Source organism: Zhouia amylolytica, from assembly GCF_900116365.1.
GTDB lineage: Bacteria > Bacteroidota > Bacteroidia > Flavobacteriales > Flavobacteriaceae > Zhouia > Zhouia amylolytica.
Genome location: NZ_FPAG01000002.1, coordinates 173,015 through 288,357 on the forward strand (window position 1 = coordinate 173,015; position 115,343 = coordinate 288,357).

The 115,343-nt window shown below is 35.0% G+C and carries 112 protein-coding genes and 1 riboswitch (2 of these 113 running past the window's edge); of the genes, 61 read left to right on the forward strand and 51 right to left on the reverse strand.

The window, feature by feature from the left end:
* Positions 1-1,157, reverse strand: partial view of an ABC transporter substrate-binding protein gene (locus BM361_RS03340; RefSeq protein WP_074976900.1) — the 5' portion only. 484 nt of this gene lie to the left of the window's left edge; only the first 1,157 of its 1,641 coding nucleotides appear in the window; it begins with the start codon at positions 1,155-1,157; the stop codon falls past the left edge of the window.
* Between the two features lie 92 nt (positions 1,158-1,249).
* Here BM361_RS03340 and mtaB point away from each other — a divergent pair, with 92 nt between their 5' ends.
* Positions 1,250-2,587: a tRNA (N(6)-L-threonylcarbamoyladenosine(37)-C(2))-methylthiotransferase MtaB gene (mtaB, locus tag BM361_RS03345; protein WP_074976902.1), complete on the forward strand. Its 1,338-nt coding sequence runs from the start codon at positions 1,250-1,252 to the stop codon at positions 2,585-2,587.
* Positions 2,588-2,628: 41 nt separating this feature from the next.
* Here mtaB and BM361_RS03350 read toward each other — a convergent pair whose 3' ends face one another.
* On the reverse strand, positions 2,629-2,922 hold the full coding sequence (locus BM361_RS03350; RefSeq protein ID WP_038264781.1) for a GNAT family N-acetyltransferase: 294 nt from the start codon (positions 2,920-2,922) through the stop codon (positions 2,629-2,631).
* A 198-nt stretch (positions 2,923-3,120) separates the two neighbouring features.
* On the opposite strand from BM361_RS03350, the gene BM361_RS03355 reads away from it, so the two are divergent.
* The 3 genes from BM361_RS03355 to cls are packed head-to-tail and all read left to right on the forward strand — an operon-like array spanning position 3,121 to position 6,258.
* A complete protein-coding gene (locus BM361_RS03355; protein ID WP_038264777.1) occupies positions 3,121-3,792 on the forward strand; it encodes an alpha/beta fold hydrolase in 672 nt (223 codons plus the stop codon).
* Between the two features lie 58 nt (positions 3,793-3,850).
* Complete coding sequence (locus BM361_RS03360; protein WP_074976904.1) at positions 3,851-4,801, forward strand: lytic transglycosylase domain-containing protein; 951 nt, start codon at positions 3,851-3,853, stop codon at positions 4,799-4,801.
* Positions 4,801-6,258: a cardiolipin synthase gene (cls, locus tag BM361_RS03365; protein WP_074976906.1), complete on the forward strand. Its 1,458-nt coding sequence runs from the start codon at positions 4,801-4,803 to the stop codon at positions 6,256-6,258. The genes BM361_RS03360 and cls overlap by 1 nt, the downstream gene beginning before the upstream one ends.
* A gap of 31 nt (positions 6,259-6,289) precedes the next feature.
* Here cls and BM361_RS03370 read toward each other — a convergent pair whose 3' ends face one another.
* Positions 6,290-6,805, reverse strand: a complete 516-nt coding sequence (locus BM361_RS03370; RefSeq protein ID WP_038264767.1) for a membrane protein — start codon at positions 6,803-6,805, stop codon at positions 6,290-6,292.
* 172 nt (positions 6,806-6,977) lie between these two features.
* Here BM361_RS03370 and rpmH point away from each other — a divergent pair, with 172 nt between their 5' ends.
* Both rpmH and carB read left to right on the forward strand, forming a co-directional pair.
* Entirely contained in the window at positions 6,978-7,136 is a 159-nt protein-coding gene (gene rpmH, locus BM361_RS03375; RefSeq protein ID WP_038264765.1) for a 50S ribosomal protein L34, read from the forward strand.
* Positions 7,137-7,240: 104 nt separating this feature from the next.
* Positions 7,241-10,096, forward strand: coding sequence for a carbamoyl-phosphate synthase large subunit (gene carB / locus BM361_RS03380; RefSeq protein ID WP_038264762.1), 2,856 nt, complete (start codon positions 7,241-7,243; stop codon positions 10,094-10,096).
* 49 nt (positions 10,097-10,145) lie between these two features.
* On the opposite strand, the gene BM361_RS03385 is transcribed toward carB, so the two are convergent.
* The 5 genes from BM361_RS03385 to rmuC form a co-directional block, all read right to left on the reverse strand.
* Entirely contained in the window at positions 10,146-10,844 is a 699-nt protein-coding gene (locus BM361_RS03385) for a DUF3307 domain-containing protein (RefSeq protein ID WP_074976910.1), read from the reverse strand.
* A 3-nt stretch (positions 10,845-10,847) separates the two neighbouring features.
* Positions 10,848-11,471 (reverse strand): SatD family protein, encoded by a 624-nt coding sequence (locus tag BM361_RS03390; protein ID WP_074976911.1) that lies wholly within the window; start codon positions 11,469-11,471, stop codon positions 10,848-10,850.
* Between the two features lie 71 nt (positions 11,472-11,542).
* Positions 11,543-12,088, reverse strand: coding sequence for an acyl-CoA thioesterase (locus BM361_RS03395; RefSeq protein ID WP_074976913.1), 546 nt, complete (start codon positions 12,086-12,088; stop codon positions 11,543-11,545).
* Position 12,089: 1 nt separating this feature from the next.
* The gene (locus BM361_RS03400) at positions 12,090-12,455 is read right to left on the reverse strand and encodes a hypothetical protein (protein WP_038264754.1); all 366 of its coding nucleotides are present in this window, start codon (positions 12,453-12,455) and stop codon (positions 12,090-12,092) included.
* A 30-nt stretch (positions 12,456-12,485) separates the two neighbouring features.
* Positions 12,486-13,817: a DNA recombination protein RmuC gene (rmuC, locus tag BM361_RS03405; RefSeq protein ID WP_074976915.1), complete on the reverse strand. Its 1,332-nt coding sequence runs from the start codon at positions 13,815-13,817 to the stop codon at positions 12,486-12,488.
* A gap of 140 nt (positions 13,818-13,957) precedes the next feature.
* Between rmuC and BM361_RS03410 the strand changes: the two genes are divergently transcribed.
* Positions 13,958-14,794 carry an endonuclease/exonuclease/phosphatase family protein gene (locus BM361_RS03410; protein ID WP_074976916.1) on the forward strand — a complete coding sequence of 279 codons (837 nt, stop codon included), beginning with the start codon at positions 13,958-13,960 and terminating at the stop codon, positions 14,792-14,794.
* Between the two features lie 94 nt (positions 14,795-14,888).
* On the opposite strand, the gene BM361_RS03415 is transcribed toward BM361_RS03410, so the two are convergent.
* The 7 genes from BM361_RS03415 to BM361_RS03445 form a co-directional block, all read right to left on the reverse strand.
* Complete coding sequence (locus tag BM361_RS03415; protein ID WP_038265507.1) at positions 14,889-15,683, reverse strand: ABC transporter ATP-binding protein; 795 nt, start codon at positions 15,681-15,683, stop codon at positions 14,889-14,891.
* A 14-nt stretch (positions 15,684-15,697) separates the two neighbouring features.
* Positions 15,698-16,729 (reverse strand): FecCD family ABC transporter permease, encoded by a 1,032-nt coding sequence (locus BM361_RS03420; RefSeq protein ID WP_074976918.1) that lies wholly within the window; start codon positions 16,727-16,729, stop codon positions 15,698-15,700.
* Positions 16,730-17,878: an ABC transporter substrate-binding protein gene (locus tag BM361_RS03425; protein ID WP_074976920.1), complete on the reverse strand. Its 1,149-nt coding sequence runs from the start codon at positions 17,876-17,878 to the stop codon at positions 16,730-16,732.
* A gap of 120 nt (positions 17,879-17,998) precedes the next feature.
* Complete coding sequence (gene cobC / locus BM361_RS03430; RefSeq protein ID WP_074976921.1) at positions 17,999-18,547, reverse strand: alpha-ribazole phosphatase; 549 nt, start codon at positions 18,545-18,547, stop codon at positions 17,999-18,001.
* Complete coding sequence (locus BM361_RS03435) at positions 18,532-19,296, reverse strand: adenosylcobinamide-GDP ribazoletransferase (RefSeq protein WP_317039383.1); 765 nt, start codon at positions 19,294-19,296, stop codon at positions 18,532-18,534. Before BM361_RS03435 ends, cobC begins: the two co-directional genes overlap by 16 nt.
* Positions 19,297-19,298: 2 nt before the next feature.
* Positions 19,299-20,339, reverse strand: a complete 1,041-nt coding sequence (gene cobT / locus BM361_RS03440) for a nicotinate-nucleotide--dimethylbenzimidazole phosphoribosyltransferase (RefSeq protein WP_074976923.1) — start codon at positions 20,337-20,339, stop codon at positions 19,299-19,301.
* A 7-nt stretch (positions 20,340-20,346) separates the two neighbouring features.
* Positions 20,347-20,850: a bifunctional adenosylcobinamide kinase/adenosylcobinamide-phosphate guanylyltransferase gene (locus BM361_RS03445; RefSeq protein ID WP_074976925.1), complete on the reverse strand. Its 504-nt coding sequence runs from the start codon at positions 20,848-20,850 to the stop codon at positions 20,347-20,349.
* 88 nt (positions 20,851-20,938) lie between these two features.
* Positions 20,939-21,193, forward strand: a riboswitch (cobalamin riboswitch).
* A gap of 70 nt (positions 21,194-21,263) precedes the next feature.
* Between BM361_RS03445 and BM361_RS03450 the strand changes: the two genes are divergently transcribed.
* On the forward strand, positions 21,264-23,114 hold the full coding sequence (locus BM361_RS03450; RefSeq protein WP_074976927.1) for a TonB-dependent receptor plug domain-containing protein: 1,851 nt from the start codon (positions 21,264-21,266) through the stop codon (positions 23,112-23,114).
* Between the two features lie 50 nt (positions 23,115-23,164).
* Here BM361_RS03450 and BM361_RS03455 read toward each other — a convergent pair whose 3' ends face one another.
* Together BM361_RS03455 and BM361_RS03460 are read right to left on the reverse strand one after the other, a co-directional pair.
* On the reverse strand, positions 23,165-24,598 hold the full coding sequence (locus BM361_RS03455; protein WP_074976929.1) for a S41 family peptidase: 1,434 nt from the start codon (positions 24,596-24,598) through the stop codon (positions 23,165-23,167).
* Between the two features lie 83 nt (positions 24,599-24,681).
* Positions 24,682-26,187: a S41 family peptidase gene (locus BM361_RS03460; protein WP_074976932.1), complete on the reverse strand. Its 1,506-nt coding sequence runs from the start codon at positions 26,185-26,187 to the stop codon at positions 24,682-24,684.
* Positions 26,188-26,336: 149 nt separating this feature from the next.
* On the opposite strand from BM361_RS03460, the gene BM361_RS03465 reads away from it, so the two are divergent.
* From BM361_RS03465 to BM361_RS03480, 4 genes are read left to right on the forward strand one after another with little or no spacing between them, the layout of a single operon-like run.
* Entirely contained in the window at positions 26,337-26,846 is a 510-nt protein-coding gene (locus tag BM361_RS03465; RefSeq protein ID WP_038264735.1) for an RNA polymerase sigma factor, read from the forward strand.
* Positions 26,833-27,273 (forward strand): hypothetical protein, encoded by a 441-nt coding sequence (locus tag BM361_RS03470; protein ID WP_038264732.1) that lies wholly within the window; start codon positions 26,833-26,835, stop codon positions 27,271-27,273. The genes BM361_RS03465 and BM361_RS03470 overlap by 14 nt, the downstream gene beginning before the upstream one ends.
* Before the next feature lie 12 nt (positions 27,274-27,285).
* Positions 27,286-27,813 carry a DUF4252 domain-containing protein gene (locus BM361_RS03475; RefSeq protein ID WP_038264730.1) on the forward strand — a complete coding sequence of 176 codons (528 nt, stop codon included), beginning with the start codon at positions 27,286-27,288 and terminating at the stop codon, positions 27,811-27,813.
* Between the two features lie 53 nt (positions 27,814-27,866).
* Positions 27,867-28,415 carry a DUF4252 domain-containing protein gene (locus BM361_RS03480; RefSeq protein WP_074976934.1) on the forward strand — a complete coding sequence of 183 codons (549 nt, stop codon included), beginning with the start codon at positions 27,867-27,869 and terminating at the stop codon, positions 28,413-28,415.
* Between the two features lie 90 nt (positions 28,416-28,505).
* Here the strand turns inward: BM361_RS03480 and purB are convergent, their stop codons facing one another.
* Together purB and BM361_RS03490 are read right to left on the reverse strand one after the other, a co-directional pair.
* Positions 28,506-29,849, reverse strand: a complete 1,344-nt coding sequence (gene purB / locus BM361_RS03485; protein WP_038264726.1) for an adenylosuccinate lyase — start codon at positions 29,847-29,849, stop codon at positions 28,506-28,508.
* A 299-nt stretch (positions 29,850-30,148) separates the two neighbouring features.
* A complete protein-coding gene (locus tag BM361_RS03490) occupies positions 30,149-30,703 on the reverse strand; it encodes a hypothetical protein (RefSeq protein ID WP_074976935.1) in 555 nt (184 codons plus the stop codon).
* Between the two features lie 40 nt (positions 30,704-30,743).
* Here BM361_RS03490 and BM361_RS03495 point away from each other — a divergent pair, with 40 nt between their 5' ends.
* Positions 30,744-31,211, forward strand: a complete 468-nt coding sequence (locus BM361_RS03495; protein ID WP_074976937.1) for a heme-binding domain-containing protein — start codon at positions 30,744-30,746, stop codon at positions 31,209-31,211.
* On the opposite strand, the gene BM361_RS03500 is transcribed toward BM361_RS03495, so the two are convergent.
* Positions 31,186-31,875, reverse strand: coding sequence for an SIR2 family NAD-dependent protein deacylase (locus BM361_RS03500; RefSeq protein WP_038264716.1), 690 nt, complete (start codon positions 31,873-31,875; stop codon positions 31,186-31,188). The genes BM361_RS03495 and BM361_RS03500 overlap by 26 nt on opposite strands.
* Before the next feature lie 104 nt (positions 31,876-31,979).
* Here BM361_RS03500 and BM361_RS16930 point away from each other — a divergent pair, with 104 nt between their 5' ends.
* Complete coding sequence (locus tag BM361_RS16930) at positions 31,980-33,911, forward strand: CHRD domain-containing protein (RefSeq protein ID WP_175496540.1); 1,932 nt, start codon at positions 31,980-31,982, stop codon at positions 33,909-33,911.
* 92 nt (positions 33,912-34,003) lie between these two features.
* Here the strand turns inward: BM361_RS16930 and BM361_RS03510 are convergent, their stop codons facing one another.
* A complete protein-coding gene (locus BM361_RS03510; RefSeq protein WP_074976939.1) occupies positions 34,004-34,786 on the reverse strand; it encodes an anti-sigma factor in 783 nt (260 codons plus the stop codon).
* Entirely contained in the window at positions 34,783-35,316 is a 534-nt protein-coding gene (locus tag BM361_RS03515) for an RNA polymerase sigma factor (RefSeq protein WP_074976942.1), read from the reverse strand. The genes BM361_RS03510 and BM361_RS03515 overlap by 4 nt, the downstream gene beginning before the upstream one ends.
* Before the next feature lie 71 nt (positions 35,317-35,387).
* Here BM361_RS03515 and BM361_RS03520 point away from each other — a divergent pair, with 71 nt between their 5' ends.
* From BM361_RS03520 to BM361_RS03530, 3 genes are read left to right on the forward strand one after another with little or no spacing between them, the layout of a single operon-like run.
* The gene (locus tag BM361_RS03520; RefSeq protein WP_074976944.1) at positions 35,388-36,059 is read left to right on the forward strand and encodes a TrmH family RNA methyltransferase; all 672 of its coding nucleotides are present in this window, start codon (positions 35,388-35,390) and stop codon (positions 36,057-36,059) included.
* A gap of 48 nt (positions 36,060-36,107) precedes the next feature.
* Complete coding sequence (locus BM361_RS03525; protein ID WP_074976946.1) at positions 36,108-36,638, forward strand: SRPBCC family protein; 531 nt, start codon at positions 36,108-36,110, stop codon at positions 36,636-36,638.
* Between the two features lies 1 nt (position 36,639).
* Positions 36,640-37,020 (forward strand): VOC family protein, encoded by a 381-nt coding sequence (locus BM361_RS03530; RefSeq protein WP_038264701.1) that lies wholly within the window; start codon positions 36,640-36,642, stop codon positions 37,018-37,020.
* Positions 37,021-37,028: 8 nt separating this feature from the next.
* Here the strand turns inward: BM361_RS03530 and BM361_RS03535 are convergent, their stop codons facing one another.
* The 3 genes from BM361_RS03535 to BM361_RS03545 all read right to left on the reverse strand — a co-directional run bounded on the left by BM361_RS03535 (position 37,029) and on the right by BM361_RS03545 (position 40,337).
* Positions 37,029-37,805: a carboxypeptidase-like regulatory domain-containing protein gene (locus tag BM361_RS03535; RefSeq protein ID WP_074976948.1), complete on the reverse strand. Its 777-nt coding sequence runs from the start codon at positions 37,803-37,805 to the stop codon at positions 37,029-37,031.
* A 194-nt stretch (positions 37,806-37,999) separates the two neighbouring features.
* Positions 38,000-39,673: a DEAD/DEAH box helicase gene (locus BM361_RS03540; protein WP_038264695.1), complete on the reverse strand. Its 1,674-nt coding sequence runs from the start codon at positions 39,671-39,673 to the stop codon at positions 38,000-38,002.
* A 94-nt stretch (positions 39,674-39,767) separates the two neighbouring features.
* The gene (locus BM361_RS03545) at positions 39,768-40,337 is read right to left on the reverse strand and encodes a non-canonical purine NTP diphosphatase (RefSeq protein ID WP_074976950.1); all 570 of its coding nucleotides are present in this window, start codon (positions 40,335-40,337) and stop codon (positions 39,768-39,770) included.
* A 75-nt stretch (positions 40,338-40,412) separates the two neighbouring features.
* Between BM361_RS03545 and BM361_RS03550 the strand changes: the two genes are divergently transcribed.
* On the forward strand, positions 40,413-41,495 hold the full coding sequence (locus BM361_RS03550) for a BamA/TamA family outer membrane protein (protein WP_074976951.1): 1,083 nt from the start codon (positions 40,413-40,415) through the stop codon (positions 41,493-41,495).
* A gap of 23 nt (positions 41,496-41,518) precedes the next feature.
* On the opposite strand, the gene rlmH is transcribed toward BM361_RS03550, so the two are convergent.
* Positions 41,519-41,992 carry a 23S rRNA (pseudouridine(1915)-N(3))-methyltransferase RlmH gene (gene rlmH / locus BM361_RS03555; protein WP_074976953.1) on the reverse strand — a complete coding sequence of 158 codons (474 nt, stop codon included), beginning with the start codon at positions 41,990-41,992 and terminating at the stop codon, positions 41,519-41,521.
* A 100-nt stretch (positions 41,993-42,092) separates the two neighbouring features.
* On the opposite strand from rlmH, the gene nadC reads away from it, so the two are divergent.
* The 4 genes from nadC to priA all read left to right on the forward strand — a co-directional run bounded on the left by nadC (position 42,093) and on the right by priA (position 47,031).
* On the forward strand, positions 42,093-42,950 hold the full coding sequence (gene nadC, locus BM361_RS03560; protein WP_038264684.1) for a carboxylating nicotinate-nucleotide diphosphorylase: 858 nt from the start codon (positions 42,093-42,095) through the stop codon (positions 42,948-42,950).
* A gap of 1 nt (position 42,951) precedes the next feature.
* On the forward strand, positions 42,952-43,941 hold the full coding sequence (locus BM361_RS03565; RefSeq protein WP_038264680.1) for a YihY/virulence factor BrkB family protein: 990 nt from the start codon (positions 42,952-42,954) through the stop codon (positions 43,939-43,941).
* Between the two features lie 13 nt (positions 43,942-43,954).
* Complete coding sequence (locus BM361_RS03570; protein WP_038264677.1) at positions 43,955-44,503, forward strand: chalcone isomerase family protein; 549 nt, start codon at positions 43,955-43,957, stop codon at positions 44,501-44,503.
* A 74-nt stretch (positions 44,504-44,577) separates the two neighbouring features.
* Positions 44,578-47,031 (forward strand): replication restart helicase PriA, encoded by a 2,454-nt coding sequence (priA, locus tag BM361_RS03575; RefSeq protein ID WP_074976955.1) that lies wholly within the window; start codon positions 44,578-44,580, stop codon positions 47,029-47,031.
* Here priA and BM361_RS03580 read toward each other — a convergent pair.
* Positions 47,028-47,717, reverse strand: coding sequence for a LytR/AlgR family response regulator transcription factor (locus BM361_RS03580; RefSeq protein ID WP_038265496.1), 690 nt, complete (start codon positions 47,715-47,717; stop codon positions 47,028-47,030). The two genes, priA and BM361_RS03580, sit on opposite strands and share 4 nt — an antisense overlap.
* Positions 47,718-47,908: 191 nt before the next feature.
* Here BM361_RS03580 and rpsF point away from each other — a divergent pair, with 191 nt between their 5' ends.
* Genes rpsF through rplI form a run of 3 tightly spaced genes read left to right on the forward strand, consistent with a single transcriptional unit; the run spans position 47,909 to position 49,033 of the window.
* Positions 47,909-48,247, forward strand: coding sequence for a 30S ribosomal protein S6 (rpsF, locus tag BM361_RS03585; protein ID WP_038265493.1), 339 nt, complete (start codon positions 47,909-47,911; stop codon positions 48,245-48,247).
* Between the two features lie 2 nt (positions 48,248-48,249).
* Positions 48,250-48,549 carry a 30S ribosomal protein S18 gene (gene rpsR / locus BM361_RS03590; RefSeq protein WP_175496547.1) on the forward strand — a complete coding sequence of 100 codons (300 nt, stop codon included), beginning with the start codon at positions 48,250-48,252 and terminating at the stop codon, positions 48,547-48,549.
* 16 nt (positions 48,550-48,565) lie between these two features.
* Complete coding sequence (gene rplI, locus BM361_RS03595; RefSeq protein ID WP_038264668.1) at positions 48,566-49,033, forward strand: 50S ribosomal protein L9; 468 nt, start codon at positions 48,566-48,568, stop codon at positions 49,031-49,033.
* A gap of 713 nt (positions 49,034-49,746) precedes the next feature.
* Here the strand turns inward: rplI and BM361_RS03600 are convergent.
* Positions 49,747-51,312 carry a M28 family peptidase gene (locus tag BM361_RS03600; protein ID WP_038264666.1) on the reverse strand — a complete coding sequence of 522 codons (1,566 nt, stop codon included), beginning with the start codon at positions 51,310-51,312 and terminating at the stop codon, positions 49,747-49,749.
* 163 nt (positions 51,313-51,475) lie between these two features.
* On the opposite strand from BM361_RS03600, the gene BM361_RS03605 reads away from it, so the two are divergent.
* The 6 genes from BM361_RS03605 to BM361_RS03630 all read left to right on the forward strand — a co-directional run bounded on the left by BM361_RS03605 (position 51,476) and on the right by BM361_RS03630 (position 57,680).
* Complete coding sequence (locus BM361_RS03605) at positions 51,476-53,326, forward strand: tetratricopeptide repeat-containing sensor histidine kinase (protein WP_074976956.1); 1,851 nt, start codon at positions 51,476-51,478, stop codon at positions 53,324-53,326.
* Positions 53,323-54,060 (forward strand): LytR/AlgR family response regulator transcription factor, encoded by a 738-nt coding sequence (locus tag BM361_RS03610; RefSeq protein WP_074976959.1) that lies wholly within the window; start codon positions 53,323-53,325, stop codon positions 54,058-54,060. Before BM361_RS03605 ends, BM361_RS03610 begins: the two co-directional genes overlap by 4 nt.
* A gap of 105 nt (positions 54,061-54,165) precedes the next feature.
* Complete coding sequence (locus tag BM361_RS03615) at positions 54,166-54,576, forward strand: hypothetical protein (RefSeq protein WP_074976961.1); 411 nt, start codon at positions 54,166-54,168, stop codon at positions 54,574-54,576.
* Between the two features lie 50 nt (positions 54,577-54,626).
* Complete coding sequence (locus tag BM361_RS03620; RefSeq protein WP_074976963.1) at positions 54,627-55,586, forward strand: hypothetical protein; 960 nt, start codon at positions 54,627-54,629, stop codon at positions 55,584-55,586.
* A 127-nt stretch (positions 55,587-55,713) separates the two neighbouring features.
* Positions 55,714-57,222 carry a M48 family metallopeptidase gene (locus BM361_RS03625; RefSeq protein WP_254785729.1) on the forward strand — a complete coding sequence of 503 codons (1,509 nt, stop codon included), beginning with the start codon at positions 55,714-55,716 and terminating at the stop codon, positions 57,220-57,222.
* A 251-nt stretch (positions 57,223-57,473) separates the two neighbouring features.
* Complete coding sequence (locus BM361_RS03630; RefSeq protein ID WP_074976968.1) at positions 57,474-57,680, forward strand: hypothetical protein; 207 nt, start codon at positions 57,474-57,476, stop codon at positions 57,678-57,680.
* A gap of 17 nt (positions 57,681-57,697) precedes the next feature.
* On the opposite strand, the gene rluF is transcribed toward BM361_RS03630, so the two are convergent.
* Positions 57,698-58,489, reverse strand: a complete 792-nt coding sequence (rluF, locus tag BM361_RS03635) for a 23S rRNA pseudouridine(2604) synthase RluF (protein WP_074976969.1) — start codon at positions 58,487-58,489, stop codon at positions 57,698-57,700.
* Between the two features lie 154 nt (positions 58,490-58,643).
* On the opposite strand from rluF, the gene BM361_RS03640 reads away from it, so the two are divergent.
* The 4 genes from BM361_RS03640 to BM361_RS03655 are packed head-to-tail and all read left to right on the forward strand — an operon-like array spanning position 58,644 to position 61,520.
* Positions 58,644-59,186 (forward strand): hypothetical protein, encoded by a 543-nt coding sequence (locus tag BM361_RS03640; RefSeq protein ID WP_074976972.1) that lies wholly within the window; start codon positions 58,644-58,646, stop codon positions 59,184-59,186.
* Entirely contained in the window at positions 59,183-60,040 is an 858-nt protein-coding gene (locus BM361_RS03645; RefSeq protein ID WP_074976974.1) for an ABC transporter ATP-binding protein, read from the forward strand. The genes BM361_RS03640 and BM361_RS03645 overlap by 4 nt, the downstream gene beginning before the upstream one ends.
* Complete coding sequence (locus tag BM361_RS03650; protein WP_038264639.1) at positions 60,037-60,867, forward strand: ABC transporter permease; 831 nt, start codon at positions 60,037-60,039, stop codon at positions 60,865-60,867. The genes BM361_RS03645 and BM361_RS03650 overlap by 4 nt, the downstream gene beginning before the upstream one ends.
* Positions 60,864-61,520, forward strand: a complete 657-nt coding sequence (locus tag BM361_RS03655; protein WP_074976976.1) for a hypothetical protein — start codon at positions 60,864-60,866, stop codon at positions 61,518-61,520. Before BM361_RS03650 ends, BM361_RS03655 begins: the two co-directional genes overlap by 4 nt.
* Before the next feature lie 50 nt (positions 61,521-61,570).
* Here BM361_RS03655 and BM361_RS03660 read toward each other — a convergent pair whose 3' ends face one another.
* A complete protein-coding gene (locus BM361_RS03660; protein ID WP_038265488.1) occupies positions 61,571-62,647 on the reverse strand; it encodes a vWA domain-containing protein in 1,077 nt (358 codons plus the stop codon).
* A 431-nt stretch (positions 62,648-63,078) separates the two neighbouring features.
* Between BM361_RS03660 and BM361_RS03665 the strand changes: the two genes are divergently transcribed.
* The 4 genes from BM361_RS03665 to BM361_RS03680 are packed head-to-tail and all read left to right on the forward strand — an operon-like array spanning position 63,079 to position 67,287.
* Positions 63,079-63,492, forward strand: coding sequence for a response regulator transcription factor (locus BM361_RS03665; RefSeq protein WP_038264635.1), 414 nt, complete (start codon positions 63,079-63,081; stop codon positions 63,490-63,492).
* Positions 63,493-63,514: 22 nt separating this feature from the next.
* Positions 63,515-64,588, forward strand: coding sequence for a hypothetical protein (locus BM361_RS03670; RefSeq protein WP_074976978.1), 1,074 nt, complete (start codon positions 63,515-63,517; stop codon positions 64,586-64,588).
* A complete protein-coding gene (locus BM361_RS03675) occupies positions 64,585-66,012 on the forward strand; it encodes a glycosyltransferase (RefSeq protein ID WP_074976981.1) in 1,428 nt (475 codons plus the stop codon). The genes BM361_RS03670 and BM361_RS03675 overlap by 4 nt, the downstream gene beginning before the upstream one ends.
* Positions 66,013-66,018: 6 nt before the next feature.
* Positions 66,019-67,287 (forward strand): YaiO family outer membrane beta-barrel protein, encoded by a 1,269-nt coding sequence (locus BM361_RS03680; RefSeq protein WP_083425843.1) that lies wholly within the window; start codon positions 66,019-66,021, stop codon positions 67,285-67,287.
* Between the two features lie 25 nt (positions 67,288-67,312).
* Here the strand turns inward: BM361_RS03680 and BM361_RS03685 are convergent, their stop codons facing one another.
* Both BM361_RS03685 and BM361_RS03690 read right to left on the reverse strand, forming a co-directional pair.
* On the reverse strand, positions 67,313-68,080 hold the full coding sequence (locus tag BM361_RS03685) for an exodeoxyribonuclease III (protein WP_074976983.1): 768 nt from the start codon (positions 68,078-68,080) through the stop codon (positions 67,313-67,315).
* 94 nt (positions 68,081-68,174) lie between these two features.
* Complete coding sequence (locus BM361_RS03690) at positions 68,175-69,446, reverse strand: MgtC/SapB family protein (protein WP_074976985.1); 1,272 nt, start codon at positions 69,444-69,446, stop codon at positions 68,175-68,177.
* Between the two features lie 357 nt (positions 69,447-69,803).
* Between BM361_RS03690 and BM361_RS16935 the strand changes: the two genes are divergently transcribed.
* The 5 genes from BM361_RS16935 to BM361_RS03710 all read left to right on the forward strand — a co-directional run bounded on the left by BM361_RS16935 (position 69,804) and on the right by BM361_RS03710 (position 73,850).
* The gene (locus BM361_RS16935) at positions 69,804-69,947 is read left to right on the forward strand and encodes a hypothetical protein (protein ID WP_175496541.1); all 144 of its coding nucleotides are present in this window, start codon (positions 69,804-69,806) and stop codon (positions 69,945-69,947) included.
* Positions 69,901-70,371, forward strand: a complete 471-nt coding sequence (locus tag BM361_RS03695) for a hypothetical protein (RefSeq protein ID WP_139226595.1) — start codon at positions 69,901-69,903, stop codon at positions 70,369-70,371. Before BM361_RS16935 ends, BM361_RS03695 begins: the two co-directional genes overlap by 47 nt.
* A gap of 255 nt (positions 70,372-70,626) precedes the next feature.
* Positions 70,627-71,625 (forward strand): GntR family transcriptional regulator, encoded by a 999-nt coding sequence (locus tag BM361_RS03700; RefSeq protein WP_038264618.1) that lies wholly within the window; start codon positions 70,627-70,629, stop codon positions 71,623-71,625.
* Positions 71,626-71,641: 16 nt separating this feature from the next.
* Positions 71,642-72,808: a galactokinase gene (galK, locus tag BM361_RS03705; RefSeq protein ID WP_235444262.1), complete on the forward strand. Its 1,167-nt coding sequence runs from the start codon at positions 71,642-71,644 to the stop codon at positions 72,806-72,808.
* Between the two features lies 1 nt (position 72,809).
* A complete protein-coding gene (locus tag BM361_RS03710) occupies positions 72,810-73,850 on the forward strand; it encodes a UDP-glucose--hexose-1-phosphate uridylyltransferase (RefSeq protein WP_074976986.1) in 1,041 nt (346 codons plus the stop codon).
* Between the two features lie 45 nt (positions 73,851-73,895).
* On the opposite strand, the gene BM361_RS03715 is transcribed toward BM361_RS03710, so the two are convergent.
* From BM361_RS03715 to BM361_RS03740, 6 genes are all read right to left on the reverse strand, one after another.
* Positions 73,896-74,447 (reverse strand): hypothetical protein, encoded by a 552-nt coding sequence (locus BM361_RS03715; RefSeq protein ID WP_217643752.1) that lies wholly within the window; start codon positions 74,445-74,447, stop codon positions 73,896-73,898.
* Positions 74,447-74,815 (reverse strand): hypothetical protein, encoded by a 369-nt coding sequence (locus BM361_RS03720; RefSeq protein WP_038264609.1) that lies wholly within the window; start codon positions 74,813-74,815, stop codon positions 74,447-74,449. The genes BM361_RS03715 and BM361_RS03720 overlap by 1 nt, the downstream gene beginning before the upstream one ends.
* An 86-nt stretch (positions 74,816-74,901) precedes the next feature.
* Positions 74,902-76,053 (reverse strand): alanine racemase, encoded by a 1,152-nt coding sequence (gene alr / locus BM361_RS03725; RefSeq protein WP_074976990.1) that lies wholly within the window; start codon positions 76,051-76,053, stop codon positions 74,902-74,904.
* 1 nt (position 76,054) lies between these two features.
* Complete coding sequence (locus BM361_RS03730; protein ID WP_074976993.1) at positions 76,055-77,209, reverse strand: amidohydrolase; 1,155 nt, start codon at positions 77,207-77,209, stop codon at positions 76,055-76,057.
* Positions 77,196-77,735, reverse strand: coding sequence for a nuclear transport factor 2 family protein (locus BM361_RS03735; protein ID WP_074976994.1), 540 nt, complete (start codon positions 77,733-77,735; stop codon positions 77,196-77,198). Before BM361_RS03735 ends, BM361_RS03730 begins: the two co-directional genes overlap by 14 nt.
* 150 nt (positions 77,736-77,885) lie before the next feature.
* A complete protein-coding gene (locus BM361_RS03740) occupies positions 77,886-78,314 on the reverse strand; it encodes a hypothetical protein (protein WP_139226596.1) in 429 nt (142 codons plus the stop codon).
* A 215-nt stretch (positions 78,315-78,529) separates the two neighbouring features.
* Here BM361_RS03740 and BM361_RS03745 point away from each other — a divergent pair, with 215 nt between their 5' ends.
* Positions 78,530-79,411 carry an AraC family transcriptional regulator gene (locus BM361_RS03745; protein ID WP_038264599.1) on the forward strand — a complete coding sequence of 294 codons (882 nt, stop codon included), beginning with the start codon at positions 78,530-78,532 and terminating at the stop codon, positions 79,409-79,411.
* A gap of 161 nt (positions 79,412-79,572) precedes the next feature.
* Here the strand turns inward: BM361_RS03745 and BM361_RS03750 are convergent, their stop codons facing one another.
* Together BM361_RS03750 and BM361_RS03755 are read right to left on the reverse strand one after the other, a co-directional pair.
* The gene (locus BM361_RS03750) at positions 79,573-79,989 is read right to left on the reverse strand and encodes an SRPBCC family protein (protein WP_074976998.1); all 417 of its coding nucleotides are present in this window, start codon (positions 79,987-79,989) and stop codon (positions 79,573-79,575) included.
* Between the two features lie 274 nt (positions 79,990-80,263).
* Entirely contained in the window at positions 80,264-81,856 is a 1,593-nt protein-coding gene (locus tag BM361_RS03755; protein WP_074977000.1) for a sulfatase family protein, read from the reverse strand.
* Between the two features lie 197 nt (positions 81,857-82,053).
* Here BM361_RS03755 and BM361_RS03760 point away from each other — a divergent pair, with 197 nt between their 5' ends.
* The 5 genes from BM361_RS03760 (at position 82,054) to BM361_RS03780 (ending at position 87,565) form a co-directional block, all read left to right on the forward strand.
* The gene (locus BM361_RS03760; RefSeq protein WP_074977002.1) at positions 82,054-82,653 is read left to right on the forward strand and encodes an SGNH/GDSL hydrolase family protein; all 600 of its coding nucleotides are present in this window, start codon (positions 82,054-82,056) and stop codon (positions 82,651-82,653) included.
* 368 nt (positions 82,654-83,021) lie between these two features.
* Positions 83,022-83,813, forward strand: a complete 792-nt coding sequence (locus BM361_RS03765; protein WP_175496542.1) for a helix-turn-helix domain-containing protein — start codon at positions 83,022-83,024, stop codon at positions 83,811-83,813.
* Between the two features lie 93 nt (positions 83,814-83,906).
* Positions 83,907-85,037, forward strand: coding sequence for a nuclear transport factor 2 family protein (locus tag BM361_RS03770; RefSeq protein ID WP_074977006.1), 1,131 nt, complete (start codon positions 83,907-83,909; stop codon positions 85,035-85,037).
* Between the two features lie 250 nt (positions 85,038-85,287).
* Positions 85,288-86,415 (forward strand): LVIVD repeat-containing protein, encoded by a 1,128-nt coding sequence (locus tag BM361_RS03775; protein WP_074977008.1) that lies wholly within the window; start codon positions 85,288-85,290, stop codon positions 86,413-86,415.
* Between the two features lie 439 nt (positions 86,416-86,854).
* Positions 86,855-87,565 (forward strand): hypothetical protein, encoded by a 711-nt coding sequence (locus BM361_RS03780; protein WP_139226597.1) that lies wholly within the window; start codon positions 86,855-86,857, stop codon positions 87,563-87,565.
* Between the two features lie 132 nt (positions 87,566-87,697).
* Here BM361_RS03780 and BM361_RS17030 read toward each other — a convergent pair whose 3' ends face one another.
* The 4 genes from BM361_RS17030 to BM361_RS03795 form a co-directional block, all read right to left on the reverse strand.
* Positions 87,698-87,862, reverse strand: coding sequence for a hypothetical protein (locus tag BM361_RS17030; protein WP_161808352.1), 165 nt, complete (start codon positions 87,860-87,862; stop codon positions 87,698-87,700).
* Between the two features lie 176 nt (positions 87,863-88,038).
* Positions 88,039-88,344 (reverse strand): HNH endonuclease, encoded by a 306-nt coding sequence (locus tag BM361_RS03785; protein ID WP_074977012.1) that lies wholly within the window; start codon positions 88,342-88,344, stop codon positions 88,039-88,041.
* Positions 88,345-88,532: 188 nt separating this feature from the next.
* Positions 88,533-89,198: a response regulator gene (locus BM361_RS03790; RefSeq protein WP_074977014.1), complete on the reverse strand. Its 666-nt coding sequence runs from the start codon at positions 89,196-89,198 to the stop codon at positions 88,533-88,535.
* 16 nt (positions 89,199-89,214) lie between these two features.
* Positions 89,215-91,170 carry a tetratricopeptide repeat-containing sensor histidine kinase gene (locus BM361_RS03795; protein ID WP_074977016.1) on the reverse strand — a complete coding sequence of 652 codons (1,956 nt, stop codon included), beginning with the start codon at positions 91,168-91,170 and terminating at the stop codon, positions 89,215-89,217.
* A 456-nt stretch (positions 91,171-91,626) separates the two neighbouring features.
* On the opposite strand from BM361_RS03795, the gene BM361_RS03800 reads away from it, so the two are divergent.
* Positions 91,627-92,664 (forward strand): proline iminopeptidase-family hydrolase, encoded by a 1,038-nt coding sequence (locus tag BM361_RS03800; protein WP_074977018.1) that lies wholly within the window; start codon positions 91,627-91,629, stop codon positions 92,662-92,664.
* Positions 92,665-92,825: 161 nt separating this feature from the next.
* On the opposite strand, the gene BM361_RS03805 is transcribed toward BM361_RS03800, so the two are convergent.
* From BM361_RS03805 to BM361_RS03825, 5 genes are all read right to left on the reverse strand, one after another.
* The gene (locus tag BM361_RS03805) at positions 92,826-94,193 is read right to left on the reverse strand and encodes a TlpA family protein disulfide reductase (protein WP_074977020.1); all 1,368 of its coding nucleotides are present in this window, start codon (positions 94,191-94,193) and stop codon (positions 92,826-92,828) included.
* 95 nt (positions 94,194-94,288) lie between these two features.
* Positions 94,289-95,494 carry a thioredoxin fold domain-containing protein gene (locus tag BM361_RS03810; RefSeq protein ID WP_074977022.1) on the reverse strand — a complete coding sequence of 402 codons (1,206 nt, stop codon included), beginning with the start codon at positions 95,492-95,494 and terminating at the stop codon, positions 94,289-94,291.
* On the reverse strand, positions 95,494-96,873 hold the full coding sequence (locus BM361_RS03815; protein WP_175496543.1) for a RagB/SusD family nutrient uptake outer membrane protein: 1,380 nt from the start codon (positions 96,871-96,873) through the stop codon (positions 95,494-95,496). The genes BM361_RS03810 and BM361_RS03815 overlap by 1 nt, the downstream gene beginning before the upstream one ends.
* A 5-nt stretch (positions 96,874-96,878) precedes the next feature.
* Complete coding sequence (locus BM361_RS03820; RefSeq protein ID WP_074977026.1) at positions 96,879-100,247, reverse strand: TonB-dependent receptor; 3,369 nt, start codon at positions 100,245-100,247, stop codon at positions 96,879-96,881.
* A gap of 86 nt (positions 100,248-100,333) precedes the next feature.
* Positions 100,334-101,446 (reverse strand): FecR family protein, encoded by a 1,113-nt coding sequence (locus BM361_RS03825; protein WP_074977028.1) that lies wholly within the window; start codon positions 101,444-101,446, stop codon positions 100,334-100,336.
* 121 nt (positions 101,447-101,567) lie between these two features.
* On the opposite strand from BM361_RS03825, the gene BM361_RS03830 reads away from it, so the two are divergent.
* The 5 genes from BM361_RS03830 (at position 101,568) to BM361_RS03850 (ending at position 106,078) form a co-directional block, all read left to right on the forward strand.
* The gene (locus tag BM361_RS03830; RefSeq protein WP_074977030.1) at positions 101,568-102,107 is read left to right on the forward strand and encodes an RNA polymerase sigma factor; all 540 of its coding nucleotides are present in this window, start codon (positions 101,568-101,570) and stop codon (positions 102,105-102,107) included.
* A gap of 109 nt (positions 102,108-102,216) precedes the next feature.
* Positions 102,217-102,753: a menaquinone-dependent protoporphyrinogen IX dehydrogenase gene (hemG, locus tag BM361_RS03835; protein ID WP_074977032.1), complete on the forward strand. Its 537-nt coding sequence runs from the start codon at positions 102,217-102,219 to the stop codon at positions 102,751-102,753.
* A gap of 204 nt (positions 102,754-102,957) precedes the next feature.
* A complete protein-coding gene (locus BM361_RS03840; RefSeq protein ID WP_074977378.1) occupies positions 102,958-103,512 on the forward strand; it encodes a DUF4251 domain-containing protein in 555 nt (184 codons plus the stop codon).
* A gap of 317 nt (positions 103,513-103,829) precedes the next feature.
* Positions 103,830-104,630 carry a 3-keto-disaccharide hydrolase gene (locus BM361_RS03845; RefSeq protein WP_074977379.1) on the forward strand — a complete coding sequence of 267 codons (801 nt, stop codon included), beginning with the start codon at positions 103,830-103,832 and terminating at the stop codon, positions 104,628-104,630.
* A 17-nt stretch (positions 104,631-104,647) separates the two neighbouring features.
* Complete coding sequence (locus BM361_RS03850) at positions 104,648-106,078, forward strand: Gfo/Idh/MocA family protein (protein ID WP_038264549.1); 1,431 nt, start codon at positions 104,648-104,650, stop codon at positions 106,076-106,078.
* An 86-nt stretch (positions 106,079-106,164) separates the two neighbouring features.
* On the opposite strand, the gene BM361_RS03855 is transcribed toward BM361_RS03850, so the two are convergent.
* Together BM361_RS03855 and BM361_RS03860 are read right to left on the reverse strand one after the other, a co-directional pair.
* Complete coding sequence (locus BM361_RS03855) at positions 106,165-107,121, reverse strand: glycoside hydrolase family 43 protein (protein ID WP_038264546.1); 957 nt, start codon at positions 107,119-107,121, stop codon at positions 106,165-106,167.
* 135 nt (positions 107,122-107,256) lie between these two features.
* Positions 107,257-107,406, reverse strand: coding sequence for a PspC domain-containing protein (locus BM361_RS03860; RefSeq protein WP_082436108.1), 150 nt, complete (start codon positions 107,404-107,406; stop codon positions 107,257-107,259).
* A gap of 186 nt (positions 107,407-107,592) precedes the next feature.
* Here BM361_RS03860 and BM361_RS03865 point away from each other — a divergent pair, with 186 nt between their 5' ends.
* The 5 genes from BM361_RS03865 to BM361_RS03880 form a co-directional block, all read left to right on the forward strand.
* Positions 107,593-109,878: a two-component regulator propeller domain-containing protein gene (locus BM361_RS03865; protein ID WP_254785730.1), complete on the forward strand. Its 2,286-nt coding sequence runs from the start codon at positions 107,593-107,595 to the stop codon at positions 109,876-109,878.
* A gap of 63 nt (positions 109,879-109,941) precedes the next feature.
* Positions 109,942-110,391 carry a helix-turn-helix transcriptional regulator gene (locus BM361_RS17095; RefSeq protein WP_254785731.1) on the forward strand — a complete coding sequence of 150 codons (450 nt, stop codon included), beginning with the start codon at positions 109,942-109,944 and terminating at the stop codon, positions 110,389-110,391.
* 248 nt (positions 110,392-110,639) lie between these two features.
* Positions 110,640-113,663, forward strand: a complete 3,024-nt coding sequence (locus BM361_RS03870) for a SusC/RagA family TonB-linked outer membrane protein (protein WP_074977034.1) — start codon at positions 110,640-110,642, stop codon at positions 113,661-113,663.
* Between the two features lie 10 nt (positions 113,664-113,673).
* Complete coding sequence (locus tag BM361_RS03875) at positions 113,674-115,137, forward strand: RagB/SusD family nutrient uptake outer membrane protein (RefSeq protein WP_074977381.1); 1,464 nt, start codon at positions 113,674-113,676, stop codon at positions 115,135-115,137.
* A gap of 17 nt (positions 115,138-115,154) precedes the next feature.
* Positions 115,155-115,343 carry the 5' end (the start) of a PKD domain-containing protein gene (locus tag BM361_RS03880; protein WP_074977036.1) on the forward strand. The gene runs 1,902 nt beyond the window's last position, so only the first 189 of its 2,091 coding nucleotides appear in the window; it begins with the start codon at positions 115,155-115,157; the stop codon falls past the right edge of the window.

Sequence of the window (115,343 nt, forward strand, 5' to 3'; positions counted from 1 at the left end):
GGTTGAGAAATACCTGTTTCTTTTTTATATCTATTTATTAGTTCTTTGGCTATTTCAGGTTGATAGCTGTATCCTATATTAGTATTATGACCCGACAGTCCTTTTGGGATAAATCCATTTTCTGCTGGGGTGCCAATACCGTTGCGTAAATATTTAATCATTTTTTTTCGGTCGAAACCGTAATTAAGTGCCTTGCGAATAAGGATGGATTGGGTTTCTTTTGTGTCACCCTCCATATAAATTCCAAGATATTCGGTGTTCAAATACGGAGCGGTTACGATGCGTACCCAATCTCTGTATTGAGGTTGTAATTCTCCTGTTGTGCTCAAAAGTTCATCTTTGTAAGAAGCATCTAAATAATTTAAGAAATCAATATTACCCTGAACAAATTGTAGAAATTCACTTTGTTTGTCAGGCAAAAAAGTAATCGCTACTGCTTCGAGATAGGGAAGTGCTTTACCACTTTGATCCTTTTCGAAATAAAGTTCATTTTTTCTAAATACCAGTTTTACGTTTTCTTCCCATAATTTAAATTTAAATGGTCCGGTACCAATGGGGTTTCTTCTAAATTCCTGACCGTAATGTTCTACAATTTCTTCTGGTACCACCGAGCAGTACTTGGTGGTTAAGAGGCCTACAAAGGCCGGAAATGCTTGTTTTAATTGGATGGTGAAGGTGGTGTCGTTTTCAGCTTTAAAGTCATCTACATTATTTAATACCCATTTACCGGGTGAAGCTAATTCAGGGTCTAAAAGTCGATTAAAGCTATATTCGAAATCGTATGCAGTAACAAGCCGGGTGCTGTCTTTTCCGAATAAGGGATGTTTGTGGAAATATACATCATGTCGAAGCGTAAACTTATAGGTGAGTGCATCCTCAGAGACGGTCCATTTTTTAGCAATACCAGGGGTTATGAGGAGGGAATCATCAAGTTCTACCAATCCGTTAAATAACTGATTAACCGCCCATATATCGCTATTTACCCTGGCAAATGCAGGATCCAGAGACAGGATATTCATATGTTCGTTATATCTAAAGACGAGATGGTCGTAATTGTTTCTATTTTGTTTTTTGCATGAAATGAATAGTGCAACAATGCAACTTATTGATATGAACGTAATTAGATTGGGAAAGCTGTTAAGTCTATATTTTATCATACAAGAATTAGTTGGTATATTTGCACTCCCAAAAAGGAGTGATCTCTTTTATTGATGATGTAAATATAATTAGATAGCGAAATAAGTTCGCCATGGAAAGAAAAAAAGTAGCTTTTTATACATTAGGATGTAAACTGAATTTTTCAGAAACGTCTACCATTGCCCGGAGTTTTCAGAATGAAGGTTTTGATCGAGTGGATTTTGAGGAAAAGGCAGATATATATGTAATTAACACTTGCTCAGTTACTGAAAATGCCGATAGGCAATTTAAGCGTATCGTTAAACAGGCGCAAAAAATAAACGCAGATGCTTTTGTGGCTGCAGTTGGTTGTTATGCTCAGCTTAAACCAGAGGAATTGGCAGATGTTGAAGGGGTTGATTTAGTGCTTGGAGCTACTGAAAAGTTTAAAATTACTGATTATTTGAATGATCTTTCCAAGAATGACTTTGGTGAAGTACATTCGTGCGAAATTGAAGATGCTGATTTTTATGTGGGGAGTTATTCTATTGGTGACAGGACAAGGGCTTTTTTAAAAGTTCAGGACGGCTGTGATTACAAGTGTACTTATTGTACAATTCCACTAGCTCGAGGAATTTCCCGAAGTGATACTTTGGATAATGTACTGAAGAATGCTCGTGAAATATCTGAACAAAACATCAAAGAAATAGTTTTAACTGGTGTGAATATCGGGGATTACGGTAAGGGGGAATTTGGTAATAAACGCCACGAGCATACCTTTCTTGATTTGGTAAAGGCTCTGGATGAAGTAGATGGTATAGAGCGTTTAAGGATTTCATCGATTGAGCCTAACCTGCTAAAGGATGAGACGATTACAGTTGTGTCGCAATCAAGAGCATTTGTACCTCATTTTCATATTCCATTACAAAGTGGTAGCAATGATCTTCTGAAGAAAATGAAGCGCCGATATCTACGGGAATTATACGTAGACCGGGTACGTAAAATAAAAGAGTTGATGCCGCATGCATGTATAGGCGTTGACGTGATTGTGGGTTTTCCCGGGGAAACCGATGCGCATTTTTTAGAAACCTATCACTTTTTGAATGATCTGGATATTTCATACCTTCATGTTTTTACCTATTCGGAGCGAGATAATACAGAAGCGGCTAGCATGGAGGGAAGTGTAGATAAGAAGGTGAGATCAAAGCGCAGTAAAATGTTGAGAGGTTTGTCAGCTAAAAAACGTCGGGCTTTTTATGAAAGTCAATTAGGAACCACCCGAACAGTACTATTTGAGGGAGAAAATAAAGAGGGGTATATTTATGGCTTTACAGAAAATTACGTAAAAGTCAAAGCTCCGTGGAATCCCGAATTGGTCAATACGCTTCACGAGGTCAAACTGAAAAAGATCGACGATGATGGAATGGTAAGGTTTGATTTTGTTACAAATACAGAAACTGTAAAGGCATAAAAAAAAGGAGTTAATTTTGAGGTTAACTCCTTTTTTTTGGTTTAAATTCTTATCCCTACAGGTAAAAGGTCCTTGTATTCTTTGTGTTTTCTCAAAAACCCAGCAATTTCAGGAGCGGTAGGGACAACTTTCAAATTTTGTTCTTCAATGTGCTTAAGCACAGCCTTAATAAAATTGTCTTTAAACGCTACATCGGTAACCTCTTCTGGAATCACCATTTTTGTTAAGAAAATTTTTCTTTCCTGTAGAGCGTATTCGATTTTAGCCAAAACTCCATCAGTGGTTGTTTCGAATTGGCGTAAAAAATCATTGTCTGTAATAGAAACATCATTCATCATTTGAGGGATTTAGATCTATTTATCAAAATTAATAAGAATAATAGTGTATTTGAACAGTTTTATTATCTGTCTTATACTATAGTTAATCATTCGTTGTTAAAGCTTAAAATTGATGGTTTGGAAAAGAATTAGCTACTTTTGTTGGTGCAAAATTACTAAAAAAATAGATAAGACCCTATTTTACATTAAATTAACATGGTTAAACCAGTAGAAAAAGTTCCAGTTTACTTAATGCCTGGTATGGCAGCCAGTTCTTTGATATTTAAAAATATAAAGTTACCTGAAGACAGGTTTGATTGTCATTACTTAGAATGGATCATCCCTGAAAAGGGAGAGTCTTTACAAGAATATGCCAGTCGGATGTCGCAATATATTAAGCATAAGGACCCTGTTTTAATTGGAGTTTCATTCGGGGGAATACTTGTTCAGGAAATGGCAAAAATAATTCCGGTAAGGAAGTTAATCGTGATATCTAGTGTGAAAAGTACTAAAGAGTTACCTAAGAGAATGCTATTTGCGAGATATACCAATGCTCACAAAATTTTACCGACAGGACTGGCAAATAATATTGAATTGTTGGCGAAATATGCCTTTGGGGATGTCGTTACTAAAAGACTTGATCTATATCAACAATATTTATCTGTAAGAGATAAATATTATTTGGATTGGTCTATTGATAAAGTAGTAAATTGGAAACAAGAAAAACCGCTTCCAGACGTTGTTCATATACACGGAGAAAAAGATGCAGTATTCCCAAGGGCTTATATAGATGATTGTATAGAGGTTCCGGGAGGAACTCATGTAATGATTATTAATAGATTTAAATGGTTTAACGAGAATTTACCCAGATTAATATTAGAGGAGTGAAACGCTTTTGTATCTTTACTCTACAAAGATTTTTTAAGAAATAATATTAAATTTCAAAATGAAGTACGTAAAGTTTTTTTTAATGAGTGTTGGAGCTATAGTAGTAGCAAGTATGTTTATAAATGCAGCTCAATCAGAGCAGGAGTTTGAGTCGGTTGTAGGTAAGGACTCGGTTTTATTAAACGAAAAAACAAAAGATTATAATGTATATGCTTTAGATCTTCCTGAGAAGATAGACTTTGCAGGAGAAGAAGTGCCACTCTCTGATCCGGATGTTTGGGAACGTCTGGACAGGGAATTATTGGTAAATACTTATTGGCAATCTAACGGGTTGTTATTGATTAAAAGGGCCAACAAGTATTTTCCAATCATAGAGCCAATTCTGAAGAAACATGGTGTTCCAGATGATTTTAAATATTTAGCAGTTATTGAAAGTGGCTTACAAAATGTAGTTTCACCGGCAAGAGCAACAGGGTTCTGGCAAATAATGAAGGGTACAGGAAAGGATTATGGGCTGGAGGTTAATGATAATGTTGATGAACGATATCATGTTGTAAAATCAACCGAAGCTGCCTGTGAGTATATAAAAGATGCTAAAGAAAAACTAGGGTCATGGACTCTGGCAGCAGCAGCCTACAATGCTGGAATGGCAGGTGTAACCAGACAATTGGATCGTCAGAAGGTAGCAGATTATTACGATTTGTTACTTGGTGAAGAGACTAGAAGATATGTTTTTAGAATTCTGGCTATTAAAGAAATATTGTCAGATCCGAAAGCATATGGCTTTAATCTGGATGAAAGCCATCTGTACAAGCATATTCCTACATATGAAGTACAGGTAGATACGCCTGTTACGGATTTTGCTGATTTTGCCAAAAAGTTTGACATTAACTACAAGGTGTTGAAAATCCATAATCCCTGGTTGAGAGATTCGTATTTGAATAATGCATCAAGAAAGAAATATCAGATAGAAATTCCGGAAAAAGGATATTATTCGAAAGCTAAATAGTGTTTGAAGTATTAAAAAATTATTCTTGGGAGCTTTTATTAGGGCTTAACTATCTTATAGCAGTGATCACTGCTATAAGTATTATCTTAAGTAATGTTAACCCAACCAAAACCCTCTCTTATTTAATTTTACTTTTAGCATTCCCGTTTGTAGGAATTGTTATTTATTATCTATTTGGACAGGAATATCGTAAAAGCAAAATCTTCGAAAGGAAAAATGTTTTAAATCAACACCGGATTAAGGAGTGGAAGAACTCTTTGTTTTTGGATTCGGATATTATTCAGCGAATTGAGGACAATCTTCTGGAAGATAAGATTAGGTTGGTAAAGCTACTTTTCCGATCAGAGCGTTCTCCATTAACAATTCACAATAGGGTTAAGGTTCTTCTGAATGGTGAACAAAAGTTTAAAGCCCTCTTTGAAGATATAGATAAAGCGGAAAAGACCATTCATCTGGAATATTATATAATTGAGGATGATATTATTGGTGGGCAATTAATTGATTTGATTTGTAAAAAATCGAAGGATGGAGTGAAGGTAAGGCTTAGCTATGATTATGTGGGAAGTAAGCTTACTTCGAGAGCTTACAAGAAATTGAAGGAAGCCGGGGTAACGTATCATCCTTTTATGCCGGTTTACTTCCCGAAATTTACCAGTAAGCTGAATTATAGAAATCATAGAAAAATAGCCGTAATCGATGGGAAAGTTGGATATGTTGGAGGTATAAATGTTACTGATCGATACGTGAATATTCCAGGTTCTGACAGGTATTGGCGAGATACTCATTTACGTATTGAAGGTGAGGCTGTCGGATCCCTACAATTACATTTTTTACTTAATTGGGATTTTTTGACAGATTATGACCTTGTTATTGAGGATCACTTTTTTCCAAAACCAGAGATCAATGATAAAGCTTTAGTTCAAATTGCGGCTAGCGGTCCTGATAGTGACTGGGCGAGTATTATGGAGGCTATTTTTACTGCAATAAATACTGCTGATAAAAGTATATATATTACCACTCCTTATTTTATTCCTAATGATGAGGTTAAGACTGCTATTACTTCTGCTGCGCGAAGTGGCGTGGAGGTGAAATTGATTTTGCCTGAAAAAGGAGATTCATGGGCGGCACAATATGCCGGTTTTTCATTTGTAGAAGAAATGCTGGAGTCTGGAGTCAGGGTTTATCTTTACACGAAGGGATTTGTTCATGCAAAAACTATGGTGGTCGATGATGTATTTGCTACTGTTGGTACTTCGAATATGGATTACAGAAGTTTCAATATTAATTTTGAGATCAATGCATTGGTTTACGACCGGGCAATAACCAAAGAGCTTTCTGAGGTATTTAATGAAGATCTAAAGAGTTGTAGAGAGCTAACTTTAGATTCGTGGAGAAATAGATCAAAAGTTCAAAAAATTAAAGAGTCATTCAATCGCTTGTGGGCTCCTATTTTATAACAAAATAAAAGCCGCATCAAGCGGCTTTTATTTAGATTTTTTTCATTTGCTGTTGCATCATCTTTATCTGATCGGCCAGCATATTTTGTTTATCTAGTTTTTTAGCTTCATTTAATAACATAGTAGCTTCTCTTTTTCTTCTTTTTTGCATGGCAATACCCGCCAGGCTTAATTTTGCCATTGCCTTATCGTAACCCATGGATAATCCTAACTTAAGTGCTTTCTTAAAGTACTTTTCTGCTTGAGTTAAGTTTGTTTGAGAAGCCATTATACCATTCAGGTAATTATAGTAACCTTGTTGCTTTTTTATTAAAGAACTCTCAGGATTCTTAATTTTATCTAACCACTTTTTGGTGCCTTCAAAATCTTGTTTACGCATTCTGAGAAAGGCCAAAAGTATAAATTCATTTCTGAAATATAGAAATACAAAGACTAACGCAATAAGTATTAAGAATATACCATTGCCGATGTTTCCTTCTATAAATTGATAAACGGCATAGGCTAATGTCAATCCTGCTAATACTAATTTGATATTTTTGTTGTACATGATTAAATGAGTAATTTTGGAGGCCAAAGTTAATAAAAACAAATAAAAATATTTTTTCAAAAAGGTTTGTCAAAGTAAAAACTTGTTGTATTTTTGCGCCGCACTTTGCACAAGGAATTGAAGCGCGGGCACTAATAAATAGATTTACCAAGTTAGAAAAAGATATTAAGTCATGAAAAGAACATTTCAACCATCTAAAAGAAAAAGAAGAAACAAGCACGGGTTTAGAGAAAGAATGGCAACTGCTAACGGTAGAAAGGTGCTTGCTAAAAGAAGAGCAAAAGGAAGAAAGAAATTAAGTGTGTCTTCTGAACCAAGACATAAAAAATAATGATATCAGTATTTTTTAAAATATGAAGGTGTTACTTTTATTAGTAACACCTTTTTTTTATATCTTATAGAAAGAATTCGTTTAAATTACACAACACCAGGAAGATGCCAAAAAGAAAAGACCTCAATTGTATTTTAATTATCGGTTCGGGCCCAATAATTATCGGGCAAGCATGTGAGTTTGATTATTCTGGATCTCAGTCACTTAGATCACTAAGAGAAGACGGGATTGAAACTGTACTAATCAATAGCAATCCTGCTACGATTATGACAGATCCTAAAATGGCCGATCATGTTTATTTGAAACCTTTGACTACCAAGTCTATTGTTGAAATCCTTAAAGAACATCCAAATATTGATGCGGTGCTTCCAACGATGGGAGGTCAAACAGCTCTAAACCTATGTATAGAGGCTGACGAGAAAGGTATTTGGGAAGATTTTGGAGTAGAAATTATAGGTGTTGATATTGAAGCCATAAATATCACTGAAGATAGAGAGCAGTTTCGTGAGCTTATGGGGAAAATTGACGTTCCAATGGCACCTCAAGCAACAGCTTCCTCTTTTTTGAAAGGTAAAGAAATTGCTCAGGAATTTGGATTCCCATTAGTAATTAGAGCTTCATATACGCTTGGTGGTGCAGGAGCTTCAATAGTTTATGAGAAGGAAGACTTTGACGAATTGTTAAGTCGTGGTTTAGAGATTTCACCAATTCACGAGGTGATGATTGATAAAGCCATGATGGGATGGAAAGAATATGAGCTGGAGCTTCTAAGAGATAAAAATGATAATGTTGTAATTATCTGTACTATCGAAAATATGGATCCGATGGGGATTCATACTGGAGATTCTATTACTGTAGCCCCGGCTATGACACTTTCTGATAGAACTTTCCAACGTATGCGGGATATGGCTATCAAGATGATGCGCAGTATAGGTGATTTTGCAGGGGGATGTAATGTTCAGTTTGCTGTGAGTCCGGATGAAAAAGAAGATATTATTGCTATTGAAATTAATCCGCGTGTATCTCGTTCTTCTGCTTTAGCATCAAAAGCTACAGGATATCCAATTGCAAAAATAGCTTCTAAGCTAGCCATAGGTTATACCTTAGATGAATTGGATAACCAGATTACAAAATCTACCTCTGCTTTATTTGAACCGACCTTGGACTATGTTATCGTTAAGATTCCTCGTTGGAACTTTGATAAATTTGAAGGTTCAGATCGTACTTTAGGGTTACAAATGAAGTCGGTAGGAGAGGTAATGGGAATCGGAAGATCTTTCCAGGAAGCATTACATAAAGCTACTCAATCACTAGAAATTAAAAGGAATGGTCTTGGAGCAGATGGAAAAGGATATACCAATTATGATCAGATAATTGATAAATTAACGAATGCCAGCTGGGATAGGGTATTTGCAATTTATGATGCCATACAACTTGGAATTCCACTGAGCCGCATACACGAAATTACAAAAATAGATATGTGGTTCTTGAAGCAATTTGAGGAACTGGATGCATTGGAGAAAAAGATTTCCACATACAATACTATTGAATCATTGCCTAAGCAGTTGTTGCTGGAAGCAAAGCAAAAAGGTTTTGCTGACCGACAAATAGCCCATATGGTAAAATGCTGGGAAAGTGAAGTATATAATAAGCGCGAAGATTTAGGAATTAAACGGGTTTATAAATTGGTCGACACTTGTGCTGCAGAATTTAAAGCTCAAACTCCTTATTACTATTCTACTTTTGAAGATGAAATAGAAACCGCTTCCGGAGAAACCTATGTAGCCAATGAGAGTGTGGTTACGGATAAGAAGAAAATTGTAGTTCTTGGTTCGGGACCTAACCGAATTGGTCAGGGAATTGAGTTTGATTACTGTTGTGTACATGGGGTTTTAGCGGCTGCAGAGTGTGGTTATGAGACCATCATGATTAACTGTAATCCTGAAACCGTATCTACGGATTTTGATACGGCCGATAAATTATATTTTGAACCTGTATTCTGGGAACATATATACGACATTATCAGACATGAAAAACCTGAAGGAGTGATCGTTCAGCTTGGAGGTCAAACGGCTCTTAAACTTGCTGAGAAGTTGGATAAATACGGTATAAAGATTATTGGTACGAGCTTCGAAGCCTTAGATCTAGCTGAAGATCGTGGAAGTTTTTCAACTTTACTTAAAGAGAATAATATTCCTTATCCGGAATTTGGTGTAGCCGAAAATGCAGACGAGGCTTTGGCTCTTGCAGATGAATTAGATTTTCCAATCCTGGTAAGACCGTCTTATGTATTGGGAGGACAAGGAATGAAAATTGTTATTAACAAAGAAGAACTAGAGGAGCATGTTGTTGATCTTCTAAGAAAGATTCCAAATAATAAATTGTTGTTGGATCATTACCTGGATGGTGCCATAGAAGCGGAGGCGGATGCAATTTGTGACGGTGAGAATGTATATATCATTGGTATAATGGAGCACATCGAGCCTTGTGGAATTCACTCTGGTGATTCAAATGCTACTTTACCTCCTTTTAATCTAGGTGAGTTTGTAATGCAGCAGATAAAAGATCATACTAAAAAGATTGCACTTGCTTTAAATACTGTAGGCTTGATAAATATTCAGTTCGCAATTAAAGATGATAAAGTGTATATCATTGAAGCGAATCCGAGAGCTTCCAGAACAGTACCTTTTATAGCTAAAGCTTATGGCGAACCGTATGTGAACTATGCCACTAAAGTAATGCTTGGCGATAAAAAAGTTACTGATTTTGATTTTAATCCTAAATTAGAAGGATATGCAATCAAACAGCCGGTGTTCTCATTCAATAAATTCCCTAACGTAAATAAGAATCTGGGGCCTGAAATGAAGAGTACAGGTGAAAGCATCTTGTTTATCGACAGTCTTAAAGACGATGAGTTTTATGATTTATACCAGCGTAGAAGAATGTATTTAAGTAAATAAAATTATTGTGATTTTAATAGAAAAGGGTTGCTATATAGCAACCCTTTTTTTAATGGATGTACTGGAAACATATACCTGTTAAAATAGCAACTCCGAAACTAAGAAGGGTTCCTATTAGAATGTACTCTGTTAGCTTTCTGTCTTTTGATTGTGTTAGATCGTTAAATCTGAATATTGATTTGGCGGCGATTAAAAAACCAACGCCCTCCCAATGATTTGTTGCTATAAATACAAATACAAGAAGTCGTTCGAGCATGCCAATATACATACCTGCATTTTGCAAAGAGCCGTTATGCTTCATTTCAGTTTTTGGGGTATAAACAGAGATTAACATTTTAATCATTATTGAACTTGGCATGGTTAAAAAAATAATCGAGGCAATCAGGAATAAAAATTCATTACTGAGCTTAAAATTAAATTGTACTGTAGAGGTTATTAACACCATGGACATGATCACAGCTAAATGCAATAGCTGATCAATAAAAAATAACAGACGTTTCGTTTTTTTTCTTTGGATTATTACTTTGGCTCCGTCAATAATGAAATGCGAAATACCAATTATTAAGGGAATATACCACTGTTCTGTATTCCAAAGCAAGATAAAACTTAATGCTACGTGAATAATGACGTGTAAATAAAGTTTTTTTGATCGAAGTTTCTTTTTTTCTTTGCTTTGAACCCAATTTTTGGGTTGTAGAAGGAAGTCTCCTATGAGATGGGCTATAAGTAGGCGTAGTAATAGTTCCATTTTTTATTTAGGGTGTTGCAATTGATCGATTTTTTGCCGATACATTTTATCTACATCTATTATTTCATCTAAATTGGCTCTTTTCTGACGTTCACTCACTGTGTTTTGCTTAATTCCTATAATGTTACCGATTTCTTTTTGAGATAGGAATGGGTTTTCCAGTGTTATTTTAACTATTTCAGCAGAGTTGGCAGTCCAGGTATCCATAGTGAGTAACAATAGTTTAAAATAAAGATTGAGTTCGGTATCTATTTGGTTATTTTTGGTTTTAATAGCCAAATTTACCTTATCTCTTTTAAGGCGTTCAAAACGTTCTCCAGAATATATGAATGCATCACCAGTGGCTTCAGAAATTGTTCTTGCTTCACCAGTTTTTTCTCCGACACCAATAGCTAATCGAACATCTAAACCCTTAATAGATCGAATAGCTGCCTTTAGCAGTACTGCTATTTTAAAGGCATTGTAGAAATCCTGTATTTCAACCTGAAAACTATCTCCTCTGAATATTTCCCAATATCGATCATTTTCAGTAATCTTAGTTAGCGATTTCTTTAAGACCTCTAACCAAACTTTTGGATCTTCTGATTGCCTGGAATTGATAATATCGCCTGTGATAACACTTGTCATAACTCAAATATCGTTTAAAATATTGATATATGCAAATATCGTTTTATAAGGCGATTTACTTGAATATCGTGTTATATGTCGATTTTAATGTTATATCCTTCTAATTCGTGTAACATATCTTTTGCATTGTATTTGACATGATCCGAATAATCTATTCGTTCATTACGTAATTCAATGCGTTTGATGCTTTTAAAAAAACGCCTGAGTTCATTTTCAGATTTAATAATGAGTCCGGGAACTTTAGCATTTGTACCATCCTTATCTTTGGCAACCATTGTAAAGTAAGATGAATTACAATGTTTGACTTTTCCAGATTGAATATTTTCGGCTTCAACACGAATACCAACAACAATAGATGTGTTTCCAACATAATTAACAGAGGCTTTCATAGTAACCAATTCACCAACTTCAATGGGTTGTAGAAAGTCTACCGTATCAACAGATGCAGTTACGCAGTAAGTTTCCGAATGTTTTGAGGCGCATGCAAAAGCAATTTGATCAAGTAAGGAAAGGATATAGCCCCCGTGGATTTTGCCACTAAAATTTGTATGAGACGGGAGCATTAACTCCGAAATGGTAACTTGGGACTCCGATACGGTTTTATGTTCTTTGTTCATTTTAATTCTGCTTATGGGGAGACACTTCTTTTGTTACGTCTGTAATGAAATATTTTGTATCGCCCAACCAAATTAATTTAGTGAATCGTTCTTTATAGCTAACTTTTACATAGTGACCCTGGTATGACTCCAGTTTCTTTAAAACATCTTTTCTGCTGTCTTCAACAGAAAATTTAAATATTTGAGCTCCTGAAATTCCTTGGCTTAACTCTCCTTCCCAAGTTTTAAAGATGACACCTTTATGACTAATTTTAATAAGCTCTCCAGAACGAACACCTTCACTGTAGGGAACAAAGTAAATAAAGACGAGGTATAGCGTACTTAGGAGAACTATAGATAACAAGAAAATTCTTAAAAATTTTTTCATTTGGGACTGATGTTTTAGTAATGAGTTGGATTAATCAATAAGTTCATCATCATGGTTTGCTCTATTTAACCATTTTTGATCGATTTGTTTACTTGCTTTGGCTCCTAACTTTTTTAATTTCTCAATTCGGGTCAATAGGTTTCCTCTGCCCGTAAGTTTGGTCATGGATGAAGAATATGTGTTTTGAACGGTCTGTAATTGTTTACCAACCTTTTCCAGATCATCTAGCAAGTTTTTAAACTGGTCATATAATCTACCTGCCTGAATGGCAATGTCTAATGCATTCTTATGTTGCTTATCATTTTGCCACATACTGTCAATAGTCCTTAAAGTTGCTAAAAGCGTCGATGGAGTAACAATAACAATATTTTTTTCAAAGGCAGTGTTATATAGTTGAGGCTCTTCCTGAGAAGCAATCGCAAAAGCAGGTTCCATTGGTATAAATAACAATACAAAATCAGGACTCTCTATCTTATAGAGATCATGATAGTTCTTGGCGCTAAGTTGATCGACATGTTTTTTTATTGAATTCACATGCTCTTTAAGTAATCCAGGCTTTAATAATTCGTCTTCTTCATTAACAAAACGTTCATAAGCAATTAGAGAAACCTTAGAATCGACAATCATTTTCTTATTGTCTGGAAGATTTATAATTACATCTGGTAAAACACGTTTCCCTTCTTCAGTGGTAAAACTATTTTGAACCGTATATTCACTACCTTTTTCTAAACCTGACTTCTCTAATACGCGTTCTAAAACCAATTCTCCCCAATTCCCCTGCATTTTGGTATCGCCCTTAAGAGCTTTAGTAAGATTAGAGGCCTCTTTGGTTATCTGTTGATTTAATTCTCTAAGGTTTTTAAGCTGTTCCTGAAGGGCAGAATGACGAGTAATACTCTCTTTATTACTATCCTCTACGCGCTTTTCAAAATGTTGAATTTTTTCCTGAAGCGGATTTAAAATATTCTTTATGTTTTCTTTGTTTTGAAGTGTGAATTTCTCCGACTTTTCTTCAAGTATCTTGTTGGCCAGAATTTGAAAATCTTTTGTGAATTTTTCCTGTAGCTGTTCTACTTCTTCCTTGTATTCTAAATTCTTTTGTTTTAAGTTTTCAAAATCTGCCTCCTTTTTGGTCAATTGAATAAAGATGCTTTCTCGTTCTTTTTGCAATTCTTTATAGGCCTCTTTTTCTGAAACAATAACTGAACGCAGTTCTTCAACAGAATTTTTTAATTGATTTTCACGCTCTAATGCTGAGCTTTCTTCGGACCTGGATTTTAGTTTTTGAATATAAATACCTAAAAATATACCAATGGCGCCAAAAATTAAGGCTATAATGATAAGAAGTAAATTTTCTGACATTTGATAGTTCTTTTAGTTCAAATATACATCATACAACTTTATTAATACTGCGATAATCAATGTTCCTTAGATACTAATTTAAAAATAACCAATTGATTGATTTGAATGTTATATCTTGTGGTTCCATAAATATTGTCATTATGTTTAAAAATATATTTTACGTTTTATTGTTATTCACGACCTTAGGAGTACCTGCTCAAAATTTGAGTGTGCTTTCCTATAATATTAAATACGATAATCCGAATGATACTGAGAATAATTGGAATGACAGGAAGGATTTTTTAATTTCTCAATTGAGATTTAATGAACCTGATATTTTTGGAACTCAAGAGGGATTGATTAACCAATTGCAAGAAATAGATAAAAATCTTCAACATTATAAATTTGTTGGTATTGGGAGAGATCATGGAGATAAGAGGGGAGAGCATACTGCAATATTTTATAATACAGACAGGATTGACCTATTGAAACATAACACCTTCTGGCTCTCTGAAACTCCGCAGATACCTTCAAAAGGATGGGATGCCGCGCTTAACAGAATTTGTACATACGCAATGTTTGAGTTTAAAGCGTCTGGTGAAAAATTTATTGTTTTCAATACACATTTTGATCATATAGGTGATCTTGCAAGGGTGGAGAGTGCTAAATTAATTCTAAAGAAAATTAAGGAAGTGAATACTGACAATCTTCCTGTTGTTTTGATGGGTGATTTCAACCTCCAGGAAAAAGACCAAGGGATACAATATATTACCACGGTTATGAAGGATACTTACGTTGCGGCCGGTGAAAATTCATTTGGTCCGAAAGGAACCTTTAATGGTTTTAAATTTGAAAATCCGGTAGACAAGCGAATCGATTTTATTTTTGTTTCAGATAAATTAAGTGTTTTAAAAAGTGCAATATTCAGTGACTCAAGGAACTGTAAATACCCTTCTGATCATTTCCCTGTTTACGCTTTATTAAAGTTTATAAAATAAAAGTCTTTTTAGAAATAAGGAGTTCTGCGATGTTTTTGCAAGAATTAAAGGATTCTTGTGCATTAAGTCTGGAGTCTTTAAGGTAGCAATTGTATTATTGGTTAACTCTAAAGCTTCCTGTTTTGGTGTCAAATTCAATTAAATCTTTTGGGAATAATTCATTGAACTTTCCCTCTTCAATCAATGAACAAGGATCTCCAAATGTTGTTTTATTTTTGGACATCACCAGCATCTTGTCACAAAGTTGAATGGCAAGGTCAATTTCATGTGAGGAAAAAAGAATGGTCTTACCTGTTTCAAAGGCAATTTTCTTCAAAATTTTTAAAATATAGGCCTTGTGATAGATGTCGAGATGTGTAGTGGGTTCGTCTAAAATAATTAAAGAGGTGTCTTGTGCCAGTGCTCTGGAAATCATTACTTTTTGAAGTTGACCATCGCTTAATTCGTAACACTTTTTATTTTCAAGTTCCTGTAAATTTACAAGGGCTATAGCCTCCTTAATTTTTCGAATATCGTTTTTATTGAGTGCTCCGATCCAATTCGTGTAAGGTTGTCTTCCCAACGCTATTAATTCTATAACAGTTATATTTTTGGAAGGGATTTTTTCCGTGAGTACCAAACTTAACTCCGAAGCTAATTCCAGTGGTTTATATTTTAGAATATTTTTTCCATTGATTTCGATTTCTCCATTAAGTTTTGGCTGAATTTTAGCAAGGGTTCTCAGGAGTGTGGATTTACCAACACCGTTAGCTCCAACAATGCCAATAAGCTCCCCGGGTTGAAGTGAAAAGTTTATGTCTTTAGCAATTATAAGATCTTTGCCTCTTACACTGTAACCAACGGAGAGGTCCTTGACTTTCAAAACGCTATGTTGAAGATTCTTTTTGATAATGAAATATTTAATTAAAACACCATTTTCTTTTTCCTGACTAACAACCATATAACTACCGGAGCTCCAATAATTGATGTAATCGCATTAATTGGTAATGAATATTCACTATGAGGTAATTGTGCTATGGTGTCACATATTAACATTAATATGGCACCGTACAAAATTACGGCTGGAACGAGAACTTTATGATTGTTTGTAATAAAAATTTGCTTTGTTAAATGCGGAACTGCAAGACCTATAAATGCAATTGGACCTGCAAATGCTGTAACACTACCTGCCAGTATACTCGTGGCAATAATGATAGTAAATCTCGATTTTTTTAAGTTCATTCCGAGACTTCTGGCGTAGTTTTCTCCTAAAAGTAAGGAATTGAGGTTTTTAAGTGATAAGATGCTTAAACCAATCCCGAGAACAGATATAATTGAGAAAATCAAAAGCTGATTCCAGCTTAGGTTCCCCAGACTTCCAAATGACCAAAAAATATATTGTTGAAGTTTTTCAGTATTACTGAAATAGGCCAGGACGCTGACGATGGCGGTAGTTATACTGCCAAACATCAACCCGATTATTAATAACGCCATGGTATCTCTAACCTTGCTGGCAACTATGAGAACCGCCATAAGTACTAAAAAGCTTCCCAGGCTTGCTGCCACTGCAATTCCGGTACTGCTAATTAAACTCATTGAAAAGACTGTTCCAAATACTGAGGTTCCCATTATAAGTATAGCTACACCTAAACTTGCCCCAGAACTTATACCTAAAACAAAAGGACCTGCCAATGGATTTCTAAACAATGTTTGCATTAATAAACCACTAACAGAAAGTCCGCTTCCAACCAAAATAGCTGTAAGAGCTTTGGGGATTCTGTAATTCAGTATAATATATTTCCAGGATTCCTTTTCTACTTCACCATTAATTAAAGACGAAAATATGGCTTTAACAGGGATAGATACAGATCCCATACTGATATTAGCAAGCAGGCACAGTATCAGTATGAAAACTAAAATAAAAAAAGAAATACGATATGCTTTGGCGCTTTTCAATTATTCTAATGGTTTAAAGAAAAACAATTTGTGGTTTGGTAAAAGTTCAGGATGTAAAATATGAATAATATCTTTTAAAACTACATCCGGGCGGTTTGGAGCCAGTTCGTAGTATAAAATTCCTCCTGTAGCCCCTTTGGTAAGACTAAAGGTATAAATGTTTTTGTTTTTATAGGCATCAAATAGGCTGTAGTGAGGATTCGAATCATCTAACTCGGCATACGATGTAAATTGTGATGATCCTAACCAAATATCAGCATTTTTAGCCTTTTCTAAAACGCTTTCAAAATTAAGAGCCAAACTACCAGTACCTTTGGTCTCTTTCCAAAGATAGTTGGCATTTGCATCTTTTAAGAATTGCCCTGCCCAGCTCTCACCTGTAGGCATATACCAAACGTCTTTAAACATTGCACCACTAAAAACAGTAGGACGTGATTTAGATTTTTTAGCAATATCCTTTACTCTTTGATATTCTTTTTCAATACTATTGAAGATTGAGTCAGCTAATTTTTCTTTGCCGAAAAACGGAGCGAAAAACTTGATCCATTCTGCTTTTCCCAAAGGTGTTTCTTCTGCCCAGTCTCCATTATAGGCAACAGAGATTCCTGAACGTTGAATTGCATCGTAAGTTTTATTTTGACTATTTATAGAAAAGCCTACAACTACATCAGGTTTCATATCAATTAATATCTCTGTATTGATCGATTCATTCATCCCTAATTCTATTATTTCCCCATTATCGATTCGTTTTCTTGCTGCCTCCGATGATACGTATTTAGTGTCTGGAAAACCTACTAACTTATCAATTTCATTGAGGGCTTCCAAGGCGGGTATATGCGTAGTTGAAGTCACCACAATTTTATCAATCGGAACCTCTATTAAAGCATCATAATCTATTTGGGGGGCATTAGCTCCTTTTGGAATCAGCACATATTTAAAAGACTCCTCACTGTTAGGCCAAGGTCCCAGAACATCAATGGAAGTGTACTGACTATTTTTGCTAATAGTAAATCCTTTTGCGTATTCAATATCGACCAATTCAACATCCGAATTACGAACTCCCTTCGAGGAGGAAGATTTTTTTTCTTTACAGCCTGTAAATGCAAGCATTAAGATCAGGCAAATAGAGAAGTATTTATACTGAAACATCTCTTATATGAGTTTATTTATAATATATTGAATATTAATTTTTGATGAACCAAACTTCGTTAATTTTTTTGAAAATGAATGAATATTGGTACAATTCAATCTATCTATTTATGCATGATTTCAATTAATTTCTAATCTGTTTTGGGCATAAATTATTTTAAAAACAGCCCCATAATCGATTTTAATTTTGAAGGAATCCTCAAGAGGAATTTGATTTATATGGGACAGAATTACTCTTATTACCCCGGCATGACTAACAACTATACTATTTTTTTTTGAGCTTAAAAGTTCTTCCAGAAATTCCAGGCTTCTTCTTTGTAAGTCGATATACGATTCTCCATTGGGAACCTTTACATTGACAAAATCATCCATCCATGGATTTAATTCATTGTTTTCAATATCGTTCCATTTTTTTAATTCCCACGTACCAAAATTGAGTTCTTTTAATCTGTTTTCCATAATGATTGGTTGCATTAGATCTTCGGCTAATATGCTACAACGCTTTAAAGGACTTGTATAAAGTTTAAATGATTTATAGTTTTTGGGTAATTGGTCTTTAATTTTTTTTAATTCAGTAAGATAATTTTCATCCAAATCAATATCTGCTTGTCCATAACAAGTTCCTTTTTCAATTTTGGGTGTCGTATGTCTGATTAAATATATTTCCATATAATAAGGATACTAAGATAAAAAACAACTTCACAAAGTTGTTGGGTTGCTCCAGCGCAATCACCTGTATGTCCGCCTAGCCATTTCATGAACTTTTTTCCTAAATACATTTTGGCGAAATAAACGGGAATGATGGATATAAAAACCCAGGGTGAGAAAAATAAAAAAAGAGGAGCGATGCCAAAAAGTCCGCTAATGATAATCATTTTTATATTTATACTCTTAGCCGCTGGTTTTGCCTTGCTATTTATATCATCTCGGACATATGGGTGAGTATATATTAAAGTTGTGGCCATGAATCTACTAAGGCTATGCCCTGAAATTAGTAATATCGGAATTAAGGAATTAGGGCTGCTTTTTAAAGCAAAAAACTTGATAGTCAGTATTAAAATAAGACCTACCGCTCCGTACGTCCCCAATCTTGAATCTTTCATAATTGAAAGTATCTTTTCTTTTGTCCATCCGCCACCTAATCCGTCACATACATCAGCAAAACCATCTTCATGAAAGGCCCCGGTAGTATATATGGTAGCTGCCATAGAAAGCAGTATTGCGATTTCTAGAGGAAGTAGATATAAGCTTCCATAGAAAGCCAATGCGCCAATACTACCAACAATTATACCCACTAAAGAAAAATATTTTGAACTTTTTGAGAGGTAATCAGGGTTGTGATCGACCCAATTCGGACAAGGGATTCTTGTAAAGAACATGATGGCGGTTAGAAAAATATGTAGCTCTTTCTTCAACATAGTTATTCTGATTTGGTACTTACCCCAGCACTTTCAAAACTGGCCATATGATTTAAAAAATCTGTAGATGCTCTTAACACAGGTACAGCCATAGCAGCCCCCGTACCCTCTCCTAATCGCATATTGAAGTTCAGTAATGGTTTAACATTTAGGTACTCAAGCATTTTTTGATGTCCTTGCTCATTAGAGCTATGCGCAAAAATGCAATAGTCAATTACATTCTTATTAATTTCAATTGCAATAAGAAGAGCAGAGGTGACTATAAAGCCATCGATAATGATGGTCATTTTATGCTCAGCTGCTTTTAATATAGCTCCAACAATCATTGCAATTTCATAGCCTCCAAAGGTGGCCAGTGCTTCTAAAGGATTATTTGGGTGGTGCTTTTTTAATACTTCAGAAAGTACTTTAGTTTTGTTTTGAATACCTTCCGCATTAAGCCCAGTACCGGCCCCAACACAATTTTCAATTGGTGTTTTTGTGATATAATGCATTAATAATGCAGCAGAGGAAGTATTTCCAATTCCCATTTCACCAAAACCAATAGTATTTACCTCATTTTTACTGCGATCTTCTACCAGTTCAGCTCCTTTTTTGATTGCTTTTAAACATTGTTCATTATTCATAGCAGGTTCCAGGCGATAATTTTTAGTCCCAAAATCAATTTTTGCATGAATAAGTGGCAGGTTCTTTTCAAAATTATAATTGACACCTGCATCAATAATCTGAAGATCAATGTTATTGGTTTCGCTAAAAACGTTAATAGCAGCTCCTCCTTGAAGAAAATTATAAACCATTTGCGTGGTAACTTCTTGAGGATAGGGGTTTACTATGCCTTCTTGTGCAATACCGTGGTCTCCAGCAAAGACTAAAATGGTCGGATTTTTGATTTTTGGTTCCAAGGTCTCTTGTATGGCCCCAATTTGTAGTGCAACCTTCTCTAAAACACCTAAAGCACCAATTGGTTTGGTTTTATTATCTATTTTATATTGAAGTTTTTCCTTTAGGTTATTATTTAGTAAGGGTGATATAGTAAATTTCATTCGTTAATTATTTTAAAGTAATTGGTAATCCAGAAACCATAAAAGTAGCCTTGTCGGCATGTTTTGCTATATGTTGATTCATCCAGCCCTGTAATTCTGTAAATTTCCTGCCCATATGTGTGTCTGCATGCAGTCCCATACCAATTTCATTAGAAATGATAATAATAGTAGCCGGGATTTCAAGGATTTTCGCAAATTCTTCCTTTGCTAACTTCAAACTTTCATCCCTGTCATGTTTTGTATCCATATAGAAATTCGTTAGCCAGAGCGTTACACAATCCACAACAACAACATCATTTGCAAAAATGACATTTGAAATAAATTTTTCCTCTTCAACCGAAATCCATCTTTCATCCCGATCTTCTATATGTCTTTGGATACGTTGTTGATGATCTTCATCCCATACACGTGAAGTTGCAAGATATTTAGGAGTAATAGAAAGGCTAAGTGCCAGATTTTGAGCGTATGAACTTTTTCCTGAGCGTTCACCTCCCGTGATATAATAAATCATTTTATGCAGAAATTTTTGATAAAAGTATTTAAAAAATAATTACAAAAAAGTTTTGAAGGAAAAGTTAACAGGTTTATAAATTAACTCTATCTTTGTCCAAGAATTTTGTTTCAAACCCTTATCAGGGGGGAGAATTAAAAGGGAATCTGGTGAAAAACCAGAGCTGTTCCCGCAACTGTAAGCTTAGTCCTTTTATAAGGACGCTTGTTGTAAAATCTTTGAAAACCACTGTTCATGTCAAATTAGTTTTGACAACCTGTTTTGGAAATTAATGATTACAGGAGAATGGGAAGGTATACAACAAGACGCAAGTCAGGAGACCTGCAAAATTCCATAAATAATTGTCAAACTTTCGGGATAAAGGTTTGGGTATGAATACTTCATGCTTTTTCCCTATTTACTGTAATTACAAAATGAATAAAAGAATTATTTCTGTTTGTACACTTGGATTGATGAGTGTGTATGCTATGGCTCAACAGAAAAAAAGCGATGTGGAACAACTGGAAGAAGTGGTTGTGTCTGATTCAAGATTTGAATTAAAACGTGAGAATTCTGGTAAAACTGTTATCAAAATTAATAAACAGGAAATTGAGCGCAATCAGGGTAAAACATTAGCTGAGCTTATTAATACCAAGTCAGGAATTGAAATTAATGGAAGTAGGAGTAACGCGGGACAAAATTTAAGTACTTATGTTAGAGGTGGTTCCAACAGACAGGTTTTAGTTATAATTGATGGCGTACAAGTGTCTGATGCATCTCAATCTGCGAGTGAATATGATTTACGTATGTTGTCTTTAGGTGCTATTGAATCTATTGAGATTATTAAAGGGGCGGCCAGTACCTTATACGGAAGTGGTGCTGCAACAGCAGTTATTAATATTACAACCAAAAAAGCCGCAGCAAAATCCGTTGCATTAAATATCAACTCAAGTATCGGAACTAATCAGACGCATGATGATCAAAACTATAATCTTGCGGATTTCCATAATGATGTGACTTTGAATGGTAACGGAGGTAAATTAAATTACCTTGTAAGTTTTAATCAGCAGAACACCAATGGTATGTCAGCTGCGGCTGAACAGGCGAAAGAAAAAGATCCATTTTCAAAATATGCTGTTAATGCAAAGTTTGGCTATGATTTTTGTGACTCATTTTCTTTTGGAGTTTATGGGAATTATACTGATATAGCATCTGCATATGATGCTGCGGCCTATACTGATGCAAATAATTGGTTTAATAGTAAGCAATACCGAACCGGGTTAACATCTAAAATTAAATATAATGGAGGTTCGGTTAATATAAATGGAGCTTACAGTAAATATGACCGTGAATTTATTTCAGCATATCCTTCAAGTTTTATAGCCGAAAACTGGGTAGTAGATGCTTACACAAAAAACACATTTAATAAGACCTTGTATACGATATTGGGGGTTAATATAGTAGATGATGAGACAGATTTTGAAAGTGCAGAATCTGCAACCAAAGTAGATCCGTATGCCAATGTTGTGTATGTTTCTGAATTTGGATTAAATATTAATTCTGGTGTTCGTTGGAATAATCATAGCGAATATGGTTCTCATTTTACTTACAATATAAATCCATCTTATGTATTTACCTTTGATGATAACTATTTGAAACTCTTCGGATCATACAGTACATCTTTTATTGCACCTTCGTTATCGCAATTATTTGGATTTTATGGACCAAATCCAGACTTGAAACCTGAAGAAGATAGAACTATTGAAGGAGGAGCAGAATTTAAACTTGGACAAAAATTTAGGGTTAGTGCTTTATACTTCAACAGGGATGAAGAAAATTTAATAGCTTACGATTTCAATCAAGGATACTATAATGTATCTGAGAAATCTTCTGCTCAGGGAGTAGAGGTAGAGGTTGTTGCAACCCCTGTTGAAGTATTAACTATCTCAGCGAATTATGCGTTCACTGAGCGTAAAGATGTTGTGGCAATCAGAATACCTAAACACAAAGCAAATGCAACAGTGGGGTATACTATTTCTGATAAAACATTTGCTTCGATAAGTTATCAATTTAACGGAGATCGACTGGATACTGATTTTAGTACTTTCAGTAATGTTACTTTAGATAGTTTTAGTTTAGTAGACTTTTATGCCAGCCATCAGCTGTCAAAAAAAGTGAAATGTTTCGCAGGAGTCTACAATCTCTTAAATGAAGAATATACCGAGTTATTAGGGTATAATACTCGAGGAAGAAACGTTAGGTTAGGTTTTAGTATTACTTTGTAATGATTGTAATGGAGAAAAAGCCGCTTGAGGGAGCGGCTTTTCTTTTGTTTTTAGAAGTTCTTCAGTTTAACTTTTTCAGTCTCGATAAACATATTGTCTTTTAAAGGTCTGACTATTTTAGAGTCTTTAAAACTCTCTACAGGTCTTGTTATTTGTGGAATTGCTTTGGCTGCAACTCCGCTAATCTCCTGAAGTGCTCTTGCTAAAAGAGGTTCGTTTATATCTCCCAAAACTCCCATATTATCTAAATCTTCTCTTAATTCAATTTCAGGTTGGAAACCATCCGTATAATCTGAAAATCCAACTGAATTTTCATTTCGAGATATAATGGGTTGCATTCCCCATGTGTGATTAGGATTTAGAGTCTCATCATCATATTGATAGCTTTCCGAGTCAAAAAGTGCAACGGATGCTTCATTTTTACCTACAGTTGTAGTTCCTATCTGGATCACTTCCATATATGGATCTAGTCCGTTAATGATTAATTCACTGGCCGAAGCTGTTCTTCCGGTGGTTAAAACATAAACTCTATTCAAGTTGAGTCCATTTATTGCTTCACCGTTAATAGAGGTTCTAAATTTATAGTCTGTCGCACTGTTTCCAAGAGCCGCCATAATTTTATTGTTATAACGTAATCGTATAAACAGGTCGTTGCTACTTTGCGAGCTAATCATACTGGCTAAATTAGCAGACGAATTTACCGAACCCCCAGGGTTGTATCTTAAGTCGAGTATTAAATCAATAATACCATCAGCTTTAAATTGAGCAAAGGCATTATTAAGCTCATCATCAAATTGAGCGGTAAATCCATTGTACATTAAATAACCTATTTTTTGGTTATTGTAATCGATGGTTTTTGATATAAAAATCGGATTTTCTGTGTAGTTATCAATCTTAGTTAAAGTAATTTCATTACCATTGGAGGTAAAAGCACCATTATCATAATCAGCCATATTCAGGGTATAACTATCGTTTGATCCGAATAGTAATTCGAAATAATTGGTGTCTGTTAATGTTTGCCCATCTACTCCTGTAAAAATATCTCCTCTGCTAATGTTTTTACCTTCAGCATCAGTACCTGGAAGTATATACCAGACATATCCAAATATTTCATTCGACGAACCGTTTTTATAGCTAAGACCAAATTCGACACCATTGGTTTTAAAAATACCTTGTTGTGAGTTTAACAAGTCGTTATAGTCATCAGTGATATAGCTAAATCGATCTTCGGGATAGGAGAGCGCATCAAACAAGTTGAAGGGATCCGGATAATTGTCTAAATATTTTGCATACTCTTCATTTGTAGAAAATCTATCATCAGCCAAGTCGCTTACTTCATCTTGCCAATAGTACCACAAGTTTAGTCCTTTCCAAATAAAATCTTGTATTTCAAGGTTATTATCCGGTACATAAACATTATCATCTCGATCCTCACAACTTACTATAGATAAAAATGCAATTGTAGAGAGTATTAATTTTTTCATGTTTTTTAGATTGGGTTTTGGTGAGGTAAGATACAAAAAAACCGCTCTAAAGAGCGGTTATATATAGTTAATGCATACTAAAGTTACTTATTACCTTTAAACACATCATAATTTGATATCCTGCGGTAAGGCTTGTAATCGGTTGAACTCTTTAGTGTGTTTATTTGATATCTCTCATCATATGCTTCAAGACTTCTTTTTGCAGCAATGCCTGTTATTTGTTGAATAGCAATTGCCAATAGCGGCTCATTTTGATCACCCAATACCCCTAAGTTCGAAAGTACTTCTTTTTGAGAAATATCAGGCTCCAATCCATTCGTGAATTCACTAAATCCATTGGCATTTTTATTGGTTCCAACCAATGGCTGAAGGGCATATTTGTGGTTAGGGTTTGCATTCGAAACGGATGCATCATTAATTACAGCATATTTATAGATGCCCTGACTTGTATTGTCAACAAGGGTTATTGAAAATTCATTTTTACCAACTGTTCTATCTCCAATGTGAATTACATCTATGTACGGCCTTAAGGAATTAATAACTAATTCTGATGCCGAGGCACTGTCGTCTGTGGCAATAATATAAACTTTTGAAAGGTTTAAACTATTTAAAGGGGTACCGTCTATATCTGAAACAAATGTGTTTTCTAAATCTTCAGAATTAAAAACCTCATTCCATTTGGTGTTCCATGATTGTTCTGAAAACAGTTGTCCACTGAATTGTCCTGTAATTAAACTACCTAGCCTGGTAGCAGAAAGGACAGAACCTCCGGGGTTATATCTTAAATCTACAACCAAATCTGTAACACCGTTTGATTTAAATTCGCTAAATGCATCATTAAGCTGATTATCAAAATTACGGGTAAATTGGTTGTACATCAGATATCCGATTTTTTTACCTTCTATATCTAATGTTTTGGAGATATGAATAGGATTCTCTGTTAATACTCCTTTTACAAGTTCAACATTCACACCGTTGGATTTGGTTTGATCATTTTCAATGGTTGCGAAATTTAGGGTGTATGTATCAGGGTTTAGTAAACTGAGGTTACTATTTGTAATACGCCCATTGGCATCTGTTTCGGCAAATAATTCTGTTCCATTAACAGCGTAAAAAATATCTCCGCGTTTTATTCCTTTTGCTTCAGCATCACTTCCATTGACAATATATCTAACAATACCAATAACCTTGCTGCCTCCCTCTGGTGGTCTGGTAAGGACAAATTCTATTCCATTGGTTTTTGCAACTCCTGAAAAAGAATTGAATAAAATATCATAATCAGGTACTATGGTGCTAAATCTATCCTTGTCTGATGTTATATCTTCAAAAAGTCCTTCTGGAGTTCCATATTTATTAAGAAATGTAAAAAACGAATTTTGATCACCAGAAAGATCGTCATCCAGATTTTCTACTTCATCTTGCCATAGGTACCACAGATTCATTGCGTCCCAAACAAATTTATTAATTTCACTTTCTAATACTACCGGTTCCGGATCAGGGGTTGGATCTGGGCTGTCATCCTTACTACAGCCAATAAATAAGCTGCTTACGAATATGACGATAATCCAATTTAAGTTTAAATATTTCATATAATTAGCAAATAAGTGTATGTTTCATTGGTCTCTATGCATCAAATTTACTTACATATACGAAATATTAAAATTTTTGTAACAAAATTTATGGTCATTCGTCTTCCTAGTATAAAGCAGTATATTTAAGCTGCCAACCAAACCTAATAATGAAACAAAGTGAGTTTTTAAATACTGTAATGCCTTTTAAGGATAAGCTGTTTAGAATGGCTAAAAGATTATTAGTATCAACTGAAGAAGCAGAAGATGCCACCCAGGAGGTGTTAATGAAACTATGGACTAAAAACACCACTTTATCGAAATATAAAAGTGTTGAAGCTTTTGCAATGACGATGACCAAAAATTATTGTCTTGATCGATTGAAATCTAAACAAGCTAATAATTTAAAGTTAGTTCATAGTAATTATACTGATGGTAATACATCATTGCAAAAGAAAGTAGAAGTTGCTGATAGTTTACAATGGATGACAAAAATAATGAATACATTGCCGGAGCAGCAGCGTATGGTTTTACAGTTAAGAGATATAGAACAATATGATTATGATGAAATAGCCGAGATGCTTGAAATGAATCAAACGGCTATCAGAGTGACCTTGTCAAGAGCCAGAAAGGCTGTTAGAGAACAATTGATAAAAAAGCACAACTATGGAATTGGTTAAAAAAATAGAGTTATTAATAGAAAAGTATTTTGCTGCTGAGACCACAGTGGCAGAAGAACAAGAGTTGAGAAACTATTTTTCACAGACGGATGTAGCGCCTCATTTGCAAGCGTATCAACCTATGTTTGTTTACTTTTCAACGGAGCAACAAGAAAGTTATAGTAAAACAGTTTCACTAAAACCCAGAAGAAAAAAATATTTAGCGTGGATTTCTGTTGCCGCTATGATAGCAATTGTTGTGAGTGTGTGGGTTGCAAATCCATTCCAACCTAATAATTTAGGTACTTATGAGGATCCTGAAATAGCTTTTCAGGAAACTCAAAAAGCTCTTGAGTTTTTATCAGCTAACCTTAATTTGGGGATAGAAGAGATAGGCCATTTAAAAGAGTTTGAACAAGCGAAAAACAAAATTTTAAAGAACAATTAATTATTCAGAACTATGAAAAAAATAGCATTAATATTAGTTATGGCTATGTTGCCTTTAGCAGGATTTTCTCAGTCAGTATTTGATAAGTTTGAGGATGCGAATGGTGTAAAAACTTTTGTTGCCAGTAAAAAAGCATTTGAACTTTTTTCGAGGATAGAAACCAACGATCCTGAAGCAAAAGAATTTATGGAATTAACAAAAAACCTTACCAGTTTAAAGGTGTTTGCTACAGAGAATCCGAAGGTTGCTGCTGAAATGAAGGCCACAGTAGATAAATATTTATCAAACTCATCATTAGAAGAGCTAATGAGAGTAAAGGATGATGATACCAATGTTAAGTTTTATATTAAGGCAGGTAAGGATGATGACCATGTGAGTGAGTTGTTAATGTTTGTGAATGGAATAAAAGATGTTAATATAAATGGAGGGAAAATCGAAACAGTTCTACTAACCCTTACAGGAGACATTGACTTAAACAAGATTAGTACTTTAACTAGCAATATGAACCTACCGTCTGAATTAAATAAAGCTGGACAATAAAATTTTAGTAACAATCCCGCAATGAAAGTTGCGGGATTAAAACCATTATTAAAATGAAAACGATATATAAGTATTTTACATTAGGAATTTTGGGAATTGTAATGACTTCATGTAACAATGGGAAAAGTTTACAGCAATATTTCGTCGATAGCTCAAATAACCCTGAATTTATTACTTTCGATGTGTCTTCTAATATTTTGAGTATTGCGGAAGATGAGCTCACACCCAATCAGAAAGAAACATTACACTCGATTAAAAAATTGAATGTTCTGGCATTGAAGTTAGATGATAGTAATGAATCATTTTATAAGGAGGAAAAAGAAAAAATTAAAAATATTTTATCTAGTGATTCTTATCAGGAAATAATGCGATTCAATACTGGGAATGCTCGTGGGGTAGTGAAATTCTTGGGAGAAGATGATGCAATAGATGAAGTTATACTATATGGTTCTGACGATTCGAAAGGGTTTGCTTTATTACGTATACTCGGGGATAATATGAATGTTGAAAATGTTGGACAGTTAGTTGAAGTAATTCAAAAGGGAACTTTGGATCAAAGTCAGTTAGGAAGTATAGGTAAAATATTTTCTGAGGTTAAATAATGATTAATTTCATCAATCAAAAATCAATAAAAAAACTGCTTGAGACCAAGCAGTTTTTTTGTATTATATAAATGATATCAGGTAACTTGATTAGATACCAGTATAGGTACTAGGACTAATCTTTTTAAGTTCCTTTTTAATGTCATTTGAAACGTTAAGTGTATCAATAAATGCTGCAATAGAAGTTTCGGTTATTTTCTCATTGGTTCGAGTAAGTCCTTTTAATGCTTCGTACGGATTCGGATATCCTTCACGCCTTAAAATGGTTTGAATTGCTTCTGCAACCACCGCCCAATTGTCTTCTAAATCATTTTCTATTTTAGCTTCATTAAGTAATAACTTACCTAAGCCTTTTAACGTGGCATTAAAGCCTATGATAGTATGAGCGATGGGAACACCAACATTTCTTAATACAGTACTATCTGTTAAATCACGTTGAAGTCTTGATACAGGTAATTTAACCGATAAATGCTCAAATATAGCATTAGCGATTCCTAAATTTCCTTCTGAGTTTTCAAAATCAATCGGATTTACTTTGTGAGGCATAGCAGAAGAACCAACTTCACCGGCTTTTATTTTTTGCTTAAAGTAGTCCATCGAAATGTAGGTCCAAATATCGCGGTCTAAATCGATTACAATGGTATTGATTCTTTTAAGACTATCAAAAATACTGGCCAGGTGATCATAGTGCTCAATTTGAGTAGTCGGGAATGAATAATGTAGCCCTAAAATCTCTTCTACAAAATGCTTACCAAATGCTTGCCAGTCTATTTGTGGATAGGCAATGTGATGTGCATTGAAGTTACCAGTAGCACCCCCAAATTTAGCAGCATCTGGTGAATAGCGCAATAGACGTAGCTGCTCTTCAATTCGTGTAACAAATACTTGTAATTCTTTTCCCAAACGTGTAGGAGATGCAGGTTGGCCATGGGTCCGGGCTAACATTGGGATTTCGGCCCAGGTGGTTGCCATCTCGTTTAATTTTTCAATTAAAAGTTTTAAGCAAGGCATATAAACCTGTATTAAAGCATCTTTTATTGAAAGGGGGATGGCAGTATTGTTGATATCTTGTGATGTTAAACCAAAATGGATAAACTCCTTATATTCAGAAATATTTAGCTCGTCAAATTTCGTTTTTATAAAATACTCCACAGCTTTCACATCGTGATTGGTGGTTTTTTCAATTTCCTTTATGGCTTGAGCATCAGCAGAAGAAAAATTATTATAAATTCCTTTGAGATCTTTATATAGATCCTTGTTGAAGTCTTCTAACTGGGGTAATGGTAATTCACATAAAGCAATGAAATACTCTATTTCTACCAGCACTCTGTATTTGATTAATGCCTCTTCCGAAAAATAGGCAGATAGTGCTTGTGATTTGTCTCTATAGCGCCCATCGATAGGCGAAATGGCATTTAATGATGTTAGTTGCATTGTGATGGTTTATAATAAAGGGCAAAGGTAAAGCTTATAGTTAAAATATACTAACTAGTTAAAAAAGGATAATTATCTTTTTGGTCTTTGTTGTAAAACTAACTCGTTTAACCTTTTAGATTAAAAAGTAGATGATAAAGAAATCACAGATTTAGTTTTGACTTTCCGGTGAATTTTAAAAGCAAAATTTTAAACTTATTGGGTCGTTGAACAGCGTATAGGCTTGCCATTTTATAATTTCAAGAGCTTCATGTTTACCGTATAGCCAAATGTTTTAGATAATTACCTCAATGAAATTATTATAATTTATTTAAAATATGACGTGCCCTTGCTTTATAAGCTGCAGAATGAGATGAAAAGCCTTGTCCCAAAACTTTTTTGAGCTCTGGATGAATCCAGTCGATTTTTTTTCCTAACAAGTAAAGCGATTGCATAGCGTAGGCTTTAGTAGCTACTTTTTCATCGTTAATTAACCAATCAAAATTTATTTCGGAAAGTTGTTCTAAATGATTTTTATTTAGGCTGTCTTTAATTTTAGATGGCGAGTTTTTAAAATATTCAATACACAGTAATTCACAAATTTTGGCACAGGGTCTTATGGCCGAATCATGATTTAAATGTTTGATGTTAATTAAAAAGTAATCAATATGAGGTAAAATCCAATTCAGTTTTTCTTTACAAACAAATTCTAATATCCAGCAAGATTTAAATGCGGTATCTGCATCGGCTTCAAAGCAGTGATTTAGAAGCTCTTCAAATAAATTAGGATGGCTAAGCACATAGTTAGCTAATTCTTGTCTATTCTTTCGGTAAGCATTGACATATTGTAATTTTTGAAATAAGCCATTTTGCATCCTTTATTTTTTCTAATTTAGGAGCTTTAAATTTAAAAAGATGAAAATTATAAAGAAAATTCTTCTCGGCTTATTATTAGTATTGATTGTAATGCAGTTTATCAGACCAGATAAAAATCAGTCTGAAGAAATTCCAGTAACTGATATTATTTTTGCTACCAAGCCCTCAGATGAAATAGCTTCTATTTTAAAAACTTCGTGTTATGATTGTCATTCCAATAATACGGAATACCCATGGTATGCCAATGTTGCACCGGTTTCGTATTGGATTTCTGATCATGTTGATCATGGCAAAGGTCATTTAAATTTCTCGGAATGGGAAACATATACTGACAAGAAAAAAGCTCACAAAATGGAAGAGATAGCTGAAGAGGTTGAAGCTCATAAAATGCCTTTAGAATCTTATTTATGGATGCATGGTGAGGCTAAACTTTCACAGGGACAAATAGACTTACTTGTTAACTGGGCTAAAACAACTCAAGTTAAATACGAGACAGCATTGAAATAGCATGTGGAACTCCTATTGTGGCTTTATCAGCTATGATTTCTAAGTTTGGAATTTCTGATTTAGAAATATTAGGTTTTGGATCGATAAAGTAAATGGGAGTTTCAACTTTTTTATAATGTACTAAACTTGCAGCTGGGTATACTTGCATTGAGGTGCCAACTACCATTAATATGTCCGCTTCTGAAACTTTTTCGATAGCCGGCTGCATCATGGGTACAGCTTCTCCAAACCATACGATATGTGGCCGTAGTTGTGAATTGTGTTCACAAAAGTCTCCTATATTGATATCTTCTTTCCAATCATAAATGAGATCTTCATCAAATGAACTTCTAGCCTTTAGTAATTCTCCATGGAGATGAATAACCGTTCTGGATCCGGATCTTTCATGTAGGTCATCGACATTCTGAGTTACGATGGTAACATCAAATTCATTTTCTATTCGAGCTATCGCTATATGTGCATTATTAGGGGTAACTTCTAAAAGTTGTCTTCTTCTTTTATTATAAAAGTCGAGAACAAGTTTTGGGTTGTTTTCCCATCCTCGAGGAGAGGCTACTTCCATTATATCATGACCTTCCCATAAACCATTTTCATCCCTGAATGTATTAATTCCACTTTCAGCACTTATTCCCGCACCGCTTAGTATTACTAGTTTCTTCGGCATTTCGTAAAGTTTTTTTAAAATTAATTAAAAAATAATAAAACCGCTCTACCAATAATCTCGTAAGTGGGGGTATAAAAAGAAAATGTTTAATTAAAACTTTACCAATGAAAACAAAAATTCTCGGAACATTATTAGTATCATTTTTCCTTTTAATGAGTTGTAGCAATGATGATGACAACTCAGGAGTGGATTATATGGGAGATACAAAAGTGTACAGTTTGATGTCTGTTTCAAATCCTTCGATTTCAGGAACAGCTAAATTTATTATGAATAAAGATAATTCTACAACAATAGAATTAAAACTAAATGGAACCTCCAATGGAATGCACCCGGCTCATATACATTTCAACACTGCGGCCGAAGGAGGAGGAATTGCGGTATCTCTGAATTCGGTTGATGGTTCTACCGGAATGAGCACAACTTCATTTAACGCTCTGGATGACGGGACATCGATTACTTATGATGATATGATTGATTTCAATGGGTATATTAACGTTCATTTAAGTAGTGATGATTTAACAACCTTAGTAGCTCAGGGTGATATTGGCCAAAATGAGCTTACAGATGATATGAAAATGTATGATTTAGGGAGTGTTTCAGATCCCGATATTTCAGGAATGGCAGTCTTCACCAAAAGGGTTAATGGAACCACTCTTGTAACTTTAGATTTGATGAACACCCCTACAGGAGGAGTGCACCCATCACATATACATTTTAATACAGCTGCCGAAGGGGGAGATGTTGCTATTTCATTGTCATCAGTTAACGGAGATAATGGAAAGAGTATGACTCAGGTTGGTATGTTGAATGATGGAACCGCTATTACCTATGAAGAGTTATTGAGTTATGATGGGTACATTAATGTACATGCCAGTGTTGATGATCTGGCAACCTTAGTAGCTCAGGGTGATATAGGACAAAATGAATTGACGGGTGATGAAAAGGTTTATGATTTAGCGAGTGTATCAAATCCTGCTATTTCCGGAACGGCAACCTTCAAAAAGCGAGTGAATGGTACCGCCTTAGTAGCTTTAATGCTTATGGGAACTCCAGCAGATGGTGTTCATCCATCACATATACATTTTAATACTGCGGCAGAGGGTGGTGATGTAGCAATTTCGTTATCTTCAGTTAACGGAGAAAGCGGAATGAGCATGACTCAAGTGGGAATGTTGAACGATGGTACTGCTATAACCTATGAAGAGTTATTAAATTTTGATGGATATATCAATGTACATGTTAGTGCAGATGATTTAGCCACTTTGGTCGCTCAGGGTGATATTGGACAAAATGAATTGACAGGAGATGAGAAGACTTATGATTTAGGAAGTGTTTCTGACCCTGCTATTTCTGGAACGGCTACTTTTAAAAGACGAATGAATGGTAACACGTTAGTGGAGTTAATGCTAATGGGGACTCCAATGGATGGTATGCATCCTTCTCATATACATTTTAACACGGCGGCTGAAGGAGGAGACATTGCAGTTTCATTAAATGCTGTAGATGGAAATACCGGAATGAGTAAGACCTCAGTGGAAATGTTAAATGACGGTATGGCAATTACATATGACGATTTGTTGGATTTTGATGGGTATATTAATGTACATGCAAGTGCAGATGATTTAGCGACCTTAGTAGCTCAGGGCGATATAGGTCAGAATGAATTATCAGGTGAGTCTATGAACTATAACTTGGGGAGTATATCTGACCCATCAATAAGCGGAGAAGCCATTTTTTATCAAAGAGTGAATGGAGAGGCATTGCTTATGATAGCTTTAGAGGGAACCACGGCTGGAAATACCCATCCTTCACATATTCATATGGGGTCAGTAGATAATCCTGGTGATATCGCAATTAGTCTAACCCCAGTAGATGGGGCAACTGGAGTATCTAAAACTAATATTTCAATGTTAGATGCCGGTGATGCCTTTTTATATGAAGATGTATTGGGGTATAATGGTTATATCAATGTACACTTAAGTTCTAATGATTTAGCTACTTTGGTCGCTCAGGGTAATATAGGAGCTAATAATTAGAGAATTTATGTTAGTTTTTTATTTTATGTTTAATGGTTAATGTTTTAAAGGGTCGTAATTACGACCCTTTTTAATTTTAGAAGAAGGTGTATTTATATCTTACCTAAGGTGTAGAGTTGTTCTAGTGTAGGCGTCTTACTTCCTCCGGCTGGTTCCAGAGTAATTCCGAATGCATCAGCATCTTTAACACTTTCTACATTAAATAATTTAGCCTTATTATCTTCAAAGCTTTCAAGTAGACCAATACTAGTAGGTGTTAGCGGATCTAATTTTAGTGACCACACTTGATAAACCTTGCCTTTAGGAGGAGCAGGTAATCCACTTGCATCAATAACCACTTTATTAGATTCTTTATTCCAATATACTTGGGCATAGGAGTCTGGAGAAACCTCCTGTCCACCTAGCTTAATAAAATCGGTGTTTCTTTCACGTATAAAGTTCAGGATCGTATTATATTCTTTATTTTTATTCGTTATCGTTTTGTTTTCTTCCAGTATGTTATCACGCTCGGTACGAACCACCTCGATTGTACTTTCGGATTGTTTATACTTATTGTAAAAAGTGTATGATGTGACCAGAAGTACGATGGATGCCGCCCAGCCAACATATGTTCTCCAGCGATTAGATTTAATTGGCACCACCTTTTTATGATCTTGAAAAATTTTATTTTTAATAAGTTCGTAGTTAATAGCTCTTAGGTATGGAGCTGTTCCACTTGATAACCGAATAACAGCTTTTTCAATTGCCTCAACTTCCTTTTTTACTTCAGGATGTTGTTTTATCATTTGCTGTACTTCAGATTTTTCTTCTTTATTTAAACCTCCATAGACGTACAACTCCAAAATTCCGGATGCTATATATTCTTCTATATTCATCTCACCTCTAAAATAGTTCTTAATTCGTTAATGCAAGCTCTGTTTCTGGTTTTTAAAGTACCCATTGGGATGTCTAATTCTTCTGCAGCTTCCTTGTGTGTAAAACCTTTATAAAACAGTAAATCAATAATTTTAATACATTTTGGTTTTAATTTTTTTATAAAACTTCCAATCCCTATGGCGTCAGTGATATTTGAAAGATTATAGGAATCTTTTATTACACTTACGAAATTTTCGGTTGATAGGTTTTTTTTGAAGTTTTTGTAATTTTTTGATCTGTACTTATCAATTGCTGAGTTACGGGCTATATTGATAATCCATGTATAGAAGCGTCCCTTGGATTCATCGTAGGAATCCATATTGTCCCAGATTTTAATCATTACTTCCTGCAATATATCTTCCGCCTCTTCCCGATTAGAAATTATATTGTGAATTACACCATAAAGACTTTGGGAGTACATGTCATAGAGGTAGTCAAAAGATCTGGAATCCTTTTTTTTGATAAGGTCTAAGAGTTGTTCTTGATCCATATAGTATTTGGTAAAGGCCCAAAATACAAAAAATGATATAAATTTGACATTAAATAAGAAGAAGTTGAATAATGTTAGATTTAAATCTCTTAGATTATTTAGAAACATTTCTTACGGAAGATCGTATTCGAAAATTTAAAGAAATTCTTTCTCAAAGGACTCGTCATTTTACCGTTGTCACCGAAGATGTATATCAGATGCACAATGCGAGTGCGGTAATTAGAAGCTGTGATGTCTTTGGCATACAAGATGTTCATCTGGTTGAAAAAAGATTTGGGAAGCGCCTGGATAGTAAAATAGCTATGGGGGCACAGAAGTGGGTGGATATTCAAAGATATTCAAGTACAAGGGGCTGTATGGATCACTTAAGAGCTAAAGGGTATAAGATAATTGCCACAACACCACATATTGACTCAAGGTATTTGGAGGATTTTGATATTACTCAAAAGTCGGCATTCTTTTTTGGAACCGAATTAAAAGGTTTGTCTGAAGAAGTTATGAATGGTGCAGATGGATTTTTAAAAATTCCAATGGTAGGATTTACAGAAAGTTTAAATATTTCAGTTTCGGCAGCTATCATATTGCAATATCTAACAGGTAAATTGAGGCAGTCTGAAATTGCCTGGCGATTGACAGAGGAGGAGATGTTAGAAAAGAGGATTGATTGGTCTAAAAAGTCAATTAGGAGTATTGATGATATTTTAAAGCGTTATTACGAAATTAATGACTTACCAGGTTCATAATCAAATTTTTAGTAAATTTAGGCTAAGTAACCAATCATCAAACTTTATATGATAATTTTAATTTACATTATAGCAGCCATCGTAATGCTGTTGTTGCTGTTGGCTGTAATTTCTCCTAAAAACTATCACGTTAACAGAAATATTACAATTAACAAACCGGTTTCTGAGGTATTTGAATATTTAAAGTATTTGAAAAACCAAAGTGAATGGTCGCCATGGGAGGCTAAGGATCCTGATATGCAAAAAGAATTTGTAGGTACTGACGGTATGGTAGGTTTTGTTTCCAGATGGAAAGGTAATAAGGATGTTGGTGAAGGAGAGCAAGAGATTACCCATATTAAAGAAAATGATATTGTTGAAACACAACTTCGCTTCATTAAGCCATGGAAGTCAGTTTCTGATGCCTATTTGAAGGTTACTGAGATTTCTGATAATACAACCAGAGTTTCCTGGGGCTTTCAGGGAGTAAACAAATTTCCGATGCGTATTTTTATGTTGTTCATGAATATGGATAAGGCAGTTGGTAAGGATTTTGAGGAAGGATTAAATCAATTAAAAAAAGTCTTAGAAAAAAAATGAGATGATGAATAATATGGTCGGATGGTTCGAAATTCCTGTTCTTGATATGGAGCGAGCCAAAATATTTTACGAAACGGTATTTAATATAAAGATACATATTGAAGATTTCAAAGAGTTAAAAATGGGTTGGTTTCCTTGGGAAGAAGGGAAGCCAGGTGCTGCAGGATCTTTAGTGTTTCATAAAGAATGGTATAAGCCAAGCGAGCGTTATGGCCCATTATTGTATTTTTCATCTGATGATGTACAAAATGAAATAGCTAAAATCGAATCCTCAGGAGGGAAGATTATTCAGCCTAAGACCTTGATAAAAGAGGATATTGGATATATGGCTGTTTTTTTGGATACCGAAGGTAATCGAATTGCATTACACTCCAGGAAGTAATCAAAATTTTATTTGTTGTTTCTGTTTAAAACTTTGTATTCTTCATAACATGCACTAATAGCATCTAAGATTTGGAGGTCATTTGCTGATTTTATAAAATCATCTGAATAATTACAATAGCGTAAGATATCATCGATTTCGTTGGTGTTAACCTGTAATAATGCAGCTAATGTTTCCCTGTCAAATTTGGATGAAAGTAAGCTCCTTATTTCATCATTTTCTTGCATTTTTCTAAGTTTTCTCATTTGCTTAGGTTTTTTTCCAAACAATTTATGGAGAAAATCTGCAGGATTAAACAGGGCTCCTAGTGCACTGGTAATTCCAGTGGTACTACTTTTACCTCCTTCATAACCTATATTAAGACCTGAAATACTGTATCGCGGAGCATTACTGATTGGAATGTTTTTTGAATCAATTTCCAGATAACCCGTTAATTGGAAGGGTCGAACCACTACATCTTCTAAGGCATAAGCCATTTCTGTAAGACTTACCTTGGTGTTTTGGAATTTAAGCATGTCGTTAGTAACTCGAACAGAGAAAGATTTGTAACCAATAAACGAAAAGTATAATGTATCATTAACTTTAGCAGAAATTTCAAAAGCTCCTTCTTCATTGGTGATGGTTCCCAGAACTTGATTAAGGTTTAAAACATGCACATTGTCCATGGGTAATTCAGTTTGTGCGTTTACGACAATACCTTTAACTGTGTCATCAGTTGCTTTTTCCTGGGCAAAAGAAAATAACGTGAACAATAAAGTAAGTGTAAAAAGAAACTGTTTTTTCATGCATTTATTTTTCGATCCTCCTTTGTTTCCAGAGGGTTGTATTTCAGGTTACTAGGTTTTTGTTCTGTCAAATCTATTAACTATAGCAATGCTGATAAGGTGTATAATAAATTTGTACTAGGCCTTAAAAGTAGTAAACAAAACGAAAAAATGCGCCTAGAAGCGCATTTTTAATTTAACATTAACGACTGGAATTATTTCCTGCGTTTACGTTTAAAAGAGTTTTTAGAGTCTCCTTTTTTATTTTTAAACTTATCTTTTCGTTTTTTTCTGTCTTTTGTGTTTTTGGAAACCTCAACATTAATGAAACGACCATCCAGTTTAAACTGTGAAAACATGTCTAAAATGGCCTCACTATGCTCAGATCCGGTATTGAAAAATGAAAAGCTATCTTTAACATCAACCTTGTAGATATCGTCTTTTCCTAATTCCATTACATCACGAATGAAATCTTTTAGAGACCTCCAGTCATATCCATCCTTTTCTCCGATATTGATAAAGTAACGAACATCACCATTGGCGGGTATTTCGCGTTTATTACTCATCTCAACATTCAGGTCTTTAGCGCGTTTGTAGTATTCGAAAAAGCGCGTAAACTCAACAGAAACTAATTTTTTTATTAGCTCTTCACGATCTAAACCTTCTAAAACGTCGTAAATGGCAGGCAAGTAATTGTTTACTTCCTGGTTTATTTCGGTGTTTTTTATCTTACTGGCCAGATGGTATAATTGAATTTCACAAACTTCTTCTGCATTTGGAATCTTTTTGTCATCAAATGGTTTTTTTATGATGCGTTCAATTGCTTTGATTTTACGCAATTCACTTTTTGTAACAATAACCATTGAAGTACCAGATTTACCCGCTCTACCGGTTCTACCACTTCTGTGAGTGTAAGTTTCTATTTCGTCTGGTAATTGGTAATTAATTACGTGAGTTACATCATCAACATCAATTCCTCTTGCAGCCACATCAGTTGCAACTAGCATCTGAATTTGGCGTGTTCTAAAAGTCTTCATCACGATGTCACGTTGATTTTGACTTAAATCTCCATGTAACGCTGCAGCACTATAGCCATCTTCTATTAGCTTTTCTGCAACACTTTGCGTATCTCTTTTCGTTCTACAGAATACTACTGAGAATATATCTGGATTTGCATCGGCAAGGCGTTTTAATGCCAAATAGCGCTCACGACCATTCACTACATAATATTCGTGTTGTACATTTTGAGCTCCGGAGTTTTTGTTACCCACGGTAATCTCAAAAGGTTTAGACATGAATTTTTTAGCAATCTGATGCACTTCTTTCGGCATAGTGGCCGAAAATAACCAGGTTGATTTTTCTCTAGGGGTATGAGACAATATAGATTTTATATCTTCATAAAATCCCATGTTGAGCATTTCATCAGCTTCATCAAGGACACAATATTCAATTTTGGTAATATCTACCAATGAACGGTTGATCATGTCTTGCATACGACCTGGGGTCGCAACGATAACCTGAGCTCCTCTTTTTACCTTTTTGGCCTGATCTGTAATGCTTGCACCTCCATAGATGGCGACTACATTAAGATCTTTAACATATTTAGAGTAATTTTTTAATTCGCTGGCAATTTGCAAGCATAGTTCTCTCGTAGGAGAGAGTATTAAACCTTGTGTGGTTTTGTCTTTGGCGTTAATCTTTTGAATAAGTGGAAACCCAAAGGCGGCAGTTTTACCGGTACCGGTTTGCGCCAGGGCAACCATATCGGTTTTTTGTGAGAGTAGAACCGGAATAGCTTTTTCCTGTACTTCTGAAGGCGTTTCAAATCCCATATCATTTATGGCGTTCAATAACGTTTCATCCAGTCCTAGTAATTCAAATTGATTCATAAATATCTTCTAAAATTGGCCGCAAAGGTAGTGATTAATGTGTAATGAATTGATTAATAATGAATTATTTATGTTTTATTGTTGAGTAAGCTCTTTATTTCAGATAATCAATGAGTTGGTGCATAGCTTTAGCACGATGGCTAATTTTGTTTTTGACAGATAATGGTAATTCTGCAAATGTTTTGTCGTAGCCTTCCGGAACGAATATCGGGTCGTAGCCAAATCCTTTATTTCCTCGCTCTTCATTACTAATAGCCCCGCTAGCTATTCCTACGAAAAGAATTTTTTCCCGTTGGATATTCACTGCAATTGCAGTTTTAAATCTAGCCTCTCTGTCGTTCTCATCTTTCAATGCTTCCAATAATTTGGTAATATTAGCTTTAGAATCTTTGTCAGGGCCAGCATACCTCGCTGATAGTACTCCTGGTTCATCATTTAAGGCTTTCACCTCTAAACCTGTATCGTCTGCAAAACAATTAACATTGTATTTCTCAGATACATAATTAGCTTTTTGAATGGCATTGCCTTCAATAGTATCTGAAGTTTCCGGAATTTCTTCAGTACAACCTATATCGTCCAAGCTCAAAAGCTCTATGCTTTTCGGTAATAAAGCTTTCACCTCTAATAGTTTATTTTGATTGTGTGTAGCAAATACTAATTTCATGAAGGTAATTATATGATTATATTAATTTGTAAGCTTTTTTATTTAACTTGGATCTTAAGTTTTAGATCGGTATAAATGCAAAAGTATAGATTATTAGCGTCTTTGATTCTTTTTACAGCCATAGTTTCGGGACAAAACATCGAAAAGAAAGAATTGAATAATGATGAAGAGGAAATAATTACTGAAAAGGGTTTAGATTTTAAATTGATGCCTTTTTTGAGTTATAATAGAAATTTAGAATTTATGTTTGGAGGTATTCCGATGGTTATGTATCGCATAGACAAGGAGGATGAGGTTTCTCCGAAATCAATTTCCGGGGTTTCTGCGGTTTATACGACTAATCAATCTTATTTTATAGCATTATTTAATAAGTTCTATTTTAAGGAGGATAAATGGAGAGCCACATTTTTTATGGTTACCGGGGATCATAATTCACAGTTTTTTGTTGATGATTTGGATAATTCCGGTTTCTATGATTATGGTACAAAAACTACAATTGTAAGCGGTGGCCTTCAACGTCAAATTATTTCTCATATTTTCGGAGGATTAACCTATACTTACTCTCATTATGACACTGTTTATGAAGATGATTTAAATCCCCCGAGTGTTACTAGTACCCATGGACTTGAATTGAATTTTTTAGCCGATACGCGAGATGCTGTTTATTATCCTAAATCCGGAAATAAAATAAAATTAAGATGGATTTCTTATCCCGAGTGGTTTTCAAATGATTTTAGTTCCAATAAGATAAGATCAGAATTCAATAAATATATATCCGTTCGAAAGGAAAAGGATGTAATTGCAGCCAGATTTGCAGGTCAATTTGGTTTGGGAGATGTTGTGTTTGAGCAACAAGTAACCATTGGTGGGAAGGATATTCGGGGGTATTCAGAAGGCAAATATCGCGGAGATGGATTATTAGCTTTACAAGGGGAATATCGGTATAATTTTAATGATAAAATGGGATTGGTTGGTTTTGCAGGATTGGCGACAATATATGGGTCAGACACTGCGAGTTTTAACTGGAATATGTATCCAGGAATAGGAGCTGGATATCGATATACCGCCTTCAAGGATGTAAAGTTTAATATTGGTTTAGATGCAGCTTTTGGAAAAGATGACTGGGGAGTGTATTTTAGAATCGGAGAGGCTTTTTAATAAGTACGTTTAAAATAATATTTCTAGCGATGATGATAGGGCTCATTTCTTAAAATGGTGAATGCTCTATAGATTTGCTCAATGAAAAATAGTCGAACCATTTGGTGAGAAAATGTCATTTTGGATAATGAAATCTTACCTTGTGATTTTTGATACACTTCCTGTGAAAAACCATAAGGACCACCGATTACAAATACTAGTTGTTTGATACCCGAATTCATTTTCTTTTGTAGATACTCGGCAAAATGTTCGGAAGAAAAGTTTTTCCCTTGTTCATCAAGAAGAATGAGTTGGTCTGTAGATTGTATCTTTTTTAATATCATTTGTCCTTCTTTTTCTTTTTGTTGACTTTCAGAGAGGTTTTTAGCATTCTTTATGTCAGGGATTATCTCGAGGTTGAATTTAACATAAAACCCTAACCTTTTTTGGTAGTCATTTATAAGTTCCTGTAAATGACTGTTGTCAGTTTTTCCGATTGCAATTAGCTTAATATTCATACCAGCAAAAATACTACTTTAAAGCATTATGTGTTCAATTTTAGTAAACCTAAGCTATTAGACTATTGCTTTTTTAATAAATTAGCCAAAAGAATTTTTTATGATATCCAAGGAGCAATTTCAGAAAGAGCTAGCGTTAATAATCGAAAATTCCCTCAGAGAAGATATAGGGGATGGAGATCATAGTTCATTGGCATGTATTCCTCAAACGGCCTCTGGAAGGGCTAAATTACTTGTTAAAGATAAAGGCATTATAGCAGGAGTAGATTTTGCCAAAATGGTGTTTGAAGAGGTGGACAAGAGCCTTAAAGTGGAAATCTTGATTCCGGATGGAAGTATTGTTGAAAACGGAGATATTGTGTTGTATGTTTCCGGTTCTTCTCAAAGTATTTTAAAGGCAGAACGTCTTGTTCTTAATGCCATGCAACGAATGAGTGCTATTGCTACTAAAACAAATAAATATGTGAAACTGTTAGAAGGAACAGGAGCTCATATTTTAGATACCAGAAAAACCACTCCAGGAATCAGGGCGCTAGAAAAATGGGCTGTTAAAATTGGTGGTGGTGAAAATCATCGATTTGCCTTGTATGATATGATTATGTTAAAAGATAATCATATTGATTTTGCCGGGGGAATTACTAAGGCAATTACAAAAACTCAGGATTATTTAAAATCCAAACATAAAGACCTGAAGATTATAGTTGAAGCAAGAAATCTTAATGAAGTTCAGGAGATTCTGAAATCTAAAGGAATACATAGAATTTTATTAGATAACTTTAGTTACGAAGACACCAGAAAAGCAGTTAAATTAATTGGAAACCGGTGTCAGACAGAGTCTTCGGGAGGAATAAATGAAAGTACGCTAAGGAAATATGCCGAATGTGGAGTTGATTATATTTCTTCAGGAGCCTTAACGCATTCTGTGTATAATATGGACTTGAGCCTAAAAGCTGTGTAGCATGTCTACCGAAATAGAAGAAAAACTAGCAAAAATACCTGTAATCAACATTATCGTTGATCTCCTTAAGAAAATAAAACTTCCAGGTTTTGAAGGCCTGTCTTTGTATGATTTGCTTGAGATGTATCTTATTGGAATTGTAAAGGGGGCTCTTACCTATAGAGCTAGTGCTATTTCATTTAGTTTCTTCATGGCTATATTCCCTTTTTTATTGTTTGTGTTAAATTTAATACCCTATGTAGATGATTTTACCGGTGTATCAAAATTTGTTGAAACAACAGAAATGGTTAACGGTGTCAGAGGGCAGGGTGTTGTTTCAAGTTTTGAAAATGATTTTAAAGAATTTATTAAAAGTTTACTCCCAGAGCAAACGGTTGGTTTTTTTGGTCAAATAATAGATGATATATTTAATAAAAAAGGAGGGGGCTTATTGTCTTCAGTGTTCTTTTTGTCTATTTTCTTAATGGCTAATGGGATCAATGCTATTTTTGGAGGTTTTGAAACTTCATATCATGTAAGGATAACCAGAAATGTGATCAAGCAGTATTTTGTTTCTGTAGCGGTTGCCCTTATGTTAGCTCTTATGTTGTTGTTTGGTGTAGCAGCTTTTGTTTATTTTGAGGTTTATGTCGATAAATATATTCAAGAGGAGGGTTTGGTAGATGCTCAAAGAGCAGTTTCTTTTGGAAGGTTTATTTTCTTTACAATAATTGTTTATGTTTCCTCTGCATTACTTTATTATTTCGGAACTGCCGAGGGGAAGCAATCTAAGTTTTTCTCACCTGGGGCTTTGTTGACGACTATATTGATTATAGTTACAACTTATTTATTCGGGGTTTATATAGATAATTTTTCTAAATATAATGAGCTATACGGTGTTATCGGAGCCTTATTAATATTAATGCTTTATATTTGGTTAAATTCAAATGTTTTATTGTTAGGATTTGAGTTGAATGCTACCTTGCGTAGTTTGAAAAGAAGATTAAACTAATAAGAGCATGTACATGAAAAAAATAGTTGTATTAAGTGTTTTATTGTTAGCGGGCATAGCTATAAATGCCCAAACTAAAGTGGGAGATGCTACTTTGCCAAATCGTATTTCAATTAACAATAATGATTTAGAGCTTAATGGCGCAGGAATAAGGGAAAAATTTTGGATTGATTTGTATGCAGGGGCATTGTATCTGACTTCTAAATCTGGGAATGAATCACAAATAATTTCCTCTGAGCAACCGATGTGTATAAAGTTGCATATTGTTTCGGGTTTAGTAACTCAAGAAAAAATGATTGATGCTGTTACGGAAGGATTTGAAAATTCCACTACGGGATTTGCTACCAGTGAGCAAATTAAAAAATTCATTAGCTTTTTTAATGAAGAGATTGTAAGAGACAACGTATTTGATATTTATGCGGCTGATGGGGTGGTTACCACCTACAAAAATGGAAAACTGTTGGGAACCGTAGATGGACAGGAATTTAAGGAAGCTTTGTTTGGGATTTGGTTGAGTGATAAGCCAGCAGATAAGAAATTAAAAAAGGCAATGCTTCATTAAATTAGAAAAATGAATCGATAATAGAAACCACCTTAATGAGGTGGTTTTTTTAATTGAAAAGCTATATTTGCTATATGCGTTATTATATCGATGTAATACTTCCTATTCCAATAGAAAAGCTTTTTACTTATGAAGTTTCAGAGAATGAAGCTGATTATTTGAAGCAAGGAATGCGCGTAGCTGTTCCTTTTGGTAAAAAAAAGATATATACAGCGTTGGTTTTTAGGATTCATAATGAACCTCCTTCGTTATATGAAGCAAAGCCAATAGATCAATTACTTGATGAGGCTCCGATAGTTTCACCAACGCAACTAGAGCATTGGTTGTGGATAGCTGATTATTATATGTGTACTATTGGAGATGTTTTCAAGGCTGCAGTGCCTTCTGCGTTTTTATTAGAAAGTGAAACCATAATTACGAAAAATGATAAATTTTCTTTGCCTGAAACAGCATTGAAAGATGATGAGTGGCTGGTATATGAAGCACTTCAGCATCAGCCTGTTTTGAAGGTACAGGAAGTAAGTCAAATCATTGATCGAAAGAATGTTTTTCCTGTATTAAATCGCCTACTGGATAAGCAGGTGCTTAACCTTAAAGAGGAGGTTTATGAGCAGTACAAGCCTAAATTAGTTAGGTATATACGTTTAGCTCCTCCATATACTTCCGAAGACCGGTTACAAGCGCTATTAAATGAATTAAATCGCGCTCCAAAACAAAAAGAAGTGGTATTAAATTTGTTTACTCTGGAGGCAGCAACCAGAAAACCGATTAAAGTTAAGGAGTTAGAGGAAAAGGCGAAAGTTTCTTCAGGTGTTGTAAAAACGCTCATCGATAAAGAGGTGTTACAGGAATATCATTTACAGGTAGACAGGGTTCAGTATGCTGGTCATGAAATAAAAGCATCCAAAGTTCTTAATGAATTTCAAATGGAGGCTTTAAAGCAAATAGATGAAAATTATAAAAAGCATCAAGTTACATTATTACATGGTGTTACTTCATCAGGAAAAACAGAAGTCTATGTGAAGTTGATAGAAAGAATGATAGCCCAGGGAAAACAAGTTTTGTATCTGCTTCCTGAAATCGCTTTGACTACTCAGTTAATACATCGATTACAAGATTACTTTGGCAACAAAGTAAGCGTATATCATTCTAAGTATTCTGTGAATGAAAGAGTAGAGGTGTGGAATCATATAATGGAGAATAATACAAAGGCCCAAATTGTTTTGGGTGCACGTTCTTCTGTCCTATTGCCTTTTACCAATCTAGGTTTGGTAATCGTGGATGAGGAACATGAAACCTCTTTCAAACAATTTGATCCGGCTCCAAGATATCATGCTCGAGATGCTGCAATTGTTTTAGCGATGATGCATAAGGCCAGAGTCTTACTGGGTTCAGCTACGCCAAGTGTTGAAAGCTATTACAATGCAAAACTGGGTAAATATGGATTCGTTGAATTGAACAGAAGATTTGGTAATGTTTTGATGCCGGAGATGGAGCTTGTGGATATAAAGGAGAAGCACAAGAAAAAGCGGATGAATGGACATTTTTCAGATCGTCTTATAAAAGAGATAGAGGAAGTGTTGAGTGAAGGAGAACAAGTGATACTTTTTCAGAATAGGAGGGGGTTTGCTCCGATTATAGAATGTGAAACTTGTGGACATTCTGCTCAATGTCCTAATTGTGATGTAAGTCTGACATATCATCGCTATAAAAAACAATTACGTTGTCATTATTGTGGATATCATATAGCCGAGCAAAAGAGTTGTCTGTCTTGTGGAAGTTCAGAACTTAATACCAAAGGATTTGGTACTGAGCAGGTAGAGGTCGAGTTAAAGTCTTTGTTTCCGAAAGCCAACATTGCACGAATGGATTCCGATACTACCAAAGGAAAGTATGGGTATGAGAAAATTATAACAGCATTTGAGCAACATGAGATTGATATTTTAGTAGGAACTCAGATGCTTACCAAGGGTTTAGACTTTAGGAATGTAACTTTGGTAGGTATAATGAATGCGGATAACTTATTAAACCATCCTGATTTTCGTGCTCATGAGCGAAGTTTTCAACTTATTCAGCAAGTAGCAGGTAGGGCAGGTCGAACCAGGAAAAGGGGTAAGGTTATTGTTCAGACGTATAATCCTTATCATCAAATTTTGCAACAGGCTTCGATGCATAAGTTTTTAGATATGTTTACTGATCAGATAAATGAACGTAAGCAATATAAATATCCACCTTTTTACAGGCTTATTAAACTAACGTTTAAGAATAGAGATTATCAGAAATTACATGAAGGTACGAATTGGTTTAGTACTTCTTTAAAGAATAGTTTTGGTTCTAATGTTCTGGGGCCCGAACAACCTCCCGTAGGTAGAATTAGGAACGAGTATCTCCTGAACGTTTTGGTAAAGATACCTCCAAAGCGTTCAATTAAAGAAGTAAAGACAACAATTCGGAAAATAAAGAAAAGCTTTGAAGCGATTCCACAGTATAAAGCGATTAGGATTATACTGAATGTCGATAACTACTAACTATTCAAAGCTTCCGAAAGCTCTTGTTTTTTGTTTCTACTTAGAGGTATTTGTTTACCATTTACTTCTACAATCTTGCTATTAAACTTTTCTACCTTCTCCAGGTTAACGATGTAAGACTTATGAATGCGTAAAAAACGATCACTAGGTAATTGTTTTTCAAATGCCTTCATAGTGGAAAGGATCACAATATTCGCATCTTCGGTAACTAACTTAATGTAGTCTCCTAAGGCTTCAACCCAATGAATTTCGTTTAGAAAAACTTTGCGTTTTTTCAGATTACTTTTAACAAAGATATGTTCATCATCTTCGTTATTGACATCTTTCGCTTTAAATTTTTCGTGTGCTCTTTTAACTGATGCATTGAACCTGTCTAAGGTGATAGGTTTATGCAAATAGTCCGTAACATCATAATCGAATGCTTTCAATGCGTACTCCGCTTTTCCGGTAACTAAAATTACCTGCGGAGGAGAGTTCAGTGATTCTAACAAATCAAAACCATTAACAATAGGCATTTCTATATCTAAAAAGATAAGATCAACGTCCTCATTCTTCAGTCCTGTTTTTGCTTCAATGGCGTTACCATATTCAGCAACCAAATGAAGTAGAGGATGATTCTTTACCAATTTAGCGACAGCAGCCCTTTGCATGGTAGAATCGTCTACAATTATACAATTCATTCTCATAACTGAGATTTGGTTAAGTTGTTGGTTTTCAGTAAGCAATTTTAGTGAAAAAATACTATTTCCACAAGGTTTAAATATAAAATAGGGACTTTTACCCTTTTTGGGTATATTTAAGTGGTAAATATTTTGTTGGTGCCCAATTATATACTATTTTTGCACCCTTGAAATTTAATGTTAAATATAATAAACTTATGAATCATTACGAAACTGTTTTCATTTTAAATCCCGTTTTATCTGAGACTCAGATAAAGGAAACAGTTAAGAAGTTCGAAGATTTCTTAATTTCTAAGGGGGCAAAAATGGTATCTAAAGAAGATTGGGGGCTTAAGAAGTTAGCTTATCCAATCCAAAACAAGAAAAGTGGTTTTTACCATTTATTTGAGTTTACTGCTCCAGGTGAGGCAATCGAACCTTTTGAATTAGAATTCAGAAGAGATGAGCGTATTATGCGTTTCTTAACTGTGAAGTTAGACAAGCATGCAATTGCTTGGGCAGAAAAAAGAAGAAATAAACTTAATGCTAAAGCTTAGAGATTATGTCAAGTATTGAACAACAAGCTAAAGGAAAAAAAGATGGAGAAATCAGGTATTTAACTCCATTAAACATTGAAACTACAAAGACAAAGAAATACTGTCGTTTTAAAAAGTCTGGAATTAAATATATCGATTATAAAGATCCTGACTTTTTATTAAAATTTGTAAACGAGCAAGGTAAATTATTACCAAGAAGAATTACCGGAACGTCATTAAAGTACCAAAGAAAAGTGGCTACTGCTGTTAAAAGAGCACGTCATTTAGCTTTAATGCCATACGTAACCGATTTATTAAAATAAAAAGGAGAAGAGCATTATGGAACTTATATTAAAGAAAGACGTAGAAAACTTAGGTTTTAAAGATGATGTAGTTACCGTAAAAAACGGTTACGGACGTAATTATTTAATTCCTCAGGGGTTTGCTGTAATCGCTACTTCTTCAGCGAAGAAAGTATTAGCAGAAAACCTTAAGCAGAGAGCATTCAAAGAGAAGAAAATCGTTGAAGATGCTCAGAAGGTAGCTGAAGGAGTTAAAGCTCTTGAGATTAAAATATCTGCTAAAGCAGGTACAGGTAATAAACTTTTTGGTTCTGTTACTAACGCTGATCTTGCAGAAGCTATTAATAAAGAAGGTTTTGAATTAGATAAGAAATTTGTAAGCATTGTTGGAGGTAATGTTAAAGTTGCTGGTCCTTATAATGCTACTATCAGATTTCACAGAGAGGTTATTATCGACTTCCCATTTGAAGTTGTTGCTGAAACTGTAAAAGCTGACAAGAAGTAATCTTATCTTCATATCATATAATTAAAGCCGTCTAATTTCTAGACGGCTTTTTTTTTAGCCAATTCTTTCGGCTAAAACACCTTTAGCCACTTTCTTCTGTTATTTTATTTTTTTTTAAGGCTTAAATAATTTTACACTTATTATTTCTCGTAGGTTACCTGATATTTTTATTGCTTCCATTTTAACTTTTTGAAGTTTTAATGGTAAATAAAAATGGTTATACTATTCATTACAGTAAGTGTAGTTTAAGGATGTTGTGATGATAATATAAGGATGGCATAGGGATAATATGGGGATAACATGGGGATAACATGGGGATAACTTAGGGTTTTTGTAGGGGGGTACTTACCTTTGAGCTTGGCTAATTGTTTGAATGATCTACAGGATATCTAATTGATTTTAAGATTTTGTTTGGATGTTTTTTTAGTTTGGTTTGCTGAAGGAATTCAGAATATTTGAATTCTTCGTTTTCTATTTTAGAAGGAATTAGTGGACTTAGTCGCTGCTTTAAATGATGATTTTAGGGTGCTTTTGTTTTCATAACGCCCCTGCCTACGTCATTAATAAGATTTACTAAAATAAAAGAGGTTGCCTATTTAGGCAACCTCTTTTATTTTTAAGAGAGATAACAATTACTTCGAAAATCAATCTCAATATTTTTTTGAAACTCTATACCTCACGGGTATATTAATTGGGTCGTTTATTCTAAGTAATTATTTAGTTATTTTGTCTACCACAATTCTTTCTTCTCTGTTCGCCAACTCCCAGGCTGTATGAAATACTAATTTGGCTCTGTTAGCTAACAGGTCATAATTGATTTTATCGGGTGTATCGCTAGGGCGGTGGTAATCATCATGAGTTCCATTGAAATAAAAAATTACAGGAACATTGTTTTTAGCAAAGTTGTAATGATCACTTCTGTAATAAAATCGATTAGGATCATTTTCATCATTGTATTTGTAATCTAATTCAATTTTACAATACTTTTCGTTGGTAGCTTCTGAAATCTCGTGAAGTTCAGAACTTAATTTATCAGCTCCAATTAAATAAATATAGTTTCTGTCTCCTTCTCTTTTAGGGTCAATACGTCCAATCATATCAATATTAAGGTCGGCTACTGTTTGCTCTAACGGGAAGATTGGATGCTCTGCATAGTAGGCAGACCCAAACAATCCTTTTTCCTCACCTGTTACATGTAAAAACACAATGGAGCGCTTTGGTGTAAATCCATCCATTTCCGCTTTTTTAAAGGCTTCAGCAATTTCTAACATAGCAACAGATCCGCTACCATCATCATCAGCACCATTATTTATTTCACCATCACCAGAAATACCTATATGATCTAGGTGTGAAGATATCACAATATATTCATTAGGTTTTTCACTTCCCTTAATTACGCTCACCACATTTTCAGTGTCTACATCTTTAATTGAGGCATTGTAGTCTAAAGTGATGTTAACATTTAAGTCCTTAACTTGGTTGTTTGTGCTAATATCTGAGATTAGTGATTCTGCGAGGCTTTTATCTATAATAATTCCAACAGGTTCTTGCTCTTCAGATTTAAAGCTCATACTACCAGAATGGTTGGATTTTGTATAATAATCATATCTGCGTTTCACTCGAGAAAAGTAAGAATCATCATAATATAAGATACCAACTGCTCCTTTGCTCTTTGCTATTTCAAATCTATTAGCTAAACTTTCTCTCCAGTTAGACCAGTCTGTTGGCTTGTTTGAATTGCTTAGCGTGTAAGTGCCATCAGAATTTTTAGGTTCACCAGATTTAATCAGTACGAATTTACCAGATACATCCATGTTTTTGTAGTCGGAATATGTATCGGTTTCAATACCATATCCTGCATAAATAATATCGTAGTCACCTGAGATTGGGTTAGAAAATGTAATTAGGTGTTCTCCAATTGCATAATTCGTATTATTAATTAGGATATTTCCTTTTGGGGCACCTGCAACCTGTAGTGGAACTTTTTGGAAATAATCACCATTCGCTTGGGCTGCGGGAATTCCCATCATCTGATATTGTTTTCGCAAGTATTCAACGGCTTTCTTTTGCCCTGGTTCACCGGTTTCTCTACCTTCAAATTCATCAGAGGCATAAGTGTATAAATGCGTTTTCAATTCTTCTTCCGAGATAGAAGATGCAAAGGTTACAGAAGGGTCAGTAAGATCACTCTTAGCTGTAGAAACATTTTCGTTTATTCCTTTTTGCGCCGTATTGCAAGAGAGGGCTAATGCAATGGCCAGATATAAAATTTTTTTCATGGATTTACTTTTCTCAAATATATATAAATAGGTAATATATATGAGTTTGCACGTCTAATTATTTTAATCAATCACTGGTTTAACCTTTAATAAGTTAGGTGGTTATATTTGTTTGTAATCATTTTCTTAATTTTGGTTTCAAAATTTTTTAGTGCCCTTAGGAATGAACCGACTATATAGCCTTACTTATTCTGTAATTACATTTGTGGTTGTAGTAATGTTTTTATCTTGTAAAAATGATGTAGAAATAAGAACTTCTATTGAAAATGAATTGGCAAAGATTGATTCAGCATCGTATGTAGATCCTCAATATACCATTTTTCGAATTGATAGTTTAATTACAAACACTTCTAATATTAACGATGCAGAAATGGCAATGGCATGGTTTTATAAAGGAGAAGATTATTATTTGAATGATCAATTTTTTGATGCTATTCAGGTTCATAAAAAAACTTATGACCTTTTTAATAAGTTGGGAGATCCATATAATAAGGGCAGGTGTTTAATTACACTGAGTGCAGCACATATTCATTTAAAAGATTATGAGATCGCTCAGGAATATGCTCTTGAAGCGTTACATATAGCACAGTTGATTCAGAATCATCGGATAGAGGCTAAAGCCTATAATCAGTTATTTCATTTGCATTTTTTATTGAAAGATTATAAAAAGGCTCTAACTTATATTCATAAAAGTGATTCGCTTTTTAAGGACTCGAAAGACACCACATCAATTATAGCTATCAAATCTAACATAGCCAGTGCTCATTTACAACTCAAATCATATAACAAGGCTTTAAAAAATTATTCTGAAGCTCTAACCTTAAGTCAACATTCTAATGATACTCCAACATTGGTAAGGTTGTTAAATAATATTGGATATGCTTATATAGAGGCTCAGGATTACGATAGTGCCGAAAAGTTTTTGAGAGGTGCCATAACAGTCAATAAAAATATAAACGCCATTAACGCAGCTCCTTTTAAAGGTTTAGGAAATCTTTTTTTGATCAGGAATCAAACAGACTCTGCAAAGATTAACTATCAAAAAGCATTAAAAATATTTGATCTTAAAAAGAATCATAAAGAAATTATAGCCGTCTCCGACAAGTTAATTTCCATATCAATTATGCTGGGTGATTATCACGAGGCTTTAGAAGAGCAGATGAGACGTGATAGCATTCAAAAGTTGGTTAATAATATTGAAAAAGATCAGCTATTATCTTTTGCCAACGTTAAGTATGAGGTCAAGGAACAGGAGTCGCAATTGATTCATCAGAGGGAAATTAATGAAACTAATCGTTTATTATTCAGTAGTGCGATTATATCCTTGATTTTATTATTGATTGCCCTGGGATTTTTCTTTTACAATTTGAAGTTGCGATCTGCTCATAAGGCTTCTGAGCTTGAGCAACGCTTATTACGAGCGCAGATGAATCCTCATTTTATCTTTAACACACTTGCAGCCATTCAAAATATTACTTTGGAGGGGAATTCGATACGCTCGTCGAATCATATCGCAAAATTTTCAAAACTCATCAGACAAAACTTTGATTATGTAAGAAAGGAAAAGATTTCTTTGGATAAAGAAATGGCCATGATAACCAACTATATTGAAACACAACAACTTCGTTTTAATGAGAAATTTGATTATCAGATCAAGGTAGATGCTAATATCCAAAAGTCTGCAATATTGGTTCCTCCAATGTTATTACAGCCATTTGTAGAGAATGCCATTGAGTATGGTTTGAAACATAAGCAGGGAAAGGGGTTTTTAAAAGTATTTATTTCTAAGGATAATAAGCATTTAATATTTACGGTGGAAGATAATGGGGTTGGTCGTTCGATTGTAGCCAGACAGCTTAAAGTAAGTGAAGGTTTACATGCAACAGATATTTTTAAAGAGCGATTAAAGCGACGGGGTAAGGGCGAGGAAAAAACATTTAAAATTGAAGATCTCTATAGTCCCGATGGGTCTCCAATGGGAACCAGAGTTACATTTAAACTTCAAGTTTTATGATTAAAGCGGTAATTGTAGAAGATGAATTCAACGCTATGAATTCTTTGGAAAAGTTAATTAAATATACTCAAAAGGAAATTAGCGTAGTTGCTAAGATTGATAATGTAAGTGAGGCCATAGAGCAATTGCCAGTGATTAAACCATCTTTAGTGTTTTTAGATATTGAGTTATTGGGAGGAAGTGCTTTTGACATTTTAGATGCCATTGATACTACAGATTTTAAAATAATTTTTACAACGGCTTATGATGAATTTGCTATTAAGGCGATTAAGTTTGATACAGTAGATTATTTGTTGAAACCAATTGATGCGGATGAGCTTTCTGAATGTTTGAAGCGTTTCAGAGAGGTTTATAATAAAGAAAAAAAATATAAAGAAGCGGTAGAGAAAATAAGCGAGATTGATAGGAAACAGCAACAAAGCACCTTGCTTTTAAAAACCACTGACCAGCAATTCCTTCTTAAAATTGATGATATTATTCGTTGTCAGTCTGATGGTAGTTACACCATATTTTACACTGATGAACATAAAATCATGTGCTCCAGAAATTTAAAGTATTATGAAGGATTATTAAGTGCACATGCTTTTATCAGAGTCCATCAGTCACATTTAATAAACAGTAGGTATATTGAATCTGTTAGTAACAGCAGTTCCTTACGATTAAAAGATGGTACTGAAATTCCGATTGCCACCCGAAAACGCGCCTTACTTAAGCAGTTTTTAGCGGAACAATAATGCAAATATAAAATCAACGTGATCGCTTTTAAAACCATTTTTGCGAGCAGTTGTAACCTCGGTAGTTTTGGGTTGAATATTTAGAAAACTCAAAAGTAAATAGTTATGGGGTTAAAGAAAAAAAGGTTTACAAAAGCATTTCTAGAGGAGGCATACCCGGAATTAAAAAGACAAATTGATACTGCAGCCGGATTTGATGTAGAAATTTTAATAGAATGGGATTCGTTATTTAATGAGCAATTTATGCATTTATATAACGACACTTATCCTAAAATATATTTTCAACCTTTAATCCAGGCATTCAAGTCTATTTCTTCTGATGATCTGGGAAAAAAAGCATTGCAAGAATCCCTTCAAAAAGTGATTATCGATAATCGGCATGATCATCACAACCCTAATTCGGCATTCAGACTTAAGGATGGTGTACTCACCGTAGATCATAGTCCTGTTTTGAATGCCGATAAGGTAGAGGAACGCGTTGAAGTTCTCGTTGAATTGTTGGAAAATAATCTTTAACAGGAGATACCCCTCTAATCATTATATCATTTTATTTAACTGCTATTCTTATGATTTATAGAAAAATACAAATAACGGTATTCCTGCTGTGTGCTGTACTGTTCTCTTGTGGTATTTCCAATGAACAGGCCAAGCAAGGTTTGGTAAAGTTCCTTCAGGAAAATCATCAGGGCAAATATCAAATTAAGACTTTTAAAAAGCAGGTGAAAGAGATTTCATTGGAACCTGATATGTTCTGGGTAGAGTTGGAGTTGAAGGAAAATTCTAATGTGATAATTAGCTTTCAATGGGATGCGAATCGAAAAGCCCTTTACTTGCCTAAAGGTAAGCATGAAGTAGCATCGATAGATAGTATAGCAAGGAAGAAATTATCACGAGAAAGGATGGTTAGCGATCTAAAAAAGTCCTTAGGAAGTAATGCGCTTAATATAAGTATCGACAGATCTTATATAAACCTTCGTCTTGATAGGGAACCAGAAATAGATTTCATAGACAGCTTATCAATTCAAATTAAAAATGTTTTAGAGCAATATCCTCAAGAATGGAATACCGAGGCAAGAGTCAATATTAGTACTTCTAAAAATGAGACTGGTTTTTTACAGTTAATAGTAAAACCAAAGCATTATGACGATTCTAATCTAAAAGAACAATTTAAGCCCAATGCTGTTCTGGTGAATGCTTTTGGTTCTGAAAAGGCTACCGATGTCACCCAAAAAATTTTTAAGACACTAGAAAAAAGAACACGTTCCAGACAAATGTTAAAAATGTGGATTAATCAACAAAATCTGAATGATTTATATGTAGCAGTGGAGGTAGAAAAGCAAAATCCCAGGGCGCCTAAAAACCTACCTACCTCTTATGGGGTTTATCTGGCCAAATGGAATGCGAAAGATTTTAAAGTGGATAAGCTTCGTTTTTTTAATTATGCATCTATTTCAAAGCGTGGAATAGTTCAGTTTTTGGAAGGAAGGCTTCCTGAGGCATATCAAATAAGAACCTACACGAATTAAGTTTTTTAAATTATGAAAACGACTGCCGTTTTAGGAGGAATATAAATAGTGGTAGCTCTCAGGTCTATTTAATCGACAATATTTAAAACCTAAACAACAATAAATTAACCTTAAAACTTTAAATAGTATGAACATGACTTACCAGGCAGAAACCATAGAGGCCTTACAGGTAGAACACCAGGAAGCTTTAGCCAGGGCTCAGCAAGAAATGATGCAGCGTGTATCTGATGCTCAAGTTTCCGGAGATACTTCTCAAATTCAAACCGCAAGTATTAGATTTCAGGAGGTTACTACAGACCTTGCTTCCGCATATAATTTACGAATGGAGGAGATTCATGCCTTAAATGAAGCAAACCTAAACAACGATGAAGTTGCAGTTAATGTTGTTTATGGCAATAAGCGAAGTGACATAGATTTGGATATGCTTGTTTACGATGGTGATCGTGATTATGTTTTGGAATTCGATGATGATCAACATGTGCAAAAAGTATTAAACCTGATTAAAGCGAATAACCCTGTTTTTAAATCACGTCGTCATCTTTTAAAATCAAGCTTAAGACTGACTCCTACCTTAGCACCGGTTCTTCATGAAATAGGTCAACATTGTATTGAGATATTAAAGTTAAAAGCCACTATTGAGTTTTTCGTATATCAAAGTGATCAGTTTAATGCCTCCTGTTATCCACCGGATGATGATAAGCTCTATATTATTTTAAGTTCAGGAATCTTAGAACGCTTTGAAAAGGAAGAATTAGCCTTTGTTATAGGTCATGAGATTGGACATGTACTGTTTGAACATTTTAAATATCCAGTAAAATATATTCTTGACGAGGGGAGAAATGATTTAGCTCCAATTCATGCTATGAAGCTTTATGCGTGGAATAGGAATGCGGAAATAAGTGCAGACAGAGCGGGACTTTTGTGTTGTCAGGAATTTGAGGCTGCAGGCAGGACATTTTTTAAATTATCATCTGGAGTAACCACCGATTCATTAGCGTTCCAATTAAATGAATATATCCAGCAATTTGTTGATTTAGAAAAAGTTTTAAACGATTCAGATCACGATCCGTCAGATTGGTATACAACCCATCCTTTTAGTCCGTTAAGGATAAAAGCTTTAGAGCTTTTTAATAAAAGTGAGACCTATAAATTGTTTAAGCCGGAGGTTGTCGGTGAAATTACAGAAGAAGAAATGGAAGCTGAAATTAAGCGTATAATGTCGCTTATGGAGCCTGAAGATTTAGAAAATGCCTCCGAACATTCAGTAAAAATTCAACGCTTTATGTTTTTGGGAGGGTATATGATCTCAAAAGCTGATGGAACCGTTGATGATTCGGAGATTCATGCCTTAAGTAGTATTGTGATTTCAGAAGTATTTGCTGAGTGTATGTTAACAATAAAAAGTTTGTCTGATGAAGAGATTATTGTTGAATTGCAGGAATTGGCTAAAGATTTAGATGTTGCGTTGCCAGTTATGCAAAAGTTGAATGTTTTAAGAGATTTGTCTATTATTAGTTATGCTGATGGAGAAATAGATGACTCAGAGGTGGGAGTTCTATATAATCTGGCTCGCATACTCTACATCAATACTGAATTTATAGATAGAATATTAAGTGATGCCCAAAAGGTAGATTAATAATATTTTGGTTGGGGGTGAAGTCCGTTCTTTCAGTTATTTCTGAAGGGCGGACTTTTTAGATTTTAAAAACCTATTAATTTAGTAAAACCCAATTTTTTAATGGCGACTCTCAGGAGAATTAACCTTTAAATAAAAACGACTTAACATTTAATTATGGGTTATTTATTTCATTGCAGAAGAATTTAAAGTGAAGGTAAAGCCTTTCTTAAGAAGGTTTTTTTGAATGAATAACATATTAAAATTTTAGAATGAAAAAGATTGTTTTTGGATGTGTTGGGTTGTTGTTAATGGCATGCTCGGATGATGATAATGATTGTGGATGTAAAGATTACAAAACCAGTGTAGGCTATTATAAATTAAACGAATGTACCGTAAACTCCTATGAAACGGGATGGAATGATTTTGTTACTAAAAAAGAAATGGAGTTAAAGCAAAAAGAGCAAGGTTGTGAATAACAATAGTAGAAATGCTCTTAGTGCTTTTTACCTTTAAAACGTTTTGGTCGCATTTTAGCTCCTACGTTTTTGGAAGCCTCTTCCGTTTTGGAAGATGCTTTCAAAAGCAGGTTAATTTCGTTCATTTCACCCTGAGTTAAAGGTCGCCAGCTTCCTGTTTTTAAGTTTCCGAGTGGGACATTCATAATGCGAATACGCTTGAGTTTTTTAACCTCATAACCAAGGTATTCACACATGCGTCTAATCTGTCGATTGAGTCCTTGAACCAGAATGATTTTAAAAGTTCGTTCATTAATTTTCGAAACTTTACATTTTTTAGTGACGGTTCCCAAAATAGGAATACCGTTACTCATTTTTTTAATAAATTCCTCCGTTATGGGTTTATCCACTCTAACCAGGTATTCTTTCTCATGGTTGTTGCCTGCTCTCAGTATTTTGTTCACAATATCACCATCATTGGTTAGGAAGATTAGTCCTTCTGATGGCTTGTCTAATCGGCCAATAGGGAAGAGCCGTTCAGAATGGTTGATATAATCTACAATATTATTTTTTTCTTTTTTATCGGTGGTGCAAACAATGCCAATGGGTTTGTTGAAGGCAATATATAAAGCTTTTGGTTTAGCCTTAATGGGTTTACCATCTACTTTTACGATATCACCCTCAAATACGCGATTCCCTAACTGGGTCGGTTCATTATTAATGGTAACCCTGCCATTTTCTATGAGCTTATCGGCCTCTCTTCTAGAACAGATACCTGTACTACTGATGAATTTGTTGAGGTTAATGGATTCTTTATTTGAAGTGTTCACGGTAGATAGAGAATTTAGTGGCAGTAAAATTATTGATTTATATGATGAAACACTAATTTTTCATTTTTTTGATAGCCATTATAGTATTTCTTTGTAATTTAAAGGTTCCTTAATTTTTCGAGGGAAAAATCAGCCATGATTTATTATATAAAAGATGAATATTACACCTTTACCAACCCAACCAAACACTATTGTCTCCTATTTCAATGTAGGTAGATTATTACACTATTCTCTTATTTTATTTATTTTAGAAGCCTGGATTTATGGTGTTCAACTTATTAAATCTATTGAAAAGGAAAGCACATTTTGGATTGTTTTTTGGATTTCTTTTTTTCTTTTTGCCTTTCTTCATATTTTTTTGGTAATTATGGATGGGTGGTCGAGATTTCAGAATTATAAAAGAGCGAAAGATCAATTTTATATGCATGGATTTAACCGGCGAATAGCGAACACTTATATTGGATCAAAATGCCAGAGAAATGCTGCAATTGTAGCCGCAAAAGAGCTTGGACTGGAGAAGGAGATTATAGAATATTACAAGGACATGAATGTTAAGTGGTATCACTTTGTTCCGTATTTCATGGTGAAAGATCCGCTTTTTATGTTTCGAAAAAAGTTTTGGTCCAGAACCTTTCTGGAAAAAAACTACCAACCTAAATTTGATTATAAAAAAATTCAACTTGAGTTTTCCCGATGATTATTTCTGCTAAACAACTCACCAAGATCTATAATGGAATCACAGTTTTAGATCGGGTATCTATTTCTTGCTCAGAGGGAAGTATTATTGGAGTATTGGGTGCCAATGGGGCTGGTAAAACAACCCTGTTTCGGATTTTGATGAATTTAGTTACACCCGATGAAGGCAGTGTAGAAGTTTTATCAAAAAGTGTAAAACCTCTTGGGGGAATTATAGAAAAGCCTGCTTTATATGAGTATTTGAATGCCCACGATAATCTCAAATTGTTTGCCCGAATACAAAGCCTTAATTTACCTAAGGAACAAATACGCGCTTCTTTAGTTGCTGTGGGATTGCCAGTGGAAAGAAAGGATGCTGTTAAAAACTTTTCTATGGGAATGAAGCAGCGGTTAAGTATCGCTATAGCCTTATTAAATAATCCTTCTTGTTTAATCCTTGACGAGCCATTTTCGGGCCTTGATCCTATGGGGATTGAAGAATTAAGATCACTTATTTTAAAATTGGCCAAAGAAAATAACATTGGGATCCTTATATCTTCTCATATCATAGATCAGTTACAAAAATCCTGCGATTATCTTTATGTTTTGAAGGAAGGTTGTGTTGTTAATCAGGGTGTAACTTCGGAAATAATAGCTCAAAATGTTAAATATTATACCATTTATGCCAAGAATATTCAAGAGTCAAAAGTACTGCAATCCTACCATCCATTATATAACCAAAATACTGCTAAGGTGACACTGGATTTTAAGGAAGTTCCGGATTTAATTAAAAAGTTATATGCTGAAGGAGTTGTTGTAACTTCATTTAGTCCAGAGATCGATATGGATAGATTATTTGAAATAAGTGCTCAATGAAATACCTTATATACGCCGAATTTTACAAGTTATTTAAACAAGCTAAAACATATTATGCGCTCGCTGCCCTATTTGTCATAGAGGCAATAGTTATGTTTAGTGCTTATTATCAGGGTAGTACGATAATAGATGTTTTATTGGATAATCTTAAGGAGTCTTTTTATTTTGAAGGGGACTTACTGAATGGTAATTTGTTAATTTATCTTATCTTGAATACGTTATGGTTTCATCTTCCCCTCATTTTAATGATTATTGTTTCAGGAACGCTCACCTCTGAATATAAAGATCGAACCTTACAGGCTGTCATGATGCAACCTGTTAGTAAAGTTAAATTTCTACTAAGTAAATACGTTGTTGCCACTTTATTTACTGTGTTGGTTGTGCTGGTATTGGCAATAACTTCATTTTGTTTATCTTACTTAATTTTCGGCAGTGGAGATTTGATAGTTTACCTGGATACTCTTAACTTTTTTGAGAATAAAGATGCTTTTAACAGGTTGATATGGGCATTTATTGTGGGTATGTTTTCGATGGTGTTCTTTTCATTGGCCAGTCTTACCCTGGCTGTATTTTTTAAGGAGGCTACTAAAACATGGATTATTTCTGTTTTTTTCTTGATCTTATGTAATCTGCTCCTTAAAGTAGATTTTGGAAATAACTGGTTTAATGATGTATTTTTTGTGAAATTGAATGATACCTGGCAGTATTTATTTTATTATGAAATTGATTGGAAGAAAATTTCGATTAATGTTTTTCTTCTAATAGTTTACAGTACTATTTTTACAATACTCGGTATAAATTATTTTAAAAAGACGGATATAGAATGAAAAATATAATTTTTGGTATTATATTTCTTGGAATTCAATTACTGGGAGCGCAAGAGCCGGATGAAGACTTGATGCGTGTTAGAGAACGGTTGGATTCTTTATCGAGTTTTAAGGCTACCATAGAATTAGATGTCGATATAAGTTTTATTAAAATGCCCAAAAAGTATGCAGACATTTCATATGAGCGAGGAGAACGTATTCAGTTCGAATCGGATGATTTTGTAATGTTGCCAAAAAGGGGGCTGGATTTCTCTTTTAGTAATCTTTTCAAGTATTCTTTTATCACGGTCGATAGGGGGTTTGAGGTGATTGAGGGCAAGAAATATAAGGCTATAAATATCATTCCCACAGATAAGAAGGCAGACTTTTCAATAGCCATGCTTTTACTGGATACTGAAAATGATAGAATTGTAGGTTCTGAAATCAGTACAAAAAAGGAAGGTACTTATCAGTTATCTCTGCAATATGCGAGCAATAAAATGCCATTGCCTGAAAAGGTAGAAGTTGCTTTTGAGGTAGAGCGTATGAAGATACCTTTAAACTATATGGGAAAAGATATTGATGTAGATAAAAAATCAATGCGAGAAGAAGAAGTTAAAAAAGGAAAGATATACCTCAATATAGAAAACTATCAGATTAGATATGTAGAATAAAAAAAGAACGCTTTAGCGTTCTTTTTTTATTAGGTATATATGTATTATTGTTATTCACACCCACCAGTAAAACCAGTAGCGTCGAATTTTGTCTGAACTGCTCCCTGCATGGTGCCGCTTCTAGCTTGAATAACCAAATTATTAGTGCCACTACCATCTCTTTTCGGGCTACAATATTCAAATAAGTAATAGCTATTGGCTTGTCCTGATACCTTAACTGATATTTCATTAAAAGTAGTAACTAACTCTTCCTTATTTCCGGCGAAAGCACTACTGGTTTTCCCGATACTTTTTAAGACTTCTTCATCAATTTCACCTCCCAAACCGATAGTGAAGTAGGATACATTTTCATCGGCATTGTTAACTTTTTTTAGGGCATCACTTTCGGTATATCGCGAGGCCTGATCCGTTCCATCTGTAAAAATAACCACAGAAGCTGCTGAGATTATAGACTGCCCTTCATACTCATTAATCAAATCCTCGGCTTTGTTTGTTGATTTTATAACTGCTCCATAAAGATCTGTAGAAGGATCATTACTGATATCGCTGGTGATTCCTTCGATAGAGCTTACCAATTGACCAGCATCAGCAGTGAGATCGTTCAATAAATGTAGTTCGTCTTCACCATCAAACCAATAAATAGCCATTTTGAAATTTTCACTTGGTGATGCAGGCATCACACTATTTACAAAACTAATCGAGGCTTCCTTTAACTCTTGCAGGCTGGTACTTAAAACACTATTACTAAGATCCAGTACCAGTAAGGTATTGTTATTAAAAATTTGTGTATTTGGTGATATTCTGGCCTGAGACTCTGAAGAGGAAATCGTGTTAAAGCAATCGTCATTGCGTCCTTGTTCGTATATCGTAAAGTTGTTAGCTGTTAGGCCAGGAACCGGGTTGCCTTGTAGATCATTTACTTTAAAAAAAACAGAAACTTTACCCGGCAGGGTAGTGTATTTGTCCTGAATCGTTAATTCTAACTGAGCCTCACCGAAGTTCAAACATTTATCTACATTATTACTGCCATCCGGGATCGCATTGAAATCACCATCATCATCATAGGTTCCACAAGCTAGAAATGTCACCATAACCGTTACCATGGTGATAAAGTTTTTTATTTTCATCGATACTTTTTTTGAGTGTAGTAGGTAGAACGAAGAAAATTCGATTTCATTATAAATATCTAAAATGATTTTTTGTCAATTTTTAATGATTCCAAAATTCAATCAGTAACTTTTTGATTTTAAGTGTGCTGTGTTTTGTGTGTTCAATAATCGTTATTGAAAATTATTCGATACCAGTGACCAAATTAAGTTTTTGTGTCTAATCAAATAATCAATGAACCGGGAGTTATACTGGTATGGTAAAAGTAATTGAAGTGGGAAGAGATTATAAACTATATTGAAAATGATTACAATTATATGTAAGCTTAATCTGTTTTTTTGTTAAAATATCACGGATTTCTATTATTTATAATGCCAAAATTATTTTATTACACAATGAAATTATAACTTTAAGGTATGAAGTTGATTTAATGTAGTAAACCCCCAAATTTATGAGAAGTGAACAAAATGAAAGTAAAGGCTTACGTAAAGTTCTTTTGGTAGAAGATAACACCCTTACCAAGAAAATTCTGGAACATATATTAAAAAAAGAAGGTTATCAATACAGAATAGCCAACGATGGTAATGAAGGAATAGCTGCAATCGCAGAGTTTAATCCTGATATTATTATTACCGACATTATGCTTCCGGTTAAAAACGGATTAGAGGTGGTTGTTTATGCAAAACGAAATTTCACTCATATTCCAATAATTGTATTGTCAGCCCTAGGAGAAGAAGAGGGAGCCGTAACCAGAGCCTTTAATTTAGGTGCAGATGATTTTGTACCTAAACCTTTCAATCCCGGGGAACTGGTATTGCGAATTAAAAGATTACTGGCGAAAATTAATAACACTACAAATTCATAGAAACGCCCAACTTACCCCATTGATGAACCTGCTTGATAGTATAATATATATTATTATTCCTCTTTTATTTATATTTTTTATAGGGGTTGTTTTACTAATAATTTATTCCAGAATTATTTATAGTAAACGATTAAAAACACGACAGAATGTAAAAGATGAAATAGAAACTTTTCTGGCTATTGATGTTTTCAATAGTACTAACGAAGGGGAGCTTAAAAATGGTTTACATCATTTCTTGTCTACCATACCATTTGATAAAAATTGGTGTAAGGATATTTTCTTGAAAAAATTAATTGATTTTGGGGAAAATGTAAAAGGAGAAGTTGCCAACAAATTATTGGATATTTATGTGTTTACAAATCTTCACAAGTATAGTTTAGGATTTATTCAAAGTAGCAGCTGGTACAAAAAGAGTATTGGGTTTTATCATTTTCAGGCGATGGGTTTTTCTCACGGACAACGCTATGTTAAGCCTTATTTAGAGCATAAAAACAATAAACTAAGATCAAATGCCTATATCACATTTTTGTATTTGAATACCGAGCCTTTAGACTTTTTAATAGATTATAAGTATCCGATTTTAGAAGCCAGCGAACATAAGGTTGTTAATATTTTATATGAAAAAAAGCCCCCTATGCCTAATAATATTGACGATTGGTTAGGGGCAGGTAATCCTTCGATCGTAAAGTTGGGAATTAAGATCATGGTTTTTTATAATTATACAGGAGCTTCAGAAAAGATTATAAAGTTGCTCAATTCAGTATTTGATACAATAAGGTTTGAAGCATACATAGCGGTAAAGGAATTGTACCTTTTTGAGGCTGAGGTTTCTTTGACGGACAGGTTGAAAAGCGAAAAAGAAAAAAATAATGTTTTAGCTTTACTTGAAGCCTTGGCGGTAGTAGGCACTGATTTCTCTTTGGTGTTTTTACATGATTTCATTAAAAAGGATGCAATAGACGGCGATTTAAAACTAGCTGCTGTTCGATGCCTTCATGAAATTAATACAGATTATCTTAATCATTCATTTCGTCGTAATGAAGAAATCCAACGCATTAAAAACCATATTAAAAGTCCTTATATCCTTAGTGTATGAAAGAAGTGTTCCATCAATTTTATAAAAGTTTTGAGGTTTTTATTGGTTTTTTTTCCGTGTCTTATATTTTGTTTTATTTGTTTTTAGCATTCCTTTCCTATTATGCCATAAAAAAATATATTAACTCAAAATATTATGTTCACGAAGACCTGTTATTGAAAGCAAAATATGTCAAAGGAGTTTCGGTTATTGCTCCTGCGTATAATGAAGGATTAACTATTGTCGATAATGTTAAATCACTGTTGTCATTAAATTATCCAAAAAGTGAAATCATTATTGTTAACGATGGAAGTTCTGACGATACTTTAAAAAAATTAATTCGCGAGTTTGAACTGGTTAAGGTCGATTTTTATTATCGTGAACAGATTAAAACCCAAAAGGTTAGAGGTCATTATAAATCTACAAACCCTATTTATGCAAAACTTTTAGTGGTGGATAAGGAGAATGGTAAAAGTAAAGCTGATGCCTCTAATGCAGGTATAAATTCATCGAAATATCCCCTCTTCATTTGTACTGATGTAGATTGTATCTTGAAAAAGGATACAATTATAAAACTTGTTAAACCTTTTTTAACTTATAAAAAGCGGGTAATTGCTACAGGTGCAGCCATCAGGATATCCAATTCATGTGAAATTAAGGATGGGTTTTTAATGAAGGTACATTTCCCGAAAGGTTGGTATCCCAGGTTTCAGGAATTAGAGTACATCCGGGCTTTTATTTTTGGAAGAATGGCCTGGAGTCAACTGAACGGATTGTTGTTAGTGTCTGGAGGTTTGGGTATGTTTGATAAAGAAGTGGCAATTGCTGCAGGGGGGTATTGGCATAAATCTTTAGGTGAAGATATGGAGTTGGTTACTCGCATGCGTAAATATATGTATGATACGAAGCAGAAATTTTTAATTAAGTATATTCCAGAATCTCTTTGCTGGACAGAGGTTCCTGCTACCAGGGAAGTTTTTATCAGGCAGCGAACCAGATGGTCCAGAGGGTTAATTCAAACACTTCAACTACATAAATCGATGCTTTTTAATCCTAAATATGGCAGAACGGGATTCTTAGTATTACCCTATTTTTTCGGATTCGAATTTTTAGTTCCGATCATTGAGGTTTTAGGACTAATTATTATTATTGCTGCTTATTTTTTAGGTGATTTGAATGTTGAATTTTTGTTGTGGTCTTTGTTGGCGGTATATGTCTTTTACATAAATACAACTATGGTGTCTATTTTATTAGACGAGTTACTGTACAAGAATTATGCAAGCCTAAAGGAACTGTTGATCTTAATAGGGATGGCTATTATTGAGCCTGTCGTATATCATCCGGTTAGTGTTTACTCCTCGTTAAAGGGGTATTGGCATTTTTTTGGCAGAAAGGAACAACGTTGGGGGGATATGCAACGAAAAGGATTTAGTATTCAAAAATAACAGATAATGATAAATAAAAGCTTAGGGAAGCTATTTTTCATCTTAGGATTAATTATGTGTAATATATCAGCAATTATTGCACAGGAAATAAACCTGGATAGTTTATTAAATAAAACAATAGAAAGTATACGTGCCGAGGATTATCAAAAAGCGATACTGCAATCCCGGAAAGGAATCTCGTTAGCTCCAGATTACTTAGATTTTAGAATATTTTTGGGAAGAGCATACCAGATGACACAGCAGAAGGATAGTGCCAGATATCAATTAAATTATGTTATTGATCATAATACAAACTATGAGTCTTCTTTCATTTATTTGTTGAATCTGGAGTTGGAAGACCAACGTTATAAGGATGCGATGTTGGTGGTTGATAAGGCCATAAGTGCACATCCGGATAACCGCATGTTCTATGGTAAAAAACTTCAGATCTATCAATTGCAAAACGATGACAAAGGGGAGAAGGAGTACCTTCAAGAACTTTTAATAAAATACCCTAATGATTCTGAGCTTCAACAACGTAAACTGATATTGGAAACCAAAAGTAAAAGTGACCGTTTTGGGATTAACTATACATTTACCTCTATTAGTAGGGATGAAGTTGGACCATGGCATTTAGGAAGTTTACAGTTCATCAGGGAAAGGTCATGGGGCTCATTAATAGGACGGTTAAATTATGCCGAGCGATTATCGAATGGAGAAAGTGTTGTGAATGGTATCCAATATGAATTGGCATCTTACTTTTTTATGGGGAAAAAGAAATTGAACTATTCCAATGCTGGTATTTCATTTTCATCCGACGATGCATTTCCGGAGTTACGCCTTAATTACTCATATTATCATAATTACAGGAAGGGTTGGGAATCTGAAATAGGTGTTAGATATACCAGAAACAATAATCAGAATATTGTTTCCGGTGTATTGGGTCTTGGAAAATATTTAGGTTCTTATTGGATAAATTTGAGGTCTTACATTCAAGAGCAAGAAAGCAACTGGTATCCTGCATTGACATTAACAGCTCGTTATTATATGAATTCCAGGTTTGATTATTTTACCTTAATTACCGGCTATGGAAGCTCTCCTGATGAGCGTTCGATTCAAGGACAAATTGATCAGAGGTTAACACTAAACTCGTATCGGTTTGGCGCTGGTTATTACAAATTACTGAACGATCGTTTTATTACGGGTCTTCAGGCTGTTTATAATAATCAAGAATACATTGATAAACAACGACAAGATGAATTTGAAATTTTCCTGACCTTGCAATATAAGTTCTAGTGTTAGGGGAGCGTTTATTTTATGTTTATTTGGTGTTTAATTGCAAGCTAACAGGGCAATGATCAGATCCCATTATATCATTATGTATTTTAACATCCTTAATGTGATCAAAAAAGTTCTGGGGAATTAAAAAATAATCCAGGCGCCAGCCTGTGTTTTTCGCACGGGAATTAAACCTATAGCTCCAATAGGTGTAGGCAACTTCGTCCGGATAAAGTTCTCTGAAGCTATCGACAAATCCCTCGTTTAAGAAATTATCCATACCATCTATTTCAATCTGTGTATAACCGGCTGTTTTGTTATAATTTGACTTGTCGTTTTTGAGATCAATAGCTCTATGGGCTACATTAAAATCCCCACAGGCAATCACAGGTTTCGTTTTATTTAGATTTTTTAAATAGCTTAAAAAGTCGGCATCCCATTTTTGTCTGTAATCTAAACGAACGAGTCCTCTTCCGGAATTTGGTACATAAACATTCACCACATAAAAATCTGGATATTCGGCACATATTATTCTGCCTTCCCGATCGTGTTCTTCAATGCCCATATCGTAGGTAACATTTAAAGGTTTTGTTTTCGAAAGTATTACGGTTCCGGAATAACCTTTTTGATCGGCAGCATTACTGTAAATATTAAACGATGAGAGACCTGCCAGTGCTTTTTCAACTTCATCAGTTTGCGCTTTGGTTTCTTGAAGGCAAATAATATCAGCAGATAATTCCTCTACTGAATTCATAAATTCTTTTTTAAGAATGGCCCTTATACCATTTACATTCCATGTAGCTATGTTCATGTTTTGCTGATTCTAGATTTAATTACAAGGTACTGATTGTTGATTTATTTACAAGGAATTATTTTAATATCTGATAAAGTAATATATCAGTAGTTTAAATAAAGGATCCAATAAGAATGTACAGAATGCCGGTTAAAAGTATAAGCCCAAATGCGTATGCCACTATTTTTTTAGTTGAGTTGGAGCCTCTTATCATGGTGATTATCAATTTTACGATCAGGTTGCTTAAGGCGGCAGTAATTATTACAAAAGTGGCTAGCTGTAATTTATCAGTTCCAAGATAAAATTTTGCCAAACTAATTGTTATGGCATCGGTATCAGCAAGACCGGCTACAATTGCAGAGTAGTACAACCCGGTGTCACCAAATATCTTATTACTATAGTGTACTACATAAAGTATAATTACATAGAGTAGACCGAATCCGATGGCACTTATTATATTCAGGGGGTTACCGATGTTAATTTCTGAATTTGGCTCTTCGCCAGGCTTTTTGATCAGTATAATGGAAGAAATGGTGCAAATTATGGTCAAGAGTCCGAACGGAATTATAATATAGCCTAATATTGCTTTGTTGAAAATGGAGGCAATAACGATTAGTCTGACAAACATAATTCCTGTAGCGATTATTATTCCGGCTGCATATTTTTTAGATAGTCCTGGAGTTTCTTTACTTCGGGATGCATACATCCAGGTAACCGCCGTACTGGAAACCATTCCTCCTAAAATTGCGGTAAGTAAGATTCCTTTTTTAGCTCCTCGATATTTTACCAAAAAATAACCAATGAAATTGATAAATGAAATTATTACCACGATGGTTCCAATTTCAAAAGGATTTAACAGGTCTTGTGGTCCGTAGTTTTGATTGGGTAAAAAAGGAAGAATTAATAAGGATATGATGGAGAACTTTATAAATGCAAATAATTCTTCTGAGGTGATATTTTTAATAAATGACCGGAAAGTAGTCTTCAGGGATAGTAGAGTAACAATAATGACAGCAGTCGCAATGGCTTCCTTTTCCAGATGATTGGCAACCATAACTCCCAAAATGAAAGTAGAGGTGAGTGCTAATATGGTGGTTATACCCATCATAATATTTTTACTGATGACAGCCACATGGCTTATGGCAAGAAAAATTAAAAAAGCGGCCAGGGCGATAATTACCAACCAACTAGAATATGTAGAAGATAATATACCAAGAATGTAACCCAATATTGCCACTATGGGAAAGGTGCGAATTCCGGCAAAAACCTTTTTCTCTTCTTTTAATTTATCATATTCCCGCTCCAGTCCAATAATCAAACCTATTCCCGTACTAATGAGAATACCCAAAATAAACGGATCAATATAGGTTGTTATTTCTGACATTTTATAATTGTTGTTGATTGTATACTAGTTGGCAAGGGTAGGGTAAAGTTACGCTCGTGTTTCAAGCAATTATATGATAATCATCAATGGGGTAATTGGCAATAAATTTTTTCAGTTCTATATAAAGGCTCCTGTAAGTTACTTTGTATTGGGGTAACACTTTTATTCATGGTAAGAATTTCGATTTAAAGGGTAAAAAGCATTCTTTTTATTATATATTAGCTTAAAATCATGAGCTTCAATAATGTTAAAAAGTAGTTTAAAACTTCTATAAAGTTAAGATATAACTGATTGATTTACAAAGTATTTTTAGGCTTTAAACGCTTATTAATATTAACTTTTTAAATTAATCAAATCATGAAAAAATTATTTTTAGTTGCTTTAATCATCGGAGGACTTGTAATTTCTTGTACCCCTGACAGCAATGTTCAAGAAACAAATGAAACATACGGATATGCCATCGACAAAGACTCAATTGTTACTCCAGGAGGGAGAGATTAAAACATTTAAATTAGAAGTAATTGTATTAGGCGTAATAGCAACCATAGGTTCTATTGCGCCTTTTATACATATATTTTATATTAAATCAGGTATCGAAGGAATTTTTGGATTTCCTACCATGGAGTCATTCTGGTATGCTGCTGGTTTTCCAATTATGGTTATATGTTATGGTTTAATCCTTCATCATGTTTCTGACAGGTTAGGGGACTTAGAAAAACCATTTAAGTTGATTTCGCATTTGGCTTTATGTGTTGGGTTTTATTTTATTGTTTGGATTTTTATCCCATCGATATCAGACTTTCCGAGTTGGGCCTATTACATAGCAATTGTTCTAATAGCAATTGTGTGCAGTGTATTTACCATTTGGCTTTATGGCTTTATACCTTCTTCAGATAAGTTAGAAAAGATTAACAGATCTTCATAATACTGAATTTCCGGGTTCAATGATTCATTTTTTAATTATGACCTATGGAAACACGTGAGTATTTCAATTCGGTTAGTGATAAAGTTACTCCTGCTAAACCTTAAATGGTTGCTGAGGTGTAGAAGTTAGCTTTTGTACGCTGTGGTTACTATCTCTATGCTATCAAAGTATAGTCTAATTTCCATCCTTGCTAGTTTTTAGCTCAATTGACCCTACCAGTTGCTACTAGTTGCTTTCTTTTTGTATTTTTGAGATATGGAAGTCATAAGGGTAAAGAATGATATAGGGATACCAAAGTATCAACAGATCATCAGGTCTATAGAAAGCGCCATATTAGCGAAGGAGTTAGTTAAGGGCGATAAGTTGCCGTCAATCAATAACGTAAAGCATAAATTTTCGCTTTCACGCGATACAGTATTGCTGGCATTTAATGATTTAAAGACCCGGGGCATAATTCAATCAATTCCGGGAAAGGGATATTATGTTGCTAAAACAACTTTAGATGTAACACGCCGCGTCTTTTTGTTATTTGATGAATTAAATGCTTTTAAGGAAGATTTGTATAATTCGTTTTTACAGAATATAGAGGACAACGTAGAGGTTGATATTTATTTTCATCATTTCAATAAAAAGCTTTTTTCTAAACTGATTAATGATAGCTTAGGTAATTATAGCTACTATATCATTATGCCTGCAAATTTCAAGGAAATAGCTGATGTAATTCAGTTGTTGCCACATGATAAAGTTTTTATTGTCGATCAGTTATCTGAAGAACTTTCAGATTATCCATCGGTGTATCAAAACTTTAAAAAAGACATGTATTTCGGATTGGAAAAGTTAAGCAAGCAGTTAAAAAGGTATCAACAATTAAAGCTTGTATTCGACCCTAAAAAACAGCCTTTGGGAATGCTCGAAGGATTCGAATTATTTTGTAAAGGATTCGGACTTCATTATTCTCATTATAACTCTGTCGAAGAAGCTAAACTCAGTTATAAAGATGCCGTTCTTGTCCTCGATGATAAGGATTTAATTGAAGCTGTCAAAATCGCAAAAATAGGCTCCCTAAATATCGGGCAGGACCTTGGCATTATCTCCTATAACGAGGCTCCATTGAAGGAAGTTGTCGCTAACGGTATTACTACATTTTCTACTGACTTTAAACATATGGGGAAGACCATGGCAGAAATGATTATGAGAAATCAGAGGATGCAAATTGAAAACAGGAATATCGTTATAAACAGAAACTCATTATAAACATAAATAACAAAAATTGAACCAAACAATTACCTCTAGATTACAAACTGAATTTATAGCCCGGTTTGGTAATGAACCGATTGTAATAGCATCACCAGGGAGAATAAATTTAATAGGTGAACATACTGATTATAATAATGGTTTTGTAATGCCGGCAGCCATAGATAAAAAGATTTATTGTGCAATGGCAAAGAATGGTACCTCAGACCAATGTACCATAAATTCATTAAGTTTAAACGATAGTTTTAGTTTTAAGCTGGATGCGATAGAAAGGAATGAATCAACGAATTGGATTAATTATATAATTGGGGTTGTCGCCATTATTCGTAAAGAGCATAAGCTCGATGCAGGATTTGATATTTTAATAGATAGTGATTTGCCTTTAGGAGCTGGCCTTTCTTCATCAGCAGCTCTCGAAAACGCTATAGCATTTGGCTTAAACCGGATGTTTAAACTGGCGATACCGAAAGAAAAGCTTATATATATATCTCAGGAGGCAGAACATACGTATGCGCTGGTAGAATGCGGAATCATGGATCAATATTCTTCTGCTTTTGGTAAGGAAGACCACCTATTGATGCTAGATTGTCAAAGTATCAGTTCGGAAGATATACCCGCAATATTTGAGCCGTATGAGCTTTGGTTGTTAAATACGAATGTTTCCCATAATCTTGCTGAAAGCGAATATAATATCAGGAGGCAAGAGTGCAGAGCGGCTATTCAATTAATTAATGAAAAGTTTAAGACAATTGATAGTTTTAGAGATCTGACCATTGAGGATATTCCGAATCTCGAGAAAATTTTACCAGAAATTCTTTTTAAAAGGGTTTCGTATGTAATAGAAGAAAATGAAAGAGTTGTAAAAGCTGCTACTGCTCTTAAAGATAATGATCTGGTTACCTTCGGTAAAATGCTTTACGAAGCTCATGAAGGGCAGCAAAATAAATATGAAGTAAGCTGTAGGGAGTTGGACTTTTTAGTAGATTACTCCAGAGAGGTTTCAGAAGTGCTGGGCTCCAGGATGATGGGAGGTGGTTTTGGCGGTTGTACTATTAATTTAATTCATAAGGATATAGCGGAATCTTATGTTAATGATATTGCAACGGCTTATGAAAAAGAGTTTCAGATTGCCCTTACCCCGTTGAAAGTAAATATAGATAAAGGAACATATATTTTAGATTAAGATGGAAGATTTGATTTATAATAAACCACATAGAAGGTATAATATATTGACCGGAGAATGGATTTTGGTTTCACCTCACAGAACTAAAAGACCCTGGCAGGGGAAAACAGAGGATAAGGTTGAGGTCAAGACAGTTACCTATGATCCTTCTTGTTATCTATGTCCGGGTAATGAAAGAGCTTCAGGTGATAAAAATCCAAATTATGAACATGTCTATACTTTCACAAATGATTTCGCAGCCTTATTACCTGATGTGGAAGCAGAAGAAGTAAATGAGGGCTTGTTTAAAGCGGCAACCGAGGAAGGTATATGTAAGGTTGTCTGTTTTTCGCCAGACCATTCACTGACTTTACCTTTGATGAAAGAGGAAGATATTACCAGGGTAGTACAAAAATGGAAAGAGGAATATATTGAGTTAGGGGGTAAGGATGGTATTAATAATGTTCAGATTTTTGAAAACAAAGGGGCTATAATGGGGTGTAGTAACCCTCACCCACATGGTCAAATCTGGGCACAGCGATCTATTCCTGAAGAAATTATCAAAAAAACGGAAAATCAAAAAGTATATTGGGAACAGCATAATAAGAGTTTGTTGCAAGCCTATATAGAGCAAGAGAAGGAGGTAAATGAACGAATTTTAGTTGAGAATGAATATTTTGTTGCTTTGGTACCTTATTGGGCGGTATGGCCTTATGAGGCTATGATAGTACCAAAAAGACATATTCAAAGTATTGATCAACTTCAGGAGGAGGAAGAAAAAGCATTTGCTTCGATTATTAAAAAGCTCACCATAAAGTTTGATAATTTATTTGAAACTTCATTTCCTTATTCAGCAGGAATACATCAAAAACCGACTGATGGAAAGGAGCACCCTGAATGGCATTTTCACATGTCTTTTTATCCGCCACTTCTGCGTTCATCAACAGTAAAGAAGTTCATGGTAGGATATGAGATGTTTGCCAATCCACAACGCGATATTACAGCCGAGCAGGCAGCAAATACATTAAACGCACTTTCTGAGGTTCACTACCTCAAAAGGTAACCACCAAAACTTTGTTCAAAAGGTTGACTTAAATAGTCAACCTTTTTAATTTAAAAAGATTCCCAGCAAAATACCCAGAGCCACTCCACCAAATCCAATCCCGAGTTTTTGCCATGTTTGACTTCTTTTGTTTTTTTTCAACATTTTTTTCGTCTTGGTCAAATGTTTATCTGTTTTTACCAATGAGGTATTAAGGGTGTCTAAATGCGCGGCTGTAACCTGTAGTGAAGTATCTGTTCTTTTTATATATTCCTTGTTAATCAGGGCAAGCTTATTATAACTTTCCAATAGCTTATTATATTCGGAGTCGTTTTCTCTAATTACATTTTCATATCTCAATAGAATGGTGTTTAATTTTAGGTCTAAACTATCCCCCAATACTGAACGTATTTCCTCGTAATGTTTTAGTCTTATGTTGTTTACCAGGTGTAGGCTGTCAATTTGGTTTATTATGATGGTGCCTTTGGTGGCTAAAATGGGTTGGTTATAAGATTTCGCATAATCACTTTTTATGATAAGTGTGTCGCTATTAGATTGTGCCATACTTACGTAAAAGCTCAACATTATGAGGATTGATAAATAGTAATTTATTCTCATCACTTGAATTTTATGTTTTCTTCTCTTAGGCTCTTTAGTTTTTCTAATACTAAGGTTTGCTCCTTTTTGATCTCCTGTAGCTCACTCCAATTTTGAGCTTTTTTGCGCTTGTATAGAAGCACAAGTGAATCTTTTTCGGCAAGAAGAATTTCATTTTTAAGTTTGAAGGTATTGAGTTCTTGTTGTAAAGAGTGAATTTCTTTTTGAGCAACTGAATTTTGTCGAATAGCCTTCTCAAGGGCTATTCGGGATTGGTTTAGCTCATCTTGTATTTGTCTATAACTACTATCGTTACTAAATACTTTTATGAGTAAAATCCCAGTAATAATTATTAGTGCGATAAGAAGGGCCGTATTTTTTTTGAGCATAAAAGTTTGGGGTGTAGGTTTAACTTATCGATAAAAGTAAGAATATTTTTAAGATAACTGGAGTCATATAAATTAAATCATAAAGTCTATTCTACAACGATTCTGGGTAGATTTCCAGGTAAACGGGTTAAAAGTTCATAATTAACCTGTTCACTATAATCACTAAATGAGCCCACTGAAATTTCAAAATTCCCTTGTTTTCCGATTATAACTACCTGGTCGCCAACTTTAACTTCATTTAAGTCAGTTACATCTACAGACATCATGTTCATGTTTACAATACCGACTACATTTACGAGATGACCGTTAATGATAACTCGACCTCTGTTACTTAAAGACCTGCTAAATCCATGCCCATAGCCCACAGGTACAATAGCAATCTTCATATTGTTATTGGCAAAATAGGAGGTGCCATATCCTATAAATTCACCCATCTTGATTTTCTTAACATCCATGACTTCACTTTTCCAAGAAATGATCCGTTTTAAAGGATTGTTTTTGGATTTGGATTTAGATAAATAGTCGATAAGGACTTCCTTTGTTGGAAAGAAACCATATTGAAGAATACCTATGCGTACCATGTCCATTTGTGTTTTAGGGTATCTGATTGCCGCTGCCGAACAAGCAGCATGAAATTTTAAATCTGAAAACTCAGGAAGATTCATCTCTTTTTTAATATTCTTAAAAAGCTTTATTTGTTTTTGTACACGGTAAAAATTGGAGATACTTTCGGCTCCGGCAAAGTGTGTGCAGAACCCTTCAATATTCAGATAGTCCAGGTTCTGTGTAATATAAGACAGGAGTTTGTTCATGTTTTTTTTCAGGAATCCGGTTCTGTTCATTCCGGTTTCAATCTCGATATGTATTCGGGCTTTTTTGTTAAGTCTTTTGGCGGTTTTCAGTGTGTTTTCGATTCTTTCAAAGTTAAAGACGAAAAAGGAAATTTCATTAGAAATGGCCCATTCAAGCTGATCAGTATCCAGCATCCCCATAATCATTATGTCACTGTTTGTTTGTAGTACTTGTTTGACACGTTGAGCCTCATCTGCACTAAATACGGAGAAATGATTAACACCACAATCCTCAGCTATCGGTACGAACTGTTCAATTCCATGACCATAAGCATTTCCCTTTACCACTGAGGAAAGCAGCACATTGTCATGCAAGTGTTCCTTAATGAACTTTATATTGTGTTTAAGAGCTGATTTACTTATTTCTATATATGAGGTATGTAGCATATTATTTCTGTATTTCTAGCATAAGATTATAAAACGTATCGATGGCCTTAGGAGTTATTTCATCAGGAAAATCATAATCAGGGTTATGCAATGCCGGACAATTTATACCCGCACCAATTCCGAACATAGCTCCATTAAATCTTTGGGTAAATAAACCAAAATCCTCTCCCCATTTAAAAGGCAGTGAACGTTCGATAAAATCTTGATTAATAGTGTTCAATGTCCTTTTTAGATATGCGATTGCTTCTTTTTTATTTTCGTTTGCTCTGAAGTGTTGTAGACATTTAGTATTTATTTTTAGTTCGTATTTTTGTGCAATGTTTTTTGATAATTCTGTAATATCATCAGTCAGTTCATCGAGTAAATGTTCTTGCCATGTTCTTAAAGTGAAATGAATTTCAGCATCTCCCGGGGCGATGCCATAGGCTACTTCTCCCATTTTCATGTGTACTGGAGTAACCACTTTAAAACCTTTTTGATCCGGATGATTATGAGATAATTTCATTGCCTGACTGATAATTTCTGATACAGCCAAAGCTGGATTGATACCCTTTTCAGGTTCTCCGGCATGGGCCGTCTTACCCTTCAATTGGATCATGAGGCTTTTAACCGCGGCTGAGAATGCTCCTTCTTTGAGAACAACTTTATTGAGGGGATAACCGGGTAGATTGTGAAAGGCATAAACATAGTCTGGGTTTATTAGCTGGAATTTTGGATCATGTAAAACTTTTTCTGCTCCTAAACCAATTTCTTCCGCGGGTTGGAACAAAAGAATACAAGTACCTTTATCTATGGGGTTTATCTTAAATAGTCTTGCCAAGCCTAACATGACTGTTAAATGTCCATCATGTCCGCACTTATGAGATACACCAGACACTTTAGATCGATGTCTAAAATTATTACTTTCCTCAATAGGCAGAGCATCCATTTCACAGCGATAAAGGATTGTTTTACCGGGATTTTTACCACAAAATATTGCTGCTATCCCATTTCCTCCCAGTTTAGTGATGATTTTATCAGGGTGACATAGTTGGAGGAATTCTGTAATCCTTTTTGCAGTATGTGTCTCTTCTGCTGATAGTTCTGGATGCGCATGAAAGTAATGGCGTATGCTTTCCAAATCTTCCTTCAGATAAAATGTTTTACTCGACTTCATAAGGACTGGTAGATGTACATTCATTAAACATTTCCTTTGTTATTTTATTTCCATGTATTAAGTCACTATCCCAATCTTGAACGATCTTCCATCGATTGTTAATTTTTTTGAGTAATACATGAAACTGAGCATAACTGTAATGGATTTCACCCTGATCTTTTTGACTTGTTATTTTGTACAACCCTACTTCATAAGAAGTTGAGCTATTTGTTATACGTTCTGAAAAGCAAAAGTCAATGCTTCTTTTTGTCGTAGAGTTTTGGCTGTAAGAAGTTTCTATGGAATTCTTGTATTCACTTCCCTTGCGTATGCCCCATTTATTAATACGCAGAATGTCATCTGCATGTATACTGTTGAATAAGTTCCAGTCACGATCTGAAAAGGCTTTTTTAAATGGACTCCAAATTTGATCGTTTATTTCATTTTGAATCATAGCGGTGGGTATCTCTTGGGCCTTTGCCTTGAAATTATGGCCAAAAACAATTATTATAAGATACACCAAGTATTTTAAGGTCTCCATTTTCATAAGAAATCATTTTAGACCTTTAATTTAAGGAAAATGTGAAAAATCCGGTGATTATATTCCTTTATCACATATATAAAAAGGCCCGAAACGGGCCTTTTTAATTTCTAACTAAACTATCTGTAATCCACCAACTTTCAATATAATAACCAATTACATTTCAATGGTCTTGCTATAGATATTCTTTTTATGTTTAACTACGATATAGTAGCTTCCTTTTTCAACATTGGAGAAATCGAATCTCTTGCCCAGGTTTTTACTACCGCTAACGGTTGTTGTATAGAGCAGAATATAATCATTATTGTAGACCATTACCTTCGCCGGAGATTCATCAAGACTCAAGAGGTTAAAACTTACCAGTTTATGGTCTATCCTGAAATGAGGTTCATGAACTTTTGCTTCCGTTGTATCATCTTTAGAAGAATTTTTGTCTGATTTTTTTGTATTCTCGCTTATAGAAGTTCCCCAACCTATTTCATTTCCTGACGCTACAAAACTGAAGTATTCGTTAGCATTTGCATTAGCTGTCACCATTATTAGCACAACCATAACCAAAACGCTGTAATTTGAAAATGTATTCATAGTTTTTTGTGTTTTAGTGTTATACCTGATTTTATAACTCAAAGATAGGATAGGGGAGATTTTTTTACTACCACAGGATTTTCTATTTTATATGCTTTATTACCACAGATATATCTTCGTGATGTTAATTATGGTAAAAAAACATATAATTAGGTTAATTTTGAACATACTTGATTGCTATTATCATTGTAATTTTAAATTCAAATACCTTGTTGATGAATTATAAAAAACCAGAGTTCGAGATTATTCAGCCAGAATTTGGCACTTCTTATTCTTTCGTCAAATACACACAAAACAAAGAGAATAACACTACGTACTGGCACTATCATCCTGAGATTGAGTTGGTATATGTGGATGAAGGAGCAGGGAAGCGGCAAATAGGTAGTCATGTATCTTATTTTACTAGTGGAGATCTTCTTTTGATCGGTCCTAATTTACCTCATTGTGGGTTTACCGATCGTCTCACAGGAAATAAGCGTGAGTACGTGATACAGATGACTCCTGATTTTTTAGGTAAAGAAATATTAACCCGACCGGAAATGGCAAATATTGCAAGATTATTCGAACGATGTAAAAAAGGAATGGCCTTTCATGGAAGAACAAAAGAAAGAATAGGAGAAAAGATATCTCTGTTGGAGTTTAAACCTCCTTTTCAACGCCTTTTGGGGATTTTGGAGGTCTTGAATGAATTAAATTTATCAGAGGATTACCAGTTGTTAAATGCCTCCGGATTTTCCGTGGAAACGGAAATGCAGGATAATGAACGGATTAATTTAATATTTAATTATGTTAGATCGTATTATACGAGTTCTATTGCCCTTGAGGAGATCGCACATTTGGTAAGCATGACGATCCCTTCATTTTGTAGATACTTTAAAAAGATTTCAGGCAAGACTTTTACGAAATTTGTGAATGAGTACCGGGTGGTACATGCTTGTAAATTACTGGCTGAAAAGCCAATTCCGATTACAGAAGTCTGCCTTGAAAGCGGATTTAATAATTTCTCCCATTTTAATAAAACCTTTAAACAATACACCGGTAAGTCGCCATCAAATTACAGAAATCAGCTTAAGTTATTGCTAACTGACGAGGGATAATAAGATTAGCTTACAGGTTGATTAACCTTAAATTCGTCCACAATTTATACGGTGTTTTTGATCCTTATCATTAATTGATTAGTACCTAATATACAAACCTTAAGCCATATAAGTTATCAGGCTATGGATTCGGGTAACTTATTGTATGATGAAGAGTAAAATTAATGGGTTTCGGTAAATTTCTTAAAATTATTTAGGATTGCTTGCCATCCATCACGTTGCATAGCTATAGGATTAGAAGATTCGGCATCGAAGACGGTGGTCACTTTTGTTTTTTGATGTTCAGTTTCAAATCGTGTAGTGGCTTTTCTTCCATCTGTCATGGTGTAGGTTATTGTATCATTCTTTTTAATTTCATTATAAACCGCTTCAAAATCAAAACCAAAACTTCCGTCTTTGGCTTCCATGCGGGTATAATATTTGCCGCCAACTTGCAGGTTAACCTTAGCTTCCGGACAGTGCCAGCTATCCATTGCAAAATTCCATTGCGTAATGTATTCAGGATTAGTCCAAAAGTTCCACACTTTTTCTATATCCGTATTTATTGTAGTTGATACCTTAATTTTTGTTGCTTCCATTCTGAGGTTGTTTTTTGGGTTAAGGGTTCATGATCTATCATGGTTAGAATATGGTAAAGATAGTCAGAACGAATTTATATCAACCGTGTAAATGATGTCAGAAAAGAGGGGGTTTACGTCAAGCTCATAATATTTAACGACGAGCAGATTAGGAATAGCAATGCGATAGTTTTTCAGAAGCACGAATAATGAATAAAAAAATCGCGAGGGAGCTATAGGGATCACCTCGCGATTATAAAAATAGAAAAACTTGGTTGATTGCTTACTTACTTACTTACTTACTTACTTCCGGAACTTTAGGTTCCACACCTCTTATTTTCGTGTATTCCTTAATCATTTCCTGAAGTTTCTCAGGGTTTTCTTTGGCTAAGTTCTTTTGTTGCTCAAGATCTTCATTTAAATTATAAAGTTGAAATTCAGGCATAGAACCGATTTCAATGTTCACGCTTTTTGATATAAAATTTCCTTTGTAAGGAGGGATCATTACCCAATTATCTTTTCTTAAGAACGTTTTTGAGCCTGCTTCTAACATCAATTCATTTCTTCCTGTTTCGACCTCACCTAATAATGCATCTAACAGGTTTTGGCTATCACCATAGGTTTGATCATCTCCGTTTAAGGCAGCTAAAGATGATAGCAGGTCCATTTGACAAACAATAGCATCAGAGACACCTGGCGTTATCGTTCCTTTCCAATAGGTAATAAATGGAACCCGTGTGCCGGCTTCGAACATACTATACTTACCACCTCTTAGCGGTCCATTAGGATCATGATCACCTAACTTTTCAACGGCATCATCGTAATAACCATCATTTAGTACTGGACCATTATCACTGGAGAAAATTACCAATGTGTTTTCTAAAATTCCTTCTTCTTCAAGGGTTTTCATAAATTCACCAATACACCAATCCGCTTCTACAATTACATCACCTCTTGGTCCCATACCCGAACTTCCTACGAAACGTGGGTGCGGAGTTCTTGGTACATGGGGTTGTTGTAATGCATAATAAAGAAAGAAGGGCTTATTTTTATGTTCTTTTACATAAGCTTGTGCTTTCGCCAGAAAATGATCGGCCATATCTACATCACTCCATTTGGCAGCATCTCCACCTTTCATAAATCCAATTCTTGGAATACCATTAACGATACTGTTATTGTGTCCGTGTTCCCATTTCATGGTAAGCATTTCAGGATTATCTTTTCCAGTAGGTTCTCCTTCAAAATTCTTACTGTAACTAACTTCAATAGGATCTTTAGGGTCTAATCCATCTACTTTATCATTTTCAATATACACCGTCGGCACACGATCTTGAGTAGCCGCGAGAATGTAAGATTCGTCAAAACCTACTTCATTCGGTCCCGGTTTAATACTCTCGTTCCAATTCACATTGCCAGTTCCTAATCCTAAATGCCATTTGCCTACAATACCGGTATGATAACCATGTTCTTTAAACATTTTAGGTAAAGTAAATTGGGCGGTGTCTATAAGTAGTGGAGCTGTACCTGGTAAAATTCTAGCATTTTTATTTCTCCAAGGGTATACCCCGGTTAATAACCCGAAACGGCTTGGTGTACAGGTAGCAGAAGTTGCATATCCATTGGTGAATCTTACGCCTCCTGAAGCCAAAGCATCCATGTTAGGGGTCTCAATTTCGGTTGCTCCATAAGCGCCGACATCTCCATACCCTAAATCATCGAGATAGATTACAACAACATTAGGTGTTTTTTTTGTTTCAGTTGCAGCGGCAATATCTTTTTTCTTTTCTCCTGATTTACAAGCAATCGTTGTTAAGCAGGTTAGCGCTAATAAACCTATCCCTAGTCTTTTAATCGTAGTTAAGTTTAGCAGTTGGTGTTTTGTTTGCATTTTAGCTTTTATTTAAAGGTTTAAGGGTTATCCCGTATCAGCGGGTGCTAAATATAACAAAATGTTATGACGTATACAGCTGATACCAACCAGTTTGTGTTTCTTTCAAATATCAATTTAAAAGTCATATGATCTCTTAGAAATTTTCTGTTAAATTTAAACACTTAAATTACTTTATAAACACTTAATAAAAATTAATGAAACATATTATTTGCTTTGGAGATAGTATAACAAGAGGTGAGAACGATCGAGAAAGAGGAGGTTGGGCAGATCGATTGAAATCATTTTATATGGAACAATTCCTGTACGAAAAGGATAATGAAGTATGCGTGTTCAATATGGGAATTGGTGGTGAAACTACAGTGGGGTTGTCTAACAGATTTCGGCAAGAATTGGATGCTCGTCTTCTTGAAGAAGAGACGAATCTTGTAACCTTGGGTTATGGAGCTAATGATATTGCTTTGGTTGGCGATAAGCATCAGGTAAGTATCGAAGAATATACAGCTAATCTGGCTCAATGCATCGACTATGCTCATGCTAAAAATGCCAGGGTCTTTTTATTGAGTATCATTCCAGTTATAACTGACTTAAACACAGGAAAACCTCGTATGCTGAAAGATATTATTCTTTATAATAAATTACTTCAAAGGCTAGCTAAGGAAAAAAATGTAACCTATGTGGATCTCCACAGTTTGTTTGAAGCGGATACTGCATCGTACTTTACTTTCGACGGTGTACATCCAAATGCTGAGGGGCATTCATTGATTTATGAGCATTTAAAATCGATTTTAGTGTAATTGGAAGGACGAATAACCGGTGATTAATTGAATTCAGAATGAATATATTTAAAAATTGAGTTTACCAAAACCGGGTTATACAAATAAAGTTTTATTTTTATGTAATGATGCTCGACAATCAATTTATATTTTTTTTTAGTGCTCTGGGAGCTTTTAATAGTTTGTTATTAAGCATTTATTTTTTCGTTCTTGGGAAGCCCAGGCAGGTATCAAATTATTTTCTTGGGGGGCTATTATTCGTTTTAAGTATTCGCATCTGGAAATCAGTTTTCTTTTATTTCAATCCCGAACTATCTAAAGTTTACTTACAAATCGGATTATCCGCGTGTTTTTTGATTGGACCGTTTTTGTATTTATATGTTAAAGCAATGGTTTCTCCAATAAAATCAATAGGTTTCAAAGATTTACTATTGCTTGGTTTGTTAGCTATTTTTATAACTGTAATTGGAGTTTTATATCCGTATGCGTCATATCCTGAGTTATGGGGTGGATATTTTTATAAAGCTATTAATTATCAGTGGTTCCTATTCATTGTGGCATCCGTTTTTTTGTTTAGAAACCAATTTTCAATACTTATTAAAAAAGAATTAAGTTATCAGGAGGTTTGGGTAGTAAGTGTGATATCTGGAGTTTTTATAATCTGGGTTGCCTACTATACCTCGTATTATACTTCCTATATTATAGGAGCCATTTCTTTCTCATTTGTATTATACTTATCAATCTTACTTATTTATAACAAACGAAAAAAAAGCTTTAAACTGGAAGAAAAGAAAGAGAAATATGCCAATCAAAAAATTGATGAAGAAACGGCAAATAAGCTCATTAATGAGATTGATGCGGTTTTGAGAACGGAAGCTTTATATAGAAACCCTAATTTAACCTTAGTACAATTAGCAAAAAAGCTTCATATGCGTCCGCATATAATATCACAGGTGGTTAATGACCATTTAAAAACTAATTTCCCGTTATTTATTAATTCTTATCGTATCGATGAGGCCAAGCAGCGATTACAAACTTCACCTAATTTAAAGATGGAAATTATTGCTGAGGAATGTGGGTTTAATTCAACGAGTACATTTTATGCCGCTTTTAAAAAGCTGGAGCAAACCACCCCTGCTAAATATGCTAAATCACAGTTGATTAAGACTCCTGATGTATAATATAAGAGTCTTAACTTATACATCTTTAAGGGGTTAATTTTTGGTAGTCTGTATTATTGTGGAATCTTAAAAATCCATTAAAAGCAGACAATTATGCAACGTTATTTATTTTTATTCATTAGTATTTTATTAAACAATTTTTCGTTTTCACAGGTAACAGATGAGGGAATCATAAAGGCCTTGAACAATTATATTGAAGGCACCTCTTATAATGTACCCGGAAAAATTGAAAAGGCCTTTTATTCTGAAGCAGACCTGTTTCTGCAGAAAAAGGAGCAAGAGATATGGAAAGTGCCTTCGAAAGATTATATAAGCTGGTTTAGTAAAGGGCCGGAGGGAAGTTTTAACGGACGTGTCGGTCGTATTTTATTTGTAGAGCAGTCTAATGACATTGCCATCGCTAAAGCTGAAATTTTAATTCCAAATCGCAATGTTCGTTATATAGATCTATTTCTGCTTAAACGTGTTTCCGGCCAATGGAAGATTATCAGCAAATCAGCCACCGCTTCCAATACGCATCATACCTCAAAGAAGGTGTTGTTTATCGTTTCTAATGCACATTATTACGGCACTTCAGATCTGACCACAGGTAATAGTTTTTCTGAGATAGTAATAGCATATGATACCTTTATTAACGCGGGGTTTACTGTAGATTTTGTGAGTCCGGATGGAGGGAGTATACCATTAGCATATATCAACACTTCTCATGCCTTACATAAAAAGTACATTTATGATATGGATTTAATGTATGCTCTAAAGAATACTAAAACACCGGAAATGATAAATCCGGAATCGTACAGTGCCGTTCAGTATATAGGAGGAGGTAGTGCTATGTTTGGCGTACCGGAAGATAAAAATATCCAAAAGATGGTGATGACTATCTATGAAAAACATGGAGGAATTGTATCATCTGTTTGTCATGGAACTGCAGGGATTGTTTATTTAAAAACCAGTGATGGTCAGTATTTAGTAAAGGGAAAGGCCGTTAATGGATATCCGGAGGATTATGAACGTAAGGAAGCGGCTTATTTTAAACAGTTCCCCTTTTTAATTAGAGAAACTATTGAGCAGCATGGTGGAAATTTCAAATATTCTCCAAGGAACTCGGTGCATGTTGAAGTTGATGGACGTATAATTACCGGTCAAAATCACCTTTCTTCCAAAGCAGTATCTGAAAAAATTATTGAGATTCTTGCGAAGAAGGAAGCGGGCAGCGGAAGGTAGAATTTAAAGTCTAAATTTTTATTTATAAATTTTCTCACTCCTTTTTTTGTAGGAAAAGTACATATTATAATGGGAGGACCTCTGTCAGCATAATCTCAAGTTCTCCCTATTTCCATTTACATTTTATTCGCGTATCTTTAGGAGTGATATTCAACGTTATTGAAAACCCAAACGAAGAACGTAAATAATAGCATTGTTTTTAAGACGTCATTTTAGAAGTGAGCAGTTAATGGTAATAGTTTGATGTGTTATGATGATATCTGCAAAATGGGAGCTGGTGTTTTTTATTGGAATGTTGGTATGCCTGGTGTCTTGCTCAAATGATGACGATTCTAATGATTCTTCAAATGGAGGTGCCGATGACCCTATTGAAGACCCTGTACCTAATGAATCGCTTCCTGATCTTACTTTCCTTTCCCAGACAGATATTCCGGGAAACAGCCTTGATCTATGGGGATTTACCAAAAACGGCGAGGAGCATGTTGTCATTGCCGGTACTCGAAATACAGCGATTGTAAATATAGAAGATCCATCAGATCCTGAAGTGGTTTCTATAATTTCTTCAGCCGGATTCGACGTTAAGGTTTGGGAGAACTATTTATATATAGCTGAGGGTGGACATCTTGAAGGAGATCCTCCTAGTACAATCTATAATATTTCGAACCTCGAATCTCCTGTTTTAGTAGGAACATTTCCTGCGGTTCATAATATATTTATTGATGATTTCGGGTATTTATATGTATCCGGCTATCATCCGAATTCGTCCATAACTGGTTCCGAAGGACTTAATATGAGTATTTACGACCTCAATAATACCCCGGAAACTCCTGAACTTATATGGACAGCACCTGGTCAACCATCTGTTCCTGTTCATGACATGGCAGTAATAAATAATACGCTTTACGCTTTTGATATCGAATTGCATAAGGTGGACATCTATGATGTGACTGATCGGAAAGCTCCTGAACTATTGGGGACTTATCAATTTACAGATGAGAGTAATGTTCATAGTGGCTGGCCTTCTACATCCGAACAATACTTGTATGTCTGTCTGGAGGAAGCTGCCGGAGATGAAGATATTGTAATACTGGATATATCAGATCCTGCAGATATAAATATTTCCGGAACTATTCACGATACCGGGTTTACGGTTCATAATTTATACGTAATAGGAAACCTGGCTTACACTTCTTTTTACAGAGCAGGTTTGCGGGTGTATGATATTACCGACCCTACAGATCCTATTTTGTATTATGAATATGATACAAATAATGCTACTTCAACGACAGGCGCTTTTGGGGTTTATCCATTTTCCGAATCAGGTTATATAAGTGTGAGTGATGTGGAATTTGGCTTGTATGTTTTTAAGGCTGAATAATACCTGGATTGACATTGTGATAATATCAGATTATCCATGTCTTTTGTGAAGTTATGACGAAAATGTAAGAGGTAGCGGGTGGTTAAAGGGTGAATTAGGAATCGCCTAACCACTGAATAACATTGTTTTTATACATTTTCCTAATGGGAATGGTGTATTGTGCAATCGTAATTCTATTCCCTTCAATAGTTTTTAAGGTGAAAGAAATAACGGAGTATATAATAATTACAGTGGCTTTTCCAGAGTTATCCTTGTTTGTATATTGTTTAATGATTGTGTCAGGAAGAAAAAAAGGATGATGCAAATGACGTTACTCGATTTAAGTGTTTTCTAATTATATGTTTTCACATGATTATAAATTGCCAGGTTTTTTCATTTAATTGACTTTGAACTTGTCTTGAGGAAGTTTACTTTAGATGCCGAAAAACCAAATTATGCCATGAGAAAAACTTTACTGATACTTTTAGCTACCTTATTATATGGAGGAAATTTTTACGGACAAACCAAGGTAGATGATTTAGTTTCTATTGAATTTCCCGGAACTGTTCTTCGAAACGATACCACTCAGTATAAGCCCAAGGTACTTAAAGTTTATACAAAAAAGGGTGATGAGCTATATTTGCTGCAGCGCCTGGCGATATATCGGGAAGAGGACCTTAAACGATTGCCAGCTTCCGCAAAGCAACTTGATGATTTTTATAAAGAAATTTTGGCGGGGCTTATTAAGGGCATGGAACGAAATGGGTATTTGTTCAGAGATTCCACTCAAATAAAACAAGGAGGATTTAAGGCTTATTCGTTGACTTACGAAGACCTTAAATCAGGTAAGCAATGTGCCGAATCGAAGGTGATTTTGTTAAATAAAAGTATTTATAGTGCTACTTATGCAAGTAGAGAGCATTTCGATTTCTTTAATAAGGACAACTTTTTAAGTTCATTAACTGTTGATATGACCAAAAATCCTCAACAAATAGTTGAGGGAAGCTTACCTACAAGTGCGGTGGTAGGTGACTCAGTTAAAAACCCGTCTTCTGCATATAAAATGGGGTACAAGTTTGGAAGGATTCTCGGAAAAGCCTTCTTTTTTGTACTTATAATAGCCATTGTTCTGTTCATTGTGATTAAGGTATTCAGAACGAAAAAGATTTAATTGTATTCCAAATCAGCTCTGTTTCAGGAATGCGGGATATACAATCAAATGTAGTAGCTTACAGAAGCTATGGTTAAATGAGTAAAATTAGGTGGCTTGACAGTAACATAGCCACCTTGCTATTAATCAACACTATACTGCTAGTGCATGCACACATATTTGTGCGTCTTTGAATTGCGATTTTATTTGTTTTGCCTCTTCGAATGGAATGAGTCCGCTGAGTTTCTTTTTTGTTTTAACTCTGAAAAGAAAAAGAATTTTCCTTTCAACAGCAGTATATACATAACAAATAGCCATAATAATTAGATTTAATTGGTTTTTAATCAAATAGCCTAATTAGGTGGCATGGTCTATCGGGATACTCAAAAATATGAAGTTGTCCTTTTTATTGCTTACGGCAACCCGTAATTAGATAAGGTATTGGCCGACAAAATTGCTGATTTAATTACTTTTTATGGTTGGATAGACTGGTATTAGAATCTTGTTATTTCTTGAACCTTTTCAATTTCATCAGACTCTGTAGGTATCCATTGTACGGCATGTAAATTGTTTATACTATCAGTACCACCCTGTGAGATGGGTACAATATGTTCAATGTACCATCCGGTTCCATTCGGGGAATTTTTACCAAACATTTTCCATTCAATTACTGCTCCATAAGCATCTAAGCGAACGAAATTTGGGTTGGTTCCTTCTATTTTTTTAGCTTTTTGCCAAACGGCAATACGGGTTTCCAATGACCATGGATTTCCGTATGTATTGGTATTGTTTGGTTGCATAAAAACGGGATTTTTATTGAATTTAATTAGGTGAATAGACGAACAGAGAAACATGAGCTATGTAAGAAGTCTTTCATTCACCACACTTTTTAATGATTGATGAGACAAAAATCGTTTTAAAACTCATTTTTTACTTACGGAAAACCGTAGTCAGCAAATTTTTAAGATGAAAAGTATAAAGTTGGTTTTTAAATAAGTCCGAGGTCTTTTACAATAGCCACCAGATGGGTAGAGTTTTTAGCTTTAAAATATATTTTTAGCTTATTCAGGCGTTTTTCTATACTACTTAAGCTTGCTGGAAAAACACCTTCAGCTTTAAAGTTCTTGGCTATTTCATCTTGTAATAAGCCATTGGCTAGCTCATTGATTAATCGGATATCATAATCGTCTATTTCCATAACAGGGGTACCCTTGATTGCATAATCGAGGGATTGGGAAAGATAGTACTCGTTTTTGTAGACGGTTTCTATGGCCTTATTTATTTCTCTGGCACTTTCTCTCCCTTTGCATACATAACCGTGTATTCCGGGTTCATTGAAAAAGTTTTTTATTTTCAGCGGTCGATCTTCGATGGAGTACATGATGATTTTGGTTGGAGGATGTAATTTTAAAACTTCCCTGGCCAGTTCATCCCCTGAGCATATGTTGCAGTTCCTATGGTCTGGTTTAAATGACAGGTCAGTAATTAGTAAATCATAGGGGAGCGCTTCCAATAATGCCTTTTTAACCTTTAGTATGGCATCATCACAATATTTAACATGTGCTATTTCAAAATCAAAACTCTTTTTTAAATTGGTTACGATTCCTAAGTTAATACTATCTATATCTTCCGCTATGAGTACTTTCCTGAACATCTTTAAAGTTGTTTTCTTAGATGGGGATTTCTATGATTATTACTAATCCCTGAGTAGGTGAATTAGCAAAAGTAACGGTTCCATTAGCAGCTTCTATACGGTTTTCCACATTTTTTAATCCTCCAGCTCGAGACGTTATAGAGGGGTCTAATCCAATACCATTATCAGAATATTTAACAGTTAACAGGTTCGGATCTGATTCGAACATCAGGGCAACCAATGTTGCCTGGCTATGTTTTTTCATATTGACCATTAACTCTTGTACACATCGATATATAGCCACCTTTTTTGAGTGGTTTAGACGTCTCCAGGGGATAGTATCTATATTCCGTATGATGACATTTGCATGTTCAGAGTGGTAAGAGGCTAGCATGTCTTTAAGTCCCACAGCGAAATTAGTTCCGGTATCAATATCACCATATTCTTTAGAAATATCTCTTGTTTTATGGTATAGTTTATCCAGTTGATTTTCTAGTTGTTCTAAAACAGGTGAGACCTTCGGTTCATTCTGTAACGAGGTAAGGGTATGGAATACATCATTCGCAACTTCATCGTGTACGCGTTTCGAAATTAAACGCTCAGTTTCATAGGTTGCTAACTCTTTTTCTCGCTGATGTTTGTTTTTTATAAGATGATACCTCCAAATTACTGCCCCGATTACAATGATGAGTATAAGGCCTAAAGCAATATTTCTGGTTTTTACCTTGCTTATTTCCAAGGCGTTCAGTTGGGCATTTGATTTTAGTAGTGCATTTTCATTGCGGTTCCTTTCCGTGTCATAAATTATTTTAGCATAACTGATATTGGCCTGTTCTCTTGCTTTATGGAGACTATCGCTTAGGCGATGGTACTTCAGTGCATATTGACGAGGCGTTTCAGAGGTGGCTATGATCATTGAAAGCGCCAGAAGTTGGTCGTCTACATTTTGGTATGTTTTGGCCGTTTCATATGCTTTTTGCGCCATTTTAAATGCCATGCGGTTATTTTTATCCGCATAGTGTTCAGCTAAATGAATATAACTTGCATTAAGGTTTTCCGGTACGTTCTTCTGTTTTCTTAATTCCAATGCCTCCAGAAGGTATTTTTCAGCATCAATATGACCTAATTTACTTTTGGCAAAGGCCCAATTGTCAATAACTCGAGCGTTTAAGGTTATGTTCTTGGGATTACGTAATAGGGTATCGTAGACTATGGACGACAGGGTATTGAATGCTTTGGTAAAATGCTCTTGCTTCAAATATACCACGGCCATATTGTTCTTAATAGATATAACGCTCAAAGAGTCTTTAGCAATACTCAGAGCTCGATTATACCAATATAAGGCTTCCTTGTATTGTCCTTTATTCTTGGAAATAATCGCCAGATGATTTTTTAAATTTATGTAAAGTTTATTGGCGGTCTTTTTATTGAGATACTTTAAGCCGTCGATGGCGGTCTTTTCTGCCACCTGATAATTCGCCTTATCGTTTAATATTTTTACCAAATCCAATGACCTTTTGGCCACATTCAGGCTATCATTTAAATGCTTGTAAAGTTGCACTGCCTGATAATAATTGCCGATTGCACTATCTATTTGATTGTCTTTTTTAAAATAGAATCCCTTTAAATACTTTATATAGGCAATATTAGCAGTATCCTTTGCTCTGGTATAATCGTTTAATAATATATCAGAATAATGAAATGTACTGTCTAAGGGGCGTTTCCTACCTAAAAGAACGATACGCTGTCGAAGTAAGTTCTGATATATTTCAGGAACATTTTTGGATTTGGCAAGCTGTAATGCTGTATTGTTTTTAGACAAAGCCATATCGATCAACTTTTTCTCTTTTAATCGTTCAACGCTATCATACAGCGAATCGATTTGATTCAGAAAGGTATCATTTTCTGATGGGTGATCTTTTTGGTTATTGCATGAGACGGTTCCAAGTATAATGATAAGAATAAAGAAGTATATGGCTTTTGGTGTAGTCATTATGCAAAATTAAAAATTTACAGCGGGTCGTTTCAAGTGGTTGGGTATTTTTCAGAAGGCTAAATTTCCAAAAAATCTGTAGCTAAATTTTGGCTTTATTAAAATTGTAAAGTTATAAGCTGAATTAAATTTTGTCTTTAAATAGATATCTCAATAGCATGTTTACATATCATAATCCCACGGCAAATTTATGTCATAGTTGGTTGGTTTTATATGCGTCAAATATAAGGAAAAATCTTATTTGATTAGTAGCGATTATGTAGGTTTATGCACCTTGAAGGTGCTTTTGTTCATTTAGACGAAATAGGAGCTCCGAAAATGCAGGCAGTCCTAATTATAGCTATATTTAAAATAGCTCAAGGGCTTACTCCATTTGTACCTGTCTCATAATCAGTGAGCGTATTCATATTCCTGCATTATGCTATCGGAAGTTGAGCAAATCAAATGTTTAGCCATATGAAATCAATATTATTTGTAGTGTGTTTCTCACTACTGTTAGTTTCTTGCAAATTCGGAGATGAACCTATTGATCAGTTAAATTCATTTAGCAGTTATTTAGATTATTCAGAACGCAACGATCGCTTAAGCGGCGGGGTGAAGATGATTCCTGTTAGTACAAAAAAAGGTACTTATAAAGTGTGGACAAAACGAACAGGAAATAACGCTTCTATTAAGGTATTATTACTTCATGGAGGGCCAGGTGCTACACATGAATATTTTGAGTGTTTTGATTCGTATTTTCCGAAGGCGGAAATAGAATATTATTATTATGATCAACTGGAGTCATTCTATTCTGACCAACCAAATGATAGTTTGTTATGGAGTGTAGACCGTTATGTTGATGAGGTTGAACAAGTTCGAAAAGCACTGAATCTGGATGTTACTAACTTTTATCTTTATGGTCATTCCTGGGGAGGTATTCTGGCCATGGAATACGCTTTGAAATATCAACAGCATTTAAAGGGGTTGGTTATTTCTAATATGATGGCTTCAATACCCGATTATATCTCTTACGCTAATGAGGTTTTGGGTCCGCAGTTAGATCCAGAGGTACTCAAAGAGATTAAAGCTCTGGAGGCCTCAAATGATTATAGTAATCCCAAATATTCAGAATTGGTTTTTACTCATTATTACCCGGAACATATATTAAGGATGCCTCTTAAACAATGGCCCAACCCTGTCAACAGGGCCTTTGCAAATATCAATCACGATTTATATGTCACCATGCAGGGACCCAGTGAGTTTGGAGTAGCGGGAGATGCGAAGTTAAAAGATTGGGATGTCACCAATCGCCTTCCTGAAATCAGCGTGCCCACATTGGTAATAGGAGCCACTTACGATACTATGGATCCTAGACATATGGAAAAGATTGCTTCCATGGTTCAGAATGGAAGTTATCTACTTTGCCCAAAGGGAAGTCACTTGGCAATGTATGATGATCAGGAGACTTATTTTGACGGATTAATAAAGTTTGTCAAAGAAGTTAACAAGTGAAAATTCTTTAAGTAAACAGGATGATGTTAAAAAAGTAGTATTCGGAGATTTCTAAAAGGAACGGCCAGGCAGTCGAGCCCTTAGATGGTTAAATAAAAGTTTCGACTGCGATCAGGCTGACCCGGATGTTAAAGACCTACAATTTAACGATCCTTATAATATTATAAATTGAAATCATCAAAGATGGATTCGAGTTTGCCAGATGAAGGGACCGGCGCATTATAATCGATAATATTTCCCTGGGGATCGAGTATAATAAATCGCGGTATACCTTTAATCAGGTAGTTCTGAACAAATGAGGACTCCCAGTTTTTATCAGCCAATAACTGAACACCACCCAGATTTTCATCTTTGATCATTTGCTTCCATTTGTCCCGATCTTTTTGTCTATCAATAGAAATGCTTACAAATTTTATATTTTTATCATGGTATTTGGTTTCGAGCTCTTTTAAATAAGGAATCTCTTTTCTACATGGTCCACACCAGGTTGCCCATACGTCTATAAACAGGTATGAACCAGCTAAATCTTTAAGAGAGGTACTACCACCTTGATAATTTTCATAGTCTTCAAAACCTGGAGATGGAGCGCCTTTAGCCACTTTTTTTAAGATTTCATAACTAACTTTAATATCTTCATTATGAATTGGATTTGTAGAACTTTTAAGGAAAAGGCTATAAAATGTATTGAGGTCTTTGGTATAGGTAATACCGTATTTTGCATGGTTGAATGCTAAGCTGTTTCTAATGGTGTCGTTTTTAATGTTGGATATTTCTTTTAAAAATGCAATATCTTCTGCCAGATTTGATGTTTTGGCAGATAGTTGAGCTTTTTCGCGATACGTATCTTCTATCATTCTTCTGTAACGATTAGAAAACAGGTAATCCATACCACTGTTGAAATCCATATTTTCTTCCAATGCATTTAACTTCGAGGTTAATCCTGAAATTACACCAAGGGTATCTTTAGAGTGAAGTCTTTGTAAATCTGCAATATATCCATAGGTGATACTTCGTTTTTCCAGACCTTTAAAAGCAGGGGGAAGAGCAGGGTATGAATTAAGGAACTGATGCATGGATTCTTTCAGGTCATTTAAAAGTAAAAGACTTGAATCGTTCCGCATTTTCATAGCTTCCTGTCTCTTAGTCATAGCCTCGCGTTGCTTCGATATTTTTTGAAATAAGTAATTGTTTTCAACACCGCCCTCACCTTTATAAGATAGGGTATTTCGAAAGTTATTGGAGTCAAATACAATCTCCAGATCATATCCATTATGTAAATAAGTTCTCCAGAATAGTTTCCCATAGGAAAGCAGATATGAGCCTGGCAATATATCAAGGGTATCCTTAAAGTTTCCTGATTCATCTACCTGGATGGTGTCCCGAAAGTAATCATTTCCCGCAATAAGCAATAGAGCATTATTCGGGTTGGTTATTGTACCGGAGATAACGGTTTTAGATTTGGGAATTTCTGTTTCACAGCTATTTAGCAATGTGAATAATCCTGAAATTAATATAATTTTCTTAAGCATGAGTGATTTTTTATGGAAAACAAAATCGCCCTCTGGGGTCAGTTGAGGGCGATTTTTAAACTAACTAACTGCAAATTCAAAACTCAAACAAATGTTTAGTTCAACCCCTTTATTTCTTCAAGATTCTGGATAGCACGTTTTTTAACCTTACTACTTATAGTATCTGCCATAGCAACTGCTTTTTCACCTGCTGCAATGGCCTCCTCTTTTTCACCTGTACGACCTAATATTTGCGCATAGGTACTTACAATACCATAACTGTCAGGGTTCAGTGCATAGGCATTTTTGATAAGCTTTGATGCCTGAGACAAAAGAGTCTTGTTTTCTTTATGATAAAGTAATACAGATCGCGCTATAAAGGCAATGGTTTCCTCATCACCTTTAATAAGATCATTTACATAGAAATCAGAGGTTTTAATAAATTCTTCCTCATCCAAATTAACCAAATAAAATTGGGAATGCATTATAGATAGGTCCCTTGGACTGGCATTTAAGCTTTTTAATGAATCGAGGCCTTCAAAGAATAGAACACGTTCATTGTTTCTACTGTACGAATACATTTTACGCTGTAGTGCTTTACGGTAAATAACATTTACTTCATCCGCACCATAATTTGTTGTAAAATATGATTTATTATTGTTCATGAACAGAAACAAGGTGTCTTCATCATTATTAGCGAAGCTTTGGATCAGTTTCCAACCGGCAGGGCTTTTAAGGAATTGGTCATCAATCTTTTCCATAATCTCAGTAAGCACTTCATTTGCTTTGGGATCTCTGAATTTATTGAGTTGAATTGCATAATTTGTAAGTTCCTCCACACTCATGGTACCTGTTTCATATTTTTTCACAAGATTTCCATAGGCATTTTGGGGATTTAGGGCCTTTTTACCTTCATTAATAAAGGCTTCAGCTTCCATTTTCGATTTAGCCAGATGGATCAGTTTACCTTTACCATCAATAAAAAGATACGTAGGGTAAGAAGATACCTGATAACGCTTAGCCAGTTCAGGGCCTTCTCCTTTTTCCATATCGATCTTATAGTTTATGAAATTTTCATTGTAAAAGTCATGAACATCTTGCTTTACAAATACATGCTTTTCCATCCACTTACAAGGAGCACACCATGAGGTGTAGCAATCGATAAATATCAGCTTGTTTTCTTTTGCTCCCAGATCCAAAATCTCTTGAAAAGAGCCTTCTGAAAAGTGAATGGCATTATATGTTTCTTTTTTCTCTTCCTGCTTTTGTTTGCAGGAAAGAGAAATCATGCTTATACTTAGAAGTATTACTATTTTTTTCATTAGTATCCGGGGTTTTGTTTGATGATACCTTCTGATAATTCTACCGTTTGATTTGGTAGTGGAAGGATTAAACGTGTTTCTGATGGTAGTTCTTTATAGTCGTTAATATTAATGTCGCCCTCTTTGTGGAAACGAACCAAATCGAACCATTCTTCACCGGCCTCAGTTCCAAGTTCAAGTATTTTCTCAATGCGAATAGCATTTAATAATTCTTGAGGATCATTTGTGGTTAGCAGGGGGTTGCCACTACGTTCTCTGATAGTGTTTACAGCTCCTTTGGCAGCCTCAATATCATTGTTTGAACGCAATATAGCTTCAGCATATATTAAATAAGTTTCAGCAAGACGCATAAAATATTGCGTATCGGCGGTAAGCGGCACTCCGTTATAGGTAGATCCGTTAAATTTATTATTTCTGATGCTTCCCGAAGCAGTAAAGGCAATGGCGTCTTCATATCGGGCATCCGTTTCCATAAGTGCTACATAATCGTCTGAAAGACCAAAATATGCACGTAGCATAAACGCTTTATTATTTCTGTCATTCAAATTATCGAATGGTGTTTGAAAAAGAACTTCATTGGGATTGTCAATCTTTTTGGTAAAAATGTCACCAAAACTTTCCTCTAACTGACGTTCGTTCGCATCTATAACTTCTTTTGCAAGTGTAGCTGCAGTTATATAGTCTTTTTGGTAAAGCGCAACCTTACTTTTTAAAGCTTTTGCAGCAAGTTTTGAACCGTAAAAGGTATTAGAAAAATCAGGAGCATTTTCAATAGCAAAATCCAAATCGTCAATTATCAGGTCATAAACATCATTTACATTAGCTCTTGCTTGCGGATCGGCGTTTGAGATGGGTTGTGTTTTAAGAACAATTCCATATGCTGAATCCATATCGAAAAACTCTCCAAATAATCTTAGTAGGTAAAAATTAGATTGGGCTCTTAAGAATTTAGCTTCACCTATAATTTCTTGTTTACGAACATCTTCAGTTTGTAAAGCTTCAGTTTTAGTAATTACATGGTTGGCATTATTAATAAGAAAATACATTTTTGTATACATGTACTCCAGGTAATAATTATCGGAAGTAACATTGTTTGTGAAAAAGGCATTTTCAGCTCCGCCACCCCATACTCCGGGTTTCATTGTCGTTCCCATCATTGAAGTAACAGCGGGCATATAGACAATATAGTCAAGTCCGTCAATGAGCACGCCATAAACCCCATACAATACGGTCTGCGCCTGATCAACATTTGTAATTACTTTATCTTCTGATACCTGATATACCGGATCTACATCCGTAACATCTGTAATTTCACAAGAAGTAGTTAATACTCCTATTAGCGTTAGGGTTATAAATATGTTTTTATATAATTTTTGCATAATCATTATAAGTTTAGGTTTAAGCCAAGTGTAAATGTTCTAACCGGTGGGTAGGTTGCACTATCATAGCCCTGGTTAAAATTATTAGCTGCACTGTAATTTACTTCAGGATCTAATCCGCTATAAGAAGTAATCACAAAAACATTGGTTGCTGACAGTGAGATGCTAGCCCGTTGGATAAACATTTTTTGAAGGAGTTCTGGATTAAACTTATAGGTTAAGTGAATGTTTTTTAACTTCAAAAAAGAGGCGTCCTCCACAAAGAAATCTGAATCTCTTCGGTTGAAATTTGGGTCTCCTGCTACTAATCGCGGAATTGTACTGTTAGTGTTGTCAGGGCTCCAGGCATTTTGTATTCCTGTTCCGTAATTTGAACCTTCATTACTAAAGATTAATAAATCTCTTTTATTGCTATTGAACAAGTAGTTACCTACACTGAAATTGAAGAGGGTAGAAAGCTCAAAATTTCCATACCGTAAAATATTGTTCCATCCACCAAAGAAGTCAGGTTCAGCTTTTCCAATGATATCCATATCATCAGACCCAATAAATCCATCTTCATTGACATCCATGTATTTGAAATCACCTGGAGCAGTATTTCCTGACTGATATACCCCTGTAGGTGAAGCTGCATCCAGCTGATCGATTTCGTCTTGAGATTGAAATATGCCTGCCACTTTGTAACCTGAGAAATAACTAAGAGATTCTCCTTCGGCAAGGTTTCTGTAATAACCACCATTCAAACGCAGTACTTTACTGCTGATAGAAGACATATTTAGTTCTGTAGTCCATTGAAAGGCACCCTCTCTTACAACATCGATGCCAATTTGGAATTCAAATCCTTTATTTTGGAAATCTCCAATATTAGCGAATTGGCTTCTACCTCCGGTCTCGAGGGTAACATCTCTTGATAAAATTTGATCTGAAGTTATCTTGTTAAAGTATCCAAACGTACCATTAACTCTTCTATCAAACAATGAATAATCGATTGCAATATCTAACTGGTTTGTAGTTTCCCATTTAATGGCGGGGTTCGGAATGGTGTTAGAAACTACACCGTTATTATTATTATAAAAACTTCCTGCACCAAAGAAGGTATCATATTGAAAGTCTGAGAAATTAGCAGAACCGGTTTTACCATAGGAGGTTCTTAATTTAAGATCATCTACGAAAGCAGCACCCTCCATAAAATTCATACGCGATATTCTCCATGCTACTGCCCCTGAAGGGAAATAACCCCAGCGGTTTTCAGGACCAAACTTTGTTGATTTATCGGCACGACCTGTAAAGGTAAGATACATAATATCATCGTAGTTATAATTGGCTCTTAGAAAGTAAGAAGAAAGTCCGCTAATAGTACCTCCGCTCTCAATAGATTGGTTGGAAGCCGCGCCCGGAGTTACCATTACAAAGTCATCCGGGAAATCAGTGGCATCGATATTCTGATAATTGCTTTTGTTTTGTGTATAGGAAACCCCTAGTACTGAATTGACACTATGCTTGTTAAAGCTTCTGTTGTAAGTTAGTGTGTTATCAAATATACGGGAGGTGAAGCCAGATTCGTTTTGCCTTAAAGTTCCTTTACGATTGTTTCTCATCTCGAAAACATCATAACTAGGAGTATATCTGAAACTAAAATTATCCCCTTCCGTATATGAATAAGTCGATTTAAATACCAGTCCATTAGTTAGTTGATATTCTCCAAAAAGCGAGAGCAACAGATTTTTAGAGTCTACATATGATGGGAAGCGAACTTTCGCGTAAGGATTGGAATAGATGCTTCCCGGAGCGGCTGCAAAGTTTCCTTCTTCATCATAGATAGGAATGTCGGGTCTGTACCGAATTGTCTGATAATAAAAGGTAGTACCACTACCTTCATTTTTTGAATCGGTATAATTGAAATTAACTCCTATACGCAGCTTATCAGAAGCTTTTGTTTCTAATTTGGTTCTGATATTGTTTCTACGATATGAGGTGTTGTAAATAGGACCTTTTTGATCTGTGATACCGGCTGAAACGGAATAAAGTGTATTCCCATTTAGAGATCCACCATTCATATTCAAATAGTAGTTCATGTTCACAGCCGCCTGATCAGTTTCTTTTTGCCAGTTGGTATTAACATCAGGGCCAAAAGGATATAAGTCTTCATCGTCAGGAATAGTTCTTCCAGCATTTGTATAAGCCTGTTCAACTGTATTATGATAGCCATTACTATTTAGCATATCATACTTGTTGAAGAAGCTTGAAATACTAGTCATGGTACTAAAGCTAATACTAGGTACAGATGAGTAGCTTCCTTTCTTTGTGTTAATAATAATAACTCCATTGGCACCTCTGGAACCATATATTGCTGTAGCAGAAGCATCTTTAAGGATATCTATGCTTTCTATGTCTTGTGGGTTTATAGAAGCAAGAGGTGAGATGGAGTTAGAAAAACTTTCCGAATAGAATGAATTTCCCTGCCCCTGACCGATTTCGATTGGAACTCCATCAATTACATAAAGAGGTTCATTGTTTCCGAGTACAGAGGTAATACCTCTGATTCGAATGGTAGCTGGTGCACCCGGGGCACCTGATGAAGGAACAGCATATACACCTGGTGCTCTACCAACGATCGCATTATCGAAATTTACCGGAGCCATTTTGTTTAATTCGGTGGCATCGATTTTAGAAACAGAACCAGTAATGTCTTTTCTTTTTTGGGTACCGTAACCCACCAGAACCACTTCTTCGAGCGATTGAGTATCTTCTTTAAGAATGATATCTATGGTAGTTCTTTCTTTAATTTCGGTCACCACAGTTTCCATCCCTATGAAGCTAAAAGAAAGGCTTTGATCTTTCAGTGCCTTTATGGTAAAAGTACCATCACTGTCAGTAAAAGCTCCTTTACCCGTTTCTTTGACCATCACGGTTACTCCAGGTAAAGGAATTCCATTCATATCGGTTACCAGCCCTTGTATAATAATTTGATCCTGAATTGGTACTTGTAACTTTGAATCAGGTTTGGTTTCGGTCGGTTTTTGATAAATAACAATTTGCGTGTCCAGTACTTTGTAGTATAAAGAGCTACTATCTAACAAGGTATTCATGATAGCCTCAATAGTAACATCGTTTACATGTAAACTTACAGGAGGTAAAGGGGTGATGTCCTCAGTTTTATAGAGTACTTTGTAAGCAGATTGTTTTTCGATTTCGTTAAATATTTCCTTGATTTCGGCTTTATTCACATCGAGTGAAATGGTCGACTTTTGTGAATAAGAATGAGCCTGTATTTGGAATAAGGAAATAATAAACAGCATTAAGGAAAGCTTCATTTTTAAGCTGATTTTGGTAATTCCAGGACAGACGAATCCCTTCGTAAGTGTTTTTTTCATAATTTTGAAATGGTTTAAACTATTTTAATTTTAGATTAAGGTAGTGAGGGAGACGTTGGCGCGTTTCCCTTTTTTGTTTGTTGGTATTATTTCATTGGCGTTTCATTTTTTATAATGATTTGATTGTTTTTCAAGGTATATTCAAAAGTTGTGTTTACTTGAAAAGCTTCTAATATCTGTTCAAGTGTTTCTGTATTAAATCTTCCATTGTAACGCACCTCATTTAAGACAGGATTATTATTGATGATTACCACATTAAAATGTCGTTCTAATTTTTTTAATACCGTTTCAAAGGTGTCGTCAATAAATAGGAGGTCACCATGTAACCAAGCCGTATATTTTTGAATGTCTACAGGTTGTACAGTTAAGTTTTTATCTTTAAGTGTTGCTGCCTGTCCGGGTTTTACAATGACAGAGGTATTGCTTAAAGTGTTTTTTGCTTTAATACTTCCCTCAACCAGAATAGCTAAAGTTTGTTTATCGTCTTTAAAACAACTGACATTAAATTCCGTTCCCAAAACTTCGACATCCATTTCAGCTGTCTGAACAATAAAAGGTTTTTGAGCATTTTTACTTACGGTAAAATACGCTTCTCCTTCAAGGGTCACTGATCTTAAATCAGAACCATCAAAAGAAGTAGGGTATTTGAAAACACTTCCGGAATTAAGAATAACCTGAGAATTGTCTGATAATTTAATAGTGGCCTTTTTACCATAAGGTACATTGATCTCGTTGTAGGCTATGTCAGTTTTATTGTTGGAATTCTTTGGCTCTGATCCGGCAACAAAGTCATCTACCGATATTATAGCCTCTGTCTCGTCAAATTCTTTAATGGAACCATCTTCTAATTTAAGCGTTATGGTAGTAGCATTTGGTGTAAATTCATTGATATCCCGATTAATAAATAATTGAAATGAAGCCGCTAATGCAATAATTATGGTGATCGCTGCAGCGTATTTCAAATAACTTAATCTTGCAGCGCGTTTTTCCAGATTGTCCTCAGAAGATAACTGGGCGTCTAATGAATTATAAACACGCTCCATATCAATATTCTTTAATCCTAATTGAATAGAACTTTCGAGGTTTATGTATTCCTTCAGTTGTTTTTTGACTTCCGGATTTTTTAAACCTTCTTTTAAAAGAGCCAATTCTTCTTCAGAAATCTCTTTATTTATGTATTTAATAATTAAATGTTCCAAACCTAAATAATCTCAGTTTACAACCGAGACGGAAAAATGTTTAAAAACCCTTAACTATTTTTTAATTTTTTTTTAAAATTTGTGCAAAATTCATGAATAGCAGGGAAGATTACTGAATTAAATGATGGAAAATTGGCTTTTATCGGAGCTTAAAAAAGGGAGTAAGGAGGCTTATCGTAATATTTTTATGAAGTATTACAAAATTGTTCTCGCTTATCTGATTAAGCTCAGTGGCGATTTGTCGTTATCGGAAGATCTGGCTCAGGGAGTCTTTCTAAAGCTATGGACCAAACGAAAATCTTTGCAAATACATACTTCGCTAAAAAAGTATTTGTTTAGTACAGCCTATAATAGTTTTATGGATCATTTCAGGGATTTGGAACGGGAACGAATTATGCAAAGAGATTATTTACAGTTTTCATCCCTGACTAATGATGAGCAAGAGATTAAGAATCAAGAGCAGTTAGAGTCTGATTTGCGTAGACTGAGGGAGTTAATAGATGACTTACCACCTAAGTGTAAAGAAATCTTTTTGTTAAGTAAACAGGAAGGATTGAAATACAAGGAGATTGCGAATAGACTTGATGTTTCCATAAAAACCGTAGAGTCGCAGATGTATTTAGCCATGAAAAAGCTACGCGAGGCATTTATTGATCAATAACAGTTTCTTCATTTTATTATATTTCTGATTATCTTCTTGATTGATTATAAGCGTTTTGTGATTTTTATCATTTGATATTCAGTGTATTGTGTTTTATTTTGAAGTAAAAATGAAATTCCTGATTGTTTACGGTACTACTGAAGGACAAACGCGCAAGATAGCTTATTACATGGCTAAGGTTCTTCAAAATTCGGGTCATAATGTTTTGGTCGCGGAAGCCATAGAAGAACCGCCATCACCTATTGAATTTGATGCGGTATTAATTGGAGCTTCCATTCATATAGGAGCTTATCAAAGTGCTGTAACGCACTATATCAAAAATTATTTGAATATACTCAATTCAACACCTGGAGCTTTTTTTTCTGTCTGTCTGGCTATCGCATCAGATATAGAAGATGAGCATCAGGAGGTAGCGCGAATTACAAAAACCTATTTAGACAAAGTGGGGTGGAGGCCAAATAGTGTAATTCAGATCGCCGGGGCCTTAAAGTATACCCAGTATAACTTTTTTAAGCGGTTGCTCATGAAGATGATAGCTAAAAAGGAAGGTCGTACTACGGATACTGCGCAAGATTATGAGTATACCGATTGGGAAGCTGTTAAAACCTTTGTGTTGGAATTTGAGAAAGAAGTCTCAAATGCATAGGAACTACTCAATTTGCTATTAATAGCAGGTTTGAATTTGAGATGTCGGTTATTAGCTAATCCAATTTAAAGTGTTGATAAGCAGATAGAATAGTTGTGGAATATAGAAGCTATGATATATGTAAAGGATCATTTTTTAATTGCCTCATATGCCAATCAATGCAATAAATTTTATAACTTGTATGTAACTAAAATTTATGATCTCATGAAAAGTATTAGGTATATAGTAGGGGTGATAACCCTCCTTATAATATATAGTTGTGGAAGTACCCAAAGTGCTGTTTCTGAATCCGATATGGCCGCCTTGTCTGATCTTGTTGAAGGACGGAAATTCAGAATTGAGAGTGATTGGGCAGACCCGACTGTAACCAGGGCTATGATGCAGGTAGGTGCTATTTTAGGTCCGCAGAATAGTGTGGCAAGGATTAATTTAATTGGCAATGATAACTACCTGGAAGTACGTGGAGATTCGGTAAAATCAGACCTTCCTTATTTTGGTGAACGGCAAATGGGAGGAGGATATAATACTAATGATATAGGTATAAAGATCGATGAGGCCGCCAGGGACATGGAATTGCATTATCTCGATAGTAAAAAGAAGTATAAAATGTCGTTCAAAGCGGGAAATGTGGATACGAATGAATCCTATAATGTAGTAATAGAGATTTTTTCAAATAAGAAAACAAGTATTATTGTTACCAGTACAGAACGGAACTCCATAAGATACGAAGGAACTATTATGCCATTATTGGAGGAATAAACTTTAGCATTAGTATCTTTTAATAAACCAAACCGTAAACATAAGTGTTACGGTTTTTTGTGTTTTGAAGGGTTTGAGTAGTTTGTTATAAATTAATAACATGATAATAGAATTGTTTGCAAACAAACACAATTCTCATAAACTGTCTCGTTTCACTGTTATATTAGTATAATATTGTTTATTTTACCATGCCAGATTATTTGTTTAGTCAGGTTAATTAGATGAAGCCATCGATAGGTTTCTTAGTATAAGGGCATTTTATGATTAACTGAGCATTAATTAAACCTAATATTTATATAAAAATGATGAAAAAAGTAATGAAACGAAGAATTCATTTTATCCTTTTAGGATTGGCTGTATTTGCTTTATCATGTAAAAACAATACCGCTAATAAAACAGCTGAAGAAGAACCAGCGAAAGATGAGGTGGTATCTTCTGATGAATGGATCTATCTTTTTGACGGAACCAGCACCGAAGGGTGGCGAGGTTATAATATGGATTCTCTTCCTCCGGGGTGGACGGTTAAGGATAGCGTTTTAACCTTTGATACTAAATTAGGATTGGAGCAGAATTATAAAGGAGGTAAAGATATTTTATATGGAGCAGAAGAGTTTGATAATTTTGAATTATATATAGAGTGGAAACTACCAAAAGGAGGAAATAGTGGTATCTTTTATCATGTAAAAGAAGGATATGCAGGACCCCCTGTTGTTGCACCTGAGTATCAACTTATAGATGATGAGAATTATGCGAGCATTCACGATCTTACAGACTACAATTTAAGTTTAGGATATACCGATAAACCGGAAGAGTTGAAGCCATTACAGCAAACCGGAGCAGATTATGCAATGCATCCTCCGAGTCCTGATAAAATTTTAAATCCTGTTGGAGAATGGAATAGCACAAAAATTGTGTTTACTCCGGAAAAGGTAGAGCATTGGTTAAATGGAAAGATGATACTTTCATTCGTGCCTTGGGATGAGGCTTGGGAAGAAAAGAAAAATTCAGATAAATGGAAGAACAGTCCTGATTATGGGAAATTTAAGTCAGGTTATATTGCCCTGCAGGACCATGCGAGTCCAATTTGGTTCCGAAACATTAAAATTAAAAAATTATAATTCCTTAATTACCTAACATGAATAAAAGAGAGTTTATAAAAACCACGACAGTTGGTGCCCTGGGCATAATGCTTGCACCATCAATATTAAGAGGATCAAGTACTAAAGACCGATTACGTACCGCTCATATTGGAGTGGGAAATATGGGGTTTGAGGACCTGAATTCTATTTCATCGCACAGTGCTGTTGATGTAGTAGCGTTATGTGATGTAGATGCGGTTAATTTATCTAAGGCACGTAAACTTCATCCAAACGCACGGGTATTTTTTGATTATCGCGTGATGTTGGAGGAAATGAAGGATGAAATTGATGCTGTAGTCGTATCAACTCCAGACCATACACATGCTCCTGCATCAATGATGGCTATGGAAATGGATAAACCGGTTTATTGCCAAAAGCCATTATCACATTATGTGTCGGAATCCAGGGAAATGAAAAAGCTGGCTGCAGAAAAAGGATTGGTTACGCAGATGGGAATTCAGGTACATTCTTTTTATGATTATAAGTTGGCAACACTTTTAATTCAGTCTGGAATTATTGGGAAAGTACATACCGTACATGCATGGTCTCCTAAGAACTGGGGCTATGACGGTCCAGTTCCGGAAGGAGAGGATCCTGTACCACCACAATTAGATTGGAATTTATGGTTAGGAACATCTGCTAAAAGACCTTATAAAGAAGGGGTGTATCATCCGGGGAACTGGAGAAAATTAATGGATTATGGCTGCGGTACTTTAGGAGATATGGGAGTTCATATTTTTGATACCCCTTATAATGCACTAGAACTAGACGTTCCGCGTACTATTATGACGGAATGCAGACCTTCTAATGGGTTTGGATATCCTGAACACAACACGGTAACCTATGAATTTCCAGGAACAAAGCATACTACAAAATCTCTAAAATGGATTTGGTATGATGGAAAGGGAGCTCCTGCTATGCATGAAGACTTGGTACTGCCGGGGGCTGAACCTGCCAAAAAAACTAAAAAGAATGACAGGGAAGCTAGTGTTGAAGAAAAAATGTCTTTAGATGCCAAGGTTGCTGCTCAGAATGAATTGCCACAACAAGGAGCAATGTTCGTTGGAGAAAAAGGACGTTTATTATTGCCACACTTTATGCAATTGCCTAGAAAAATAGTAAAAGGGAAGTATGTAGATATTTCTAAAGAAATAGAAAAGGTAAGTAAAAAGCATAATTTAGGTGCACCTATCCGAAACTATCAATCAGAAGGGCCTAAACATTACCATCAGTTTGTCGATGCGTGTTTAGGTAAAGGTGAAACCACTGCACCATTTGATTATGCTGCGCGATTAACAGAAACAATTTTGTTAGGAACCATTGCCGGAAGATTCCCGGGTGAGACTTTACATTGGGATGCTGAATCAGCAAGGTTCAAAGAAGAAAAGGCTAATCAATATTTAGCAGGAGATTACAGAGAATTTTAGTATCATATTGATCCGATGTTAGTTATAAATAATTAATGTCGGATTGTTTTATTTTTTTTGAAAGCCTTATTTTAAATAGGGCTTTTTTATTTTAAAGGGTATGCAGTTACTCCTTGCCTGGTGATTTTTACAGGTTTAATCAAACCTGTATCATCAAACTCCATGAGATCGATACACGTTTCTCTAGAGTTAGGATCCGTTTCTGTTAAAGGTCGACGATGGTAAACGATAAAGTATTTATCAGTTCCTTCTGGATGAATGACACTGTGGTGACCTGCTCCGGTTGCTACTTCAGGATCTTGCTTTAGTATTTTTCCAATACGCTTAAATGGCCCCAGCGGAGACTCTGAAATGGCATAGGCTACGCTATAGTCCGGACCTCCCCAACCACCTTCTGACCACATAAAATAATATTTATCGTTACGGATAAACATAAAGGGGCCCTCTACATAATTTTCTGGAGTTACTTCTTTAAATATACGACCGTCTTCAAAAGGAATAAATCCGGTAAAATCATCCTTAAGCTTTGCTACATTACAATGCCTCCAGCCACCGTAGTAGAGATAGAAGGAGCCATCTTTATCCTTAAAAACAAATTGATCGATTGGCTGGGCGCCATTGTGAAATTTATCGATCAGCGGTTTACCCAGATGGTCTTTATAAGGTCCTTCCGGAACACTGGCAACAGCAACTCCGATACCTCCGACTTCGTTATCGTGCTGAATGTCATTTGCTCCAAAAAATAGAAAATATTGATCTTGGTTCTTTATAATTGAAGGAGCCCAAACAGCACGTTTTGCCCATTTAATGGCAGAAGTGTCTACTATGCGCTCGTGTTTTGTCCAGTTAACCAGATCGTCGGAAGAAAAAGCATCAAAAAAGACTTGTTGGTCATAAGGGGCTGAATAAGTTGGGTAAACCCAGTATGTGTTCTCGAAAATAATACCTTCAGGATCAGCATACCAACCAGGGAAAACCGGATTATTTTGCGCACTTATTGAGAAGAAGCAAATGATGAAATACAATAAACAGAAATTCTTCATAAAAATTAAGGGGATAGTTGAACTTAAATTATTGTAACGTATTTAAGGTGAAGCTTTAATGTATCTATTATCATGGTTTAATTTAATGGTTACCTACCTTTTAATTGGTGCTGATTTCCAATTTGAAAAGTTCTTTTATTTAGAGAAGAGTTTTACAATCCATAAAATCAAATAAAGTCCTAAACCAGTTCCAAAAACAAAGAATAAAACAACAAATGCAATTCGAATATTCAATACATTCCACCCTAGTTTCCCACTAAGCCATTCGCAAACTCCTAATATCATATTTTATACTATTTAATTCAAAACCAAATTAATAAAACTATTCAATTCCATAAAATTAATTAAAATATAAGTGATTTTTCTTACCAAAGGAGGTTTTCTTTTTTAGAGGTTCCTGAATCCCGGTGCTTTTGTTTCGTGCCAAAACTTATCTATATTTACTAGATATCCAACTAACAACAAACTAATTTGACACGAATATTATTCTTTTCATTCTTATTACTATCCTGGCTATCTATAGGTCAGGAACAACCCCCTATTTTAAGATTTACTCCGGAAGAATATCAAGGCGCTAATCAGAACTGGGGTGTCTCTCAGGGAGAGGACGAACATATTTATATAGCCAATAATGAGGGGCTTTTGGAGTTTGACGGGGCAAGCTGGCAAATTTATTCCAGTCCTAACGAAACAATAATGCGTTCAGTGGCAGCAAAGGATGACCGTATATATACAGGTTGCTATATGGAGTTCGGGTATTGGGTGAAAAATGAACTGAATAATTTGGTATATACCTCGCTGAGTAGTAAGGTAAAGGATCAACTGAAGGAAGATGAACAATTTTGGAAAATAATACCTTATGAGGATTGGATCATCTTCCAGTCGTTAGATCAGATATATGTCTATAATGTTAAAACAGAATCGTTCAATATCATTACGCCTGAGAATGGAATAATATATGCTTACGAAGTGGCAGGTAATATATATTATCAATCGCCGGGACTGGGTATTTATGAAATAAAAAATGGGAAATCGAGGCTGCTGATCGATGCCCCTGAAATTAATGAGGAGCGCGTTGTGGGGATGTTCTCTAATGAAATGGGACTTGTACTTGTTACGGAGTCTGAGGGACTTTATATCTTTTCAAACGATGTTTTAAAGCCATGGAACATTCCCGTGGGCGATTTAATAAAGAACTGGAGTATTTATAAAGCTATTCAGCTATCCAATGGCGAAATAGCCCTGGGTACCATTTCTCATGGAATCATTTTACTTTCCAAGGAGGGGGTTAAGAAGTACCACATCGATCAAAATAAGGGATTGGGAAATAACACTGTACTCTCTCTTTATGAAGACCATAAAAATCATCTCTGGTTAGGATTGGATAATGGTGTTGATTGTTTAAACTTTAATTCCCCTATTGTAACCCATTATGACGGTGCCGGAATGCTGGGAACGGTTTATGCGGCTACTTCTTATAATGATAAGTTATATGTAGGTACAAATCAGGGTTTATTCTATAAAGGAAAAAACACAGACAGCTATAAGCTTATAGAAGGTACCAAGGGACAGGTCTGGTCTTTATACGTGTATGACGACACCTTGTTTTGTGGGCATAACATAGGTACGTTTATAATTAAAGGTGATCGGGCTGATTTGATATCGGATGTTCAAGGTGCCTGGAAGTATAGTCAAATGCCAGGAAAAGAGAACATGCTGTTACAAGGAAATTATCAGGGAATTTATGTTCTTCGAAAAAACGAATCTAATAATTGGCAACTTAGTCATAAAATAGAAGGTTTTGATTATTCGTCCAGGTATTTTGAAGTTAGAAACGATTCTGAAGTCATAGTGAGTCATGAATATAAAGGGGTGTTTCTTCTAACCTTGGATAAATCCTTAAAAAAGTTTGAAAAGGTGGAGCGATTGTCAGTACCTGAAAAAGGTAAAAATGCGGGATTAGCTAAATTCAATCGTCATATATATTATGCCAGTAAAGATGGGGTGTTTGCTGCTCCCACAGAGGGTGGTGAATTTAGCAAGGATAGTTTATTAAGCACATTATTTGAAAACGACACTTATTGTTCGGGAAAACTGGTTATTGACGAAACCGGAAAGCTGTGGATTTTTACGACGAACAATATTAATTACGTATCTACCGGAAAGTTAACGACCAATCCGGTGATCAATAAAATTCCGATACCCCTCAATTTGCGAAATACGATCAATGGTTTTGAAAATGTCACGCATTTGTCCGAGAATAATTTTCTTTTTGGAGCTACCAATGGTTATTTTATCATTAATACAGATAAGTTATCATATCAAAATTATGAGGTGGGTATTAAAGGTGTTTATTATAATGATGAACGGCTAGCCCGGCACAGCTTACCTATTGAGGGTGAAACAGCACTTGAATATAAAAAGAACAATATTAATATATCATTCAGCGTTCCTGAATTTGAAAAATTTATAATTCCAGAGTACCAATATAAACTGGGGGGATTTGCAGATTACTGGAGTCCGTGGACAACCAATACGACCATAGGCTTTGAAAACCTTCCCTTTGGGACCTATACTTTTTTCGTCAGAGCCCGAATAGGCAATACCCTTATCGATAATGTAGCCTCTTACGAATTTACAATAAACCGGCCATGGTATTTGTCAAATGCTATGATTGCAGTGTATTTGGTTGTGTTTATCTTTTCAGGATTCGTTATACATAGAATTTATAAGGTTTATTATGAAAAGAAAGAGTAAAAGTTAATTGAGGAAAACAAAAAACAATTAGAGATCCAAAACCTGGAAAACAAGCAGCAGTTAATGGAGCTTAAAAATGAAAAGTTAAGGCAAGATGTAGAAAGTAAAAACCGGGAGCTTGCAGCTTCAGCCATGGGGTTAATAAGTAAGAATGAAATTTTATCCCAGATCAAACAGGATCTTACCAAGGATGGTGATTTAGAGAAAAATGTCAAATCCGTAATAAAAACAATAAAGGTTAATACCCGTGAGGAGGATAACTGGAATATCTTTAAAGAGGCCTTTAATAACGCTGATAGTGACTTTCTCAAAAAGGTTAAGGAATTGCATGGAGAGTTAACTCCGAATGATTTAAGACTATGTGCTTACCTCAGACTAAATTTATCCTCTAAAGAAATAGCACCACTTTTAAATATTTCTGTAAGAAGTGTGGAGATTAAACGATATCGTTTGCGTAAAAAAATGGATCTACCACGAGAAAAAAGCCTTGTTGAGTACATTTTAGAGATTTAGATCAACTCACCATTTAATAAAATCACCTCAACATTACCACAACATATCCGATATTTTATTGAAAATCAGTATTTTTTTATAAGTAAAATTATTGGCTATGAATCTTTCAATTTCGCAATATACATGGGTTTTATTTAGATAATTCATAAAATAAGCTGTTTATTTTATGCATGTATAATTTTTGTAGAGGTCTTTTTTCAGGTTTGTTGCTTTACTAAATGTAATTTGAAACATCAATTTAAAAATATATGAGAACTAAGCTAACTTTAACAATTTGTGTACTCAGTTTTTATTTGGGTTTTAGTCAAAACATTCAAATTAAAGGAACAGTATACGATGCTAACACAAACGACCCCTTGCCGGGTGTGAGTATTATTTTAAAAGGTACCTCAAAAGGAACAACTACTGATTTTGATGGACTATTCACCTTAGATAATATAACCCCCGGATCAACCCTTGTTTTTTCCTATATAGGATTTAAGACAAAAGAAGTAGTAATCAATAATCAGCAAAGTTTGTCTGTTGCTCTGGAAGAAGATTTACAGAGTTTAGATGAGGTAGTTGTAATTGGTTACGGTACGCAAACGAAGAAAGAAATAACAGGAGCCGTTTCGGTAGTTGGCTCTGAAACTATTGAAAAGCTAAATCCAGTCAGAGTGGAGCAAGCCTTGCAGGGTCAGGTGGCAGGGGTGAATATTACTTCGCAATCAGGTTCACCTGGTAGTGCTTCCACCATTAGTATAAGAGGTATTACTACGAATGGAGATAGTCGTCCGTTAATTTTAGTGGATGGTATTGTAATAGAAGACCTCAGTACCATTAACCCTTCAGATATAGAAAGTGTTAATGTATTAAAAGATGCCACTGCCGGAATCTATGGAGTGCGTGCTGCAAATGGAGTTATTTTAATAAGTACGAAATCCGGTCGTAAGAATACAGCGCTTAAGTTTGATGTGGATATGTATACCGGTGTTCAAGAAACTTCAAGAGAAATACCAGTTCTGAATGCCACAGAGTATGCATTGCTTGCCAATGAGGCCTTTGCTGCCGGCGGAGATGATTTACCTTTTCCTAATGTAAACAGCCTGGGAAGAGGAACCAATTGGCAAGATGAAGTTTTTAGAACTGCACCAATGTCGAACTTAAATGTATCTATGACTGGAGGGACGGAGAAATCAACTTATTCTGCGGGAATATCGTATTTAGATCAGGACGGTATCGTAGGAGGAAGTGCCTCCAACTTTAACAGACTAACAGGAAGAATTAATTATTCATTAGATTTTCTGAAGAACTTCACCTTTAATGCGTCTGGTTTATATGCGCTTACGCATAAAAATAACCTTTCGGAGAATGCTTTGGGTTCAGTATTGTTTAATGCCTTAAATATGGCACCAACGCTTGGTGTCAGGGATGAAAATGGTGATTACACCCTGGCGGAAGGTTTGGGGAATGAGGTTATTAACCCATTGGCTCAAATTGCGAATAACTACAACAATACGCAAGTAGATAAAATCGGAGGTGCTTTGGGACTTAAGTATAACTTCTTAGAGCATTTCAATATAGAAACCCGTTATCAGTTTAATTATTCTGAGGTGCAAGGAAAATCATTTGCTCCTGTAGCATTTTATGGAAGTGGTAAAGTTTTTAATGTAGATAGAAACAATGTTACTGAATCTAAAGATATTTACAGAGATTATACATGGGATAACTTTTTGACCTATGAAAACAGTATCAATGATATCCATAATTTTAAAGCCTTATTGGGAATGTCTGTTTTCAAAACTACCGGAGAGTTTTCAAGCTTCACGGGGTATGATATTCCGGATAATTCCTATAGTAATGCAAGTATATATAATGCTTCTGATGTGGTAGATAATTACCGAAATGGAGGCAATACATTCGATACTCGATTACTGTCCTATTTTACAAGACTTCAATACGATTACGACGGCAAATATTTAATTTCCGGGGTGCTTAGACGCGACGGATCAAGCAAATTCGGACCTGCTAATAAGTTTGGTTATTTCCCTTCAGTTTCAGTTGGATGGGTGTTAACAGAGGAAAACTTCTTAAATGAAAGTAGTACGCTTAATTTTATGAAGTTAAGAGGTAGTTATGGTATTATTGGTAATGACCGTATACCTGACTTTAGATTTGTATCCTTATTAAATGGAGAAGGTACCTATGTTATTGATAACGAACTTGTATTCGGAACTGCGGCAGGTGCATTGGCAAACCCTGAGATTAAATGGGAGCGACAAAAAACATTTGATGTAGGTTTAGATGCTAAATTGTTTAGTAATACCATCGACCTGACCTTCGATTACTTTCAAAAAAGAACTGAAGACCTACTGGTGGTATCACAGGTTTCCGGAGTCTTAGGTGCCGGAGCACCAGGATCATCACCCCCTATTATCAATGCAGGTATTGTAGAGAATAAAGGATTTGAGTTTCAAATAGGTTATAGCAAATCCTTTTCTGACGATTTCAAGTTTAACATGAGTTATAACTTTACTACTTTAGAAAATGAAGTGTTATTTGTAAACAGTGATAATGGGTTCATTCCGGGGGGTAGTTTTGGAGTTGGTCAGGACCCACCAGCTCGTATGGAGGTAGGTCAGCCAATCGGATATTTTTATGGCCTTGAGACGGATGGCATCTTCCAGACTCAAGCGGAAGTGGACGCTCATGCAGATCAAACGAATGCGGCTCCCGGCGATTTGAGGTTTGTAGATCAAAATGGAGATGGAATAATCGATCCGGATGACAGGACCTACATTGGAGATCCTCTGCCCGATGTAACTATGGGACTTAATATAGGATTCACCTATAAAAAGTTTGATTTTACATCTTATTTATTCGCTTCCATCGGAAATGATATTGTTCGTAATTATGAACGTAATCAATCGCTGACCAATAAAAGTGTATATTATTTAGACCGATGGACCGGAACAGGCTCTACAAGCGAATTCCCAAGGGTTACTACTGCGGCAAATTCGAATATTCAATTTTCAGATTTTTATGTTGAGGATGGGTCTTATTTAAGAATGCAGAATATACAATTAGGATATTCTTTATCGCCTGACGATTTAAGAGGAATTGGCCTAAATAAGCTTCGTTTATACCTTGCTGTAAATAATGCATTTACACTTACCGATTATAAAGGATATGATCCTTCAGCTTCATCAGGAGCGCCAATAGGAGGAGGAATTGATCAAGGATTTTATCCTGTACCAAGGGTATATATGATAGGAATCAATGCTAAATTTTAAACTGACGACCATGAAAAAAAATATAAAATACCTATTTGCGGCTGCTGTGATCTTCACGATAGCAGTGGCGTGCAGTGATGACTTTGTAGATGTTTCTTCTCCTGATCAGAACTCTGAAGATTTCTTTAATTCAGAAGAGGATTATCAAGATGCACTTATTGCTGCTTACGATCTTTTACAGTCTACATACCTTAATGTAATGTTAGGAGAAATCGCTTCGGACAATACATTAGCTGGTGGTGAGAGTGCTACGGATGTTCCGGGTATTCAGGAAATTGACGACATGAGACATACCCCCGTTAATCAGCAATTGCGCGATATTTGGACCTGGATGTATGCAGGAGTAAACAGAGCTAATTATATACTTGAATTTCAAGATAAAACGGACTTTCCAACTAAAAATGAGGTTATAGGGCAGGCTCGGTTCTTAAGAGCATACTATTATTTTGAATTGGTAAAATGGTTTGGTGATGTTCCATTAGCTGTAGATAATAGAATACAGTTTGGTGAGCAATTCAATATTGACAGAACACCTAAAGCTGAGGTATATGGACAAATCGAGCAAGATTTAATCTATGCATCAGATAATTTACCTGCAGTACAAACCGAAGCCGGACGAATCACCAAGGGAGCTGCACAAGCGTTACTGGGAAAAGCGTATCTCTTTCAAAATAGGTTTGCAGAAGCTGCTGCTGTTTTAGATCAAGTAATCAACAGTGGTCAATACGATTTATTGGCTGATTATACGACCATGTTTGAAAACGACAATGAAAATAATATTGAGTCTGTTTTTGAGGTACAATATTCAGATGAAGAAGGTGCTGGCTTCGGATGTTTACAATGTAGCGAAGGTAATGTAGCAGTTGGATTTAATGGAATCAGAAATTATTCGGGTCCGGTTTTCGAATCTGGATTTAGCTTTAACGTGCCGGTTCAGGAAGTTGTTGATGCTTTTGAAGATGGTGATATCAGAAAAGATGTTGCTATATTGGATATAGAGGCTTGGGCAGCAGAAACAGGAGCAACCTATGCAACCGGTTTCGAGCATACGGGGTATTTTAATAGAAAATATATTTCACGTCAAGGTGATCTCAATACAGGAGATGCTAATCTTACAAACCCTAATAACTACAGAGCTATTCGTTTCGCAGATGTCTTGTTAATGGCAGCTGAAGCTCATAACAGAAAGCCATCAGCAGATGATTCACAGGCCAGAGCGTATCTCAACAGGGTTAGAAACAGAGCAGAACTACCTGATGTTACAGACTCAGGATCATCACTAACAGATGCTATTTATCAAGAAAGAAGAGTAGAGCTTGTAGGTGAAGGGCATCACTTTTTCGATTTAGTGAGAACAGGAAGGGCAGCGTCTGAAATTGATGGCTTTCAATCTGGAAAACACGAGTTGTTTCCTATTCCTTCAATCGAAATTGAATTGGCAGGTAACAGATGGGAACAAAATCCCGGGTACTAATGTTAATATTTAAAAAGATGAAAACATTTAAAAACATCATAATACTTTTCATTACGGCAGGATTATTTTTTGCTTGTAATGACGACGAATATGGAAATCTCGACGCCTTAAAGTCGGATGTAGCTCCTACCAATGTTAAAGCACTTTTTAGTGTAACTCAAGATAATACCGGAACCGTAACCATAACGCCATCGGCTGATGGAGCA

What these genes read in the sequence shown, in the direction of transcription:
- BM361_RS03760 (WP_074977002.1), top strand. Translation starts at nt 82,054, where the DNA reads ATGAAACATATTATTTGCTTTGGAGATAGTATAACAAGAGGTGAGAAC.
- BM361_RS03735 (WP_074976994.1), bottom strand. Translation starts at nt 77,735, where the DNA reads ATGAAAATGGAGACCTTAAAATACTTGGTGTATCTTATAATAATTGTT.
- BM361_RS03385 (WP_074976910.1), bottom strand. Translation starts at nt 10,844, where the DNA reads ATGGAACTATTACTACGCCTACTTATAGCCCATCTCATAGGAGACTTC.
- BM361_RS03875 (WP_074977381.1), top strand. Translation starts at nt 113,674, where the DNA reads ATGAAAAAAAATATAAAATACCTATTTGCGGCTGCTGTGATCTTCACG.
- BM361_RS16930 (WP_175496540.1), top strand. Translation starts at nt 31,980, where the DNA reads ATGAAAACAAAAATTCTCGGAACATTATTAGTATCATTTTTCCTTTTA.
- BM361_RS03730 (WP_074976993.1), bottom strand. Translation starts at nt 77,209, where the DNA reads ATGAAGTCGAGTAAAACATTTTATCTGAAGGAAGATTTGGAAAGCATA.
- BM361_RS03515 (WP_074976942.1), bottom strand. Translation starts at nt 35,316, where the DNA reads ATGGATCAAGAACAACTCTTAGACCTTATCAAAAAAAAGGATTCCAGA.
- BM361_RS03625 (WP_254785729.1), top strand. Translation starts at nt 55,714, where the DNA reads ATGAACATGACTTACCAGGCAGAAACCATAGAGGCCTTACAGGTAGAA.
- hemG (WP_074977032.1), top strand. Translation starts at nt 102,217, where the DNA reads ATGAAATTCCTGATTGTTTACGGTACTACTGAAGGACAAACGCGCAAG.
- BM361_RS03615 (WP_074976961.1), top strand. Translation starts at nt 54,166, where the DNA reads ATGGGGTTAAAGAAAAAAAGGTTTACAAAAGCATTTCTAGAGGAGGCA.
- BM361_RS03605 (WP_074976956.1), top strand. Translation starts at nt 51,476, where the DNA reads ATGAACCGACTATATAGCCTTACTTATTCTGTAATTACATTTGTGGTT.
- BM361_RS03510 (WP_074976939.1), bottom strand. Translation starts at nt 34,786, where the DNA reads ATGAATATAGAAGAATATATAGCATCCGGAATTTTGGAGTTGTACGTC.
- BM361_RS03745 (WP_038264599.1), top strand. Translation starts at nt 78,530, where the DNA reads ATGAATTATAAAAAACCAGAGTTCGAGATTATTCAGCCAGAATTTGGC.
- rpsF (WP_038265493.1), top strand. Translation starts at nt 47,909, where the DNA reads ATGAATCATTACGAAACTGTTTTCATTTTAAATCCCGTTTTATCTGAG.
- BM361_RS03775 (WP_074977008.1), top strand. Translation starts at nt 85,288, where the DNA reads ATGATGATATCTGCAAAATGGGAGCTGGTGTTTTTTATTGGAATGTTG.
- BM361_RS03770 (WP_074977006.1), top strand. Translation starts at nt 83,907, where the DNA reads ATGCAACGTTATTTATTTTTATTCATTAGTATTTTATTAAACAATTTT.
- BM361_RS03600 (WP_038264666.1), bottom strand. Translation starts at nt 51,312, where the DNA reads ATGAAAAAAATTTTATATCTGGCCATTGCATTAGCCCTCTCTTGCAAT.
- BM361_RS03525 (WP_074976946.1), top strand. Translation starts at nt 36,108, where the DNA reads ATGATAATTTTAATTTACATTATAGCAGCCATCGTAATGCTGTTGTTG.
- BM361_RS03460 (WP_074976932.1), bottom strand. Translation starts at nt 26,187, where the DNA reads ATGAAATATTTAAACTTAAATTGGATTATCGTCATATTCGTAAGCAGC.
- BM361_RS03815 (WP_175496543.1), bottom strand. Translation starts at nt 96,873, where the DNA reads ATGCAAAAATTATATAAAAACATATTTATAACCCTAACGCTAATAGGA.
- BM361_RS03670 (WP_074976978.1), top strand. Translation starts at nt 63,515, where the DNA reads ATGAACCTGCTTGATAGTATAATATATATTATTATTCCTCTTTTATTT.
- BM361_RS03610 (WP_074976959.1), top strand. Translation starts at nt 53,323, where the DNA reads ATGATTAAAGCGGTAATTGTAGAAGATGAATTCAACGCTATGAATTCT.
- BM361_RS03540 (WP_038264695.1), bottom strand. Translation starts at nt 39,673, where the DNA reads ATGAATCAATTTGAATTACTAGGACTGGATGAAACGTTATTGAACGCC.
- BM361_RS03695 (WP_139226595.1), top strand. Translation starts at nt 69,901, where the DNA reads ATGCCATCGACAAAGACTCAATTGTTACTCCAGGAGGGAGAGATTAAA.
- BM361_RS03840 (WP_074977378.1), top strand. Translation starts at nt 102,958, where the DNA reads ATGAAAAGTATTAGGTATATAGTAGGGGTGATAACCCTCCTTATAATA.
- BM361_RS03845 (WP_074977379.1), top strand. Translation starts at nt 103,830, where the DNA reads ATGAAACGAAGAATTCATTTTATCCTTTTAGGATTGGCTGTATTTGCT.
- BM361_RS03830 (WP_074977030.1), top strand. Translation starts at nt 101,568, where the DNA reads ATGATGGAAAATTGGCTTTTATCGGAGCTTAAAAAAGGGAGTAAGGAG.
- BM361_RS03820 (WP_074977026.1), bottom strand. Translation starts at nt 100,247, where the DNA reads ATGAAAAAAACACTTACGAAGGGATTCGTCTGTCCTGGAATTACCAAA.
- BM361_RS03795 (WP_074977016.1), bottom strand. Translation starts at nt 91,170, where the DNA reads ATGACTACACCAAAAGCCATATACTTCTTTATTCTTATCATTATACTT.
- BM361_RS03370 (WP_038264767.1), bottom strand. Translation starts at nt 6,805, where the DNA reads ATGTACAACAAAAATATCAAATTAGTATTAGCAGGATTGACATTAGCC.
- BM361_RS03455 (WP_074976929.1), bottom strand. Translation starts at nt 24,598, where the DNA reads ATGAAAAAATTAATACTCTCTACAATTGCATTTTTATCTATAGTAAGT.
- BM361_RS16935 (WP_175496541.1), top strand. Translation starts at nt 69,804, where the DNA reads ATGAAAAAATTATTTTTAGTTGCTTTAATCATCGGAGGACTTGTAATT.
- BM361_RS03650 (WP_038264639.1), top strand. Translation starts at nt 60,037, where the DNA reads ATGAAATACCTTATATACGCCGAATTTTACAAGTTATTTAAACAAGCT.
- cobT (WP_074976923.1), bottom strand. Translation starts at nt 20,339, where the DNA reads ATGAAATTTACTATATCACCCTTACTAAATAATAACCTAAAGGAAAAA.
- BM361_RS03495 (WP_074976937.1), top strand. Translation starts at nt 30,744, where the DNA reads ATGAAAATTATAAAGAAAATTCTTCTCGGCTTATTATTAGTATTGATT.
- BM361_RS03740 (WP_139226596.1), bottom strand. Translation starts at nt 78,314, where the DNA reads ATGAATACATTTTCAAATTACAGCGTTTTGGTTATGGTTGTGCTAATA.
- BM361_RS03765 (WP_175496542.1), top strand. Translation starts at nt 83,022, where the DNA reads ATGGTTTCTCCAATAAAATCAATAGGTTTCAAAGATTTACTATTGCTT.
- BM361_RS03550 (WP_074976951.1), top strand. Translation starts at nt 40,413, where the DNA reads ATGCAAAAGTATAGATTATTAGCGTCTTTGATTCTTTTTACAGCCATA.
- BM361_RS03780 (WP_139226597.1), top strand. Translation starts at nt 86,855, where the DNA reads ATGAGAAAAACTTTACTGATACTTTTAGCTACCTTATTATATGGAGGA.
- BM361_RS03395 (WP_074976913.1), bottom strand. Translation starts at nt 12,088, where the DNA reads ATGAACAAAGAACATAAAACCGTATCGGAGTCCCAAGTTACCATTTCG.
- BM361_RS03655 (WP_074976976.1), top strand. Translation starts at nt 60,864, where the DNA reads ATGAAAAATATAATTTTTGGTATTATATTTCTTGGAATTCAATTACTG.
- BM361_RS03715 (WP_217643752.1), bottom strand. Translation starts at nt 74,447, where the DNA reads ATGAGAATAAATTACTATTTATCAATCCTCATAATGTTGAGCTTTTAC.
- BM361_RS03805 (WP_074977020.1), bottom strand. Translation starts at nt 94,193, where the DNA reads ATGCTTAAGAAAATTATATTAATTTCAGGATTATTCACATTGCTAAAT.
- BM361_RS03470 (WP_038264732.1), top strand. Translation starts at nt 26,833, where the DNA reads ATGGAATTGGTTAAAAAAATAGAGTTATTAATAGAAAAGTATTTTGCT.
- BM361_RS03475 (WP_038264730.1), top strand. Translation starts at nt 27,286, where the DNA reads ATGAAAAAAATAGCATTAATATTAGTTATGGCTATGTTGCCTTTAGCA.
- BM361_RS03570 (WP_038264677.1), top strand. Translation starts at nt 43,955, where the DNA reads ATGAAAAAAATAGTTGTATTAAGTGTTTTATTGTTAGCGGGCATAGCT.
- BM361_RS03720 (WP_038264609.1), bottom strand. Translation starts at nt 74,815, where the DNA reads ATGCTCAAAAAAAATACGGCCCTTCTTATCGCACTAATAATTATTACT.
- rmuC (WP_074976915.1), bottom strand. Translation starts at nt 13,817, where the DNA reads ATGTCAGAAAATTTACTTCTTATCATTATAGCCTTAATTTTTGGCGCC.
- BM361_RS03850 (WP_038264549.1), top strand. Translation starts at nt 104,648, where the DNA reads ATGAATAAAAGAGAGTTTATAAAAACCACGACAGTTGGTGCCCTGGGC.
- BM361_RS03630 (WP_074976968.1), top strand. Translation starts at nt 57,474, where the DNA reads ATGAAAAAGATTGTTTTTGGATGTGTTGGGTTGTTGTTAATGGCATGC.
- BM361_RS03710 (WP_074976986.1), top strand. Translation starts at nt 72,810, where the DNA reads ATGGAAGATTTGATTTATAATAAACCACATAGAAGGTATAATATATTG.
- BM361_RS03800 (WP_074977018.1), top strand. Translation starts at nt 91,627, where the DNA reads ATGAAATCAATATTATTTGTAGTGTGTTTCTCACTACTGTTAGTTTCT.
- BM361_RS03450 (WP_074976927.1), top strand. Translation starts at nt 21,264, where the DNA reads ATGAATAAAAGAATTATTTCTGTTTGTACACTTGGATTGATGAGTGTG.
- BM361_RS03685 (WP_074976983.1), bottom strand. Translation starts at nt 68,080, where the DNA reads ATGAACATAGCTACATGGAATGTAAATGGTATAAGGGCCATTCTTAAA.
- BM361_RS03480 (WP_074976934.1), top strand. Translation starts at nt 27,867, where the DNA reads ATGAAAACGATATATAAGTATTTTACATTAGGAATTTTGGGAATTGTA.
- BM361_RS03680 (WP_083425843.1), top strand. Translation starts at nt 66,019, where the DNA reads ATGATAAATAAAAGCTTAGGGAAGCTATTTTTCATCTTAGGATTAATT.
- BM361_RS03490 (WP_074976935.1), bottom strand. Translation starts at nt 30,703, where the DNA reads ATGCAAAATGGCTTATTTCAAAAATTACAATATGTCAATGCTTACCGA.
- BM361_RS03620 (WP_074976963.1), top strand. Translation starts at nt 54,627, where the DNA reads ATGATTTATAGAAAAATACAAATAACGGTATTCCTGCTGTGTGCTGTA.
- BM361_RS17030 (WP_161808352.1), bottom strand. Translation starts at nt 87,862, where the DNA reads ATGGCTATTTGTTATGTATATACTGCTGTTGAAAGGAAAATTCTTTTT.
- mtaB (WP_074976902.1), top strand. Translation starts at nt 1,250, where the DNA reads ATGGAAAGAAAAAAAGTAGCTTTTTATACATTAGGATGTAAACTGAAT.
- BM361_RS03535 (WP_074976948.1), bottom strand. Translation starts at nt 37,805, where the DNA reads ATGAAAAAACAGTTTCTTTTTACACTTACTTTATTGTTCACGTTATTT.
- BM361_RS03690 (WP_074976985.1), bottom strand. Translation starts at nt 69,446, where the DNA reads ATGTCAGAAATAACAACCTATATTGATCCGTTTATTTTGGGTATTCTC.
- BM361_RS03855 (WP_038264546.1), bottom strand. Translation starts at nt 107,121, where the DNA reads ATGAAGAATTTCTGTTTATTGTATTTCATCATTTGCTTCTTCTCAATA.
- BM361_RS03785 (WP_074977012.1), bottom strand. Translation starts at nt 88,344, where the DNA reads ATGCAACCAAACAATACCAATACATACGGAAATCCATGGTCATTGGAA.
- rplI (WP_038264668.1), top strand. Translation starts at nt 48,566, where the DNA reads ATGGAACTTATATTAAAGAAAGACGTAGAAAACTTAGGTTTTAAAGAT.
- BM361_RS03665 (WP_038264635.1), top strand. Translation starts at nt 63,079, where the DNA reads ATGAGAAGTGAACAAAATGAAAGTAAAGGCTTACGTAAAGTTCTTTTG.
- carB (WP_038264762.1), top strand. Translation starts at nt 7,241, where the DNA reads ATGCCAAAAAGAAAAGACCTCAATTGTATTTTAATTATCGGTTCGGGC.
- BM361_RS03500 (WP_038264716.1), bottom strand. Translation starts at nt 31,875, where the DNA reads ATGCCGAAGAAACTAGTAATACTAAGCGGTGCGGGAATAAGTGCTGAA.
- BM361_RS03700 (WP_038264618.1), top strand. Translation starts at nt 70,627, where the DNA reads ATGGAAGTCATAAGGGTAAAGAATGATATAGGGATACCAAAGTATCAA.
- BM361_RS03530 (WP_038264701.1), top strand. Translation starts at nt 36,640, where the DNA reads ATGATGAATAATATGGTCGGATGGTTCGAAATTCCTGTTCTTGATATG.
- BM361_RS03860 (WP_082436108.1), bottom strand. Translation starts at nt 107,406, where the DNA reads ATGATATTAGGAGTTTGCGAATGGCTTAGTGGGAAACTAGGGTGGAAT.
- BM361_RS03400 (WP_038264754.1), bottom strand. Translation starts at nt 12,455, where the DNA reads ATGAAAAAATTTTTAAGAATTTTCTTGTTATCTATAGTTCTCCTAAGT.
- purB (WP_038264726.1), bottom strand. Translation starts at nt 29,849, where the DNA reads ATGCAACTAACATCATTAAATGCCATTTCGCCTATCGATGGGCGCTAT.
- BM361_RS03360 (WP_074976904.1), top strand. Translation starts at nt 3,851, where the DNA reads ATGAAGTACGTAAAGTTTTTTTTAATGAGTGTTGGAGCTATAGTAGTA.
- BM361_RS03870 (WP_074977034.1), top strand. Translation starts at nt 110,640, where the DNA reads ATGAGAACTAAGCTAACTTTAACAATTTGTGTACTCAGTTTTTATTTG.
- BM361_RS03435 (WP_317039383.1), bottom strand. Translation starts at nt 19,296, where the DNA reads ATGTTGAAGAAAGAGCTACATATTTTTCTAACCGCCATCATGTTCTTT.
- BM361_RS03755 (WP_074977000.1), bottom strand. Translation starts at nt 81,856, where the DNA reads ATGCAAACAAAACACCAACTGCTAAACTTAACTACGATTAAAAGACTA.
- BM361_RS03640 (WP_074976972.1), top strand. Translation starts at nt 58,644, where the DNA reads ATGAATATTACACCTTTACCAACCCAACCAAACACTATTGTCTCCTAT.
- BM361_RS03790 (WP_074977014.1), bottom strand. Translation starts at nt 89,198, where the DNA reads ATGTTCAGGAAAGTACTCATAGCGGAAGATATAGATAGTATTAACTTA.
- BM361_RS03465 (WP_038264735.1), top strand. Translation starts at nt 26,337, where the DNA reads ATGAAACAAAGTGAGTTTTTAAATACTGTAATGCCTTTTAAGGATAAG.
- BM361_RS03545 (WP_074976950.1), bottom strand. Translation starts at nt 40,337, where the DNA reads ATGAAATTAGTATTTGCTACACACAATCAAAATAAACTATTAGAGGTG.
- BM361_RS03355 (WP_038264777.1), top strand. Translation starts at nt 3,121, where the DNA reads ATGGTTAAACCAGTAGAAAAAGTTCCAGTTTACTTAATGCCTGGTATG.
- rlmH (WP_074976953.1), bottom strand. Translation starts at nt 41,992, where the DNA reads ATGAATATTAAGCTAATTGCAATCGGAAAAACTGACAACAGTCATTTA.
- rpmH (WP_038264765.1), top strand. Translation starts at nt 6,978, where the DNA reads ATGAAAAGAACATTTCAACCATCTAAAAGAAAAAGAAGAAACAAGCAC.
- BM361_RS03580 (WP_038265496.1), bottom strand. Translation starts at nt 47,717, where the DNA reads ATGAGAATGAATTGTATAATTGTAGACGATTCTACCATGCAAAGGGCT.
- alr (WP_074976990.1), bottom strand. Translation starts at nt 76,053, where the DNA reads ATGCTACATACCTCATATATAGAAATAAGTAAATCAGCTCTTAAACAC.
- BM361_RS03350 (WP_038264781.1), bottom strand. Translation starts at nt 2,922, where the DNA reads ATGAATGATGTTTCTATTACAGACAATGATTTTTTACGCCAATTCGAA.
- nadC (WP_038264684.1), top strand. Translation starts at nt 42,093, where the DNA reads ATGATATCCAAGGAGCAATTTCAGAAAGAGCTAGCGTTAATAATCGAA.
- BM361_RS03565 (WP_038264680.1), top strand. Translation starts at nt 42,952, where the DNA reads ATGTCTACCGAAATAGAAGAAAAACTAGCAAAAATACCTGTAATCAAC.
- BM361_RS03750 (WP_074976998.1), bottom strand. Translation starts at nt 79,989, where the DNA reads ATGGAAGCAACAAAAATTAAGGTATCAACTACAATAAATACGGATATA.
- BM361_RS17095 (WP_254785731.1), top strand. Translation starts at nt 109,942, where the DNA reads ATGGAGCTTAAAAATGAAAAGTTAAGGCAAGATGTAGAAAGTAAAAAC.
- BM361_RS03810 (WP_074977022.1), bottom strand. Translation starts at nt 95,494, where the DNA reads ATGAAAAAAATAGTAATACTTCTAAGTATAAGCATGATTTCTCTTTCC.
- BM361_RS03645 (WP_074976974.1), top strand. Translation starts at nt 59,183, where the DNA reads ATGATTATTTCTGCTAAACAACTCACCAAGATCTATAATGGAATCACA.
- priA (WP_074976955.1), top strand. Translation starts at nt 44,578, where the DNA reads ATGCGTTATTATATCGATGTAATACTTCCTATTCCAATAGAAAAGCTT.
- cobC (WP_074976921.1), bottom strand. Translation starts at nt 18,547, where the DNA reads ATGGAAATATATTTAATCAGACATACGACACCCAAAATTGAAAAAGGA.
- BM361_RS03660 (WP_038265488.1), bottom strand. Translation starts at nt 62,647, where the DNA reads ATGAAAATAAAAAACTTTATCACCATGGTAACGGTTATGGTGACATTT.
- BM361_RS03425 (WP_074976920.1), bottom strand. Translation starts at nt 17,878, where the DNA reads ATGTTTCAGTATAAATACTTCTCTATTTGCCTGATCTTAATGCTTGCA.
- BM361_RS03410 (WP_074976916.1), top strand. Translation starts at nt 13,958, where the DNA reads ATGTTTAAAAATATATTTTACGTTTTATTGTTATTCACGACCTTAGGA.
- BM361_RS03520 (WP_074976944.1), top strand. Translation starts at nt 35,388, where the DNA reads ATGTTAGATTTAAATCTCTTAGATTATTTAGAAACATTTCTTACGGAA.
- BM361_RS03390 (WP_074976911.1), bottom strand. Translation starts at nt 11,471, where the DNA reads ATGACAAGTGTTATCACAGGCGATATTATCAATTCCAGGCAATCAGAA.
- BM361_RS03675 (WP_074976981.1), top strand. Translation starts at nt 64,585, where the DNA reads ATGAAAGAAGTGTTCCATCAATTTTATAAAAGTTTTGAGGTTTTTATT.
- BM361_RS03445 (WP_074976925.1), bottom strand. Translation starts at nt 20,850, where the DNA reads ATGATTTATTATATCACGGGAGGTGAACGCTCAGGAAAAAGTTCATAC.